This window comes from Arthrobacter sp. UYP6 (genome assembly GCF_040547315.1).
GTDB lineage: Bacteria > Actinomycetota > Actinomycetes > Actinomycetales > Micrococcaceae > Arthrobacter_B.
Genome location: NZ_JBEPPM010000001.1, coordinates 226,881 through 339,619 on the forward strand (window position 1 = coordinate 226,881; position 112,739 = coordinate 339,619).

107 protein-coding genes and 1 pseudogene (2 of these 108 cut by a window edge) are annotated in these 112,739 nt (G+C 65.0%); 30 read left to right on the forward strand and 78 right to left on the reverse strand.

The window, feature by feature from the left end; all coding sequences use genetic code 11:
- On the forward strand, window positions 1-254 hold the final stretch of the coding sequence (locus ABIB35_RS01135; protein ID WP_354178166.1) for a catalase. 1,237 nt of this gene lie to the left of the window's left edge; the window shows 254 of its 1,491 coding nt (coding positions 1,238-1,491); its start codon lies beyond the left edge, outside the window; its stop codon occupies window positions 252-254.
- A gap of 406 nt (window positions 255-660) precedes the next feature.
- Here ABIB35_RS01135 and ABIB35_RS01140 read toward each other — a convergent pair whose 3' ends face one another.
- From ABIB35_RS01140 to ABIB35_RS01165, 6 genes are read right to left on the reverse strand one after another with little or no spacing between them, the layout of a single operon-like run.
- Window positions 661-1,548, reverse strand: a complete 888-nt coding sequence (locus ABIB35_RS01140) for a prenyltransferase (protein ID WP_502915691.1) — start codon at window positions 1,546-1,548, stop codon at window positions 661-663.
- Complete coding sequence (locus ABIB35_RS01145; RefSeq protein WP_354178168.1) at window positions 1,545-1,937, reverse strand: lycopene cyclase domain-containing protein; 393 nt, start codon at window positions 1,935-1,937, stop codon at window positions 1,545-1,547. The genes ABIB35_RS01140 and ABIB35_RS01145 overlap by 4 nt, the downstream gene beginning before the upstream one ends.
- Window positions 1,934-2,272, reverse strand: coding sequence for a lycopene cyclase domain-containing protein (locus ABIB35_RS01150; protein ID WP_354178169.1), 339 nt, complete (start codon window positions 2,270-2,272; stop codon window positions 1,934-1,936). The genes ABIB35_RS01145 and ABIB35_RS01150 overlap by 4 nt, the downstream gene beginning before the upstream one ends.
- Window positions 2,272-3,987, reverse strand: coding sequence for a phytoene desaturase family protein (gene crtI, locus ABIB35_RS01155; RefSeq protein ID WP_354178171.1), 1,716 nt, complete (start codon window positions 3,985-3,987; stop codon window positions 2,272-2,274). The genes ABIB35_RS01150 and crtI overlap by 1 nt, the downstream gene beginning before the upstream one ends.
- On the reverse strand, window positions 3,984-4,895 hold the full coding sequence (locus ABIB35_RS01160; RefSeq protein ID WP_354178173.1) for a phytoene/squalene synthase family protein: 912 nt from the start codon (window positions 4,893-4,895) through the stop codon (window positions 3,984-3,986). The genes crtI and ABIB35_RS01160 overlap by 4 nt, the downstream gene beginning before the upstream one ends.
- 3 nt (window positions 4,896-4,898) lie before the next feature.
- Window positions 4,899-5,966, reverse strand: a complete 1,068-nt coding sequence (locus tag ABIB35_RS01165) for a polyprenyl synthetase family protein (RefSeq protein WP_354178175.1) — start codon at window positions 5,964-5,966, stop codon at window positions 4,899-4,901.
- Window positions 5,967-6,001: 35 nt separating this feature from the next.
- Here ABIB35_RS01165 and idi point away from each other — a divergent pair, with 35 nt between their 5' ends.
- Complete coding sequence (idi, locus tag ABIB35_RS01170; protein ID WP_354178177.1) at window positions 6,002-6,571, forward strand: isopentenyl-diphosphate Delta-isomerase; 570 nt, start codon at window positions 6,002-6,004, stop codon at window positions 6,569-6,571.
- Here idi and ABIB35_RS01175 read toward each other — a convergent pair.
- Window positions 6,526-7,302 (reverse strand): glycosyltransferase family 2 protein, encoded by a 777-nt coding sequence (locus ABIB35_RS01175; RefSeq protein WP_354178178.1) that lies wholly within the window; start codon window positions 7,300-7,302, stop codon window positions 6,526-6,528. The genes idi and ABIB35_RS01175 overlap by 46 nt on opposite strands.
- 98 nt (window positions 7,303-7,400) lie before the next feature.
- Here ABIB35_RS01175 and ABIB35_RS01180 point away from each other — a divergent pair, with 98 nt between their 5' ends.
- Window positions 7,401-8,039 (forward strand): DUF2238 domain-containing protein, encoded by a 639-nt coding sequence (locus tag ABIB35_RS01180; RefSeq protein WP_354178180.1) that lies wholly within the window; start codon window positions 7,401-7,403, stop codon window positions 8,037-8,039.
- A gap of 104 nt (window positions 8,040-8,143) precedes the next feature.
- Here the strand turns inward: ABIB35_RS01180 and ABIB35_RS01185 are convergent, their stop codons facing one another.
- The 7 genes from ABIB35_RS01185 to exaC form a co-directional block, all read right to left on the reverse strand.
- A complete protein-coding gene (locus ABIB35_RS01185; protein WP_354178182.1) occupies window positions 8,144-9,328 on the reverse strand; it encodes a TerC family protein in 1,185 nt (394 codons plus the stop codon).
- Between the two features lie 201 nt (window positions 9,329-9,529).
- Window positions 9,530-10,138 (reverse strand): nucleotidyltransferase family protein, encoded by a 609-nt coding sequence (locus tag ABIB35_RS01190; RefSeq protein ID WP_354178184.1) that lies wholly within the window; start codon window positions 10,136-10,138, stop codon window positions 9,530-9,532.
- 5 nt (window positions 10,139-10,143) lie between these two features.
- Window positions 10,144-10,449, reverse strand: a complete 306-nt coding sequence (locus ABIB35_RS01195) for a DUF4193 domain-containing protein (protein ID WP_354178186.1) — start codon at window positions 10,447-10,449, stop codon at window positions 10,144-10,146.
- 279 nt (window positions 10,450-10,728) lie between these two features.
- Window positions 10,729-11,142, reverse strand: coding sequence for a YtxH domain-containing protein (locus ABIB35_RS01200; protein ID WP_354178187.1), 414 nt, complete (start codon window positions 11,140-11,142; stop codon window positions 10,729-10,731).
- 164 nt (window positions 11,143-11,306) lie between these two features.
- A complete protein-coding gene (locus ABIB35_RS01205; protein ID WP_354178189.1) occupies window positions 11,307-11,741 on the reverse strand; it encodes a DUF779 domain-containing protein in 435 nt (144 codons plus the stop codon).
- Window positions 11,741-12,760, reverse strand: coding sequence for an alcohol dehydrogenase AdhP (adhP, locus tag ABIB35_RS01210; RefSeq protein WP_354178190.1), 1,020 nt, complete (start codon window positions 12,758-12,760; stop codon window positions 11,741-11,743). The genes ABIB35_RS01205 and adhP overlap by 1 nt, the downstream gene beginning before the upstream one ends.
- Window positions 12,761-12,809: 49 nt before the next feature.
- Entirely contained in the window at window positions 12,810-14,333 is a 1,524-nt protein-coding gene (gene exaC / locus ABIB35_RS01215; RefSeq protein ID WP_354178192.1) for an acetaldehyde dehydrogenase ExaC, read from the reverse strand.
- 169 nt (window positions 14,334-14,502) lie between these two features.
- Here exaC and ABIB35_RS01220 point away from each other — a divergent pair, with 169 nt between their 5' ends.
- A complete protein-coding gene (locus ABIB35_RS01220; protein WP_354178194.1) occupies window positions 14,503-16,155 on the forward strand; it encodes a DHA2 family efflux MFS transporter permease subunit in 1,653 nt (550 codons plus the stop codon).
- Here ABIB35_RS01220 and ABIB35_RS01225 read toward each other — a convergent pair.
- Both ABIB35_RS01225 and ABIB35_RS01230 read right to left on the reverse strand, forming a co-directional pair.
- On the reverse strand, window positions 16,152-17,501 hold the full coding sequence (locus tag ABIB35_RS01225; protein ID WP_354178196.1) for a GAF domain-containing protein: 1,350 nt from the start codon (window positions 17,499-17,501) through the stop codon (window positions 16,152-16,154). The two genes, ABIB35_RS01220 and ABIB35_RS01225, sit on opposite strands and share 4 nt — an antisense overlap.
- A gap of 155 nt (window positions 17,502-17,656) precedes the next feature.
- A complete protein-coding gene (locus tag ABIB35_RS01230) occupies window positions 17,657-19,078 on the reverse strand; it encodes an FAD-dependent oxidoreductase (RefSeq protein WP_354178198.1) in 1,422 nt (473 codons plus the stop codon).
- Window positions 19,079-19,296: 218 nt separating this feature from the next.
- Between ABIB35_RS01230 and rarD the strand changes: the two genes are divergently transcribed.
- Window positions 19,297-20,322 (forward strand): EamA family transporter RarD, encoded by a 1,026-nt coding sequence (rarD, locus tag ABIB35_RS01235; RefSeq protein ID WP_502915700.1) that lies wholly within the window; start codon window positions 19,297-19,299, stop codon window positions 20,320-20,322.
- Window positions 20,323-20,416: 94 nt separating this feature from the next.
- Here rarD and ABIB35_RS01240 read toward each other — a convergent pair whose 3' ends face one another.
- The 4 genes from ABIB35_RS01240 to ABIB35_RS01255 all read right to left on the reverse strand — a co-directional run bounded on the left by ABIB35_RS01240 (window position 20,417) and on the right by ABIB35_RS01255 (window position 26,191).
- On the reverse strand, window positions 20,417-22,090 hold the full coding sequence (locus tag ABIB35_RS01240) for a CAP domain-containing protein (protein WP_354178199.1): 1,674 nt from the start codon (window positions 22,088-22,090) through the stop codon (window positions 20,417-20,419).
- Window positions 22,091-22,377: 287 nt separating this feature from the next.
- Entirely contained in the window at window positions 22,378-23,919 is a 1,542-nt protein-coding gene (locus tag ABIB35_RS01245; RefSeq protein ID WP_354178201.1) for an APC family permease, read from the reverse strand.
- Window positions 23,916-24,803, reverse strand: coding sequence for a universal stress protein (locus tag ABIB35_RS01250; protein WP_354178203.1), 888 nt, complete (start codon window positions 24,801-24,803; stop codon window positions 23,916-23,918). Before ABIB35_RS01250 ends, ABIB35_RS01245 begins: the two co-directional genes overlap by 4 nt.
- A gap of 5 nt (window positions 24,804-24,808) precedes the next feature.
- Entirely contained in the window at window positions 24,809-26,191 is a 1,383-nt protein-coding gene (locus tag ABIB35_RS01255) for a flavin monoamine oxidase family protein (RefSeq protein WP_354178205.1), read from the reverse strand.
- A gap of 168 nt (window positions 26,192-26,359) precedes the next feature.
- Here ABIB35_RS01255 and ABIB35_RS01260 point away from each other — a divergent pair, with 168 nt between their 5' ends.
- Window positions 26,360-27,040 (forward strand): TetR/AcrR family transcriptional regulator, encoded by a 681-nt coding sequence (locus ABIB35_RS01260; protein WP_354178207.1) that lies wholly within the window; start codon window positions 26,360-26,362, stop codon window positions 27,038-27,040.
- A 49-nt stretch (window positions 27,041-27,089) separates the two neighbouring features.
- Here the strand turns inward: ABIB35_RS01260 and gabT are convergent, their stop codons facing one another.
- Complete coding sequence (gene gabT, locus ABIB35_RS01265) at window positions 27,090-28,445, reverse strand: 4-aminobutyrate--2-oxoglutarate transaminase (RefSeq protein WP_354178208.1); 1,356 nt, start codon at window positions 28,443-28,445, stop codon at window positions 27,090-27,092.
- Between the two features lie 62 nt (window positions 28,446-28,507).
- Window positions 28,508-29,938 (reverse strand): gamma-aminobutyraldehyde dehydrogenase, encoded by a 1,431-nt coding sequence (locus ABIB35_RS01270; protein ID WP_354178209.1) that lies wholly within the window; start codon window positions 29,936-29,938, stop codon window positions 28,508-28,510.
- Window positions 29,939-30,097: 159 nt separating this feature from the next.
- Here ABIB35_RS01270 and ABIB35_RS01275 point away from each other — a divergent pair, with 159 nt between their 5' ends.
- From ABIB35_RS01275 to ABIB35_RS01290, 4 genes are all read left to right on the forward strand, one after another.
- The gene (locus ABIB35_RS01275; protein ID WP_354178211.1) at window positions 30,098-31,534 is read left to right on the forward strand and encodes a PucR family transcriptional regulator; all 1,437 of its coding nucleotides are present in this window, start codon (window positions 30,098-30,100) and stop codon (window positions 31,532-31,534) included.
- 156 nt (window positions 31,535-31,690) lie between these two features.
- Entirely contained in the window at window positions 31,691-32,320 is a 630-nt protein-coding gene (locus tag ABIB35_RS01280) for a putative glycolipid-binding domain-containing protein (protein ID WP_354178212.1), read from the forward strand.
- Window positions 32,321-32,386: 66 nt separating this feature from the next.
- Window positions 32,387-32,812: a hypothetical protein gene (locus ABIB35_RS01285; RefSeq protein WP_354178213.1), complete on the forward strand. Its 426-nt coding sequence runs from the start codon at window positions 32,387-32,389 to the stop codon at window positions 32,810-32,812.
- 22 nt (window positions 32,813-32,834) lie between these two features.
- Complete coding sequence (locus ABIB35_RS01290; RefSeq protein ID WP_354178215.1) at window positions 32,835-33,347, forward strand: HIT family protein; 513 nt, start codon at window positions 32,835-32,837, stop codon at window positions 33,345-33,347.
- On the opposite strand, the gene ABIB35_RS01295 is transcribed toward ABIB35_RS01290, so the two are convergent.
- Genes ABIB35_RS01295 through ABIB35_RS01305 form a run of 3 tightly spaced genes read right to left on the reverse strand, consistent with a single transcriptional unit; the run spans window position 33,344 to window position 36,456 of the window.
- Window positions 33,344-34,405, reverse strand: a complete 1,062-nt coding sequence (locus ABIB35_RS01295) for a polyprenyl synthetase family protein (RefSeq protein WP_354178216.1) — start codon at window positions 34,403-34,405, stop codon at window positions 33,344-33,346. The genes ABIB35_RS01290 and ABIB35_RS01295 overlap by 4 nt on opposite strands.
- Window positions 34,402-35,748: a geranylgeranyl reductase family protein gene (locus tag ABIB35_RS01300; protein ID WP_354178218.1), complete on the reverse strand. Its 1,347-nt coding sequence runs from the start codon at window positions 35,746-35,748 to the stop codon at window positions 34,402-34,404. Before ABIB35_RS01300 ends, ABIB35_RS01295 begins: the two co-directional genes overlap by 4 nt.
- A complete protein-coding gene (locus ABIB35_RS01305) occupies window positions 35,749-36,456 on the reverse strand; it encodes a demethylmenaquinone methyltransferase (RefSeq protein ID WP_354178219.1) in 708 nt (235 codons plus the stop codon).
- A gap of 143 nt (window positions 36,457-36,599) precedes the next feature.
- On the opposite strand from ABIB35_RS01305, the gene ABIB35_RS01310 reads away from it, so the two are divergent.
- From ABIB35_RS01310 to ABIB35_RS01330, 5 genes are all read left to right on the forward strand, one after another.
- Window positions 36,600-37,919, forward strand: a complete 1,320-nt coding sequence (locus tag ABIB35_RS01310; RefSeq protein ID WP_502915694.1) for an isochorismate synthase — start codon at window positions 36,600-36,602, stop codon at window positions 37,917-37,919.
- A 164-nt stretch (window positions 37,920-38,083) separates the two neighbouring features.
- On the forward strand, window positions 38,084-38,869 hold the full coding sequence (locus tag ABIB35_RS01315; protein ID WP_354178220.1) for a basic amino acid ABC transporter substrate-binding protein: 786 nt from the start codon (window positions 38,084-38,086) through the stop codon (window positions 38,867-38,869).
- Between the two features lie 139 nt (window positions 38,870-39,008).
- The gene (locus ABIB35_RS01320) at window positions 39,009-39,797 is read left to right on the forward strand and encodes a transporter substrate-binding domain-containing protein (RefSeq protein WP_354178222.1); all 789 of its coding nucleotides are present in this window, start codon (window positions 39,009-39,011) and stop codon (window positions 39,795-39,797) included.
- Between the two features lie 86 nt (window positions 39,798-39,883).
- Complete coding sequence (locus ABIB35_RS01325) at window positions 39,884-40,669, forward strand: amino acid ABC transporter permease (RefSeq protein ID WP_354178224.1); 786 nt, start codon at window positions 39,884-39,886, stop codon at window positions 40,667-40,669.
- A 5-nt stretch (window positions 40,670-40,674) separates the two neighbouring features.
- The gene (locus ABIB35_RS01330) at window positions 40,675-41,448 is read left to right on the forward strand and encodes an amino acid ABC transporter ATP-binding protein (protein WP_354178225.1); all 774 of its coding nucleotides are present in this window, start codon (window positions 40,675-40,677) and stop codon (window positions 41,446-41,448) included.
- A 209-nt stretch (window positions 41,449-41,657) separates the two neighbouring features.
- On the opposite strand, the gene menD is transcribed toward ABIB35_RS01330, so the two are convergent.
- The 3 genes and pseudogenes from menD to ABIB35_RS01345 all read right to left on the reverse strand — a co-directional run bounded on the left by menD (window position 41,658) and on the right by ABIB35_RS01345 (window position 45,716).
- Entirely contained in the window at window positions 41,658-43,394 is a 1,737-nt protein-coding gene (gene menD, locus ABIB35_RS01335) for a 2-succinyl-5-enolpyruvyl-6-hydroxy-3-cyclohexene-1-carboxylic-acid synthase (protein WP_354178226.1), read from the reverse strand.
- 643 nt (window positions 43,395-44,037) lie between these two features.
- A pseudogene (locus tag ABIB35_RS01340) lies at window positions 44,038-44,409 on the reverse strand (acetolactate synthase); the annotation flags it as partial.
- Window positions 44,410-44,477: 68 nt separating this feature from the next.
- Window positions 44,478-45,716, reverse strand: a complete 1,239-nt coding sequence (locus ABIB35_RS01345; protein WP_502915696.1) for a DUF2252 domain-containing protein — start codon at window positions 45,714-45,716, stop codon at window positions 44,478-44,480.
- Between the two features lie 770 nt (window positions 45,717-46,486).
- Here ABIB35_RS01345 and ABIB35_RS01350 point away from each other — a divergent pair.
- The gene (locus ABIB35_RS01350; RefSeq protein WP_354178228.1) at window positions 46,487-47,332 is read left to right on the forward strand and encodes a CPBP family intramembrane glutamate endopeptidase; all 846 of its coding nucleotides are present in this window, start codon (window positions 46,487-46,489) and stop codon (window positions 47,330-47,332) included.
- A 557-nt stretch (window positions 47,333-47,889) separates the two neighbouring features.
- Here ABIB35_RS01350 and ABIB35_RS01355 read toward each other — a convergent pair.
- The 6 genes from ABIB35_RS01355 to hisC form a co-directional block, all read right to left on the reverse strand.
- Window positions 47,890-48,003 (reverse strand): DUF2252 family protein, encoded by a 114-nt coding sequence (locus ABIB35_RS01355; protein WP_354178380.1) that lies wholly within the window; start codon window positions 48,001-48,003, stop codon window positions 47,890-47,892.
- Window positions 48,004-48,130: 127 nt separating this feature from the next.
- On the reverse strand, window positions 48,131-48,541 hold the full coding sequence (locus ABIB35_RS01360; protein ID WP_354178382.1) for a universal stress protein: 411 nt from the start codon (window positions 48,539-48,541) through the stop codon (window positions 48,131-48,133).
- Window positions 48,542-48,596: 55 nt separating this feature from the next.
- Complete coding sequence (locus tag ABIB35_RS01365) at window positions 48,597-50,243, reverse strand: ABC1 kinase family protein (protein ID WP_354178229.1); 1,647 nt, start codon at window positions 50,241-50,243, stop codon at window positions 48,597-48,599.
- Between the two features lie 121 nt (window positions 50,244-50,364).
- A complete protein-coding gene (locus ABIB35_RS01370; protein ID WP_354178231.1) occupies window positions 50,365-52,176 on the reverse strand; it encodes a BCCT family transporter in 1,812 nt (603 codons plus the stop codon).
- 255 nt (window positions 52,177-52,431) lie between these two features.
- A complete protein-coding gene (locus tag ABIB35_RS01375) occupies window positions 52,432-54,084 on the reverse strand; it encodes a thiamine pyrophosphate-binding protein (RefSeq protein WP_354178232.1) in 1,653 nt (550 codons plus the stop codon).
- A gap of 22 nt (window positions 54,085-54,106) precedes the next feature.
- Window positions 54,107-55,192: a histidinol-phosphate transaminase gene (gene hisC, locus ABIB35_RS01380; RefSeq protein ID WP_354178234.1), complete on the reverse strand. Its 1,086-nt coding sequence runs from the start codon at window positions 55,190-55,192 to the stop codon at window positions 54,107-54,109.
- Window positions 55,193-55,575: 383 nt separating this feature from the next.
- On the opposite strand from hisC, the gene ABIB35_RS01385 reads away from it, so the two are divergent.
- Window positions 55,576-56,913: an amino acid permease gene (locus ABIB35_RS01385; RefSeq protein WP_354178236.1), complete on the forward strand. Its 1,338-nt coding sequence runs from the start codon at window positions 55,576-55,578 to the stop codon at window positions 56,911-56,913.
- 7 nt (window positions 56,914-56,920) lie between these two features.
- On the opposite strand, the gene ABIB35_RS01390 is transcribed toward ABIB35_RS01385, so the two are convergent.
- Both ABIB35_RS01390 and ABIB35_RS01395 read right to left on the reverse strand, forming a co-directional pair.
- The gene (locus tag ABIB35_RS01390) at window positions 56,921-57,115 is read right to left on the reverse strand and encodes a helix-turn-helix transcriptional regulator (protein WP_354178238.1); all 195 of its coding nucleotides are present in this window, start codon (window positions 57,113-57,115) and stop codon (window positions 56,921-56,923) included.
- Entirely contained in the window at window positions 57,115-57,303 is a 189-nt protein-coding gene (locus ABIB35_RS01395) for a hypothetical protein (RefSeq protein WP_354178240.1), read from the reverse strand. The genes ABIB35_RS01390 and ABIB35_RS01395 overlap by 1 nt, the downstream gene beginning before the upstream one ends.
- Window positions 57,304-57,497: 194 nt before the next feature.
- Between ABIB35_RS01395 and ABIB35_RS01400 the strand changes: the two genes are divergently transcribed.
- Both ABIB35_RS01400 and fmdA read left to right on the forward strand, forming a co-directional pair.
- Complete coding sequence (locus ABIB35_RS01400; protein WP_354178241.1) at window positions 57,498-57,788, forward strand: FmdB family zinc ribbon protein; 291 nt, start codon at window positions 57,498-57,500, stop codon at window positions 57,786-57,788.
- A gap of 35 nt (window positions 57,789-57,823) precedes the next feature.
- Window positions 57,824-59,080: a formamidase gene (gene fmdA / locus ABIB35_RS01405; protein ID WP_354178242.1), complete on the forward strand. Its 1,257-nt coding sequence runs from the start codon at window positions 57,824-57,826 to the stop codon at window positions 59,078-59,080.
- Window positions 59,081-59,093: 13 nt separating this feature from the next.
- Here fmdA and ABIB35_RS01410 read toward each other — a convergent pair whose 3' ends face one another.
- From ABIB35_RS01410 to ABIB35_RS01495, 18 genes are all read right to left on the reverse strand, one after another.
- Window positions 59,094-60,917 (reverse strand): BCCT family transporter, encoded by a 1,824-nt coding sequence (locus ABIB35_RS01410; RefSeq protein ID WP_354178244.1) that lies wholly within the window; start codon window positions 60,915-60,917, stop codon window positions 59,094-59,096.
- 116 nt (window positions 60,918-61,033) lie between these two features.
- Window positions 61,034-62,032, reverse strand: coding sequence for a glycerate kinase (locus ABIB35_RS01415; RefSeq protein WP_354178245.1), 999 nt, complete (start codon window positions 62,030-62,032; stop codon window positions 61,034-61,036).
- Window positions 62,029-63,246 (reverse strand): acetyl-CoA C-acetyltransferase, encoded by a 1,218-nt coding sequence (locus ABIB35_RS01420; protein ID WP_354178247.1) that lies wholly within the window; start codon window positions 63,244-63,246, stop codon window positions 62,029-62,031. Before ABIB35_RS01420 ends, ABIB35_RS01415 begins: the two co-directional genes overlap by 4 nt.
- 14 nt (window positions 63,247-63,260) lie before the next feature.
- The gene (locus ABIB35_RS01425; protein WP_354178249.1) at window positions 63,261-63,932 is read right to left on the reverse strand and encodes a CoA transferase subunit B; all 672 of its coding nucleotides are present in this window, start codon (window positions 63,930-63,932) and stop codon (window positions 63,261-63,263) included.
- A complete protein-coding gene (locus ABIB35_RS01430; RefSeq protein WP_354178251.1) occupies window positions 63,932-64,726 on the reverse strand; it encodes a CoA transferase subunit A in 795 nt (264 codons plus the stop codon). Before ABIB35_RS01430 ends, ABIB35_RS01425 begins: the two co-directional genes overlap by 1 nt.
- Before the next feature lie 29 nt (window positions 64,727-64,755).
- Window positions 64,756-65,688 carry a 3,5-dioxohexanoate:acetyl-CoA acetone transferase gene (gene kce, locus ABIB35_RS01435; RefSeq protein ID WP_354178253.1) on the reverse strand — a complete coding sequence of 311 codons (933 nt, stop codon included), beginning with the start codon at window positions 65,686-65,688 and terminating at the stop codon, window positions 64,756-64,758.
- Window positions 65,689-65,737: 49 nt separating this feature from the next.
- Complete coding sequence (locus ABIB35_RS01440) at window positions 65,738-66,517, reverse strand: SDR family oxidoreductase (protein WP_354178254.1); 780 nt, start codon at window positions 66,515-66,517, stop codon at window positions 65,738-65,740.
- 61 nt (window positions 66,518-66,578) lie between these two features.
- Window positions 66,579-67,904, reverse strand: coding sequence for an MFS transporter (locus ABIB35_RS01445; RefSeq protein WP_354178256.1), 1,326 nt, complete (start codon window positions 67,902-67,904; stop codon window positions 66,579-66,581).
- A gap of 52 nt (window positions 67,905-67,956) precedes the next feature.
- Entirely contained in the window at window positions 67,957-69,288 is a 1,332-nt protein-coding gene (locus ABIB35_RS01450) for an MFS transporter (protein ID WP_354178258.1), read from the reverse strand.
- 14 nt (window positions 69,289-69,302) lie between these two features.
- On the reverse strand, window positions 69,303-70,193 hold the full coding sequence (locus ABIB35_RS01455; protein ID WP_354178260.1) for an SMP-30/gluconolactonase/LRE family protein: 891 nt from the start codon (window positions 70,191-70,193) through the stop codon (window positions 69,303-69,305).
- Window positions 70,194-70,260: 67 nt separating this feature from the next.
- Entirely contained in the window at window positions 70,261-71,337 is a 1,077-nt protein-coding gene (locus ABIB35_RS01460; protein WP_354178262.1) for a LacI family DNA-binding transcriptional regulator, read from the reverse strand.
- Between the two features lie 200 nt (window positions 71,338-71,537).
- Window positions 71,538-71,969, reverse strand: a complete 432-nt coding sequence (locus ABIB35_RS01465; protein ID WP_354178263.1) for a hypothetical protein — start codon at window positions 71,967-71,969, stop codon at window positions 71,538-71,540.
- A 2-nt stretch (window positions 71,970-71,971) separates the two neighbouring features.
- On the reverse strand, window positions 71,972-73,144 hold the full coding sequence (locus ABIB35_RS01470; protein WP_354178265.1) for an alpha/beta hydrolase: 1,173 nt from the start codon (window positions 73,142-73,144) through the stop codon (window positions 71,972-71,974).
- The gene (locus ABIB35_RS01475; protein WP_354178267.1) at window positions 73,144-74,148 is read right to left on the reverse strand and encodes a hypothetical protein; all 1,005 of its coding nucleotides are present in this window, start codon (window positions 74,146-74,148) and stop codon (window positions 73,144-73,146) included. The genes ABIB35_RS01470 and ABIB35_RS01475 overlap by 1 nt, the downstream gene beginning before the upstream one ends.
- A complete protein-coding gene (locus ABIB35_RS01480; protein WP_354178269.1) occupies window positions 74,145-74,615 on the reverse strand; it encodes a hypothetical protein in 471 nt (156 codons plus the stop codon). Before ABIB35_RS01480 ends, ABIB35_RS01475 begins: the two co-directional genes overlap by 4 nt.
- Window positions 74,616-74,828: 213 nt before the next feature.
- Window positions 74,829-76,211: an MBL fold metallo-hydrolase gene (locus tag ABIB35_RS01485; RefSeq protein ID WP_354178271.1), complete on the reverse strand. Its 1,383-nt coding sequence runs from the start codon at window positions 76,209-76,211 to the stop codon at window positions 74,829-74,831.
- A 63-nt stretch (window positions 76,212-76,274) separates the two neighbouring features.
- Complete coding sequence (locus tag ABIB35_RS01490) at window positions 76,275-77,033, reverse strand: sulfite exporter TauE/SafE family protein (protein WP_354178273.1); 759 nt, start codon at window positions 77,031-77,033, stop codon at window positions 76,275-76,277.
- On the reverse strand, window positions 77,030-77,668 hold the full coding sequence (locus ABIB35_RS01495; protein WP_354178275.1) for a rhodanese-like domain-containing protein: 639 nt from the start codon (window positions 77,666-77,668) through the stop codon (window positions 77,030-77,032). The genes ABIB35_RS01490 and ABIB35_RS01495 overlap by 4 nt, the downstream gene beginning before the upstream one ends.
- 118 nt (window positions 77,669-77,786) lie before the next feature.
- On the opposite strand from ABIB35_RS01495, the gene ABIB35_RS01500 reads away from it, so the two are divergent.
- Both ABIB35_RS01500 and ABIB35_RS01505 read left to right on the forward strand, forming a co-directional pair.
- On the forward strand, window positions 77,787-78,044 hold the full coding sequence (locus ABIB35_RS01500; RefSeq protein ID WP_354178277.1) for a metal-sensitive transcriptional regulator: 258 nt from the start codon (window positions 77,787-77,789) through the stop codon (window positions 78,042-78,044).
- Between the two features lie 90 nt (window positions 78,045-78,134).
- A complete protein-coding gene (locus ABIB35_RS01505; RefSeq protein ID WP_354178278.1) occupies window positions 78,135-78,707 on the forward strand; it encodes a hypothetical protein in 573 nt (190 codons plus the stop codon).
- Here the strand turns inward: ABIB35_RS01505 and ABIB35_RS01510 are convergent.
- The 4 genes from ABIB35_RS01510 to ABIB35_RS01525 form a co-directional block, all read right to left on the reverse strand.
- The gene (locus tag ABIB35_RS01510) at window positions 78,704-80,752 is read right to left on the reverse strand and encodes a PhoX family protein (RefSeq protein WP_354178383.1); all 2,049 of its coding nucleotides are present in this window, start codon (window positions 80,750-80,752) and stop codon (window positions 78,704-78,706) included. The genes ABIB35_RS01505 and ABIB35_RS01510 overlap by 4 nt on opposite strands.
- A 267-nt stretch (window positions 80,753-81,019) precedes the next feature.
- Window positions 81,020-81,508: a GNAT family N-acetyltransferase gene (locus ABIB35_RS01515; protein WP_354178280.1), complete on the reverse strand. Its 489-nt coding sequence runs from the start codon at window positions 81,506-81,508 to the stop codon at window positions 81,020-81,022.
- 266 nt (window positions 81,509-81,774) lie between these two features.
- The gene (locus ABIB35_RS01520) at window positions 81,775-82,035 is read right to left on the reverse strand and encodes a hypothetical protein (RefSeq protein WP_354178281.1); all 261 of its coding nucleotides are present in this window, start codon (window positions 82,033-82,035) and stop codon (window positions 81,775-81,777) included.
- Window positions 82,032-82,976, reverse strand: coding sequence for an o-succinylbenzoate synthase (locus tag ABIB35_RS01525; protein ID WP_502915701.1), 945 nt, complete (start codon window positions 82,974-82,976; stop codon window positions 82,032-82,034). The genes ABIB35_RS01520 and ABIB35_RS01525 overlap by 4 nt, the downstream gene beginning before the upstream one ends.
- 184 nt (window positions 82,977-83,160) lie before the next feature.
- On the opposite strand from ABIB35_RS01525, the gene ABIB35_RS01530 reads away from it, so the two are divergent.
- Window positions 83,161-84,072, forward strand: coding sequence for a phosphatase PAP2 family protein (locus tag ABIB35_RS01530; RefSeq protein ID WP_354178284.1), 912 nt, complete (start codon window positions 83,161-83,163; stop codon window positions 84,070-84,072).
- Here the strand turns inward: ABIB35_RS01530 and ABIB35_RS01535 are convergent.
- The 5 genes from ABIB35_RS01535 to pdhA all read right to left on the reverse strand — a co-directional run bounded on the left by ABIB35_RS01535 (window position 84,044) and on the right by pdhA (window position 90,146).
- Complete coding sequence (locus ABIB35_RS01535) at window positions 84,044-85,312, reverse strand: MFS transporter (protein WP_354178286.1); 1,269 nt, start codon at window positions 85,310-85,312, stop codon at window positions 84,044-84,046. The two genes, ABIB35_RS01530 and ABIB35_RS01535, sit on opposite strands and share 29 nt — an antisense overlap.
- An 18-nt stretch (window positions 85,313-85,330) precedes the next feature.
- On the reverse strand, window positions 85,331-86,182 hold the full coding sequence (locus tag ABIB35_RS01540) for an MBL fold metallo-hydrolase (RefSeq protein ID WP_354178287.1): 852 nt from the start codon (window positions 86,180-86,182) through the stop codon (window positions 85,331-85,333).
- 187 nt (window positions 86,183-86,369) lie between these two features.
- Window positions 86,370-87,866: a dihydrolipoamide acetyltransferase family protein gene (locus ABIB35_RS01545; protein WP_502915702.1), complete on the reverse strand. Its 1,497-nt coding sequence runs from the start codon at window positions 87,864-87,866 to the stop codon at window positions 86,370-86,372.
- Between the two features lie 2 nt (window positions 87,867-87,868).
- On the reverse strand, window positions 87,869-88,969 hold the full coding sequence (locus ABIB35_RS01550) for an alpha-ketoacid dehydrogenase subunit beta (protein WP_354178291.1): 1,101 nt from the start codon (window positions 88,967-88,969) through the stop codon (window positions 87,869-87,871).
- Window positions 88,970-88,982: 13 nt separating this feature from the next.
- Window positions 88,983-90,146 (reverse strand): pyruvate dehydrogenase (acetyl-transferring) E1 component subunit alpha, encoded by a 1,164-nt coding sequence (pdhA, locus tag ABIB35_RS01555; RefSeq protein WP_354178293.1) that lies wholly within the window; start codon window positions 90,144-90,146, stop codon window positions 88,983-88,985.
- 183 nt (window positions 90,147-90,329) lie between these two features.
- Between pdhA and ABIB35_RS01560 the strand changes: the two genes are divergently transcribed.
- Entirely contained in the window at window positions 90,330-90,794 is a 465-nt protein-coding gene (locus ABIB35_RS01560) for an Lrp/AsnC family transcriptional regulator (protein WP_354178295.1), read from the forward strand.
- 105 nt (window positions 90,795-90,899) lie between these two features.
- Here ABIB35_RS01560 and ABIB35_RS01565 read toward each other — a convergent pair whose 3' ends face one another.
- From ABIB35_RS01565 to paaA, 11 genes are all read right to left on the reverse strand, one after another.
- Entirely contained in the window at window positions 90,900-91,154 is a 255-nt protein-coding gene (locus ABIB35_RS01565) for a DUF6480 family protein (protein ID WP_354178296.1), read from the reverse strand.
- Between the two features lie 144 nt (window positions 91,155-91,298).
- Complete coding sequence (locus ABIB35_RS01570) at window positions 91,299-92,561, reverse strand: Dyp-type peroxidase (RefSeq protein WP_354178385.1); 1,263 nt, start codon at window positions 92,559-92,561, stop codon at window positions 91,299-91,301.
- A gap of 167 nt (window positions 92,562-92,728) precedes the next feature.
- Window positions 92,729-93,361 (reverse strand): copper chaperone PCu(A)C, encoded by a 633-nt coding sequence (locus ABIB35_RS01575; protein ID WP_354178298.1) that lies wholly within the window; start codon window positions 93,359-93,361, stop codon window positions 92,729-92,731.
- A gap of 159 nt (window positions 93,362-93,520) precedes the next feature.
- Window positions 93,521-94,183 (reverse strand): copper resistance CopC family protein, encoded by a 663-nt coding sequence (locus ABIB35_RS01580; protein ID WP_354178300.1) that lies wholly within the window; start codon window positions 94,181-94,183, stop codon window positions 93,521-93,523.
- A gap of 68 nt (window positions 94,184-94,251) precedes the next feature.
- Window positions 94,252-94,923 carry a hypothetical protein gene (locus ABIB35_RS01585; protein ID WP_354178301.1) on the reverse strand — a complete coding sequence of 224 codons (672 nt, stop codon included), beginning with the start codon at window positions 94,921-94,923 and terminating at the stop codon, window positions 94,252-94,254.
- Between the two features lie 378 nt (window positions 94,924-95,301).
- Entirely contained in the window at window positions 95,302-96,069 is a 768-nt protein-coding gene (locus ABIB35_RS01590; RefSeq protein WP_354178302.1) for an enoyl-CoA hydratase/isomerase family protein, read from the reverse strand.
- Window positions 96,070-96,093: 24 nt separating this feature from the next.
- Complete coding sequence (gene paaE / locus ABIB35_RS01595) at window positions 96,094-97,284, reverse strand: 1,2-phenylacetyl-CoA epoxidase subunit PaaE (protein WP_354178303.1); 1,191 nt, start codon at window positions 97,282-97,284, stop codon at window positions 96,094-96,096.
- Window positions 97,285-97,287: 3 nt separating this feature from the next.
- A complete protein-coding gene (gene paaD / locus ABIB35_RS01600; RefSeq protein ID WP_354178304.1) occupies window positions 97,288-97,824 on the reverse strand; it encodes a 1,2-phenylacetyl-CoA epoxidase subunit PaaD in 537 nt (178 codons plus the stop codon).
- 6 nt (window positions 97,825-97,830) lie between these two features.
- Window positions 97,831-98,655 (reverse strand): 1,2-phenylacetyl-CoA epoxidase subunit PaaC, encoded by an 825-nt coding sequence (gene paaC, locus ABIB35_RS01605; protein WP_354178305.1) that lies wholly within the window; start codon window positions 98,653-98,655, stop codon window positions 97,831-97,833.
- Complete coding sequence (gene paaB / locus ABIB35_RS01610; RefSeq protein WP_354178306.1) at window positions 98,652-99,029, reverse strand: 1,2-phenylacetyl-CoA epoxidase subunit PaaB; 378 nt, start codon at window positions 99,027-99,029, stop codon at window positions 98,652-98,654. The genes paaC and paaB overlap by 4 nt, the downstream gene beginning before the upstream one ends.
- Before the next feature lie 2 nt (window positions 99,030-99,031).
- Window positions 99,032-100,051: a 1,2-phenylacetyl-CoA epoxidase subunit PaaA gene (paaA, locus tag ABIB35_RS01615; RefSeq protein WP_354178308.1), complete on the reverse strand. Its 1,020-nt coding sequence runs from the start codon at window positions 100,049-100,051 to the stop codon at window positions 99,032-99,034.
- Window positions 100,052-100,200: 149 nt separating this feature from the next.
- On the opposite strand from paaA, the gene ABIB35_RS01620 reads away from it, so the two are divergent.
- From ABIB35_RS01620 to ABIB35_RS01630, 3 genes are all read left to right on the forward strand, one after another.
- A complete protein-coding gene (locus tag ABIB35_RS01620; RefSeq protein WP_502915697.1) occupies window positions 100,201-100,593 on the forward strand; it encodes a PadR family transcriptional regulator in 393 nt (130 codons plus the stop codon).
- Window positions 100,580-101,323, forward strand: coding sequence for a hypothetical protein (locus tag ABIB35_RS01625; protein WP_354178309.1), 744 nt, complete (start codon window positions 100,580-100,582; stop codon window positions 101,321-101,323). The genes ABIB35_RS01620 and ABIB35_RS01625 overlap by 14 nt, the downstream gene beginning before the upstream one ends.
- Before the next feature lie 117 nt (window positions 101,324-101,440).
- Entirely contained in the window at window positions 101,441-103,615 is a 2,175-nt protein-coding gene (locus ABIB35_RS01630; protein WP_354178310.1) for a S9 family peptidase, read from the forward strand.
- Between the two features lie 327 nt (window positions 103,616-103,942).
- Here the strand turns inward: ABIB35_RS01630 and ABIB35_RS01635 are convergent, their stop codons facing one another.
- On the reverse strand, window positions 103,943-105,076 hold the full coding sequence (locus ABIB35_RS01635) for a DedA family protein (protein ID WP_354178311.1): 1,134 nt from the start codon (window positions 105,074-105,076) through the stop codon (window positions 103,943-103,945).
- Window positions 105,077-105,229: 153 nt separating this feature from the next.
- On the opposite strand from ABIB35_RS01635, the gene ABIB35_RS01640 reads away from it, so the two are divergent.
- From ABIB35_RS01640 to ABIB35_RS01650, 3 genes are all read left to right on the forward strand, one after another.
- The gene (locus ABIB35_RS01640) at window positions 105,230-105,709 is read left to right on the forward strand and encodes a hotdog fold thioesterase (protein WP_354178313.1); all 480 of its coding nucleotides are present in this window, start codon (window positions 105,230-105,232) and stop codon (window positions 105,707-105,709) included.
- Window positions 105,710-105,754: 45 nt separating this feature from the next.
- Window positions 105,755-107,107, forward strand: coding sequence for a phenylacetate--CoA ligase PaaK (gene paaK / locus ABIB35_RS01645; RefSeq protein ID WP_354178314.1), 1,353 nt, complete (start codon window positions 105,755-105,757; stop codon window positions 107,105-107,107).
- Between the two features lie 93 nt (window positions 107,108-107,200).
- Window positions 107,201-107,830, forward strand: coding sequence for a TetR/AcrR family transcriptional regulator (locus tag ABIB35_RS01650; protein ID WP_354178315.1), 630 nt, complete (start codon window positions 107,201-107,203; stop codon window positions 107,828-107,830).
- 164 nt (window positions 107,831-107,994) lie between these two features.
- On the opposite strand, the gene paaZ is transcribed toward ABIB35_RS01650, so the two are convergent.
- Window positions 107,995-110,094 carry a phenylacetic acid degradation bifunctional protein PaaZ gene (gene paaZ, locus ABIB35_RS01655; RefSeq protein ID WP_354178316.1) on the reverse strand — a complete coding sequence of 700 codons (2,100 nt, stop codon included), beginning with the start codon at window positions 110,092-110,094 and terminating at the stop codon, window positions 107,995-107,997.
- 282 nt (window positions 110,095-110,376) lie between these two features.
- Between paaZ and ABIB35_RS01660 the strand changes: the two genes are divergently transcribed.
- A complete protein-coding gene (locus tag ABIB35_RS01660) occupies window positions 110,377-111,498 on the forward strand; it encodes an SGNH/GDSL hydrolase family protein (protein ID WP_354178317.1) in 1,122 nt (373 codons plus the stop codon).
- A gap of 30 nt (window positions 111,499-111,528) precedes the next feature.
- Here the strand turns inward: ABIB35_RS01660 and ABIB35_RS01665 are convergent, their stop codons facing one another.
- Both ABIB35_RS01665 and ABIB35_RS01670 read right to left on the reverse strand, forming a co-directional pair.
- The gene (locus ABIB35_RS01665) at window positions 111,529-112,608 is read right to left on the reverse strand and encodes an ATP-dependent DNA ligase (RefSeq protein WP_354178318.1); all 1,080 of its coding nucleotides are present in this window, start codon (window positions 112,606-112,608) and stop codon (window positions 111,529-111,531) included.
- Between the two features lie 10 nt (window positions 112,609-112,618).
- Window positions 112,619-112,739: the 3' end of an RBBP9/YdeN family alpha/beta hydrolase gene (locus ABIB35_RS01670; protein WP_354178319.1), read on the reverse strand. The gene runs 443 nt beyond the window's last position; only the last 121 of its 564 coding nucleotides appear in the window; the start codon falls outside the window, past its right edge — the gene reads right to left on this strand; the stop codon is at window positions 112,619-112,621.

Genomic DNA, 112,739 nt, shown 5'->3' on the forward strand with positions numbered 1-112,739 from the left:
TGCACTCCGAGGACAGCGACTTCGGCCAGGCCGGCACGCTGTACCGCGAGGTATTCGATGATGCCGCCAAGGAGCGTTTCCTGGAAACGATCACCGGTGCCGTCTCCGGTGTGCAGCGCCCGCACATCCGCGAAGCCGCGATCCAGTACTGGACCAACGTTGACGCGACCCTGGGCGAGAAGCTGCGCGCCAACCTGGCGGCCGGCGACACGACGCCGATCGAAAAGGCTGAGTTTGTGGGCGTTGCCGAGTAACTTCGGCACCTCGCTGACGCCGGGTTCCGGCAGATCGGCTTTTCGGTAACACAGCAGCGGCCGGTCCCTTCGGGGGCCGGCCGCTTTTGGATGCTGTCCGGCGGAATCGGCGACCGGTTTGGGATTCGGCGACCGGTTTGGGAAATCCCCGCCTGCGCGGACCGGCAGCGATTTCCCAAACCGGTTGCATCTGCCCAAAACGGAGGGAATCGAGTGAGTGCAGCAGCGACGGCCGTTCGGCGCGGCACTCCTGCACCCGCGAGATGGCAGTAGGTGCACGTCTGCGGGCTCAGAACTGCACTTACTGCAGGTTCGACGGGAAGGGAAGGGAGGGGAAGGGGAGGATCAGCGGGAAGGGAGGTGCGGGACGGGAGGTGCGGGACGGGAAGGGAAAGGGCTGAGGGGGTCAGCGGTTGGGCCAGTACCAGATGATCAGCATGGTCACGAGGAAACCGGTGAGGAAGTTCAGCTTCAGGAACCGCTTCCACCCGGCGTTGGCCCGCTCCGAATCAGCATCGGAAATCCCCAGGAACGGCATCAGGTTGAGGATGTACGGCAGGGCCAGCAGACTCCCGAGCGTAGCCGGCCAAGGGGTGAGCAGCATCAGCAGGCCACCAGCCGCATAGGCTGCCGCGGCAATCCATACCACCGCCTTCGCACCGAGCACCGTAGCGATCGAGCTGATCCCGCCCTCGCGGTCCGGCACCACGTCCTGCACTGCGCCGAAGGCCTGACTCGCCATGCCCCAGAGGAAGAAGGCGCCCAGCACAGCCCACAGCCCGGGAGTGAAGACCGCTCCGGCCAGGACCAGCCCGTAGACGGCCGGTGAAACGAAGTGGGTGCTGGAGGTGATCGAGTCCAGGAAGGGGCGCTCCTTGAAGCGCAGCCCCGGGGCGCTGTAGGCGATCACGGCAAACACGCTCACCGCGAGCACCAGCCAGGACAGCGGGCTGCCCAGCAGCACCAGGGCGATCAGGAACGGCACATTCGTGGCAAGCGCCGCCCATAGCGTGACACGGTGGAAGCCACGGTCCAGGACCGCGCCCTCCACTCCGCCCTTGCGGGGATTGTGCAGGTCCGACTCATAGTCGAACACGTCGTTAATGCCGTACATCGCCAGGTTATAGGGGATCAGGAAGTACAGCGTTCCGAGCACCCAGGCCAGGTCGATTCCGCCGGTGGTGATCAGGTAGGCAGCGGCAAACGGATAGGCGGTGTTCACCCAGGACAGCGGCCGGGAGGAAACCAGCAGCATCCGCAGCGTCGAGCCCGGGGTCCGGGTTGATGTGCTCACTGCTTCTCCTTGGTATCGGCGTTTGTCTTGGCGGGTTTGGGGGTGGTTTTTCCAGTGTCAGTGGCGTTCCCGGACGTCCGGTCCCTGCCCAGCAGCATCCACAGCGCCGGCAGCAGCAGCACCGCGGCCAGCGCGTAGGCAAAGTCCTCCAGCGGAGCGTGGCCGATGAGCGCGCCGGAAATGCGCTCCGGGTTGTACCAGAACAGGCCGGCGGCGATCATCACGTTGTCGAATACGGCGGTCAGGACCAGCAGCACGACGCCGGTGACCGCCAGAGCGGCCAGCACACCTCTCCGGCCAGGACCGGAGACGGTCCGGCGCAGTACGGCCAGGATCAGCATGGCGGCCGCGGGAATCAGGAACACGGCGTTCAGCGCCCAGTACGTCACCGGTTCACATCCTGCCGGTGGGCGGCCCGGCGCAAGACCAGCGAAACCAGCCCAAACAGGACCATGGTCAGGTAACAGAGGAACGCAAGGAAGAAGACCTCTTCCACCGGCAGGTGCGGGGCCAGGACAACACCGAGCATGATGGGGGTTTCACCGCGGTAGAAGATGTCCAGGCCAATACCGCCCAGGTCCCAGAGCAGGAAGAACGCCAGCCCGATTCCGGTCACCAGCGCCGCACGCCGCGCGTCGGCGAAAAAGAACAGCCGAAACCGGTGATCCAGCAGGACCATGCAGCCTATAGAGGCCAGCAGCAGGAACAGATAAAGGAATCCCACTAGGCGCCGCTCTTCGGCGCAATGGCAGGGGTGCCCGCTCCCCCGGGCGCCGGCGGCACCGGCAATTCCTCGGTGCTGGTGTCCCCGCGCAGGCGCTTGAGGACCAGCTCGGCACTGATCAGACACATCGGCAGGCCGATCCCGGGCAGCGTGGAGCCACCGGCGTAGAGCAGCCCGTCCACCTTGGCGCTGGCGTTGGAGCCGCGGAAGAAGGCGCTCTGCTTAAGGATGTGCGCCGGGCCCAGCAGCGTTCCGCGCCAGGAGTTCAGGTCCTGCACGAAGTCCTGCGGGCCCACCGTCTTTCGCACCGTGATGCGCTCGGCGAGGTCGGGAATGCCCGCCCACTCGGAAATCTGGGCAATGACGGCGTCGGCCATTTGTTCGATCCGCTCGTCGCCGTTCCCGTCCGTGCCGCCCGCACCCAGGGATGGATCCGAAGGCACCGGCACCAGGACAAAAAGATTCTCGTAGCCCTCCGGCGCTGCGTCCGGGTCGGTGGCACTGGGGCGGCAGACATACAGTGATGCCGGATCCGGCACCGAGGTTTCCTTGCCGAAGATCCTGCCAAAGTTCTCTTCCCAGTCCTTGGTGAAGAGCAGTGTGTGGTGCGCCAGGGACGGCAGCTCGCCGCGGACCCCCAAATGCAGCAGCAGTCCGCCCGGGCCGGGAACACGGTGCTTCCAGTAGGTCTCGGGATAGGTCTGAAGGTTTCGGGGCAACAGGGATGTTTCGGTGTGGTGCAGGTCCGCTGCGGAAACCACCAGGTCGGCATCCAGTGTCAGGGCCGCTCCGGAAGCGTCGGTGTACTCCACACCGGTGGCCCGGGCATTCCTGCCCCGGTGCAGACGGCCAAGTCCTGCCGCCAGCGTCCCCCTGATTCCGGCAGATGTCCCGGCGGCCGGTGCCGCGGCCGGTTCCGGTTCCGACGTGCGGATCCGGGTGACGGCGGCATTGGTGTGGATCGTGACGCCCTCAGCCTCGGCCAGGGCTTCAATGACGCTGATGAGCCGAGTGAAGCCGCCCATCGGATACAGCACACCGTCGGCCAGGTCCAATCGGCTCATCAGGTGGTACATGCTGGGCGTAGTGAACGGGGAGGAGCCCAGGAACACTGCCGGATAGCCCAGGATCTGGCGGATCCTCGGGTCGGTGAATTTACCGGCCACGAAGGAGCTCAGCGGCTGCAGAAGCAGCTGAGCGAGCCGCGGCCCGCGCTTGAGCACGTCCGCGCGCAGCAGCGGCAGAAAGGACGCGAAGGTGGAATAGAGAAAACGCTTCTTGGCCATGTCATACACGTCGACCGCGGAATCCAGGTACTTCTCCAGCTTGGCTCCGGCACCGGACTCAAGGGATTCGAACAGCTTCACGTTCTCTGCGCGTGTGGCGGCAATGTCCACCGGTTCGGCGGATCCTTCAAACATGACCCGGTAACCGGGGTCCAGCTGGACCAGGTCCAGCTGCTCGTCTGCGGAGGTACCCAGTAGTGCGAAGAAATGGTCAAAGACTTCGGGCATCAGATACCACGACGGTCCGGTGTCGAAACTGAAGCCGGCGCTCTGCCAGGATCCGGTGCGTCCGCCGGCCACCGGCTGCTTCTCCAGGACTGTGACGTGCAGGCCCTCCCGGGCCAAAAGTGCAGCAGTGGCCAGGCCTGTGATGCCCCCGCCAATGACGACGGCGGTGCGGGGAGGAGCGGGCACGGTCCTGCGGGTCATGGCTGCCTTCCGGCCTTGGTGCCGCGCAGCGCCGGCCGGCGCACGCGGTGAGCAAAGAGTACTTCCGCGGCAATGCGCAGCTTGACCGGGTTGGGCACCCGGACACGGGTGCTGCGCAGTTCCCGGGCCGGGGTAACCCGCAGCCGGCGGGACAGTTCACTGAAGAGTTCCTGCGCCAGCGCGACGGCGGAGCGGACCGGCTCCGGCAGTTCGGCTATCGCTGCTCCGGAGACCAGCAGGTCGGCGTCGATGTCATCCAGCAGTCGGTGCTTGTCCGCCTCGGAAAATGACCCGACACTCACGCCGGGAAAATAACTGCGGCCCAGCTCGTCAAAGTCGTCAGCGAGGTCGCGGAGGAAGTTGACCTTCTGGAATGCCGCGCCCAGGCGCTGGGCGCCTTCCCGCAGTCGTTTCCCCCGGTCGTCGCTGACCTCGATCCCGTCCAGGAAGCAGAGCAGACACATCAGCCCGATCACCTCCGCAGAGCCGTAGACGTAGTCGTCAAAAGAGTTGGCGGTGTGCTCGGTGCGGAGCAGGTCAGCCCGCATTGACCGAAAGAACGGGGCCGTCAGTTCTTCAGTGATGCCGGTGGTCCGGGCCGTCAGCGCGAAGGCGTGGACCACCAGGTTCACGCTGTAGCCGGTGCGCAGAGCCTGCAGCGTGTCAGCTTCCAGTCCGTCCAGCACACGGCCCACCTCGGCGGGCGGCAGGTCAGCAGCGGCTGCAACACCGTCAACGATTTCATCGGCCAGGCGCACCAGCGCATAAATGGTTTCAATCTGCAGCCGGGTCCTGGGCGCCAGCAGCCGGGAGGCCAGCCCAAAGGAGGTGGAATAGGACCGGATCACCACGGATGCCGTTTCCACGGCCACCTTGTTGTAGAGCGACAGGCCGCTTTCCCGGGCCATCACCTACCGTCCCCGGTTTACGGCACTGGCCACGATGCGTTCCAGCACCAGGCGTAACGACGGCGGGATGGACGGGCAGTCCAGGTGAGACCGGGCACGGTCCGCATACTCCTCCGCCAATGACCGGGCATAGTCACGGGCACCGGAACTGATCAACAGCTCCCGGGCACGGTCCGCTTCCTCGGCGGTGAGTTCCGGGCAGCCGATCAGGTGGGAGAGTTCATCCCAGGAATCCCCCTGGGCAGCGTGCGCGATCAGGACGGTGCGTTTGCCCTCCCGCAGATCACTGAGGTTCGATTTGCCGGTGGCGCTCTCCTTGCCGAAAACGCCCAGCAGATCGTCGACAAGCTGATAGGCAATCCCGGTGTCCCGGCCAAAATCGCCGAGCGTGGCCACAGCGTCGTCGTCCGCTCCGGCGAGCACGGCTCCGGCCTGCAGCGGCGCTTCGAAGGAATAGACTGCCGTTTTCAGCCGCTCCATGTCAAGGATTTCGGGGATCTGCGGAGCTCCCGGGGAGAAGGAAAAGTCGACGTCGATCAGCTCCCCGGCGGCGGAAGCGAAGACTGCCTCATCCAGGATCGCGGTCAGCCGAAGCCGGGTTTGCGGATCCGTGTCCACGGTATCCAGCATCCGGAACGCCCCCACCAGCGCCAGGTCGCCTGCGATGATCCCCACTGACATGCCCCGGTGGCGGGCTGATTCCGCCGTCTGCCCTGCGGTCTCGGCCAGGGAGCGGTAGGTGCCGGATACGTTGTCGTGTCCGCGCCTCATGAAGTCCAGGTCAATAACGTCATCGTGGACAATCAGCGCGGTGTGCAGCAGTTCAAAGGCTGCTCCCACCCGGGCCGCTGCCTCCGTATCGGTGCCGCCCAGGTGCTGGTAGGCAGTCATCAGGATGCCGGGCCGGACCCGTTTGCCGCCGGCCGTGGATTTTTCCAGAGTGTCCCAGAGGCTAAGGTAACTGGGACTGAGTTTGGCTGCACGAAGCTTGGCCTGACTGAAGAATGCTTGCAGGACACCTTCCACCTGCTCATGTCCGATGGCTGGGTCGAGCAGGGGTTCAGTCTCCATAGGTCCAGTAAACACGGTGAATATACGGAGGAGAAATGGCGCAACGCGGGGAACTCGTGGTTCTTGTGGATTCGGACGGCACGCCCGTCGGAACACAGGAGAAATCTACGGTCCACACCACTGATACGCCGTTGCATCTGGCGTTCTCCACGCATGTCTATAATCGCGCCGGTCAGCTGCTGGTGACGCGGCGTGCCTTGGAAAAACTGACCTGGCCGGGCGTGTGGACCAATTCTTTCTGCGGGCACCCCGGACCGGGCGAGGCCACCGAAGATGCAGTGGTGCGGCGGGCGGACCGGGAACTTGGGCTCACGCTGGACCCGGACCGACTGACACTAGCGCTGCCGGATTTCCGCTACCGGGCAGTGGACGCCTCCGGAATCGTGGAACACGAAATCTGCCCCGTCTACACGGCGGTAACAGACGTTGATCCCGTCCCGGCCGCGGACGAGGTTATGGACTGGCAGTGGGCGGATCCGCTGGCTCTGGCCGAATCCGTGCGACTGACTCCCTGGGCGTTCAGCCCCTGGCTGGTGCTGCAGCTGCCCCTGCTTTACCCTCAGGTGTTCGCGGCGCGCGATGCCTCAGTCCCGGCGCAGGCCTGAGAGTAACGGCGCGGCCAGCGCACCCACGGCGCCTCTGCGGGCCAGTGCGCCCACAGGGTATGAAAGGCCCGGCGGAAGCGGCGGATCACGTTCGCCGTTCCGATCAGCGCCCGGGGTGCCATACCCACCACGAGGGTCCGCTCGAAGCGGCAGCCGTAGCGCTGGCCCAGGTGCAGGCTCAGGCAGACGTCGTCGTGCATTTCCGGATCATCCCGGTGCACCTCTGAGCGAACCTGCCGCCACACGGAAGTGCGTACGGCCAGATTTGAGCCGAACAGGGGCAGATGTCCGAGGGCGAGGCCCATGGCCAGGTAATAGGACCCGAGATACAGGACGCTGAGCACGGCGCCGGCAGGTCGGCGAAAACCGTAGAAGGAGCCCGGGCCGGACAGCGCGCCGAGGCCGGAATCCGTAGCGAAGGATTCCGCTATCCGCTGAACCCAATCCGCCGGCAAAACACAGTCCGCGTCACACCGCGCAATGATGTCACCCGTGGCCGCGTCATAGCCTGCCGCGGCAGCTGCGGGGATTCCGGGCTGGGCCTCAAACACCACGCGGGCGCCAAACCGGCGGGCCACTGCGGCACTGGCATCGGTGCTGTTGTTGTCCACCACCACTATCTCGTGCGGGGCCAGGGACTGCGCCGTCAGGGAGGACAGGCAGGCCCGGAGCGCGGCTGCGTCATTCAGGCAGGGAATCACTACGCTGACTGAGGGAAGGACGGCAGACATGCAGGAAAGTCTAACCGGCGGTGCGTCTCCCCCCGGCCCTGGGGCGGATCGGGCACGGCTGCCTCCCGCCCCGAGGCACGCTGCGATACCGTAAATCCATGATCGACGCACTCCTCCGCCGTCCCGCAGGTACCGGAGAGTTCTTCGCTGATGCGGTGCGGCTTGCCTGTCTGTTCAGTCTGGTTGCAGCGCTCTTGTGGTACGGCCCCGTGGATGTTGCCCTGTTCCTGCTGGTACTGGGTGGGACCCTCGTTTCCCGCTCCCTGGAGATCTCCCGGCTCTACGACGGAATCTACTCACTGACCCTGCTGACGGCGGCGTGGAGCAGCACCCTGGATATATACGCGAAGGTCAGCTGGTGGGACCTGCCGGTTCACTTCGCCGCCACGGGCGTCATTGCCGCGATGACGTACTTCCTGCTCGCCCGCATGGGTGCCGTTCCGGTCCCGGGCTCGCACCCCGGCTCCAGCACAGACCGCGTGAGCATTCCTGTCCTGGTCTTCGCCCTGGGGCTCGCCGTGAGCGTGCTGTGGGAGCTGGCTGAATGGTGGGGAAATTACTTCGTGGATGCAACCATCAACGTCGGATATCAGGACACCATGGGCGATCTGGCCGCCGGCGGGCTGGGCGCCCTCCTGGCCGGCATCCTCGTGGGAAGAACCGTCTACCGGAGCGGCGCGGACTCGGGCCGGGTGTTTCGTTTGGGACAGCTGCTGCCGCGGCGTCTCCAGCGCTAAGCGCTGCCCGACGCCGTAGATCCGGACGCCGGCAGCGACGCCGACCGCACGCAAAGGGGCCGGCGTCGCTGATATGACGCCGGCCCCTTTACACAAAGGATTCCCTACGAGTTGATGTACTTCGCGTGCTCTTCGTGCGCGCGGGCCACCTCGGCGCGGATGTCCTCGATGTCCTTGACCTTGTCTCGGTACTTCTTGTCCATGGTGCCTATCTGCTGTTCTTCCTCGCAGAGGGCGGTGTAGATGCGCTCGCGTTCGCCCTCGTCCGAGGTGTAGGAGAGGTCCAGGTAGGCGTTGGCGTGGCGGCGGGCGTTGTTGACCGCGGTCTGGGCCTTGCCCGCGGGGCTGACGAGCGAGGCAATGATCGTAAACGCCAGGATGCCGATGATCACGCTCAGGGACAGACCGGTGCCGATCTCGACAACTTCCACGTGCTCGCCGTTGTTGATGAACCACAGTGTGTTTTCATGCAGTGCGTGCAGCACCAGCTTCACGCCGATGAAGGCGAGGATGGCGGCCAGGCCGTAGGAGAGGTAGATCAGGCGGTCCAGCAGGCCGTCAATCAGGAAGTAGAGCTGGCGCAGGCCCATCAGCGAGAACGCCGTTGCGGTGAAGACAATGAAGGTGCTCTGGGTCAGGCCGAAGATGGCGGGAATGGAGTCCAGTGCAAAGAGAATGTCGGTTCCGCCGATGGCCACCATGACCAGCAGCATGGGAGTGAGGACCTTCTTGCCGTTTTCAACGGTGAACAGCTTGTCGCCGTCGTAGTGGTCGGTGGTGGGCAGTACGCGCTTGGCGATCCGGATGATGAAGTTATTCGCTTCGTCCTTTTCGCCCTCGGGCTTGAGCAGGTTGCCGGCGGTAATCAGCAGGATCAGGCCGAAGAGGTAAAAGACCCAGGAGAAGGAGTTGATCAGGGCCGCGCCCAGGAAGATGAAGCCGGTTCGGGCAATCAGGGCAAAGACGATGCCGAAAAGCAGCACCTTCTGCTGGTCTTCACGGGGTACCCGGAAGCTGGCCATGATGATCAGGAAGACAAACAGGTTGTCCACCGAGAGGGCTTTTTCGGTGATGTAGCCGGCAAAGTACTCGGCACCGGCGGTGGCACCGCCAAAAACCAGCACCATAACACCGAAGATAACTGCCAGTCCCACGTAGATCGAAGACCAGACAGCAGCCTCTTTAAGCGTGGGAATGTGGGCCTTGCGGATGTGGAAGAAGTAGTCGAAGGCCAGCAGGCCCAGAATGACGGCAATCGTCACTCCCCAGATCAAGGGGGAAACAGTCATGGAAATCCGCTTTCGTAGGGTCGTCAAAGAACCATAGGTCTCTCCGGCGCCCCTGTGAATGGGTGCCCGCGGCATCCGGCTGGGGCGTCGGTGCCCAACGTGTTGACGGATAGCGGCGAGGTGGATACTCCCCTACGAAGGAATCAGTCTAGCGGGTTCTGAACCAATGCTGCCACTTGGCCTTTCGGAGCGGCTCCCGTGTCACCGGAGCAGGGGCAGGTCAGCCGGCGTATCCACGTCACGTCCGTCATCCAGGTCCGAACAGTCGACGACGTCGATCAGTGGCGTGTTGGCGTTCAGATAGGCTCTGGCTCCGGCGTCGTCCTTGGCCGTGCGCGCCGCTGCGGCGGCCAGATCCGGGTCAAAGATTAGGGGATGGCCGCGGCGAAGGGCGGCTGAACCCGGCTGCCGGTACCCGGCTACGGTGATGCGGCCGGGTTGATGGTGCCTGATCAGCCGGGTGACGACGGCGGCGGTGAGACCGGGCTGGTCGGCGAGGGCCACCAGCAATGCTGCCTCGGGATGGGAGGTAAGGGCGGCGCTGACGCCGCAGCTGAAGGATGATCCCATGCCGGTCTTCCATTCCGGGTTGACCACTGCACGGGCGGGGTCCAGCTGTGCCTGCGCCAGCACCTGGTCGGCCTGTGCGCCCAGGACTACGGTGAGGCTGGAGCAGCCGCCGCTGCGGAGCTCCGTAAGAAGGTGTTCGATCAGTGGCCTGTTTCGGAAAGGCAGCAGCGCTTTGGTGCCCAGTCCCAGACGGGTGCCCGCCCCGGCAGCCAGGACAAGGCCGGCTATCGGGGCAGACAAGGTTCTCAGCCTTCGCAGTCCTGGCAGTACTTCATGCCGTTCTTCTGAAGGGCAATCTGGGAGCGGTGCCGGACCAGGAAGCAGGAAGCACAGGTGAATTCATCGTCCTGCGCCGGAATCACCCGGACCAGGAGTTCTTCGCCGGAGAGATCCGCACCGGGCAGTTCAAAGTTCTCCGCGGCATCTGTTTCATCAACGTCCACCGCCGTGGCGGACGGGGTCACACTGCGCTGGGCCTGCAATTCTTCAAGCGAGGCGGTGGATGCACCGTCGTCCTCGGTCTTGCGCGGTGCGTCGTAATCTGTTGCCATCTTCTTTGGCTCACACTCCTATTTTCAGCTCATACTTCGGATCCGGCCTCGATCGTAACGGATGAGTGGCGCGCGTTCTGCTTCCGCAGGCAATAAACGGGACATATTCGCCGCAGGCCGAACCACGACGTCGTCCGGCCTGCGTTTGGGCACCGGTCAGCGCCCGCCCGTCCGGACAGCCCGAAGGGGCGTCCCGTTGCCGGAACGCCCCTTCGGGCTGTCAATGGAGATTGTCTGGCCGGCTTACCTGTTCATACTTTTGTTCACGCCGGTCAGAGGTTACTTCTTGGGTTCGGGCTGCACTTCAGCAGGCGTCATGGTGTGCTGTCCGCCGGAAGTGAAGGATCCGTTACCGGTGGCTGTGGTTCCGCTAGCCTCGGAGGCTGTTGGGGAAGACCCTGAGGTTCCGGGCTTGCCGCTGGTTCCGGTGCCGGAGCCCGTGGACGCACCCGGCCCCGAAGCAGGCTTTCCCGAATCCGAGGAGTGGGAAACCTTATCCTTGGCCGAGGAAGCCACCTCTGTCACTTTTTCCTGCAGGCCCGGAGCCTCCTCCTTGGCCCACTCGGTGCCGTGCGACACAGTGTCCTGAACCTTGGGGTCCTTCCAGAGTTCCATCAGCTTTTCGCGGCCGGCCTTGGAACCGACCAGGTAGCCCACGCCCACGCCGGCCAGAAATACGAACTTCTTAACCATGGTTCTCCTCAATCCCGCCCCCGTTGAGGGGCATAGCGAATACCGTCAGACACCGTTCTTTGCACACTACCGCCGGTGGCGGAAGAATCAACAGCAACCTTACTATGCCTGACCGCTGTTGTGCCCCTCCTCACCTGCGCACACCAGGAACCGGAGGCGTTTCACTAGGTATTCATCAGGCGGGAACGAATCAAAAACCGTTTCCCTTCCGGTGCTTCAACGGAAAAGCCGCTGCCGCGGCCGGGGACCACATCGACGGTTAGGTGCGTGTGCTTCCAGTAGTCGAATTGTTCCAGCGACATCCAAAAATCCAAGGGCTCCCCCGCTGTCAGCTCAAAGGTTCCCAGCAGCACATCCGCTTCAGAAGTGATGAAGTCTCCCGCCGGATAGCACATGGGCGATGAACCGTCGCAGCAACCCCCTGACTGATGGAACATCAGCGGTCCGTGCTGTTCGCGCAGCTGCAGCAGGAGCTCCTGCGCCGCAGGGGTCAATGCCACCCGGGAAAAGTTTTCCCCGGGCAGCGTGACACCGGCTTCCAGCACACCGGCCGGTGAACCGGCTACATGGTTCCGGTCTGTCTCCTGGTTGGAATCCATCAGTACTGAACAACCACCCGTCCGTCGACCTTGCCGTGCTCCAACTCATCCATTACGGCGTTGATCTCGTCGAGGTTCCGGGTGCTCACCTTCGGATGGATGAGGCCGCGGTCATAGAAATCGATGGCCTCGGCGAGGTCCTGCCGAGTGCCCACAATCGAGCCGCGGATAGTCAGCCCCTTGAGCACAATGTCGAAGATGGGTGCCGGAAAGTCTCCGGGAGGGAGGCCGTTGAAGACTATGGTGCCGCCCCGTCGGGCCATACCGATTGCCTGGCCGAACGCCGAGGGATGGACAGCGGTGACCAGCACGGCATGGGCGCCCCCGATCTTGGCCTGGATCGCTTCTACCGGATCCTCGTTGCGCGCATTAACCACCACTTCGGCACCGAATGATTTGGCCAGCTCCAGCTTGTCATCGGCAACATCCACCGCGGCAACCCGCAGCCCCATGGCTTTGGCGTACTGCACCGCAATATGGCCCAGCCCGCCAATGCCGGAGATCACCACCCATTGGCCGGGCCGCGCCTCGCTGACCTTCAATCCTTTGTAAACAGTCACCCCTGCACACAGCACCGGAGCGATCTCCACCGGGTCTGCGCCCTTGGGAATACGGGCGGCAAATTTGGCGTCAACCAGCATGTACTCGCCAAAGGATCCGTTCACCGAGTAGCCGCCGTTCTCCTGCTGCTCGCACAGCGTTTCCCACCCGGTGCGGCAGTACTCACAAACACCGCAGGCGGACCACAGCCACGCGTTGCCCACCATGTCTCCCACAGCGATATCCGTGACGCCCTCTCCCACGGAGACAACCTCACCCACACCTTCGTGGCCGGGGATGAAGGGAGGCGTGGGTTTCACGGGCCAGTCACCCTGGGCGGCGTGAAGATCGGTGTGGCAGACACCGGTAGTGACCAGCTTGACCAGCACCTGGCCCGGCCCGGGTTCCGGGACGGCCACTTCTTCCACTGACAGTTTCGCTCCGAGCGCGTTGACTACGGCTGCCTGCATATTTGCCATTCGGTCCTCATTCTTCTGGGTAGATGCGGATACTGGGCTGAACGTCGGCTTAGAAGAAGCCCTGTTTGTTTTCGGCATAGCTGACCAGCAGGTTCTTGGTCTGCTGGTAGTGGTCAAGCATCATGGCGTGGTTTTCGCGTCCGATGCCGGAGGACTTGTAGCCGCCGAAGGCTGCGTGTGCGGGGTAGGCGTGGTAGTTGTTCACCCACACCCGGCCGGCCTGGATGTCGCGGCCTGCCCGGTAGGCAATGTTGCCGTTCCGCGCCCAGACGCCGGCACCCAGGCCGTAAAGGGTGTCGTTGGCGATGGCCAGGGCCTCTCCGTAGTCGGAGAACCGGGTTACGGAAACCACGGGACCGAAGATCTCCTCCTGGAAGATGCGCATATTGTTGGTGCCTTCAAACACCGTGGGCTTCACATAGAATCCGCCGGCAAGGTCGCCGTCGAGGCTCAGCCGCTCGCCTCCGGTGAGGACCTTAGCGCCTTCCTGATGCGCAATGTCCATGTAGGAGAGGATCTTCTCCAGCTGGTCGTTGGAGGCCTGGGCGCCCACCATGGTGTTGGTGTCCAGCGGATTCCCCTGGATCATTTGCGCGGTGCGGGCCAGGGCGTCGGACATGAACGAGTCATAGATGGAGTCCTGGACCAGTGCACGGGAGGGGCAGGTGCACACTTCACCCTGGTTCAGGGCAAACATGTTGAAGCCTTCCAGCGCCTTGTCGTAGAACGCGTCGTCTTCCTGCGCAACGTCGGCAAAGAAGATGTTAGGGCTCTTGCCGCCCAGCTCCAGGGTGACGGGGATCAGGTTCTGCGAGGCGTACTGCATGATCAGCCGGCCGGTGGTGGTTTCACCGGTGAAAGCGATCTTGCGGATCCGCTTGGAGGACGCCAGCGGCTTGCCGGCCTCCACCCCGAATCCATTCACCACGTTGAGCACGCCGGCGGGCAGGATGTCCGCGATCAGCTCCATCAGCACCATGATCGAGGCCGGAGTCTGCTCGGCCGGTTTGAGCACAATGGCGTTGCCCGCGGCGAGCGCCGGGGCCAGCTTCCAGACGGCCATCAGGATGGGGAAGTTCCACGGAATGATCTGCCCCACCACGCCCAGCGGCTCATGGAAGTGGTAGGCAGTGGTGTTGTCGTCAATCTGGGAGAGTGTGCCCTCCTGCGCGCGGACCGCTCCGGCGAAGTAGCGGAAGTGGTCCACCGCCAGCGGCATGTCCGCGGCGAGGGTCTCACGGACGGGCTTGCCGTTGTCCCAGGTTTCGGCGACAGCGAGCAGCTCCAGGTTTTCCTCGATCCGGTCGGCGATCCGGTTTAGCACCTGCGCCCGCTCGGCCACGGAGGTCTTGCCCCACGACGGCGCCGCCTTGTGCGCCGCATCCAGGGCCAGGTCAATGTCCTCGGAGGTGCCGCGGGCAACCTCGCAGAAGACCTTTCCGGTGATCGGAGAAACATTCTCGAAGTAGCCGCCCTTGACCGGGGCCACCCATTCGCCGCCAATCCAGTTCTCGTATCGGGGCTTGAAGGAAAGTTTGGCACCCTCGGTGCCGGGCTGTGCGTAAACGGTCATGTCTGCTCCCTGAAGTCGTGACGTCGGTGTCTGACGTACCGAGCGTACGGAAGCGGACGTTGCACCAAGGTTGCATCGAACAAAAGGTGAACGCCGCAGCACTCCCCTGAAACAGCCGGCGGCCGTAATGTTGCCTGAGACAAGTATTCGTGGGCACTAAGGAACGCGCATGCACCAGCTCCCCAACACCGAAAACTCCGCTTCGGACCGCTATGTCCGCTACCGCTGGTGGGGGCTGGTGGCCATCAGCCTCGGTGTTGCCATCATCATCATGGATGCCACGATCGTGTCGGTATCCATCCCCTCGATCGTGGCGGATCTGGGTATTTCCAGTACCCAGATCCAGTGGGTCCAGGAAATCTACACCCTGCTTTTTGCCGCCCTGCTGCTGACCTGGGGGCGGATCGCGGACCGGGTGGGACGACGGCGGATCATGCTCACCGGCGTCGTCATTTTTATGGTGGCTAGCGTCCTGTGCGCGCTGGCCGGCAACGGCGGCCTGCTCATCGCCGGACGCGCGCTCCAGGGGCTTGGCGGGTCAATGATCCTACCCACCACCCTGGCGCTGCTCAATGCCAACTTCACCGGGCGCGAGCGTGGAATCGCTTTTGCCGTGTGGGGCTCAACCATCGGCGGCATGGCAGCCGTAGGCCCGCTGCTGGGCGGCTGGCTGACGGAGCATGCAAGCTGGCGCTGGGCCTTCGGCATCAACGTGCCCATTGGCATTCTGGTGACGGTGGGGCTGCTGCTCTTCGTGGCGGAGTCTTCGGAACCGGTCACCGGCGCGCTCCAGCGCCTGGACATTGTGGGGGCACTGCTGTCCATCCTGGGCTTCGGCACCCTGGTGTTCGGCCTGATCGAGGGCCGCAGCTACGGCTGGTGGAGCGCCGACGACGACGCACCGTTCAGTGTGGGCACCCTGTCACCGGTGCCGCTGGCCTTTATAGTTGCCGCTCTCTCGCTGACCGCCTTTGTCCTGTGGGAGCGCAAGCGAACCAACGAAGGCAAAGGCGTGATCCTGGACCTGTCCCTGTTCCGGATCCCTTCCTTCGCCAACGGCAACGTCACGGCTCTGATCGTGAGTTTCGGAGAGTTTGGCCTGATCCTGTCGCTGCCGCTGTGGTTCCAGAATGTGTTGGGCTACACCGCGTTCCAGGCCGGTCTGGCCCTGGTTCCCCTGGCCGCGGGGTCCTTCCTGGCCAGCGGCGGGGTGGCGGCACTTTCACGCCGGCTCTCCCCCATTCTGGTGGTCCGGATTGGACTGGGCCTGGAAATTGTGGCCATTGCCTCGCTGGCACTGCTGCTGCGCCCGGACAGCACGGCGTGGCTGACCTCGCCGATCCTGCTGGTGTACGGCATGGGCGTAGGTCTGGCCACCGCACAGCTCACGTCGGTGGTTCTGGCCGAGGTGCCGGTGGAGCGCAGCGGGCAGGGATCCGCGACGCAGAGCACGGCGCGGCAGACCGGTTCCGCGCTGGGCATCGCTGTCCTAGGCACGGCATTTTTCACTACCCTGAAACAGGGCACCGAGTCCCGGCTTGCCGACGATGTGGGGGCCAATCCCCTGCTGGCACCGCTGGTGGATTCGGTGAACGCCAGTTCCGGCGGCAGCATCGCAGCGCTGGCCGCGGATCCGCAGACGGCCCCTATTGCCGATGCCGCCCGGGCAGCCATGACCGACGGCGCGTCCCTGGCCGGGTGGATTGCCGCCGCAGCGCTGCTGATCGGGCTGCTGACCAGTCTGCGGATCCGTCCGGTCACCGGGCCACAGGCCGAACCACAGGCCGGGCGGCAGGCCGAACCACAGCAGGACGGTTCCTAGCCCAGCTCGCGTTCCAACCGCTCCAGATGGGCCACCACAGCCGTCCGGCGGGGCGAGCGCAGCGGCAGCAGCCGCAGCGCCAGGGCCCAGGCCTCGACGTCGTTCCGGGCTTCCGGCAGCGCAAGGTAGGCCAGCAGCGAGTCGGAGCCGGCATCGGAAAGCATGGCCTCGCGAAGAACCATGCTCACCTCGCTCCGCAGCGCGGTAATGGCCGGAGCCTCGGAGCGTGGCAGGACCGGCCCCCGGTACAGGCCCAGGGCCAGCTGGTAGGCCCCCTGTTCCAGGTAGCCGAGCACCTGGCGGGCATCGATCACAAGTTCGTGCGGCAGCCGGTAAGGGCGGGACTGCGGGACCAGATGCGGTCCCGGCGCACCCTCGCTGTGCTTTCCCAGCAGATTGCGCAGCCGCAGCATTTCGGCGCGGACAGTGCTCACCGAGGCACTTTCGGGATAGACCATGACCAGGAGCTCGTCGGCGGTCAGGCCCTCGGGATGCAGGGCCAGGAGGGTGAGCAGCTCAGCGTGCCGGATACTCAGGGCCGCCGTCCGGCCCCCAACAATGACCTGCGCCTGGTCCCGGCCAAGAATCTGCAGGCTGTCCGGGCGCAGGAGGAGCGGCCGCGCCGAACGCGGGGACTGCCCCGGGAACTGCAGCCGCCGGCGCCTGGTCCGGCCCGCGTTCTGCAGCCGTTCCACCCGCAGCTGGGTTTCGGCCGCCGCCACCGTCGCCTCCACCAGGGCCAGGGTGTGTGCGGCCACAGCTTGTTCCCTGCCGGTAATGTCCACAACTCCGATCAGAGTCCCGGTATCCGGGTCGCGGACTGGCACCGCCGTGCAGCTCCAGGAATGGACCTGCCTGCTGAAGTGCTCGGCCCCGGATATCTGGACGCTGCGTCCGGAGGCCAGCGCCGTGCCGGGGGCGCTGGTGCCGATGGAGTGTTCGGACCAGTCCGTGCCGGGGATGAAGAGCATGTCCTCCGCCCGGCGGCGCAGTTCGTCGTCGCCGTCCACCCACAGCAGCCGGCCCAGCTCATCACCCACCGCCACAAGGAGCCCGCTGTCCGTTCCCGGACGGACCAGCAGCTGCCGGATGACCGGCATGATCACCGCAAGGGGATGCGCATTGCGGTAGTCGGCCAGTTCCGAGCCGGTGAACACCAGCTGGGGCACCGCTTTGTCCGGGTCCGTACGGTGCCGCAGCGAGCGCTGCCAGGATTCCCGGACCGGCGCCCTGAGCCAGCGGCTCAGGCCGTCCGGCGAGCCCAGGAGCTCATGGGCATGGAAGGCGTCGCGCTGCAGGGTGGCCGCCGTGCGCCGCGGCGGTACGCGAATGTCCTGATTGTGCACTGCCCCGACCTATCCACGCTGATAAGGAGACCGCTGATGAGGAGAGAACTGACGTGACCGGCGTAATGCCGGACTGTCCGCTCAGTCTACTCATGCAGGTTCCCTTCCTTCCATGGGTCAGTCACCTGATCTGCGGCCGGGGCAGGAGGCTCCGCTTACTGCCCGCGGGCGATCCGGACCATCTCGGCGCGGTCCACAACCTTCACGCGTTCGCGCACCAGCTCACCCGTTGCGGGATCCGGATGGATGTAGGAAGCGCCCAGGCTCTTCTCATAAGCATCCAGCTTCAGCCAGCCCTCCCAGGTGGTGTACTCAACCCCGCGGTCTTCGAGCAGCTTGATGATGGAATCCTCGTCCGGCTCTTCGGCGGCCGGAAGGTTCAACCGGTCCTCAAGCAGGAAGCCGATGGTTTCCAGGGCATCGCCCTTGGTGTGTCCGATCAGGCCCACCGGGCCGCGCTTGATCCAGCCGGTGGTGTAGATGCCGGGCACGGGGGTCCCGGATTCATCGATGACACGGCCGCCGTCGTTCGGGATGACACCGCGGCGGGAGTCGAAGCCCACCTCCGGCAGCTCCGAACCGAAGTAGCCAATGGCACGGTAGACGGCCTGCACCGGGTAGTCCACAATCTCGCCGGTGCCGCGGGCGTTGCCGGTTCCGTCCAGTTCATTGCGCTCAAACTTCATGCCGGCCACCTTGCCGGGGTTGGCCGGGTCCTCGTAAATCTCCACCGGGCTGTGCAGGAAGTGCAGGTGCAGGCGGCGGGAGGCACCGGTGTCCTGCTCCTCGACCAGCCAGTTGGTCAGCGTGTTGACCATGGTCTTGGTCTGGTTGTTGCTGCGGATCTGCTCGTCGGAGCCTTCGTCGAATTCGAAGTCCTCCGGGTAAAGCACAATATCCACGTCGCGGGAGTGCGAGAGCTCGCGCAGTTCCAGCGGGGTGAACTTCACTTGGGCCGGGCCTCGGCGGCCAAAGATGTGGACGTCAGTGACGGGGGACTTCTTCAGGCCCTCATAGACGTTGTCCGGAATCTCGGTGGTGAGCAGGTCATCGGCATGCTTGGAGAGGATACGCGCCACGTCCAAGGCCACGTTACCGTTGCCGATGACAGCCACTTCTTTGGCGTCCAGCGGCCATTCGCGTGACACGTCGGGGTGGCCGTCATACCAGGACACGAAGTCGGCGCCGCCGAAGGAACCCTCCAGCTCAACGCCGGGAATGCTCATATCAGCGTCCTTGATGGCGCCCGTAGCGAAGATGATGGCGTCATAGAAGTGCCGGAAATCGGTGAGCGTCAGGTCCTTGCCATAGTGCACGTTCCCCAGGAAACGGATGTCGCCGCGGTCCATCACCTTGTGCAGGGCATTGACGATGCCCTTGATCCGCGGGTGGTCCGGAGCCACGCCGTAGCGGATCAGGCCGTAGGGAGCAGGATACTTATCAAAGAGGTCGATGCTGACCTCGAAGTCCCGTTCAGCTTTGGTGAGGATATCTGCGGCATACACACCGGCGGGTCCAGCGCCGATAATGGCGACTCGCATGGGGCGCTGCGACCGGTCCGCGGCTGAATTAGACACTGATAGTCCTTTGTCTCGGGGGGAACCTCGTGCGGAATAACGCACAGTTTCCTATTCTAAATGCCTAGTACGACGGCGTCTAAACGGTTCGGTGCGAACGCCGCCACGGATGGCCCGGCAGCCCGGACTGCTCCCATGCTGTGACGGCGTCCTTCAGCGGTGCCGGATGAGACCGTGCGACAAGAGGCTGCGGGAATATGCGGCGGCACCGCAATGTTGTGGATCACGTGTCTTCATCCAACGGAACAGGCGCCCAGCGCTCCGCATCCTTATCCGAGTCCGCCCGTTCCTCCCCTGGGCCGCAGCTGGCGCCCACGGCAACCTCCGGGCGCAGCGAGAATACAACCGGCATCCTTTTTGGTGCCGGCGCCTACGTGCTGTGGGGTTTGCTGCCTCTCTACTTCATCCTGCTGGTTCCGGCTGGAGCAGTGGAGATTGTTGCCTCACGCATCGTGTTCTCACTGGTGTTCTGCGTTGCATTGCTCACCGTCCTGCGGTCGTGGAAGGCCACTGCCGTGGCTGCCCGAGATCTCCGGCTCGTGGGCACGCTTGCCGGCGCTGCGGTCCTCATTGCCGTCAACTGGCTCACCTACGCCTGGGCTGTCCTGAACGAACACGCGGTGGAAGCCGCGCTGGGCTACTTCATCAATCCCCTCGTCTCAGTGCTGCTGGGCGTGATTGTGCTCAAGGAGAAGCTTCGGCCGCTGCAGTGGGTGGCGATGGCCGTGGGTTTCATCGCCGTCCTCGTCCTGGCCCTGGCCTACGGCACCGTTCCCTGGGTGGCGCTGGGCCTCGCCTTCAGCTTCGGCCTGTACGGGCTGGTCAAGAAGGGTGTGGGTGGAAAAGTGGATGCGGTCTCCAGCCTCACCATTGAAACCGCTGCCCTCACTCCCCTAGCCCTCGGCGTCCTGATCTGGTTCTCCCTCAGCGGTAACGCCACCATCCTCGACAACGGCCCGGCGCACTTCTGGCTTCTTGTTGCCTCCGGCGTGATTACGGCTGTTCCGCTGATCTTCTTCGGCGCCGCAACGCGCCGGCTGCCTCTCTCCACGGTGGGAATGCTCCAATATCTGGCACCGACGCTGCAGTTCATCATTGCCCTGGCGGTCTTCAAGGAGAGCATGCCCACGGAGCGCTGGGCCGGGTTTGGCTTGATCTGGCTGGCGCTGGTGATCCTGACGGTGGACATGATGGGCGGCCCGCGCCGAAACCGGATCCTCCGCGCGGCAACAACGGCTGCCTGAGGGGCACTGCCTGCCGGCCTCAAGCGGGAACGAAAAAGCCTCCGCGGCCCATGTGGGCTGCGGAGGCTTTTTCATTCCTCGACTGCTTGTTCGGCTACCGGCGTGCCGAGATACTGCGCTGACGCTGGACTGCCACGAGGGCGGCAGCACCGATCAGCGCCATCAGGGCACCAATGCCACCGATGGCCAGCTGGGCGGCGTTCAGGCCGGTGGAGGCCAGCTCGGTGGAACCGTCGGCAGCAACCGGGACCGACTGCGCTGCCAGGACCGTGACGGCCTGTTCCACGGTAAAGGTGCTCCAGCCTGCCAGGACTCCGTCCTTGAACAGGGCGACCTTGTGCTCGCCTGCTCCCAGGACAGCAGGAACGGACGCCGTCAGGGAACCCTTGGCATCGGAGGTTACAGCACCCAGGTTGACCCCGGCGGAGGGAAGGACCACTTCATAAGCGGTACCTGCCGCAAGACCGGAGACCCGCAGCTGGCTGCCGGAAGCAACCGCAGAGACAGTTCCCCGTACTGATTCGGTGAGGAGGGTGTCCTGTCCGAGTGCCACCTGCTCAACAGTGGCAACGTTGGCAGCAGCCTTGGCCTTTGTCTGTTCCGCTGCGCGCTGTGCTTCTTGTTCCGCAGCAGCTTTCGCGGTGGCAGCCGCCTGGGCTGCTTCCTTCGCCGCGGCCTCGCCGGCGGCTTTCTCGTTTGCGGCGTCCTGCGCGGCGGCTTCAGCAGCGGCCGCTTCCTGCGCAAGGGCCGCATCCGCAGCGGCCTGCTCTTCAGCAGCCTTGCGTGCCGGCTCCGCAGCCTTCAGGGCGGCAGCCTCATCCGCTGCCTTCTGGGCACCAGCGGCTTCCTCAGCGGCCTGGGCGGCAGCAGCCTCCTCAGCGGCCTGGGCGGCAGCAGCCTCCTCAGCAGCCTTGGCGGCAGCAGCCTCCTCAGCAGCCTTGGCGGCAGCAGCTTCCTTAGCAGCCTTGGCGGCAGCGGCTTCCTCAGCGGCCTGATCCGGATTTGTTGGAGCACCCGGCTTTGCGGCGGCAGCATCCTCTGCGGCCTTGGCGGCAGCAGCATCGGCGGCAGCCTTTTCGGCGGCCTTGGCAGCAGCATCGGCGGCGGCCTTTTCGGCAGCCTTGGCTGCCGCTTCTTCGGCAGCAGCGCGGGCGGCAGCTTCCTGGGCAGCCTTCTCGGCCGCGGCATGAGCAGCAGCTTCTTCCGCGGCAGCACGGGCAGCTGCTTCCTGAGCAGCTTTTTCCGCTGCGGCGCGGGCTGCAGCTTCGCGAGCCTCGCGGGCCGCCTCGTCTTCAGCCGAGACGGCATACTGGCCGAACTTGGCGGTGGCCAGGTACGCGCCCTGGTTGGGTCCGGCGGTCAGCTGGACGGCTCCCAGGCCAATGTCCGTATCGGCCGCGCGCAGCATGTTGGCACGGTGGGCCGGCGAATTGACCCACCAGTTGAAGGCCTGGTCGGCGCTCATGTTCCAGACGATGTTTTCCGGGAACGCATAGGATCCCGGGCTGTGCGTAAAGACGCCGGCGCCGTAGATATTGGCCTGATCCGCGGACTGCTGCGTCCAGGACTGCGATTCGGCCGACATCTGGTTGTTCCAGGTCAGCGGGGCCAGTGCGTGCTGTGCCCGGTAGTCATTGATCAGCACGTACAGGCGTTGAGCGAACGCAGCGTCCGCGGAACTTGCCGCAGCGGACGGGATCGAGATCACCGCCGTCATCAGTGCAATGGCGAGCGCCGTGAAGACGCCCACAAGTTTCTTAACGCGCAAAGTGCATCCTTATGCCTCGAGACCCAGTGAAAACACCGAAGCCGGACCGTGCGCAGCCTCCCCAGAGAGCTGCGGTGCCCGGCAAAAACGTCACAGGGCAACGATGCGAATTTACCGTAGGCACCTCGAATAGACAACAACAACTTCAATAACACCAGTAACAGCGATCGGAAGCAGGACACGCTGGACTGGGAGAAGAAGGTAGAAAGAGGGCCGGAACCGCAGCCAAACAGCTGCAGCTCCGGCCCGGTACCAACCGACCTGCCGGGTCTGCCCCGGCGTAGCTCCTACTTTCCGGCGGCCTTCTCTGCGACGCCCTTGCGCAGGGTCTCACCGCGGAAGTATCCCGGATTTCGCAGATACATCAGCAGCATCAGCACCGCACCGAGCGCAATGACACCGGTGCCCAGAATGAACACCAGCCCAACCCCGCCCAGGGAGGACCCGGAACCGTAGTTTGGATCCATGGAGTCCACCGCGGTCTTGAGGAACATCACGAACAGGATGACGGCACCCACCAGCGGAGCAAGGAACTTCAGCAGGAAGTTGCGCAGCGAGCTGAACGCCTCTGCACGGAAGAACCAGACGCAGGCCAGCGCCGTGATGCCGTAGTAGAAGCAGATCATCAGGCCCAGCGCGGTGATGGTGTCCCACAGGGCGTTTTCGGAGAGCAGCCGCGTGAGTGTGTAAAAGCCTGCCGCGGCGATGGCCGAGGCGATCGTGGCGTACCCCGGGGATTTATGCACCGGGCTGATGCTGCCGAACCGCCGGGGCAGGGCCCGGTAGTGGCCCATTGCCAGCAGCGTCCGTGCCGGGGAGACAAAGGTGGACTGCAGCGACGCGGCAGAGCTGCTGAGGATGGACAGGGACATCAGGATGGCAAAGGGGCCCATCACCGGACCGGCCAGGACGGCAAAAATGCTCTCCTGGTTCTCAGGGTTCCCGGCCCCGTATTCGCCCTCTCCCACGCCGGCATAGGACAGCACTGCCAGAGAGACCATCATGTAGATCAGCACAATCACGAAGACCGTTACGGTGGCGGCACGCCCGGGGGTCTTATCCGGATCCTTCGTTTCCTCGTTCATGGTCAGCGTGACGTCCCAGCCCCAGTACACAAAGATGGACAGTGAGACGCCGGCGGCAAAACTGGAGAAGGAGTCCACGGCAAACGGGTTGAACCATTCAGCGGTAATGGGGGTGGCGTCAAACGCCGTGCCTGCTCCCACATGGATGAAGGCGGCTATCGAGAACCAGCCCAGCACCAACAGTTGGAACCCCACCAGGACATATTGGAACATCTTGGTGGTTTCCAGCCCGCGGTAGGAAATCCAGCACGCCCCGGCGATGAAGACGCAGGTAGTGAGGATGTTCAACGGCAGATTGCTGGTGAGGTCCGCCAGGGAATCGTTGCCGGTCACCTGCGCGAGCATCAGATAGAAGAAATCCACTGCCACGGCGGCGAGGTTGGACAACACGATAATGGTGGCGGCGATCAGCCCCCATCCGCCCATCCAACCGATCCAGGGACCGAAGGCCCGGGTGGCCCAGGTGAAGGACGTGCCGGAGTCCGGCATGGCGTTGTTCAGCTCGCGGTAGCCCAGCGCCACAAGGATCATGGGGATGAAGCCCACCAGGAAGATCGCCGGCAGCTGCACACCCACTTCGGAAACCGTGGGACCCAGACCCGCGGTCAGCGTGTAGGCGGGCGCGATGCAGGACACCCCGATCACCACCGCACCGAGCAGGCCGACGGTTCCGGACTTCAGTCCCTTACGGCTGAGCCCGCCGGCTGCCTCTTCCCTGGGCGGGATCACTTGCTTGGAGCTCATTCGGTCACCTCTGTTGGGCTGGATGCGCGGCCGCCCCGGAAATTCCGGGGCACCACGACCATGGGTACGGGAAGGCTGCGCAGTACTTTACTGGCAGTGGGGCCCAGGAAAATCCGGTTGTTTCCGGCCAGCCGGCTGGAACCGATGAGCATGATGTCGCCGTCCTCGAAGTCCAGGTCATCGACCGCGTTCTCGATCGTCCGCCCGGAGGCGACGACGGCGGTGACCTGGCAGCGTCCGGCGGCCAGTTCCCTGGCACGGGCGAGCCGGTCCATGGCGTGCAGCTCGGCCTCCAGAACGGCGTTTTCATCCCGGGACGGAGCGTCGAGGGCAACCAGTGAGATCAGGCGCAGGGGCAGACCGCTGCGCGCAGCGGTCTGCACCGCTGTTTCCAGGACATCTTCTGCGCCGCGGCGGTTGCCCACCGCACAGGTGACCCGGGTCAGCGGACCGGTCCTGCTGTAGCCGTGCGGCGCCAGCGCCACCGGCACCTCGGCGGCATGCAGCAGGGCATTCGCCACGCTGCCAACGGTAAAGCGCTTGAACATCCCGTTGCTGGCCGCACCCACCACAATCAGTCCCGCGCCCAGGTCGGCGGCGGCCTCGATGAGTCCGCGGGCATCGGAATCGGCATTGCGGATGTGTCCGGCGGCGCGGACGTCGTCGGGTACCCGTGCGAGGCCCTCGGTCAGCCATTTTTCCAGCTGTTCTTCCAGCAGGTCCCGGAAGCCGCTTTCGGGTGGATAGACGGCGGTGTAGGGCGAGTGCACCGGGTCAACCATGACCAGGTCAAGCTCCGCGTCCTGGCTCCGGGCCAGGGCCGCGGCCAGATTCAGGGCATCCCTGCCCCGCTCATTGGCGGTGTATCCGACGACGTAACGCATGTGCTTTAGCCCTTGCCGGGCTCTGCGGCGAGGATGCGCTCAGCAGTGAGCTGTCCCATCCGCACGGCGCCGTCCACATGCTGGTACCCCTCGGCAGCCAGGTCGGAGGACGACCAGTAGATCGGGCCCACAGGCTTGAGCTGGTCGGGGCCATAACGGTGCAGACCGCCCAGGTCATAGCTGGCCGCGTACGCGCCGCGGGTCCATTCCTCCGAGCCCCAGTCCGATTCGTAGTAGACCTCAGGGGTCAGCGCTTCGTCGCCGAGGAAGGCGGCCAGGGAGGAGAGGATGGCCTGGCGGCGGTCCTCGGCGGAGAGCTCGAACATGCGATCGGCCTTTTCATCGGAGATGAAGCCGACCAGGGTGCCGCGGGGATCCTCGTGGTTCGTGTTGTCGTAGACCTCCTGGACCAGTTCACCGGCGCCGAAGCAGGTGCCGGACAAGCCAGCTTCCCGCCAGAATGGAGTGGAGTACACGGCGTGGACCTTGATGACCAGGCCCAGGGACTGATGCTGGTGCATCTGGTGCTGGCGGCGCGGCAGCGGCGGGTCGAAGGAGACCCGGGAGTACAGGTTCGGCGGCACTGCCATGACGGCCCGGCGGGCGTGCACCGTGACGTTGTCCGCTACGGCGGTGACGCCGTCGTGCGCAGTGCCGTCCTCCCCCGGCCAGCGCAGGAAGCGAACCGGGGCCGAGAGAACGACGTTCTCGCCCAGGTCAGCGGCCATGAGCTCGGACACCTGCTGCATTCCGCCGGCAACGCGGCGGTCCAGGATGAAGTCCTCATCCACCAGGTTGGAGAAGGAGCCCGCGGAGGCTGCCATCAGCACGGCCTGGAGCACAGAGAACGCGTGGGCCGGCTTGGTGAGCATGCCGCCGGCCACAAACAGGCCGATATTATTGCAGGCTTCCTCATCGGAGGACTGCTGGCGGAGCCAGTGCGCAAAAGAGACTGTGTCCAGTTCCCGGGCACGGGGGTGCTTCCAGGGCGCGGCGGGGTCCGTGTCGGCAGCCAGGGCGTCGAGGAGATCAATGAGGCGGAGCATTTCCTTTTCGGTCTGCTCCCCCACCGGGAACATTTCGCCGGTGTACGTGCGGCGGGTGCCGTCCGGGGAGATGTAGACGGACTCTCCCGAGCGGTAGCGCTCAAAGGTTTCCAGGCCGAGTTCCTCGATGAGGGAGATCAGGGCCGTCTGGTCGGGGGAAACCCACTGGCCGCCGATTTCCAGCATGGCACCGTCGATCGTGTCGGTCCAGGTCCGCCCGCCCACGCGGTTGCGGGCTTCCAGTACGGCTACGGTCAGGCCGGCGGCCTTCAGTTTGCGCGCAGCGCTCAGGCCCGAAGGCCCGGCTCCAATAATTACAACGTCACGTTCCAGCGTCTTCACAGTGTCCTTTCCCGGCGGCCGGAACGGCCGCCACCAATGCAATAAATGAATGTTATTCATTTATTGCAAGTACTGTAGCGTGCGTCACGTCCTCAGGGAAGTTGGGCGCGGCGCAAACCGTGCGGTATGACACCATGAAGACCGGTACCGCGGAAGGAAACAGGGCACATGACGAGGGACGAACCCCGCCGCAGGAGCGCCGGGCGGCCAGTGAACCGCGTGCTCTCGCAGAAACGGATCATTGCGGCGGCGCTGGAGGTTATCTCGTGCGGCGGCTATGGGGGGCTCACCATGTCCGCGCTGGCCCGCCGGCTGGAGGTGGCGCCGTCAGCGTTGTACAACCATGTGGAGTCCAAGCAGGAAGTGCTGCGCTGGCTGCAGGACTACGTCATGTCCTCGGTGGATATTTCGGGCTTCGCGGATCTGTCCTGGGACGAGGCCCTGCGGGCCTGGGCGCGCTCCTACCGGGATGTTTTTGCCCGCCACACACCGCTGATTCCGGTGATCGCGGTACTGCAGGTCAGCGGCGCTCCGCGCACGCTGGCGATGTACGAGGCAGTCACCGAGGGGCTGGTGCGGGCAGGCTGGCCGGCTGCGCAGATTGTGCCGGCCGTCGTGGCGCTGGAGTCCTTTATTTACGGGTCGGCCTACGACGCCGGGGCGCCCTCGGACATTTTCGCCACGGGTGCACTGGCCTCGGACAGCCCGTATTTCACTGCAGCGGTCCGGCAACAGTCCGGGCGTGCGGAAGGACGGGCCGCGGATGCCGCTTTTGAGGCAGGACTGAACGCGCTGGTCACCGGGCTGGGCCGGCGCGCCGGACTCCGGGTGGAGTCCGGCGCGGCCTGAGCACCGTTGCCGGTTCGGCCCCTGAGATTCCGGGCCGGCCCGTGAACCGCTAGAGCTGGGCGCGGACGGCGGCTTCCAGCACGTCCAGCGCGTCAGCCAGCAGCTCTTCACCGATAACCAGCGGCGGCAGCAGGCGCACCACGTTGCCGTACGTGCCGCAGGTCAGGATGATGACACCCTCAGCCAGGCACGCCGCGGCAATGGCCTTGGTGATATCAGCATCCGGCGTCTTGGAGCCGGGCTTCACGAATTCCAGCGCCAGCATGGCGCCGCGGCCGCGGACTTCGCCGATCACGCCGGTGTCTTCGGCCAGCTGCTGCAGGCGGGGAACGGCCAGTTCCTCGATCCGGCGGGCGCGGCCGGCCAGATCAGAGGTTTCCATGGTCTCGATCGCTGCCAATGCGGCGGCACAGGCCACCGGGTTGCCGCCGTAGGTGCCGCCCAGACCGCCCGCATGGACGGCGTCGAGCAGTTCCGCGCGGCCGGTAACCGCCGAGAGCGGCATGCCGCCGGCAATGCCCTTGGCCATGGTCATGATGTCCGGAATGACACCCTCATGCTGCACGGCGAACCACTCGCCGGTGCGGCAGAAACCGGACTGGACCTCGTCCGCAATGAAGACAATGCCCTTGGACTTGGCCCATTCGGCCAGCCGCGGCAGGAAGCCTTCAGCCGGAACAATGAAGCCGCCCTCGCCCTGGATCGGTTCGATCAGGATGGCTGCGGTCTGATCTGCGCCAATCTGCTTCTCGATGGCCAGGATCACGCGGTCCGCAGCCTCGGTGCCGGTGGTCTCCGGGTTTTCCTCGCGGAACGGGTAGCTCATGGGCATCCGGTAGATTTCGGAGGCAAACGGGCCAAAGCCGGTCTTGTACGGCATGGCCTTGGCGGTCAGGCCCATGGTGAGGTTGGTGCGGCCGTGGTAGGCGTGGTCAAAGGCCACAACTGCGTCGCGCCCGGTCGCGGAGCGGGCAATCTTGATGGCGTTTTCCACGGCCTCGGCGCCGGAGTTGAAGAGCACTGTGCGCTTCTCGTGGTCCCCGGGGGTGACCTCGTGCAGTTTTTCCGCCAGGGCAATGTAGCCCTCGTACGGGGTCACCATGAAGCAGGTGTGCGTGAAGTGCTCCACCTGCTCCTTGACTGCGCCGACGACGGCGGGATCCGAGGCACCGACACTGGTTACGGCGATCCCGGAACCCAGGTCAATGAAGGAGTTGCCGTCCACATCCTTGATGATGCCGCCGTCGGCGTCGGCGACGTACACCGGAACGGAGGAGGCTACGCCCTTGGCAACCACGGCCGCCCGGCGGGTGTTCAGCTCAACGGACTTGGGGCCGGGGAACGTTCCGTTGATATTGCGCTTCTGCTCCAGCCGGTAGGTGGGCTGGAGGGCTTGGGTGCTCATAGGGTGTGTGCCTTTCAAACGGTGGTGCGGGGCTGTCAGTACTGCGGTTTTGCACTGCCGGACTAGGCGTCCAGTGCGGTCATCACGTGCTTGATCCGGGTGTAGTCCTCCACGCCGTACATCGAGAGGTCCTTGCCGTAGCCGGAGCTCTTGAAGCCGCCGTGCGGCATCTCGGCCGTCAGCATGATGTGCGTGTTGATCCAGACCGCGCCGAAGTCCAGATCGCGGGCCAGACGCATGGCCCGGCCGTGGTTGGAGGTCCAGACGCTGGAAGCCAGCGCGTATTCGACGTCGTTGGCCATCTCCACCGCCTCTTCCTCGGTGCCGAAGGTCTGCACCGTGATGACGGGGCCAAAGGTTTCCTTCTGCACAATGTCGTCATCCTGGCGGGCACCGGTGATCACCGTAGGCTCAAAGAAGAAGCCCTTGGCGCCGGCGCGCTTGCCGCCGGTGGCAATGCTGCAGTGCTCCGGCAGGGAGTCGATGACGGCGTTGACGGCGTTGAAGTGGTTGATGTTATTCAGCGGACCGAAGTAGTTTTCCTCGGAATCCTCATGCCCGGTCTGCAGGGTCTTGGTGTGTTCCACCAGGGCGGCCACAAACTCATCCTGCGCGGAGTCCTCGACCAGGACGCGGGTGATGGCGGTGCAGTCCTGCCCGGCGTTGAAGAAAGAGAACTCTGCAACCGCCTGGGCGGTCTTCTTCAGGTCCGCGTCGGCAAAGACAACGGCAGGAGCCTTGCCGCCAAGTTCCAGGTGGGCGCGCTTGAGTGTTTTGGCGGCACCGGAGGCCACGGCGATGCCGGCACGGACGGAGCCGGTGATGGATACCAGGCCCGGAACGGGGTGGTCCACCATGGCGGCGCCGGTTTCGCCGGTGCCCAGCACCACGTTCAGGACGCCGGCGGGGAAGATTTCGCCGGCGAGGCGGGCCAGGACCAGGGTGGACTCGGGTGTGGTGTCGGAGGGCTTGAGCACCACGGTGTTGCCGGCGGCCAGCGCGGGGCCGATCTTCCAGATGGCCATCAGCAGCGGGTAGTTCCAGGGGGCAACCTGTGCCACGACGCCGATCGGCTCGCGGCGGATGAAGGAGGTGTGGTCCTCCATGTACTCCCCGGCGGACTTGCCCTCCAGCAGGCGGGCTGCGCCGGCGAAGAAGCGCAGCTGATCGGCGCCAACAGCGACTTCCTCCGCGGCGATGACCGAGGGTACCTGTCCGGTGTTGCGGTGCTGGGCAGCCACCAGTTCAGCGGAGTTGGCTTCCAGGGCGTCGGCCAGGTGCAGGAGCATCAGCTGGCGTTCGGACGGAGTAGTCCGCTTCCAGGTTTTGAAGGCTGCCGCAGCGGCCTCCATGGCTGCGTCGACATCGGCCTGGTTGGACACCGGAGAGGAGGCAACCACTTCGCCGTTGACCGGGTTGATGATTTCCAGCGATTCGGTTCCCCGTGCCGGGACAAACTCTCCGTTGATAAAGTTCTGCAGCGTCTGGGCCATGGCTCGCACTGTCCTTTCAGGAGGAGGATGCCCGGACTCCGTTGCCCGGGGCTTTCCTTCCAACCTATGCGGAGCAACCCACGTCACAAAGGGGCAAAAGAACAACGCCTGTACGGTTCGGCTGTGCAGGCGACCAAACAGGACCCCTATAGTTGCCCCATGCCGATTTATCTTTCCGATCTTCTGGCCGCCCCCGAACTGGACCTGCGCCAGTGCGGGACCGCACCGGTCCCGGCTGCACCCCTGCAGTGGGTTGCCGTCACCGAACTTGAGGACCCGTTTCCGTTCCTTGGCGGCGGCGAGGTGGTCCTGACCACGGGGGTGCGGCAGCGTTCCGGGGCCGTGCAGCGCAGTTTCGTGGACAGCGTGCACCGGGCAGGTGCCCTGGCCATCGGTTTCGGCACCGGGCTGAGCCACGCCAAAGTGCCCGTGGCCCTGGTCGAAGCGGCCGACCAGCACGGCCTGCCCGTGTTCGAGGTTCCCTACGTGACTCCGTTCGTGGCCCTGGGCAAGATGGTGGCTGATGCACTGTCGGCGGACCATGTCACCCAGCTGCGGGAACTGCTGGCGGCGCATCAGTCCCTGGCGGGCGCTTTGCTGGGCGGCAAGGGCCTGCCGGGGCTGCTGCAGGAACTTGCGGTGCTGCTGGGCAACCAGGTGGCGCTGTACCAGTACGGTGCACGGCTGTTCACCTCCGGGGCCGGGACCGCGTCAGGGGCTGATTCCGGCGCCGGGCACCGCGTTCCCATCCCCACCGGACTCCGCGACCGCTGCGCCCTGGTGATCACCGAGCCCTTCCGGCGCCCCGATATCGTCGCCTACGCCCAGAGCCTGATCAGCGTGGAACTGAGCAACCAGGCCCGCCGCCGGGCCCGCGACCGGGCGGTGACCGGGCAGCTGCTCACCGACGTCGTCGCCGGCCGCCTGGCCGGCAAGGATGCCGCCCTGCGTCTTCAGGGAGCCGGCATTTCTCCGGCCCGGCGCCAGCTGACGCTCCTGGTGGAAGTCGCTTCCGGCCACGTGCGCTCGCTGCCTGCCCTGCCGCTGCCCTCGGAGTTCGACGGCGCCGCCACCGCCGTCGTCGACGGCCGGCTGGCGATTGTGGTTCCGGAAGGATCCCGCCCGGATCTGGCCCGCATCCTTTCCGACTACCTTTACGGCAGCGGACTGACGGCGAAAATCGGTGTTGGCGGCTCCTACGCCGAGCCGGCCGGGCTACGCTGGAGCTATTTCGAGGCCAAGGAATCCCTGCAGCGCGGACAGAGTATCAATGAACCCGAACGGCTGAGCCTTACCTCGCTGCTGATGTCCGGAACCGATGTTCCGCTGGCCGATCTGGCTGCCGAGGCGCTGGAGCCGCTGACGGATTTCGATGCCGCCCACGACTCAAAGCTCTTGGAGACCCTGGAACGGTATCTGGCACTGAACGGATCGGTGGCGGCTGTGGCCGACGAGCTGGGCCTGCACCGGAACACCGTGCGGTACCGGCTCGGACAGATCACCGAGCTGACCGGCTACGACCCCGCCGTCACCGCCGACCGCGTGCACTTATTCCTGGCACTCAACGTCCGGCGGCTCGGCGTCGGCGTGGTGTGAAAGCTTGAGCCCGTCGAGAGTAGAGACGACGCCGCTTTGAGACGCCGGGAAGGGCATCCTCGCGACACTCGACGGGGGCGAAGCAGCAGGATCGCGGCACTCGGCCACCCAAACCTCTCGTTGCCGCCTACCGCCCGGTAACCATAATGTAAAGGGATGATCAACAGCGTGCAACCCGCCCGAACCCTCCGCTGGCAGGGCGTGGACGCCGCACGCCACGACACCGCGGCGGTATCCTTCCGTTCCCGGGAGCTCGCCGCCGGTGGAACGTCGATCACTGATGAGTACGCCGCGTCCTGGACCCTCTCCACATCTCCGGGCTGGGTAACCACACGGTTCGCCATCCGTGTCGAGGGACCGAACTGGTCCCGGTCCCTGGAACTGACCCGGTCCAGCGACGGCAAATGGACCGCCGACACACGGGTATCGGGGGACGCGGGGCTGCCGGCGCCCGGGATCGAAGACTCCGGTGCCCTGGACAATGCCCAGGACGTGGATCTGGACCTGTGCCCGCTGACCAACACCATGCCCATCCTCCGCCTGGACCTGCTGACCCGCTCCGCGCCGGCGGATGACACCAAACTCACCATGGCGTGGGTGGAAATGCCCAGCCTGCGGGTGCTCCCCAGCGACCAGGTCTACTCACAGGTTTCGGCTTTTGACGAGGCCCGGGGTTACGGCCTGGTGCTCTACAGTTCCACCTCCCGGGGCTTCACCGCCGAGCTGACCGTGGACGCGGACGGAGCCGTCATCGACTATCCCGGAATGGCGCTCCGCGCAGACTGAGTGCACTTGAGGACCTTCGTGCGCGGCTAGGATTGAAGTACACCACCCGCAATTTTGGAGACCCCATTGAGCCAAATGTTCCTGGACAAATTCAAAGCCCTGGTCCCCAAGTATCTTGAGGACGACTGGCGCGAAGAAGAAGACGGCATCCCCGCTGACATCTTGAATGAGATGCTGGATGCCCATGACTTCCCCATCCCCCTGGTGCTGCGGGAGTTCTACCTGGCCCTGGGCAACAGTGAAGACCTCATGGAGGCGTACCACTTCTTCTGGGACCCGGACGAGCTGGAGATCGAAGACGGCTACCTGCTCTTCCTCGAAGACGAGGATGAAAAGTTCGCCTGGGGCTTCCGCGTGGACCAGCTGGATGTCCCGGACCCGATTGTCTGGCGGCGCAACAACGCCCGCGGAGACTGGCAGAGCGAAGAAGGCACCTTCAGCGAATACGTCTTTGACATGTTCGAGTGGGTCTTCGAGGAAGATCCGAACTAACCCCTTCCCGGAAGGAGCCCGAATGCAGCAGCCCGGCACCGTCAATGAGGTGTGGCCCAGCCATGCGCCGGAGAACTATCAGTGCCCGTTCTGCGACATGGCCTCCGGGGACTTCGTGGCCCCCGGCAACCTCTGTGAACCCGGAGACCTGGTGTATTCGGACGAGCTGGTGCTGGCGTTCATCGCCTCGCACGGTTTCGATCCGGAGCCGGGCCACGTCCTGGTGACGCCCCGGGAGCACTTTGAGCTGCTGTATGAACTGCCCGACGACGTCGCCGCCCGCCTCATGATCCTCAGCCGGGACATTGCCGTGGCCATCAAGAGGGCGTGGCGGCCGGACGGCGTTACCACCCGGCAGCACAACGAGCCCGCCGGAAGCCAGCATGTGTGGCACTACCACCAGCATGTGCTGCCGCGCTGGGACAACGACGGGCTCTATTTCACGCCTAAGCGCCCGATCGTTGACCCGGCGGTCCGGGCCCGGAAGGCCGCGGAGCTGCGGGCCGTCCTCACGGTCTCGGACTACGGGCTCTAGACGTCCCGTTCCACTACTGCCACTGCAAAGCTCGCCAGAGCCTGCTTCACCACGGTGTCCGGCAGCGGCTGAAGGGCGGCAACTGCTTCGTCCGACCACTGCCGGGCCACAGCCCAGGCCTCGGTCGTGGCCGGGTTTTCCCGCAGTGCCTCGACAGCGGCGGCCAGCGCGGCGTCCGAGCTGAGGTCCCCGTCCACCAGCTCCAGCACCGCGGCCGCCTCGGCGTCGCCCGCTGCCGCGTTGCGGCGCAGCAGCAGCACCGGCAGGGTTGGAACGCCTTCGCGCAGATCAGTGCCCGGAGTCTTGCCGGACTTGGCTTCGCGGCCGGTGACGTCAATGACGTCGTCGGCCAGCTGGAACGCGGTGCCCACCTTTTCGCCGTATTCCACCATGATGTTCACGGCCTGGCGGTCGGCGCCGGAGAAGAGCGAACCGAACTGCCCGCAGGCCGCGATCAGCGAGGCGGTCTTGCCGGAGATAACGGACAGGTAATGCTCCAGGGAGTCCTGGCCCTCGTACGGGCCTACGGTTTCATGAAGCTGGCCCATGCAGAGCCGCTCGAAGGTCCGCGCCTGGATGCCCAGCGCTTCGCCGCCGAGTTCGGACACCAGGGACGAGGCCCGGGCAAAAATCAGGTCCCCGGTCAGCACCGCCACCGAGTTTCCCCACACCTCGTGGGCGGTGGGCGCACCGCGTCGCAGCGGCGCGGAGTCCATCACGTCGTCGTGATAAAGCGTGGCCAGGTGCGTCAACTCGACGACGACGGCGGACTGGATCACCTTGTCGCTGGCCGGCTCCGGGCCCAGATGGGATGCCAGCAGGGTCAGCAGCGGGCGGATGCGCTTTCCGCCGGCCTGTGCCAGATGGCGCGAGGTGGCGTCGGCAAAGGGATCAGAGTTGGCGATGGCGTCCAGGAGCCGGGCTTCGACCAGTTCCAGGGATGCAGCGATTGACGGACCCAGCTCAGGGTCTTCGGCGATGAGCGAGAAGCCGGCCGGCAGCGCACGCACGGCATCGTCAGCGGCAGTATCCGGGCTGGTGTTCGAGGATTCAGTCACGGTTTCAGACTAACTTTTCGTCGGAGCGGGGTGGAGAGCTGGCGGGATGGGGCGTCTTGGTTCGAGGCTGCCGGGACAAGGGCTTCCAGCACGGCAATAACTCTATCCTCCAAACCCTTGCTGCTGTGATCCGTGAGGTTGGCCAGCATCCGCACCACAAACTTCATCAGCACCGGAATGGGCATCCCGGTGCGGAGCGCCAGCTTCATGATGGCGGGCTTGCCGATCAGTCCGGCGAAGATCTTCCCCAACGTGAAGTGGCTTCCCCACTCGGCGCGGACGTGGTCAGCATAGCCGGAGAGCCGGTCATCAAAGGCAGCCGGAGCGGACAGGATTCCCGGGGTGCGGGCCCCGGCCTCGGCGGCCACAATGAAGTCGGCGGCGAACCGCGCGGATTCCATGGCATAGGAGATGCCTTCGCCGTTGAACGGAGAAACCATGCCGCCGGCGTCGCCCAGCAGCAGCAGCCCCGGGGAGTAGTGCGGCGTCCGGTTGAAACCCATGGGCAGGGCCGCGCCGCGGATCTCCCCCACCTGGTTCTCCGGGGTGAAACCCCATTCGGCGGGCATGCCGGCGGTCCAGTCCCGCAGCACCTTGCGATAGTCCAGTTTCCCGAATTCCTTGGAGGAGTTCAGGATCCCCAGGCCCACGTTGGAGGTTCCGTCGCCCACACCGAAAACCCAGCCGTAACCGGGCAGCGGATTACCGGCGGCGTCAGGGAGTTCCAGCCAGCCTTCCATCCAGTCGTCATTGGTGCGCGGGCTCTCGAAGTAGGTGCGTACGGCCACGCCCAGCGGCCGGTCGTCGCGCTTTTCGATGCCCAGGCTCAGTGCCGTGCGGCTGGAGTTGCCATCCGCCGCCAGCACCACGTCGGCAAGGAATTCGCGGGTTTGTCCGGTGCGCCGGCCGGCGTCGTCGAGCACATTGGCCACCACTCCGGTGACCCGGCCGTCCTCGCCGCGCAGCGCGGAAGTGACCGAATGCCGTTCCAGGATGACCGCACCGGCGGCCTGCGCGTGGCGGGCCAGAGCCTCGTCAAAGCCCAGGCGGGTGCGGATCAGTCCGTAGTCGGGGAAATCGGAGAGCACCGGCCAGGGCAGCTCAACGGTGCGTCCAGCGGCAATCAGTCGCAGACCCTTGTTGCGGCGCCAGCCCTCGGCTTCTTCGTGGGGCAGGCCAAGGAGCTGAATTTCACGCACCGCGCGGGGCGTGAGCCCGTCACCGCACACCTTTTCCCTTGGGAAGGCGGTCTTTTCCAGAACCGTGACCTCCACACCTGCACTCGCAAGGTAGTAGGCCGCGGTGGAACCGGCGGGGCCGGCTCCGACAATGAGGACGTTCACTTAGATGGCTGTCCTCCCCGGCTTTACGGCACGGTGGATGGCCACGATGCCGCCGGAGAGATTGCGGTAGGCGACGTCTTCCCAGCCGGTTTCCGAGATCCAGGCGGCCAGGCCGTCCTGGTTCGGCCAGGCGCGGATGGACTCGGCAAGGTAGACGTAGGCATCCGGGTTGGAGGCAACTTTGCGGGCGATCGGGGGAAGGGCCCGCATCAGATATTCGGTGTACATGGTCCGCCACACCGGAACCGTGGGCGAGGAGAACTCGGCGATGACCAGGCGCCCGCCGGGCTTGGTGACCCGCAGCATTTCGGAGAGCGCCTTTTTAGGCTCGTTCACGTTGCGCAGGCCAAAGGAGATGGTGGAGGCGTCAAAGGAGTTGTCCTCGAACGGCAGGTTGGTAGCGTCACCGGCCACAAAATCGATGTCCGGGCGGCGGCGCTTGCCCACTTTGAGCATGCCCAGGGAGAAATCACAGGCAACCACATTGATGCCGGCGTCCGCGTAGGGCTCGCTGGAGGTGCCGGTGCCGGCTGCCAGGTCCAGCACCCGCTGGCCGGGCCGGGCGCCTACGGCGTCCACCACCAGGCGGCGCCAACGGCGTGTCTGTCCCATGGACAGCACGTCATTTACGACGTCGTATTTCGGTGCCACGTCGTCAAACATGGCAGCGACTTCATCCGGGCGTTTTTCCAACGATGCGCGCTTCACTCGATCATTGTCTCAAAGAATGTCCACGGGACCGAACGCGTAGTCGCCGGTGTCATCCTCCTCACGGGGTCCGGCCCGGCTCCGCGTCACCCCGGAAGGATCCGCCCGGGGCATATCCGTGCGAGGAGTAGGCTGGAGTCATTATGACCACCCTGCGTTCCCTGACCGTGCCCATTGGTGAGCTGTCCGCCACAATAGGGCTGCTGGAGTACCTGGTCCTCAACGACCAGCTTGCCTGGATCCGCAGCGGTGAGGGGCTGGTGGGCTTTGGTGAGAGCGCCCGCTTCACCGCCAGCGGACCCGAGCGTTTTGCCGATGCTCAGCAGTGGTGGCTGAAGCTGTCCTCCGATGCCGAGATCCAGAACCCGCTGTCTATTCCCGGCAGCGGCTTGGCAGCCTTTGGCTCCTTCGGTTTTTCCAAGCGTTCCCCCTTTGAATCCCGGCTCATCGTTCCGGAGATCGTGGTGGGATCCCGCGACGGCGTCGCTTGGATCACACAGACCACTGCGGACCCCGACGCGGAGCTAAGCCCCGCCTCCGCGCAGTCTGCCCTCGCCCTCTATTTGGATGAAGTTCCGGTTGCCCGGGAACCGGATCCCGAAGACCGGATCCTGCCCGGCATCCTCAGCGAAGCCGAATGGAAGAACGCCGTGGCCCGCTCCGTGGCGCACATCAACGCCGGCGACCTCAGCAAAATTGTCCTGGCCCGCGACATCGTGGCTTCGCTGGGATCGCCGGTGTCCGCGGCACAGGTGCTGCGCGAGCTGGCCCTGCGGTACCGCAGGTGCTGGACGTATTCCGTAGACGGCCTCATCGGCTCCACTCCGGAAATGCTGATCAAGGTGGAAAACGGTGTTGCCCGCGCCCGCGTCCTGGCAGGCACGCTGGACCGCGCCACCGCACCCGCTGATGATCCGGAATATCCGCAGCGGGTCCTGGCCGGTTCCGACAAGCAGCGGCACGAGCACCAAATCGCCATTGATTCCCTGACCCGCCAGCTGCAGCCCTTCACCTCTTCCATGACCTCGCACAGCGAACCTTTTGTCCTGGAGCTGCCCAACGTGTGGCACCTGGCCTCGGACGTCACCGCTGAGCTGGCCCCCACAGCCGACGGCGGAATCCCCACGCCGCTGGCACTGGTGGAGGCGCTGCACCCCACCGCGGCGGTGTGCGGCTTCCCGACGAGCGTAGCCGGTGAGCTGATCAGTGAACTTGAACATATGGACCGCGGCCCGTATGCCGGGCCGGTGGGCTGGATGGATGCCGCAGGCAACGGCGAATGGGGCATCGCACTGCGCGGCGCCGTGATCGAGGATCCCCACACCGTGCGCCTTTATGCTGGCTGCGGCATTGTCGCCGGGTCCAATCCGACTGCGGAGCTCGCCGAAACCTGGAGTAAGTTCCGCCCCATGCTGGAAGCCCTGGAGCTGGACCGGGCCGTCGGTGCCGCCGTCGCCTCTTAGGCGAACGTGAGACACCCTTGACGGTGTGACGCAGGTTCTGTATGTACACCGCTCGAAAGTGCGTATAATTGAGGGGGCATGCATATTTATACATTCGCCACTTGGCAGCTGTGCCGGCTCACCGGAGCCGGTTCCGTCCCTTCCGATCTGAGGTTGTAATTCCCATGCTGTACAAAGCCCGCACCGCCCTGGCAGCCGTCCTGGCCCTCGGTGCCCTGACCGCAACCGCCTGCAGCGGCGGAACGGCTGAAACGGAATCCGGGATTCCCCTGGTGAACGACGGCGCACTGACGGTTTGCTCCAATGTTCCGTTTGAACCCTTCGAGTTCGTGGGCGAAGACGGCGAATACACCGGCTTCGATATGGATCTCAGCCGCGAAATTGCCGCCGGCATGGGCCTGGAACTCGAGGTGCAGAACGCCAGCTTTGACGGCCTGCAGAGCGGGACCGTCCTGGCCGCCAACCAGTGCGACATCGTGGCAGCTGCCATGACCATCACCCCGGAGCGCGAAGCGAACCTGGCCTTCTCCGACCCGTACTATGACTCGCTGCAGTCACTGCTGGTATCTGCCGGTTCAACCGCCAAGTCCCTGGAGGACATGGCAGGCAAGAAGATCGGCATCCAGCAGGGAACCACCGGCGAAACCTACACCCGAGAGAATGCTCCCTCGGATACGGAGGTCATCGCTTACCAGACCGATGCGGAGCTGTTCCAGGCGCTGCAGGCCGGCAATATCGACGGCGTGCTGCAGGACCTGCCCGTGAACCTCAAGCACACCGACGACGGCAAATACAGCATCGCCGGGACCTACTCCACGGGTGAGTCCTACGGCCTGGCCGCGAAGAAGGACGGCAGCGAAGAGCTGATCGCTGAGATCAACACCCAGCTCACCGAGATGCGCAGCAACGGCAAGTATCAGGAGCTCTACAACAAGTACTTCACCGAGTAAGGCGTGCGGCCCGGAGCCGCGGCTCGCCGTCGGTGTCGATACCTCGACGAAATATGACGTGCGTACAATCTAGATTGCTTTCATCTGTTTACGAAGGGGCAATCGCCACTGGCTCCGTCCACGAAAAGGTTGTAGATCCATGCTGAACAAAGCACGCAAAACTGCGCTTGCCGCGGTAACCCTGGGCGCCCTGGCGCTGACCGCCTGCGGCGGCGACAATTCATCTACTGACGCCGGCGCCGATTCCGGTCTGGGTCTGGTTTCGGAGGGGACGCTGACTGTTTGCTCCGAAATTCCTTTTGAGCCTTTTGAATACGAGGAAAACGGAGAATACACCGGTTTCGATATCGATCTGATGCGGGAAATCGCTGCGGGCATGGATCTGGAAGTGGAAATCCAGCAGCAGGGATTTGAGGCCATCCAAAGCGGTACGGCAGTGAACGCCGGAATGTGCGACATTAGCGCCAGCGCCATTACCATCACGCCGGAACGGGCGGAGAACGTGGAATTTACCGACGCGTACTTCGATTCGGTGCAGACTCTCCTGGTTCCCGCGGGTTCGGATATCAAGGGCATCGATGATCTTGCCGGCACCACGGTTGGCGTACAGCAGTCCACCACCGGCGCCGCCTATGCAAAGGAAAATGCCAAGGACGCCGAGATCATCGAGTACCCCGGCGACGGCGAGATGTTCCAGGCGATCAAGGCCGGCAGCATCGGCTCGATCCTTCAGGACATTGCCGTGAACACGAACCACACCAAGGACGGCGAATTCCAGATCGTCGAGGAATACCCCACGGATGAGTCCTACGGCTTCGCGGCCAAGAAGGGCAATACCGTGCTCGTTGACGAAATCAACACCCAGCTGACCGAACTGCGCGACAATGGGAAGTACACCGAGATCTACGACTCGTATTTCGCTGATTAAGCACTGACAAAGAACTGCACGTTCCGCCGTTCCGGATTTGAAAGAGTCCGGGACGGCGCCACATATCTTCCGCGGAAGGCTCCACTTTGAAACCGTCCACCCGCAGACGCCTCTTCCGGGGCGTCCTGTATGCCGTCTTCGTCCTGGTCATCGTGGCCATAGTCCTGCTTGCGGACTGGAAAGCCATCGGGGTGAACTTCTTTGACGTGGAGGTAGCCAAGAAGGCCTTCCCGACCATCATCACCGTGGCTGCGAAGAACACCATCATTTACACCGCCATCGCCTTTGCCGGCGGTCTGATCCTGGGTCTTATCCTGGCTCTGATGAAGCTCTCCCCCGTGGCACCGTACCGCTGGGCCGCCACGGCCTACATTGAAATCTTCCGCGGGCTGCCGGCCCTGCTGGTGATCTTTGCCTTTGCCTTCGCCGTGCCGATTGCGTTCTCCTGGCGCCCGCCGGGCGGCAACGCCGGAGCCGGGCTGATTGCCCTGATTGTGGTCTCCGCCGCTTACATTGCCGAAACCATCCGCGCCGGCATCCAGGCGGTTCCGGCCGGACAGATTGAGGCGGCACGTTCCCTGGGCATGGGCCCCGCGTGGACCATGGTCTCCGTGACCCTGCCGCAGGCGTTCCGCATCATCACTCCCCCGCTGACCAATGAGCTGGTCATCCTGATCAAGGACACCTCGTTGCTCTTCATTGCCGGCATGGCGCTGGCGGACCGAGAATTGACCACGTTTGCCCGCGATGCGGTCTCCCAGAACGCCAACGCCACCCCCCTGGTGCTGGCCGCCCTGATGTACCTGATCATCACGCTGCCGCTGACACAGCTGGTGGCTCGCCTTGAACGCCACAACCAGAGAGGCCGGTGAAGGTCATGAGCACTGAGGTAAACAGCTCCCCCGCCGCCGCCAGCAAAGCGGTGCCCGCCATTGAAGTGCAGAACCTGCACAAGAGCTTTGGGTCCAACGAGGTGCTTAAGGGCATCGACTTCCATGTGGACCAGGGCGAGGTTGTCTGCGTGATCGGCCCGTCCGGTTCCGGCAAGTCCACCCTGCTGCGCTGCGTCAACCGCCTCGAGGAGCCCACCAGCGGCACCATCCTGGTGGAAGGCGTGGACATCACCGATCCCGAGACCGACTTGGACAAGGTGCGCACCCGGATCGGCATTGTGTTCCAGCAGTTCAACCTCTTTCCGCACCTGAACGTGCTGAAGAACCTCACCCTGGCCCAGCGCCGCGCCAAGAAGCGAGGAAAGGCCCAGGCCGAGGAAGTTGCCCGCAAGAACCTGGCCAAGGTGGGTCTGGGCGACCGCGGCGATGCGTTCCCGGCCCAGCTTTCCGGCGGCCAGCAGCAGCGCGTGGCCATTGCCCGTGCGCTGTCCATGGACCCTGACATGATGCTCTTTGACGAGCCCACCTCCGCACTGGACCCCGAGCTGGTGGGCGATGTCCTCGCCGTCATGCGCCAGCTGGCCGAAGAGGGGATGACCATGATGGTGGTCACCCACGAGATCGGCTTTGCCCGCGAGGTCGGTGACCGCGTGGTGTTTATGGACGGCGGCGTCGTGGTGGAACAGGGCAGGCCGGCCGATGTGCTGGATAACCCGCAGCATCCGCGCACCCGAGAGTTCCTGTCCAAGGTCCTTTAGGCGTCTTACCTTCCACAGCAGGCAGCCCTTCCGCGTTTCGGCCCGGGAGGGCTGCCTTTTTGTTCTCGGCCCGCTGCCGTACCCCGCCGAGTGTAGAGCTCACGCCGCTTCACCCCGCCGAGTGTAGGGCTCCCGCGCGAATCCTCGCGTCAAAGCGGTAGGGCTCCGACTATGGACGCGGCTTTCCGGCCTTATCCCGACACTCGACCTTAGGCTAGGACGGCCTGAACGGCGCTCTTCACCCGGGCGTGCAGATCCCGCAGCGAGGCGCGCTGCACCGGGACCTCCAGGATGGAGCGGCCGGCGATCGGAGCGTCCAGGGCGGCGTCGAGCTCGTCCACGCTGCGGACCAGCCGGTGCGGCACGCCGTAGGCGGCGGCCAGCGCCGACACGTCCACGGTGTGCGGGGTGCCGAAGAAGCGCTCGACGACGGCGGTGTACTCCGCCTGCTCCTCCCCCAACGCGCCGTGCTCCAGAGTGGAGAAGATGCCGCCGCCGCCGTCGTTCAGCACCACAATCTGCAGGTCCGGCTCCGGCTCGCCGGTGCCGAGCAGCAGGGCGCCGGCGTCGTGCAGGAAGGTCAGGTCACCCAGCAGCAGCCGGGTGGGGATACCGTTGGCCAGCGCGATGCCCGCCGCCGTGGCGATGGTGCCGTCGATCCCGGCCAGCCCCCGGTTGGCGTAGACATCCAGCGGATGCCAGTCCGGAGCGGCCATCAGGTCCAGGTCGCGGATCGGGTTGGAGGAGCCGAGCACCAGGTTCCCGTCGGTGTGGTCCCAGACCAGGTCCGCGACATGCAGGCCATTAAGCTCGCTCTGCCCGTCCAGCAGCGCGGACAGCGCCGCCGTCGCCGCGGCTGAGGCGGCCTGCCAGCGTTCCAGCCAGCCGGGGGCACCCGCGCCGGCGAAGTCGAAGAGGCCGGCCAGATCGGTGATGATGGTTTCGGGCCGTCGGCCGGCGGTGAACCAGTTCACCGGACGCGGCACGTAGATCGCCTTCTCCACGTCGCGGCGGGCCAGCAGCGCGGCGACCGGACGGGACAGCGTGGGCCGGCCGAAGACCACCGCGCGCTCGATCTCCGGGCCGAGCTCCTCCAGCAGCAGCCGGTAGGCACCAATCGCGTTCGGGCCGAAGCGGGCGTTCGAGGACGGTTCGGCCAGCAGCGGCAGGCCGGCGCGGCGCGCAAACAGGGCTGCGATCTCGCCGGCGCCGTCCCCGGCGACGACGACGGCGCGGTGGGTGCCGGGCTGGTTCGTTAGCGCGGCGGCGTCCCGGCCGGTGGCGGCGGGTTCTGCGGGCAGTTCTTCCGAACGACCGGCGACCGGGACTGCCAGTTCGGCGGCGTCGCCGTCCTGCGGGATCAGCGGGTCGCGGAACTGCAGGTTGATGTGGATCGGCCCCACCGGGCTGCCGGCGCTGACCGCGTCGAAGGCGGCGCCGATAGCTCCGGCGGGATCTTCTCCGGCGCGGACGTTGGCGGTGGAGGCCGGGAACTCGGCGAAGATCCCGGGCTGCACGGTGGTCTGGTTGGCGCCGGTGCCGTGCAGCTCCGCGGGGCGGTCGGCGGAGAGCACCACCAGCGGCACACCTGCGTGGTGGGCCTCCATTACGGCGGGCATCAGTTCGCCCACCGCGGTGCCCGAGGTGGTGATGACGGCCGCCGGGCGGTGGCCGCCGCGGGCCAGGCCCAGGGCGGTGAAGCCGGCGACGCGTTCGTCGATCCGCACGTGCACCGTAACCCGGCCCTGCACTTCGGCCTCCGCCAGGGCATAGGCCAGAGGTGCGCTGCGCGAGCCCGGGGAGATGACGACGTCGGTCACCCCTGCCGCGGTCAGCGCGGATACCGCGGAGCGTGCGGCCTGCAGCGAACTGAGGTTGCTCCCGGCTTTCGGCTCTGACGAGCCGACGGAGGCGGACGGGCTGGGAAATTTCGAGGTTCCGGTCACCTCTCTATCCTAGGGTTCGGGAGCTATGGGTGAACCTGTCACCCTCGGTACCGTGCGTAATCAATGTGTCTGCGGGGGGCGCAAGCTCGTCTGGCGCAGGATAAGTTGTGGAAGCGGCAATCATCCGGCCTTTCCCCTCCCAGAGGGCTGCGTACGTCACCCATCGGGCCGAGACGTGGTGTGTCCTCCGGATCGGCGGCCATGATCTCGATTTTCTTTGCGGCCATGGTCGGCGCCCTCCCTTTGCTGGCAGGAACTCCGCATCGAAACCCGCACATGGCACGTCAGCAAACGCCTGAACAGGCTTTCGCCAAGCCGTGCAGAGTCCACCACACCGTGCAGAATCCCGTCCGGTTTTGACAGTGCGATTGTGGCCCCGGCGCGGCTGGCCGTCATCGCGCCGCCAAAAGATCTCTCTGGGAGGCCCGGACTTCCCTTCGTGAGAGTTGATGGGAGCGATACCGCTCCCCCCTTCGAAATATCAACAGCATGGCTCATGCTGTTGATATATCAGCACCCGGCCGGACACAGAGGAATTCCATGTCAGTTGACCGTCCCACTCCCGGCGGGTTGTTCCCGCTCAACGGCACTCCCACCCCCCGCGTCGGGTATGGGATGCTGCAACTGTCCCGGAAACGTGTCCTCCTTCCTGCGTCGAGTCGTTACCGCCGGTCACAAACAGCGGTTTCTCCGCCACCTTCAGTGCGGCCTGCAGCGCCTTCCAATCCGTCACGGTCATGCCGCCGGGGGCCACGGGAATCGGCGGATGCAGGACGGCGCTGATTTCCTGCCGGATGATGTCCTCGGGGAGGCCGACGACGACGGGGCCCGGGCGGCCGCTCATCGCGGCGAAGATCGCCTCGGCAACGATTTCGGACGCCCGCTCGGCATGGTCCAGCACCATCACGCGCTTGGCGCCGGTATCGAACCAGGCCTTGATGTCGAATTCCTGAAACACTTCGCGGTCCCGGTGCTCAAACGGGACCAGGCCAACAAAGAGCACCATGGGCGTGGAGCGAGCGTATCGACAATTACATGTTGCTCGATACATCCGTCTTTGCCGTCATGCTGTCGACGGCTGGCCTAAACTCCCTCTACTGCTTCCAGACGTCCAGCTTTAATTGCGTCCGCGAAAGCCTGATAGTCCTTGTCGTTCTGATCGGCGTAGCGCTCGGAGAAATCCGTGATCGACAGGTCGAACTTTCCGCTCTTGCCAAGGTAGGCGGCGATCGCAAGTGAATCCCCCGACCGGGCGTGTGCCCGCGCCAAAGCCCAGCCGCATGCCTGGGCGTATAACACCATGCCGGCCGGGCGCATCGCTTCCACGGCGGCGGAGCCCTTCATATCCCGCAGCTGCCGCCAGTACAGGTACCGGTTGTCCTGCACACCCCTGGTCCACCCCAGGAAGATATCGCTCGCGGCCTGCAGCATCCGTTGCCCCTGCACCACCCGCTCGCCCGGCTGACTGAACTTGCTCTTGGGTAAATGATCCTCGAGCACCGATCTCGTGGCTTCCTTGATCTGGAGGAAGAGCGGATCCTGCTGATCACGGCCCTGGAGCAACACGATGAAGGACCGCGTACCGACGCTGCCGACGCCCACGACCTTGCGGGCGGCGTCGATGACTTCAAATCGCTCGAGCAGGACACGCCGGTCATCCGGCAGTGTGGCGCGGTAGGACCGAAGCTGCTCACGGATCGCCTGCTGCACCTCATCGCCGGACATGCCGTACGCGTCCTCCAGCTCCCGGACGGGAATGACGATGGGCGGCTGACTGACAATTTGGTACTTTCCGTCCACCAGTTCGGCGAGCTTGGACAGCGCCTGCAGGCTGTCCCGGGTGCGGGCCTTGGCGACAGACTTTCGCAGCACCTTTTCCACTTTCCGGGACTCCTTCGCGGCCTTGCCGTTCTGGGATGCCGTGCCCTCCTCCATGGTTTTCAACAGATCCTCGGACAGCCGCGCGTACCAGATATCCAAATTGCGCATCTGCGAGAACTCGGTCATCGCTTCGCGGTAGGCCTTCACCGCCGTGAGCGTCGCCTCCCGCGATTCCTTTTTGGTGAACGCGTTGTTCCGCGCCGCGATCGTGAAGCTTGCCGACATCCGCATGACGTCGTACTCGAACGGTCCCGGGAGGGTTTCGTCGAAATCGTTCAGCCCGAAGAGCAGGTTTCGCTCGGGGGAGGCAAACAGCCCGAAGTTGGACAGGTGGGCGTCTCCGCACAGCTGGACGGACAGGCCGGCCCGCGGCGTGTCCTTCAGATCGGCAGCCATGACCTTGGCCGCGCCCCGGTAGAACGTGAACGGGGAGGCCAGCATCCGGCCGTGCCGCACCGGCACAAGATCGGAGTCCCGGGTGAGGTTCTGTTCCTCCAGGAGCGCTACAGGGTCGGGTCTGTCGGGGGCGGGCGCCCATCCCGCGTGGCTGGAAAGGGGCGTCTTTTCCCGACAGCCTTTGCCCCTGGCAACCCGTTCCTCGACGGTTGGGTGCTTGATTTTCTTTATGACCATGATCGGCGAACTCCTCGTTCTCAGGCGCCCGCCGGAACCACATGTCACAGCCCGCAGCGAAACGATTTCACTGGCCTACCGGGCCGCAGGTTCGTTTGTTCCTCGCAGCGCATGAAGCCAGGACAGGATGATCGGTTGTTGCCGCTGGCCCCATCCTGCCAAGATACTCAGCGTCGGGCGTCCCGGTAAGCGTCACCTACCGCACAACGTGCCACCAACGCCGAATTCCGCCCCTGCAGGTCACGGATCAGTGCCGTGCGTGACCACTCGAAGCCCGGGGCGTAAAGACGGCCGCCTGCTGCTCGCGGATGTCGGGGTCAACCGTCGCTGCAAGATGGTCGCCGACGCCGGGCCTGCCCATTATGGCTCTCTTTGCACCGCCACAGCCTAGTGGGCCGGGAACCGGCAGGGTGCCCAGCGCGGTTCCGTACCACTCTGTCACTGTCCAAGGACCGTTATGGTGGCGCACCCCCCAAGCGACTGTCCCGCCCGCACTGCTAGCATCGTTCACCATGACTCAACCTCTCGGTGAGCAGACCCGCGCCCCGGCCCGTGCCACATCGATTCTCCGCGCGGTTATGGCGTGGCTGATTCTCTGCGCCGGGATCGGTCTCTCGGTGACTCTGGGGCGGCTTTTCAACGAATGGTTCAGCCTCGGGCAAGCCGGACTTGCCGCCATACAGGCGCTATTGGTGTCCGCTCTGGTGGTTCCCGCGGTGTTGTTGCTGCGCCGGAGGATCGACCACAAGTCACTGAACGGGCTTGGTCTGGCGCGCCGGTCAACGCGACCGGCGGCTATCGGCGTGGCCGTCGCCCTTGCCACCGCGTGCCTTGTCTGGTTGCCGGCTCTGGGGGCGGGGTGGCTGGCGATCGAAAACGTAGATCTGCCGCAGCTGATGATGTTCTTCCTGGTCAACGCCTTGCTCCTCACCTTTTACGAGGCTTTGCCCGAGGAAATGGCGCTGCGGGGCTACGCGTGGACAACAATCCGGGAAAGCTGGACCCCCTTCCTCTCCACCCTGGTTGTCACTGCGCTCTTCCCGCTGAGCTCTGCCGTTATCAGCATCATGCAAACAGGCTCGGCACTGCTGCTGGGCGTGGAAACGAGCGGGCTGGCTCTGGTTCCGCCGGGAAACGACGCAATCGCCTACTTCCTCCAACTCATATTTTTTGGCCTCGCACTGGCAGCAGCACGACGGATACCGGTTCCCGGGGCGCTTGCCATCTGCATCGCATTCCACGTGGTTCAGCTGTCAATCAACAGAATTCTGCTCGGCGGGTTCGAGTGGTTTGATTCCGGTGTATCGGCAGTCTTTGTCGAGCCAGATGCAATCGCACTGGTTCTCGTCCACATCATGATCAGCGGCATAGCCTTTCTCGCCATTCGAAAAAAGATGGAGCGGCGTAGCGCCAACCAGGCTTGACGGTGCCCCGGTGAGACGGGCATGCCGGGTCCGCGGGTCGAAGACGGCAAGCACGAGGGCTCCGAACATCCAGGAGGCGGCAATGAAAATGAACACGCTTTCGTAGCCGGACCGGTTGTACAGGGCAGCGATGATGAGCGGTCGGGGAATTCCTCGACCACTCGGCCGCCGAACGGAACCGCGTCCTGATAGGGATGGGCTTCAGCGTTGAGTTCCGGCGGCCCGGTCAGGCTGAGGCGTTCTGCCCTGCTAAAGGGTAATCCGGCGGCAGCATGAAACTGGTAGTAGCCAAAAATTACTACCGTAGTAGAGGCTCGGAGCTCATTAGCTCCGAGCTTCTACAACGGTAAAGTGGAGTTGCATTCACACTCACTGAACTAATGGCAGGCAACACCATGACATCGTCAGATAAAGAACCTTCCTTCAAGCTGTTTTGGTGGATATTTTGCACGTTAGTTCTATCAGTGTTCGTTTTCTTCGTATTTGGGGGCTTATCAATCTTTTTTGGCTCCTAATCCGAAACCCAAAGTAAGTCGCATGAAAAGTTATTAACTTCTTTAGCGGCGGTACGCTACAGTGAGCCCGAACATCAGGTTCCGCTCCGGCGAAGCGAACAGTCCCAAGTTGGACAGGTGGGCGTCTCCGCACAGCTGGACCCGCCGGCCGGCCACCGGATCGGGGCGGTCAGGCAAAGGTGTCCATCCGTTACGGCTGGTGACTGGCGTCTTGTCCAGGTCCCCGATCGGACGGTGTGATTGGTTGCCCCGGTGCTACCGGCCAGCCAACGCCCCAGCCCCCTCAGGTGTCTTCCTCCTGTTGGTTGCCCTGCCCGGCGGTTTTTGCTCCAATAACCAGGACCGGACATTTTGCGTGCGCCACGCAGGCACCGCTGACCGAGCCCATCAACAGCCCTCGAAAGCTCCCGTGCCCCCGCCTCCCCAGCACCAGCATCTCGGCACCTTCGGACACTCTCACCAGCCCCTTTGAAGGGTGGGAAAACACCACCAGCTTCTCCAAGCCCTCCGGAACGTCGGCGCCGAAGGCTGCACCCACTGCCGCCTCAAGCCGCTTCAGAGTTATCTCTTCGAAGTTGTCGCTTCCCAGCGGCACAAAGCCGGTGTAATCAGGCGGATAGTCCCAGATGCTCACAGCCTGGATCACGGCGTCGAACGTCGGCGCCAGCTTCCGCGCGACACGCAGCGCAGCAATTGACTGAGCAGATCAGTATCACTCATGGAGTGGCCAGCCAGTACGCCGGGCTGGACTACCGGAGGTCCCGGCGCTTTTGCCGGCGGGCGGTCAGAGCGAGATACGCAGCTAATGAGCCTGCCGCACCCACGCCGACGCCCAGCAGTGGGTTCTCCCAAGCGCGCAGCCGATCCCGATTGGCCGCCGTCAAATCTCCTATGCCTCGAATAAAGGCCGCGGTAATCATTCCCGCCACGAGCCGGTTCCCCATTCGCTCCAGGCGTCCCACCAGGGGATCCAGTTCCGCCGTGCGCAGGTGGACCTCAACCCCGCCGTCAAGGTCCTCCATCAGCTTCAGCAGCTTTTCGGGCAGGGCCACACCCAGTTCGGCCGCGTCCAGACCTGCTCTGCCCAGCCGTTCGGCAAGGTTGCGGGGACTGAACCTGTCCTGCGCCAAGCGTCTGGCATACGGTTGCAGCACTTCCCCGAGGCTGAATTCAGGATCCAGCCGAACACCCATGCCCTCCGTCATCAGAACCATTTTAAGCAACAGTGCCATCTCCCGCGGAAGCTGGAGATGGTGGTTCCGCAGAATGGCCAGCATATGGGTGATCAGTGGGGTGATCTCGACTTCGCGCAGCCGTCGACCCTTGTACAGCTGGGTAAACCGGGTGACGTCCTGCCGGAGCGCCCCGCGGTTTACCACCGGGCTGGTCACGGAAATCATCCGCAGGGCGGAACTGATTTTGTTCGAATCGCTGCTGGTGAAAGCAAACAACAGGGTTCCCAGCTGGCCGCGGAGTTCTTCACTGATTTCCCCGACCATCCCAAAATCAATGAGCGCGATGCGCCCGCCCGGCTGAATGAACAGATTGCCCGGGTGCGGATCAGCGTGAAAGAACCCATCTTCAAAAATCATTTTGGCTGCGGCACGGGCCGCACGTTCCGCTACCTGGCTTCTGTCAATCGAGGCGCTGTCCAGCGCTTCGATGTGATCCACTTTGATGCCTGTAATCAATTCCATGGTCAGCACCCGGGAGGTGGTGGTTGCCCAATAGATTTTTGGAATGTAGATCTCCGGAACCGCGGCGAAATTTGCAGCAAAGCGTTCGGCGTTGCGACCCTCGTGGAGATAATCAAGCTCAGAGCGCAGGGTATTCGCGAATTCCGCGGCTATGCCCGTCAGATTGTAGTTCGCCGCTGCTTCCCAGCGGCGGCTGGCATAGGCTGCCAGATTCTGCAGGATCTCCAGGTCCTCATTGATGCGAGCGACGACGCCGGGGCGCCGCACTTTGACGACCACCAGGGTGCCGTCAAACAAAGTCGCGGCATGCGCCTGGCCAATGGAAGCGCAGGCCAACGGGTTTTCGTCGAACGAGGCGAAGATCCGCTCCGGCGCTTCACCCAATTCCTGCTCAATTAACGAACGGATCACGGCAGCAGTCACCGGTGGCGCCGCATCCTGCAGTTTGGACAGTTCTGCCAGATAGGCTTCGGGCAAAATATCGGACCGGGTGGAAAGCAGCTGGCCGAGTTTGATGAAGGCCGGGCCAAGTTCCTCCAAGGCGAGGCGGAGCCGCACCGGGTTGGTGCTCTCATCCGCCGGCGTTTCTGCATTCTTCGGGAGCCAGCGTTCCAACCCCACCGAGCCGGCCAAAAAGCCCAGCCCATGGCGCGCCAAAATCTCGGCAATCCTGGAAAAGCGTTCCAGATGATTTTTCATCAGGCGCTACGTCGTTGATGAAACATATGATTCCCCCGGCTGATCGACAAGTTTCCCCAGACTATCCCAGCGCGAATCAATCGGTAGGGGCGGGATATCCCCCGCCCCTGTCATCTGCCGGTTAGTCGGAGGCGCCGGACTTTGCTTTTTCCGGCTGTTCCGTCTGGGGATCCTGCACACCGTCCGTGTACCACTCCGTCAGCGCAGGGTCGTCACTCTGGAAATCCGCGCCGGCACCCTCTTCCTCCGGCACATGGGCGGCACCGAACACAAAATCGTCACCGTGCTCGTCGATACCACGGCGCACCCCTCCGTTGATGGCCTCCACTGCATACCTGCGCCGGATCATGTAGGGGTCGTTGCGGAGATCCTTGCCCCACGAGACCATAATCCCGATCAGGACGATGGTGAAGGGCAGCGCACAGGTCACCATGATCGATTGAAGGCCTGAGAGCGCGTTGCGGCCCCCGGCCAGCAGCAGGGCCATGGAAATCAGCCCCAGCGCGGAAGCCCAGACAATGGTCACGGTCTTTGACGGCACCGGTCGTCCCGACTGGGACATGGAACCCATGACATTGGCGGCAGAGTCGGCGGCGGTGACGAAGAAGACCAGAATGGCCACCAGGCAGACAACCCACGTCACGGTAGAGAACGGAAGGTTGCCCAGCAAATCAAACATGACGTTCTCGCCGGCCCCCTCGACCGTCATATCCATGCCGTTCTGGTTCATCCAGATGGCGCTGCCGCCGAAGACCGTAAACCAGACGATGGAGATCGCCGACGGGACAAAGACCACCACGGTGACAAACTGGCGCAGCGTCCTGCCCTTGGAGATTTTCGCGATGAACATTCCCACGAACGGGGACCACGAGATCCACCAGGCCCAGTAGAGGGTGGTCCAGCCCGTCAAGTACGCCTCTTCTTCAGCGCCCTGGCCGGCGAAGACGGTAAGCATGTCCGGCAGGTTGCCGGCAAAAGCAATGAGCGAGACCGGCAGCAGATCGAGCAGGAAGAACGTCGGTCCTGCCAGCAGGACAAAGGCCGCCAGCAGAATGACCAGGGTCATGTTGGCGTTGGACATCAGCCGAATGCCCTTTTTGATGCCGGCCACCGCCGAGATGGTGAAGACAATCGTCAGGACCGTGATGGCAACAACAACAAAGCTGTTGCCCAGTTCCTGGCCCGTGATAATCGAGACGCCCGTCCGGATCTGGAGCGCGCCAATACCCAGCGACGTGGCGGTGCCAAACAGGGTGACCAATACGGCAAAAACGTCGATAACCTTACCCAGGATCCGGTTGTTGCCGTCCGGGAAGACAGGTTCAAACAACGAGGAAATCAAGGGCAGACGGCCGCGCCGGTAGGAGGCGTAGGCCAGGGCTCCGCCCACCAAAGCGTAGATGCACCAGGCAACGGATGCCTGATGCAGGAAGGCGTCCGTCATGGCCGGCAGGATGGCGTCGGAGGTTCCGGCCTCGGCATCAGTAGAGGGCGGCGGGCTCAGGAAGTGGCTGAGCGGTTCCATCGGTCCATAGAAGATCAGGCCAATGCCCAGACCGGCGGCAAAGAGCATGGAGATCCACGAAAGGGTGGAGTACTCCGGGGTGCTGTCATCGGCGCCAAGACGGATCTTGCCGGTCGGTCCAAAACCCACGGCAAGCATGAACAGCACAGTGGCAACCACAGTTGCGTTGAACAACCAGCCGAAGTGGGTCACCACCCAGCCCTGCATGGTGGTGCCCACCAGATTGAGATTCTCCGGCGCAAAAGTTGCCCATGCCAGGACTGCGAGTGAGACAGCCAGAGCGACGACAAAGACGCTGCGCCGGGTCGGAAAGCTGACCCCGGTGTCCTCAACACTGATGCCCGGCACCAGCCCCGGGTGAATGCCAAATGTTGGTTCCGAGGCGGCATGTCGGAGCGCTTTTTTCACACGCTCAACGGGTCGCCCAGCGGGCCTGCGCTCCGGCGAACCGGAAACGGATGACCTGTCAGTGCTGCCTGTTCCTTGGCTTGGACGTGAAGGGTCAGAATTCATAACGTAAAACATTAGCGCATAAGATACAAGCATATGTAATTCATGCGGAGTAATACCATTATTTGGGAATCACAAACTGTGCACATATCACTTTATTGACGCGAATACTAATTTCTTTACGTTTCGGGCGCTGATGCCGGCGCCGCCAATCTAGCCGGCGGACATCGCAGCAAGAATGGGCGCCATGCTTTCCCTCATATAGTCGGCGACTTCGCTCTGGGTAACAGCCACGTCGAGCACAAAGAGCCCTTCCGCGCCGGCAGCCAGCCATTCCTTCAGCATCTGCAGATCAGCGAGTGAACGCATTTTCACTCCGTGGGCCCCCATGGCCCGCCCAATGGCGCTGAAATCAACCTCCGGTATCTGCATCGCCGTATCATCAAGGCCGCGCGCGGCGTACTGATGGATTTCAGCTCCGTAAGCGGCATCGTTAAACACCACCATCACACCGCTCGAAATGGCGCGGACAGCTGATTCAAGGTCAGCAAGGGCCATCAGGGCGCCGCCGTCACCGGCAATCAGTACTGTGATGCGGTCCGGACGGGCCACTGCCGCCCCCACTGCCGCAGGGATTCCCAGGCCGATCGATTGGAAGGCTGTGCCCACCATCATGAGCCCCTGCGGGTCGGGTGCCTGGCAGTACATGGGAATCCAGCCGCAAAAATGCCCGCCATCCTGAACGATGGTGCGTTCGGCCGGCAACAGGGAATCGAGCTGCTGCGCCACCACACGGGGGTTCAGCCGCCCGTCAGCGGCCAGTTCATCTGCCGGCTGATCCGGCATGAGCGCGTCGGCCACGACTTCCGGATGGCTGGTCCGCCAGCCGCCATCCACGGCAGCCACCGCTGCAGAGAGGGCCGAAACCAGTTCCCTGGCGTCCGCCCGGACATACCTGGTGACCGCCTCGTGTGTTGCTGCCTCCATCTCGTCGACCTGGATGACCTCGGCATCGTCGGCAAAAAGGGAGCCATAACGCGTCTGGAAGGCATTAAGGCTGGCCCCCACCACCACTACAAGGTCAGCTGACCGCATGAGCCGGAGTGGTCCGTCCTGCGCAAAACCTCCCGCGATGCCCAGGTCCCACGGAGTTTCCAGGCAGTTACGGGCCATCACGGAGGTGGCAAAAAGGGCGCCGATTTTATCCCCCAGCTCCACAATCGCTTTTTCCGCCCCGGAGATGACGGCGCCGTTGCCGGCCAGAATGAGGGGCCGCCGGGCTCGGTTCACCAGTGCGCCAAGGCGTTCGACGACGGCGGCGTCCGGCGCCGTCCGAGGAGCCGGTTCGCTCTGCGCTGCCGGTTCCTGCGGCCCCGCAGTCTCGCTGGCGAGGTCATAGGGAATCGACAGGATGACCGGACACCGTTCACCTGCTGCCGCGGCGAAGGCTTCTTCGGTCAGGCGCGCAGCGTTTGCCGTTGTGACGGTGAGCGTCCGGACCCCCAGCCCTCGGGCCACCATCAGTTGGTCGATGTCCCACGGCCGGGGCCCGGAGGTGGGGGCTTCCCCGACAACAACCACTATGGGGGTCCTTGCTTTGGCGGCCTCGGTGAGGGCCGTCAGGGCGTTGGTGAACCCTGCCCCGTAGGTCACGGTTGCCACCGCAATTTTGCCCGACGCCCGGTAATAGGCGTCGGCCATGGCCACGGTTCCGGCTTCATGCCGGGCGCTGACGTACGGCAGGCCTCGGGCGGTGAGGTTGGACGTGAAAAAGGCGTTGCCGTTGCCCATCAGTCCAAAGAGAACCTTGGTGTGCTGCGCGCATACCTCGGCAACGACGTCGGATACGTTCGGGTGTTCTGTCATGTCAGGTCCTTGGGGGGGAAGGTCAGAGCAGGGGCGCCAGGAGGGCGGTTGCCTGGCGGGCAACAGCGAGAATTCGGTCGTTGGCTTCGGGATCACCGACGCTGATGCGGATGCCTTCGCCGGGAAAGGCGCGGATGGACAGGGCGTTTTGTTCAAACAGGTCGGCCAGGGCGCCGGTGCGCTCCCCACTCTCGAGCCAGAGGAAATTCGCTTCCGACGGCAGCACGGGCAGTCCCGCCGCCAACAGGGCTGCGTGCACCCGCCCGCGTTCGGAGACAAGCGTTTCAATCCGCTGCGCCAGCTCATCCTCGGCCTGCAGGGAGGCCAGCCCGGCTTGCTGGGCAAGCGCAGTGACACCAAACGGGACAGCAACCTTGCGGAGTGCGGTGACCAGTTCCGGTGCGGCGATGGCATAGCCCAGGCGAAGCCCGGCGAGCCCGTAGGCCTTGGAAAACGTGTGCAAAACGGCAACGTTGGGATACTTGCGGAACATATCGATGCCGACGGCGGTGTCCTCGGCATAGTTGAAGTGGACGTAAGCCTCGTCCAGCACCACCACAACATTGGAGGGAACAGCCTGAATAAAGGATTCTACGGCGGCTGCACTGAGGACGTTACCGGTGGGGTTATTCGGATTGCAGACAAAGATCACCCGGGTCTTCGGCGTGACCGCGGCCGCCATTGCGGCCAGGTCATGACCGCCGTCCGGTGCCAGCGGTATGGGCTGCGGGGTGGCGCCTGCCGCGGTGACCAGAAGCGGATAAGCCTCGAAGGACCGCCAGGCAAACATCACCAGGTCCCCCGGATTAGTCGCGGCGTGGATGATCTGGCTGGCCACTTCCACAGATCCGGCGCCGAGGGCTATGTTTTCCGGCGTAACCGCCCATCGAGATGCGATGGCATCCGTGAGCTCCTCCGCGGCCATCTCCGGGTAGAGATTGATGCTGGACAGGGCACGGGTCACAGCCTGCACCACTGAGGGCAGCGGCGGGTAAGGGTTCTCATTCGAGGAGAGCTTGAAAGCCTTCAGACCATCAGCATCCGCGGGGGTCTTCCCCTGGCGGTAGGACGGAAAGTTCTCAAGCCCGGCACGGTGCGGAATATTCATGGGTCTCCTCGTGAGCCGGATCTTTGGGATAGTGCAGCGCCAGCGCGCTTCCCGATGAGGCTAGGTAAGGCCCGCGCCATAAACAAGCTGCACAGGTAGCATCGAACAAAGTGCCAGATGCGATCCCCGTGATCGGCATCACACATATACAAAGTGCATAGCTTTTCCCAGCAAAGTTGCTCGTTGCCTTATTTGTGATTAGCGTCACCCCGGGACTGCCAGAGCCGCACATTCCTCCCGTGAAGGGTGTGCTGCTGTCATTTCCATCATTTTCGAGGCGGAGCACATTCGCTTCCTGACGCTTGTGAGGCATCTGCATGATGACTGCTGATTCGAAACCCGGTACCGCACTCCGCGAGACGCGGCCCGGTCTGGGAAGATCCATGAATTCCCGCCAACTGACCATGATGGGACTGGGCAGTGCCATCGGTGCCGGGCTGTTCCTCGGCTCCGGGGTTGGTGTTCAGGCAGCCGGACCCGCGGTATTGATTTCCTATCTCGTGGCGGGTGCCCTCGTCATCATCGTGATGCAGGCACTCGGGGAACTGGCTGCAGCCAACCCCAGCTCGGGTGCTTTTTCTGTTTACACGGAGAAAGCCTTTGGAAAAACGGCAGGATCAGCTGTCGGCTGGCTGTGGTGGTTCCAGCTTGTTGTGGTGATTGCCGCCGAGGCCATCGGTGCAGCCGGTCTGCTGGCGTCAGTCTTCCCCAGCCTGCCCGTCTGGCTCATGGCGCTGGCCTTCATTGCCGTCTTCTCACTCATCAACGTGGCAGGAGTGAAAAACTACGGCGAGTTCGAATTCTGGTTTGCGATCCTCAAGGTCGCAGCCATTATCGCGTTCCTGCTGATTGGCGCTGCCCTGATCTTCGGCTGGCTGCCCAACGTTTCTTCCCCCGGACTCAGCAACCTGGCGGGCAACGGTGGTTTCGCACCGGCCGGGCTGACGGGCATAGCATCGGCCCTCCTCGTGGTGGTCTTCGCCTTCGGCGGAACGGAAATCGTGAGCGTCGCCGCAGCGGAGACTGCCGACCCCGTCCGCAGCGTGGGCAAAGCCATTAAAACCGTGGTGTGGCGGATTCTTGTGTTTTATATCGGTTCGCTGGCCGTTATTGTCACTGTGGTCCCCTGGGATTCCGAAGCACTCGACTCCCCCTTCGCCGCAGTCCTCGCCACCGCCCAGATTCCAGGGGCGGAGACGGCCATCGTCCTCGTGGCCGCGATTGCCCTGCTCTCGGCGCTCAACGCCAATCTCTACGGTGCCTCCCGGATGAGTTACTCACTCGCCGAACGCGGTGACGCGCCCAAGGCCCTGCTGCGTCTGAACAAAGCCAAAGCACCTGTCCTTGCCGTTGTGATGTCTGTGGCCGTGGGGGTTATCTCCACCGTGCTGGAGCTCTTCTTCCCGGACCAGGTCCTTCCGACCCTGCTGAACCTGGTCGGGTCGACGATCCTCCTGGTCTGGGCTTCGGTCCTGCTGTCCCAGTTCGTCCTGCGCCGAAGGGCCGACCGGACCGGACAGACGTTCAAACTGAAGATGAATGCCTTCCCCTATCTGACACTGTTCGGAATCGCTCTTCTGGCAGCCATCCTCGTACTGGCCTGCTTCGACACCGCCGCCAGGACGCAGCTGCTCTCCACCGTGGCACTCACGGCGTGCATCGCCGTCGCCTGCAAACTGGCACATGCCTCCCGCACCCGGCAAGGTGCCACCGGCAGCTAACGGGCACTTATGCCTCGGGTGTAAACAAATCCTCAATGCGGCAGTGAAAGACGTCCGCAAACCTGAAAGCAAGCGGCAGCGAGGGGTCATATCGGCCTTTTTCGATGGAGATGACGGTCTGCCGTGAAACCCCGAGTTCATCAGCCAACCGTTGCTGCGACCAGCCGATCTCCCGGCGGCGCTGCGGCAACGCATTCTCCATCAGGCGGCCGCTTTTTTCAGCCGGAAATAGCGTGCCGCGAAATCCAACATGGCGAAACCCACCACGCCGGCAAGTACCAGGCCGGCGGAGAGGAGGACGCCGATCGCCAGTGCTGCACCCAATAAGGCAACCGTACCGCCGCCAAAGCGTGCACGTCCCCATGCACTCCGGGCATTCGTCACCTTCATTGGACAGCCTTTGCTATCGGTGGAAACAACAGTTGAGGAAACGGTACGGACAAGCACCCTTGACGTAAAGGGTGCTTGTCTACCGGCCGGAACGTTGACTCGCGGCCATGGCATCCCTAGGCTGGCGGGCAAGCCGGGACGCGCCGCGTTTCCGCCGCATTTCCGAACATTCGAAAGCGCGCCAAGGGGGAATCATGCCGCTCTATTCATATCGTTGCCCGGACTGCGCGGACTTTGACGTCCAGCGGCCGATGGGCCAGGCGCCCGATTCGCTCACCTGTCCCGGCTGCGGCAAGGTTTCGGCCCGCCGCTTCACCGTCCCCAATCTTTCCCGGGCGTCCAGCAGCGCCTACCGACTGATTGAAAGCACCCAGCGCTCGGCCGCGGAGCCCGCCGTCGTGCGTTCCCCCGGGGCCGGAGCCGGCTCCGGGCCCGCCAACATCACCACCAATCCGCTGCATCGAAAGTTACCCCGCCCCGATTGATTCGCCAGATTCTTCCGTCCGCACAAGGAGAAGTCATGCCCAAGGCCGTCTTTCCACTCGACTCGGCAAAGAAGTTTGAAGACCAGGAAAAGCTGGGACACAACCGGTGGCACCCCGAGATTCCGCCGGTGGCGGTGCTGAAGCCCGGAGAGTCGTTTCGGGTTGACTGCCGCGAGTGGTTCGACGGCGCCATCGTCAATGATGATTCAGCCGAGGACATTCTCAACGCACCGCTGCTCACGGTGCACAAGCTCAGCGGCCCGTTTGCCGTGGAAGGTGCTCGCCCCGGGGACCTTCTGGTGGTGGACATCCTCGACGTCGGGCCCATTCCGCAGGAGGACAAAGGCCCGCTGGCCGGCCAGGGCTGGGGCTACACCGGCATCTTCGCCCGCGAGAACGGCGGCGGCTTCCTCACTGAGCAGTTTCCCGACGCCTACAAGGCCATTTGGGATTTCACCGGTCAGACGGCGACGTCCCGACACGTACCCGCCGTCTCCTTCACCGGGCTGATCCATCCGGGACTGATGGGGACCGCGCCGTCGGCCGCCCTGCTGGCAAAGTGGAACAAGCGCGAGGGCGACCTGATCGCCACCGACCCGCACCGGGTTCCGCCGCTGGCATTGCCGCCGGAAGCCGAGCACGCGGTTCTTGGCGGCCTGCCCCGCGACCAGTGGGGACGTGTGGGCGCCGAAGCCGCCCGCACCGCGCCGCCGCGGGAGAACGGCGGCAACCAGGACATCAAGAACCTCTCCAAGGGCAGCCGGATTTTCTATCCGGTGTTCGTGGACGGCGCCAATCTCTCCGTCGGTGACCTGCACTTCTCCCAGGGCGACGGCGAAATCACCTTCTGCGGCGCCATTGAGATGGGCGGTTTTATTGACCTGCGGGTGGACATCATCAAAGGGGGAATGGACACCTACGGGGTCCATGAGAATGCGATTTTCATGCCCGGAAACGTGGAGCCGCAGTTCAGCGAGTGGATTGCCTTCTCCGGCACTTCGGTGACGCTCGACGGCGAGCAGCGCTACCTCGACTCTCACCTGTCCTACCAGCGGGCGTGCCTGCACGCGATCGACTACCTGACCAAGTTCGGCTACAGCCCGGAGCAGGCTTACCTGCTGCTGGGCGCAGCTCCGATCGAGGGACGGCTTTCCGGCGTCGTGGACATTCCCAACTCCTGCTCCACCGTCTACCTTCCAACGTCGATTTTCGACTTTGACGTTCGCCCGTCCGCAGCCGGGCCCTTCCAGATCGATCCGGGCATGGGGGCACCGCGGGCCAGCATCCGGTAAGTGCAGCGGCACGCTAGTCGGGGAGGTCGGGCTTCGGCTTCTCCGACGGGTCCGGCCCCTGCTCGTCCCCGTTCGTCGGCGCGCTGTCCGTGTACCACTCGATGAGGGTCGGATCGTCACTCGGAAAGCCCGCGCCGGCGCCTTCGGACTCCGGTACGCGGGCCGTGCCGAACACGAAGTCGTCGCCGTGTTCGCCAATGCCGCGGCGAACCCCGCCCCTGATTGCCTGCAGAGCGTACCGGCGGCGGATCATGAGGGGGTCATTGTGCAGGTCCCTGGCCCAGGAGACCATCACACCGATCAGGATGATCGTGAACGGCAGGGCGCACGTGACCATGATCGACTGCAGTCCGGACAGGGCGTTGCGGCCGCCGGCCAGCAGCAGGAACATGGCGATCAGCCCCAGCGCCGCGGACCAGATGATGGTCACCGACTTCGAGGGTACGGGCCGGCCCGACTGGGACATCGACCCCATCACGTTTGCAGCCGAGTCAGCAGCGGTGACAAAAAAGACCAGGATCGCGATCAGGGCAATGACCGAGGTCACGGCGCTGAAGGGAAGGTTCCCCAGCACGTCGAACATGACATTTTCGCCGGAGCCTTCCACCGTCAGATCCATTCCGTTGAGGTTCATCCACATCGCATTGCCGCCAAAGACCGCAAACCAGGCGATGGAAATGGCCGACGGAACAAAAACCACAACGGTCACGAACTGCCGCAGGGTGCGCCCCTTGGAAATCTTGGCAATGAACATGCCCACGAACGGAGACCAGGAGATCCACCAGGCCCAGTACAGGGTGGTCCACTCCGTCAGGTACTCCTCCTGCACAGGCCCCTGGTTCGCAAACACCGTGAGCATGTCCGGAAGGTTGCCCACAAAGGCAATGAGCGAGGCGGGCAGCAGATCCAGCAGGAAGAAGGTGGGTCCGGCCAGCAGGGCAAAGGCAGCCAGCAGGATCACCAGGCCCATGTTGACGTTGGAGAGCAACCGAATGCCCTTTTTGATGCCTGCCACGGCGGAAAAGGTAAAGACAACGGTCAGGATACTGATGGCCACGACCACGAACCCGTTGCCAAGCTCCCGGCCCGTGATGATGGAAACTCCGGTGCGGATCTGGAGCGCGCCGATGCCCAGCGACGTCGCAGTGCCGAACAAGGTCACCAACACGGCAAAAATATCGATGACCTTGCCGAGCACCCGGTGGTTGCCGTCCGGAAAGACCGGCTCGAACAGTGACGAGATCAGCGGCAGCCGGCCGCGCCGGTGCGAGGCATACGCCAGGGCCCCGCCCACCAGTGCGTAGATGCACCAGGAGAACGTTGCCTGATGCAGGAAGGAGTCTGTCATTGCCGGCAAAAGGGCCTCCGTAGTGCCGGCCTCTGCGTCGGTTGAGGGCGGCGGAGACAGGAAATGGCTCAACGGCTCGAGCGGTCCGTAAAAGATCAGGCCGATCCCCAGGCCGGCGGCGAACAGCATGGAAATCCACGAGGTGGTGGAGAACTCCGGCGTGCTGTCGTCGGCGCCCAGCCGGATCTTTCCGGTCGGCCCGAAGCCTGCGACAAGCATGAACACCACCGCGGCAACCACTGTGACGTTGAACAGCCAGCCGAAGTGCGTGACCACCCAGCCCTGCATGGCGGTGCCCACCAGGTTGAGGTTGCCCGGCGCAATAATCGCCCAGGCCAGGACTGCGAGGGAGATCGCCAGGGCAAAAACGAACACGCTGCGCCGGGTGGGGAAACTGGTGCCCGTGTCCTCAACGCTGATACCGGGGACCAGGCCGGGATGGATGCCAAAGGCCGGTTCCGTCACGGCACTGCGCAGCGCCTTTTTCATGCGGTCCACCGGATGCCCGGTATGTGTGCGCTCCGGAGGGACGGAGCCGGGCGGCCCGTCCGCATCGCCTGCGCCATGAACTGGACGTGAACCGTCTGAATCCATAAGCACCAATATTACGGGAGCAGCTGCCACATAGCTCCGGGGTCTCCGGTTTTCCGGGCCGCGATCAGCGCCCCGGCGGCTGCCATGGCCGGCGGATCCCCGGCGATAATAATCCCGGCGAACCGATCGGCGTAGCTGCCCAGATCCTCATGGACGGATCCCACCACCGCATAAACCGGCGTATCGCCGCTGCGCTCGAGCACAGCGGCGATGATCTTGCCCTGGCTGGTCTGGGAATCAAGCCTGCCTTCGCCCACCACGACGGCGTCGCTGGCAGCGATCCGCGCGTCGGCTTCCAGCAGGTCAAGGACAAAGTCCGCGCCGGAAACCAGGGCGGCGCCGTACTGCGCCCACATGCCGCCGGCGAATCCGCCGGCGGCTCCGGAACGGTCCACGGTGCGGGGATCCCGCTTCAGGGTGCCGGCCTGCTGTTCCAGCCGCCGGGTGAGCAGCAGGACCGTTTCCGGGTCGGCGCCCTTCTGGGGTGCGAAGATCCGTGCGGCGTCGGTGAATCGGGTGGTGACATCGGACAGGACCACCAATTCGGCGCCGCGGAGGCCGCCGGCGTCGTCGATCGCTGCAATCGCCCCGGCACCGCCGTCGGTCGTGGCGGATCCGCCGGCCGCCACCAGGATGCGGCGCGCTCCGTGGCGGGCCGCTTCTGCGATCAGGACGCCGGTGCCATAGGTGCTGGCCGCTACCGGATCGCGCGGCCCGTGGGCTGGCATGTTCAAGCCGCTGGCCGAGGCCAGCTCCACAACGGCCGTTCCGGCCGGGCTGAGCCCAATGACGGCGTTGGCATCGTCGCCCCAGGGGCCCACGGTGCTGACGGTGAGGGGCTCGGCCTGCAGGCCGCGGAAGACGACGTCGAAGGTCCCCTCGCCGCCGTCCGCGACCGGGAGTTCTTCGGCGGTCCCGCCGGCCGAGCGGATACCGGCGGCGATGTTGGCTGCCACCTCCGCTGCGGTGTAGGTGCCTTTGAAGCTGTCCGGTGCAACGAGGATATTCACGAGGTTCGCCCCGGGGCGTGCAGGATCATCGCGTCGCCCTGCCCGCCGCCGCCGCACAGTGCCGCTACGCCGGTGCCGGTGCCGCGGCGGCTAAGCTCCAGGGCCGTATGCAGCACCAGACGGGCCCCGGAGGCGCCGATGGGATGCCCCAGCGCCAGGGCTCCGCCGTTGGCGTTGAGCTTTGCCGCCGGCACACCCAGCGCAGCCGCACTGGCCAGGCCCACCGCCGCAAAGGCTTCGTTGATTTCAATGATGTCCAGGTCCGCGGCGGTCAGGCCCTCCCGGGAGGCTGCCGCTTCGATGGCACGTGCGGGTTGGTACTGCAGGGTGGAATCGGGTCCGGCTACGGAGGCATAGGTGCCGATTTCAGCGAGCCAGGGCAGGCCCAGCTCTTCGGCGCGAGCCTGGCTCATCAGGATCACGACGGCGGCTCCGTCCGAGATGGGCGACGCAGTTGCGGCGGTAATGCTGCCGCCCGCGCCGAACGCGGGCCGCAGACTTGCCAGCGATTCAGCGTCTACTTCGGTGCGGATGGATTCGTCCGCCGTGACGGCAGCGGTCCCGCCACGGCGCTGAGGAACATGAACCGGAACGATTTCCCCATCGAAGGTGCCGTTCTCCTGCGCCAGGGCGGCCCGCTGGTGGCTGCGTACCGCAAATTCGTCCTGCTCTTCGCGGCTGAAACCGTCCCCGGCGGCATTTGCCTGCTCGGTCAGTGCGCCCATGGACTGGTTGGTGAAGTAGTCCCAGAGTCCGTCGTGGTTCATCGAGTCCACTGCGGTGAAGTCGCCGTAGCGGTTTCCGGTGCGTGAGGCCGGCAGCAGATGGGGTGCCTGCGACATGGATTCCATGCCGCCGGCAATCACCACCTGCGCGTCGCCGGAGCGGATCAGCCGGTCCGCGTCGGCAATCGCGGCGATGCCGGAGAGGCAGACCTTATTCACATTGGTGGCCGGCACGCTCATATCCAGGCCTGCCAGGGAGGCGGCCTGCCTGGCGGGCATCTGCCGCGCCCCGGCAGTGAGGACCTGCCCCATGACCACGTGATCCACGGCCCCGGCCGGAACGTTGTAGCGCTCCAGCGCCGCGCTGATGGCTGCGGCCCCCAGCTGGGCAGCACTGAGGCTGGAGAGCCCGCCGAGGAATCTGCCGAACGGAGTGCGGGCTCCGCCAACAATGACGGTTCGGGTACGGGGATCCGGGGTGCGGGCCATGATGGTGTTCCTGTTCAGCTTGCGGGGTGGGTCAGGTGGATATCAACGGTGAATTCGGCTTCGGTGGCGGCACGGACGTCCTCCACCGAAACGCCCGGCGCCAGCTCCACCAGGACGAGCCCTTCGCCCGGAACCACATCCAGGACGGCCAGATCGGTGATGATCCGGTTGACCACTCCGCGCCCGGTATAGGGCAGCGAGCAGTCGTGGACGATCTTGGGGGTTCCATCCTTGGCAGTGTGTTCCATGAGGACGATGATTTTACGGGCGCCGTGGACCAGGTCCATGGCACCTCCCATGCCCTTGATCATCTTGCCGGGGATCGCCCAGTTGGCCAGGTCGCCGGCGGCAGAGACCTGCATGGCGCCCAGGATAGCGGCGTCGATCTTGCCGCTGCGGATCATGCCGAAGCTCAGCGCGGAGTCGAAGGTGGACGCACCGCGGCGCAGAGTGACGGTCTCCTTGCCCGCATTGATCAGGTCGGGATCCACCTCCGCGTCCAGCGGATAGGGGCCCAGCCCGAGCAGCCCGTTTTCAGACTGCAAGGTGATTTCGACGTCGTCGGGCACATGGTTCGGCACCAGGGTGGGCAGGCCGATGCCCAGGTTGACGTAGCTTCCGTCTTCCAATTCCCGGGCGGCCCGGGCTGCCATATCGTTGCGGCTCCAGCCTTTGTCCGTGGCCATTAGATCTGCTCCGTTCCGGTGCTTGTTTCGGGACTGGTGGTGCGCTTTTCAATCCGTTTGGCTGCGATCTCTTCCGGAGACAGCAGGACCACCCGGTGGACATAGACGCCGGGCAGGTGGATCTCGTCCGGCTCAAGCTCGCCCGGCTCCACCAGTTCCTCAACCTCGGCGATGGTGATCTTTCCGGCCATCGCACACAGGGGATTGAAGTTCCGGGCCGCGCTGTGGAAGACAAGGTTGCCGTGACGGTCAGCCTTGGCCGCCCGGACCAGGGCGTAGTCGGTGACGAGCGCCTGTTCCAGGACGTACTCCCCGGTCCTGCCGTCCACCGTGAACTCGGCGGTGGGCTTGGGCGGGGAGGCGACGGCAACGGAGCCGTCGACGTCGTATTTCCAGGGCAGGCCGCCGTCGGCGATCTGGGTACCGACCCCCGTGGCAGTGTAGAAGGCGGGGATGCCCGAGCCGCCGGCACGGAGCCGTTCGGCGAGGGTGCCCTGAGGTGTCAGTTCAACTTCGAGTTCTCCGGCGAGGTACTGGCGCGCGAACTCACGGTTTTCCCCTACGTAGGAGGCGACAACTCTGCGGACGCGGCGGTCCGCGAGCAGCAGGCCAAGCCCCCAGTCATCAACACCGCAGTTGTTGGACACGAGTTCCAGGTCCCCGGTGCCCTGCTCCTGCAGTGCGGTGATCAGTGCTGCCGGCACGCCGCAGAGGCCGAAGCCGCCCACTGCGAGGGAGGCACCTGACGGAATATCGGCGACCGCTTCGCGGGCAGAAGTGACGGTCTTATCCATGGCGGCTGTCCTTCGGATCCGTGAAAGGCCTAGAAACCAACATTGTCTTTGCCTTTCAGCGCCAGCATTTCGCGGGCCTCATCGGGGGTGGCTACCTCGAAGTTGAGCGCCTCGAGGATGGTGCGGATCCGGGTGACCTGCTCGGCGTTGGATGCCGCGAGCTGGCCGGGGCCAATCCACAGCGAATCCTCCAGCCCCACGCGGACGTGGGATCCCATGGCGGCACCGATGGTGGCCAGCGGCATCTGGTTCTTGCCGGCGCCGAGAATGGACCACTGGTAGTCCCCGCCGAAGAGCCGGTCCGCGGTCCGGCGCATGTGCATCAGGTCCTCGGGATGGGCACCGATGCCGCCGAGCAGGCCAAAGACCGACTGCACAAACAGTGGTCCACGGGCCAGGCCCCGGCCGTGGAAGTGGGCCAGGTTGTTCAGGTGGGAGATGTCATAGCACTCGAACTCGAACCGGGTTCCGTTGGCATTGCCAATGGTCAGGATGTTCTCGATGTCCGCGAAGGTGTTCTTGAAGACCAGGTCCCGGGACTTCTCCAGTCCCTCCCGCTCCCATTCGTGGGTGAATTCGGAGAACCTCTCCAGCATCGGATACAGCCCAAAGTTCATCGAACCCATGTTCAGCGAGGCCAGTTCCGGCTTGAACGTTGAGGCGGGAAGCATGCGCTCCTCCACGCTCATGTGCGGGGAGCCGCCGGTGGTGATGTTGATGACGGCGTCGGTGTTGGCCTTGAGCTTGGCCAGGATCGGTTCGAAGTGCTGCGGATCCTGGGACGGCCGGCCGTCCAGTGGATCCCGGGCGTGCATGTGCACAATGGCGGCACCGGCCCGGGCGGCGCCGATCGCAGCTTCGGCAATCTCGTCAGCCGTGACGGGCAGGTGCGGGGACATGCTGGGGGTGTGGATGGCTCCGGTAACGGCGGAGGTGATGATGACTTTGCGCTTGGCGGCCATGGTGGGTCCTTAGGTGGTGGAGCAGTTAAGCAGGGATGATGTGCGGCGCTTAGTAGAGTTTTTCCGTGTTGCCGTCCACGGCCATCGCCTGCCCGTTGACGCTGCGGGCCAGGTTGCCGGCCAGGAAAACTGCCATGTTGGCGATGTCCGCGGCCTCAACCAGCCGGTTCAGCGAGGACTGGCGGTGATACAGATCAGAGACTTCCTCCACCGGCTTCTCCAGCATGGCGGCCTTGGCTTCGATCACCGCGTCAATGCGCGGCCCGTTGACTGCGCCCGGGCAGATGGCGTTGACCCGGATGCCGTCCTCGCCGAGTTCGATGGCCAGGGTTTTGGTCAGGCCAACCACGGCCCATTTGGAGGCGGAATAGGGGCTGCGCCCGGCCATTCCCAGTCGGCCCGCCGCGGAGGAGAGATTCACGATGGCGGCGTCCTTGGCCTCCCGCAGCAGGGGCAGCGCGTGTTTGATGCAGTAGAACTGTCCGTGCACGTTCACGTCGAAGGTGGTTTTCCAGGCACCGGCGTCCAGCGTTTCGATGGGTCCGGTGGGACCGGCGATTCCGGCATTGTTAACCAGCACATCCAGCCCGCCCAGTTCAGCGGCCACATTCTCCATCAGGATGCGAACCTGGGCCTCGTCGGAGACGTCGCTGACGGCGGCGGCGAAACCGGCGGCGCGGGCGGCGTCAACGGCCGAAGGATTGATGTCGGTGACGAAGACGGCAGCGCCGAGTTCCTGGAAGCGGGTGGCAATGGCCAAGCCAATGCCGGCAGCTCCGGCGGTGACGAGGACCTTGCGGCCGGTGTAGTTCAGTTCAGTGGAATCCACGAGTGGTGCTCCTTTGCGGTGGATGGTGTTCAGATCTTTGGGCGGCGGGGGCGCCGCGGCGTCAATGGGCGGCGACCGCGGACTTCGCCGGGTCCTCGGCTCCGCGTTTGAGGGCACGGGTGAGGACGGCTCCGAGGGCGCACATGGCTACGATGAACCACAGCCCGGCAACCTTGGACCCGGTGAGGTCCTCCATGAAGCCCATGATGTACGGCCCGAGGAAGCCTCCCAGCAGGCCCACACTGTTGACGAAGGCGATGCCCCCGGCCAGCGCAGCGCCGGAGAGGCGGGTGGCCGGGTAGGTGAAGAGGATCGGCTGCAGGGCAAAGAAGTTGAACGCGGCGAGGCAGAAGCCGATCATGCCGAGCACTGGTCCGCCCACGGCACCCAGCGTGAAGCCGGCGACGATGCCCACCATCGTGCAGGTGGCGATGAGGCGCGAACGCGAGGCATTCGTGGCCAGCCGGGGTAGCAGCAGGGCGCCGATGGCGGAGAAGATCCACGGCACGGAGGTGAGCAGGCCGATGTGGATAGTGCCCAGTTTGCCGTAGCTGCCGATGATCGAGGGCAGGAAGAAACTCAGGGCGTAGACGGCAATCTGATGGGCGAAGTAGATGGCTACCACCAGGAGGATCTGCTTGTCCTTCAGGACGTGGCGCAGTTTCGAGTTTCCTGATGCCTCGGCTCCGGCCTGCTCCTCGGCTGCAATCCGGGCCTCGAGGTCTTCGGCCTCCGCACGGGTGAGGAACGTCGCGTCGGTGGGCTTGTTCGGCAGGTATTTCCATACAACGAAGGCCAGGACACAGGCGGGCAGGCCCTCGATGATGAACATCCACTGCCAGCCGTGCAGTCCGCCGATGCCGTCCATTGTCAGCAGCAAACCGCCCAGCGGAGCCCCGATGATGTTAGCCAGCGAAACGCCCAGCAGGAACATTCCGTTTGCTTTGGCCCGGTCCTTGACCACGAACCACTGGGTGAGGAAGTAGATGACCCCGGGGAACAGTCCGGCCTCGGCAATACCAAGAAGCATCCGCAGGATGTAGAAGGACCATTCGCCCTGGACCAGGGCCATGCAGGCGGAGAGGATGCCCCAGGTGATCATGATCCGCATGATCCAAAACCGGGCACCGACCTTGTGCATGATCAGGTTGGACGGGATTTCCGACAGCGCGTAGGTCAGGAAGAACAACCCGGCGCCAATGCCGTACGCCGTAGCCGAGATCCCGAGGTCGATCTCCATGCGGTCTTTGGCCATACCGATGTTTGTCCGGTCGAGGAACGCCATCACGTAGGCGGCAATCAGTAGCGGCATGACCCGTCGGAAAATGATCTTGTTAATGACGGCCTGCGGCCTCATAGCAGTGCCTTCTGCAGCGGTGGTGGGCATGGTGAGGGAACTCTCCTGTTGGGTGGCATGTCGGGTCGTTCGGGCGGATGCGTTAGCGTGCTGCGAGTTCGGCTGCGGCCGGTTCGGTCTGCGAATCGCTGCGGGCGAAAAGCTGCAGGACGACGCCGAGGAGGGCCAACCCCGCCATTGCCAGGAAACAGATCACGTAGCCGGTTCGCTGCTCCCAGCCGCCGCCCAGCGTGATGAGCTGACCCATGAGGACCGGAGCGATGCCTCCGCCGATAAACATGGCCGTGGTGATGACGCCGTTCGCAGTGGATGTGCCGCCCTCGGGGGCCGCATCTGAAGCCGCTGCGTAGTAGATGGGCCAGACGGCATTCGCCACCAGGCCAAAGGCGAGCTGGATGAGAACAACCAACAGGGACGACGTTGCGAAGTAGAACGCTCCCACGGACGCGGCCATCCAGACGCCGCAGATAATGATGGTGATCTTGCGGCCGATGAGGTCCGAGAGCGTCGGCCAAACGAGCTGGCCCAGGATTCCGGTGAGGGCGAAAACCACGCTCAGCCCGGCGGAGGCGGCAAGCGAAAGGCCAACCACGTTGTACAGGTAGGCCGGAAGGACCATGTTGATGCCCATGTAGACAATCTGGGTAAGCATGGTGGTGCCAGCGGTGAGGGTGATGTTGCGCTCGCGCAGGGTCTTCTTGAGCAGCCCCTTGGGCCGGGGTGCGTTGGGATCGGCGAGCTCCGGCGGCGTGAGGCCCTGGGCTTCCATGTCTGCGTAGAGCTTCTCGATCTTGTCCGGCGTGGAGTATTTTCCCCAGAACAGCATCAGCGGAATGGCAATGATCAGTGCCAGGAACAGCGCGTAGGACCAGTTCTCCGGCCCGAAGACGGTGATGACCAAGGCGGCCAGCAGCCCGGAGAGCAGGGAACCGATCGGATAGCCGGTATGGTGCGCGCCGAGGGCAAATCCGCGGCGTTCCTTCGGCCACCATTCGGTGGTGTTGCTGACGCCCACGGGCTCCGCCCAGCCCGCGCCCAGGTTGACCCCCACGCGCAGGGTCACAAAGGCGACGATGTTGTGGCTGATGAACTTGAAGCCGGAGATGAAGGACAGCGCAGCGTAGCCGATGACGAGCGGCACCTGGAAACGGGCGCGTTTGTAGCCGCTGCCGTATTTGTCGCTCATCGCGGAGCCGGGGATGGCCATGACCGCAAGCGCCAGCATGATGAGCGAGGCGATGCCGCCCCAGGCCTCTGCCGACAAGTTGAAGGTCTCGGAAATGGTGGGGCCCAGACGCAGGATGATTTCCCGGTCGTAGGCGTTCAGGATCCAGATGAGCCAGCAGACCAGCAGAGAGACCCAGGAGTATTTGTGGATGGATTTCAGGGACAGGCGGGAGCGCTTCGATGACATGGGGAGCTTCCTGCCTAGGCGCCGAAGCGCGGTTCGGGGATGCCTTGGACGCCAAGACCCGAAATTGTGAAGAGCGCTCCCCGCTGCTGGCCATCCGCCGGGAAGCGGGGAAGCGGCGGCTTCGCCATGGAGGTGACAAAAAGCGTGTCCATCTCCGGTCCGCCGAATGCGAGGCTGGTGACCTTGCGGACAGGGGTCTCGATGACACGGTCCACTGCACCGTCGGGCGCGTAACGGATGATTTTCCCGCCGTAGACCAGGGCCTGCCACAGGTAACCGTCGGCGTCCACTGTGGCTCCGTCGGCCGCACCTCCGTTGCTGGTGTCCACGGTGGCAAAGGTTCGGCGATTGGCGGCCTGCCCGGTTTCCGGATCATAGTCGTAGGCCCAAATCAGGCCGGTCCAGGTGTCGCTGAAATAGAGCGTGCGGCCGTCGGGGCTGAAACACGGTCCGTTCGAGACAACGATCCCGGTGTCCAGCGTCTGCAGCTGACCGTCCGGGCCGTAGCTGTAGAGTTTTCCGCTTGCCTGTTCCTCCAGCGTGTCCATGGAGCCGAAGACAAAGCGTCCCTGCCGGTCAACCTTTCCGTCATTAAGCCTGTTGTTGGGAAGGTCAGGCTCAGGATCAACGATGAGCTCCTGGTCACCGGTTGCGACGTCAACCCGGTAAAGCCCGCTTTTCAAAGCGGCAAGGAAAAAACTGCCGTCCCGGGAAACCGCAATGGACCCAACGGGTTCGCCGACGTCCCAGGAACGAAGCTCCCGCCCGTCATATGTTGAACGGAAAATCCGCCCATCTGCGCTGTCAATCCAGTGCAGCCGCTGGGAAGCAACGTCCCAGACGGGGCCTTCGCCCAGTGTGGTTTTGATGTCGAGCAACACCTCGATACGGGGTGATTCAAGCATGACGAAATGGCCCTTCTGGGGTGGAATGGGGGGAATGCGGGAGAAAAAATACTGGGGTGCGGCGTTGTTAGGCTGCGGGTGGATCCGGCGGACAGCCGCAACTCGTTCCCGCGTGGAGCCGGTGGGCAAAAACCGCATCTTCAAAGGTGGTGCGCGGCGTGGTGATCTGGTTTAGCAGCAGTTCGAAGGCACGATCCGCCATCCTCCTGACCGGCTGGACGGTGGTCGTCATCCCGATCAGGCGGGAGCGGCTGTGTGGCAACCCGTCGCCGGCAACCACGGCGAGGTCCTGGGGAATGCGCATGCCCAGGGACAGGGCATGCTCCATCACGCCAATGGCAATTTCATCCGAACCGCAGACAATGGCCCGAGGCGGATTGGCGGATCCGAGCAGCTTTTCGGCTGCAACCAGACCACCCTCGGAATTGAGCCGGGTGCTGATCTTCCGGTCCCCCGAAATGACAATGCCTGCTGCAGCCGCCGTTCGGACAAAGGCCTGCTCCCGGGCCAGCGACGCGGTGGAGAACCTGGGGCCGATGACGGTGGCGATCTCCGTGTAGCCGTGGCCAAGGATGTGGGACATGAGCTCGGAGGCCGCGGCGTCGTCGTCAATCCCCACAAAGTCCGCCGGCATATGCTGCGTTCGCCGGGAAAGGTAAACGTAGGGAATCCGTTTTTGCCGGAGGGTGCGCAATGCCCTGGCGTCTTCGCGCAGTGCCGCCGCAATGATAACGCCATCAACGTTGCGCGCCGCAAGGGTCGCAGCAATCTGGGCCAGGGAGTCGGCGTCGTCCTGGCTGGTGGCGACAAAAACTTCAAAGCCCTCGGCCGCTGTGGCGGTGATGATGTGCTGGGCCCAGCCGGTGTACATCTGGTTGACGATATTCGGCAGGATCAGCCCCACTACACGGGTCAGCACCGGATCCGGCAGACGACCGTGCCCGGAAGGGCGGAAACCCAGTTCATTGGCAATCTTGACGACGTGCCGCCGGGTTTCCGTGGAGACGCCGGGCTGGCCGTTCATGACGTAGCTGACGGTAGCCGGGGAGACTCCGCAGGCCCTCGCCACGGCTGCAGCTGAAACCTTCGCCATCCTCGTCGGCACTGCCGGGGGCGCCGGGGAGACTGTTTCCGTGCCGGGCATGGTGCCTCCTCCGCTGCTATGGGATCGTCACTGTGACCGGTGACACTGTGTATTCATTACAGGGTACGCAGTGACATTAAGCAACGTTAAGTAGTTGAGGGCATTTCACGCATAACCAGATTTGGGTCGCCGTCAGGTGGGACTAAGGCGCAAAAGTGCCGGCACCCATGGCGGATGCCGGCACTTTTACGCTGGGTGCCTCAATATTTTGTGGAATCGTCTAAGAGCGCGGCGATCGCATCCAGGGTTTCGCTGTCCACCTCAGACAGGGTGCGGGTCGCAAACTCTCGAACCTTGGCCCGGCGCATAGCGGCGAGGAGCTCCAGTTCGCTTTTAATGCGGTCAGGAATCTCGCCGTCGGCCGTCAGCAGGTAGTCCGGATTGATCCCGAAGAACTCGGCCAGGCCAATGACAACCTCCGTTGGCTGCCGGACCGTGGCATCCCCTGCCTTCATGTGATGCCAGCGTGTGCGGGAGAGCTTGATCCCGTTCTCGGCAAGGGCTGACTGTATGTCCTGGAACTCATAGGGCTTGCCTTCGGTGGTCAGAACAACATCCAGCAGCAGGTCTATTTTTCGGGCGAGGATCTGCGATTCCCGCAGGTTGCGCTGGGCAGCGCTTTGAGCGGCCACGATTATTTTGCCTCCGAAACTGGATCGGTCGAGTCTTCATGGGCGGCTTCCAAGCCGAGGCTACGGCACCAGGCCTGAACTGATTTCTTCCACAACTGCGGAGCAGAGTTGAACTCCAGCGTGTGATGGGAGTCTTCAAACTCAACGAATCCCACAGGGTGGCTCTCCCGGGAAGCGAAGGCCCGGGAAAGCTCCACGGGCACAGAGTGATCCTCTGTGCCGTGAAAAATCATAGTCGGAATACTTGAATGTTTATGCATGAATGTCCCGGGCATTTCCCGCCACCGGATGATCGGCTCCCCCCGGGGACGAACCAGATTGACGGTGTGCGGCAGCAAACGGGCCAGAAACCCGGGACAGCCCGCGCGCTGCAGCTGCGCCGTGATGATGGCGGGCCAATCGAGGGCCGGTGACACCAGAAGAACGCCCGCCGTACTCTCAGCCCGGCACTGCTCAATGGTGCGGAGCACGATCGAAGCTCCCAGGGACCAGCCGACAAAGAGGATTCTGCTGGCCCCATGCTCAAGTGCATAGCGCCTCGCCGCTTCAATGTCTTTCCACTCGCTGACCCCGAGATGACTGCGGGCCGGCGTGGGTGAGAGGTCCAGAGAGGTGCGGTAGGAGGGCAGTAGACAGGTGTATCCAAGGGCGGCAAAAGCTGCCACCCCGCGCAGGCACTGGCTTCGGGAGCTGCCCAGCCCATGGACATGAATGACCCACACAGTGCTGTGTGCGGACGACGGAATCACCCAGGCGGGAAGCCCGCGAATCATGAGCTCCTCAGCGGCGAAGCCAAAATCCGCCGGGGTCTCCCCCAGATGTCCGCTGAGCTGCCCCTTGCCCTCGCGGATAATATGGGAGGCGCTGCCCCGCTCAACCATCCGTCGGACCACAGCACCTGCGGCGGGGGACGTGCCACCGGCGGCCGGGCCCAGCACCACCAGCTCGCCGCCGGACGCCGCACGCATGCTGAGCCGCCCGGGATGGGCGGCAAACCCGTCCGGGTCGAAGTCCAGATACTCCTGATCTCCGATCCGCCTGTGGCCGCGCAGCCGGACCAGCCTTCTGCCGGGACCGGCATCAGTGACTTTGGCCCGAATCAGTGAACCGGCCAGTATCGGCAGGCAGGCGGCTGCAACGCCGAGGGCCAGCACGCTCGGCTTTGCCCGGGACATCAGATCGATCGTCCCTGCTTCAGGCACAGCGCCTCTGCCCGGTCCACCACATCCCTGTCCGCCGGTGATATCTGTCGGCTCCGGTTTTCCTGGAGCTCCATCCAGTCATGGATTTCAATCACCAAGCGGTGAATCGTGTCAGCGGTGTCCCGCGTGCTGTGGTCCCGCCCCGCGGTAACGGATTGTTCGGTGGTTCCCACCAGGCTGACGGCCGGGGACTGAGCCACAGTGGCGAGCCATACCGCCCTCAACCGCGGCTCCAGCACACGGATCTGCCGGCGGACACCGAGGTCGTTGAGGATTCGGCCAATCGGTGCCACCGCCAGTCCGGCGGATAACAGCACCACTGTCACAGGGTTGGACACGTCATACACGATTCCGGCGGACGCTCTCAACCTTTCATTGTCCGCCACATGAGCCAGATCCATGATGATGACGGAGACGGAGAGAACAATGCCCGCAATACATCCACAGGCAATAATCCTAAAACCAACGCGGAACCGTTTGCGCCTCATCTGTGGCACATTCCTGAGGCAGGTCATCAGGGTTCCGACCATCACGGCCAAAATGTAGAGGTATTGGATTCCCGAGTAGAGGGCTGCCGCAGGCTGGTGTCCGTAATCCAGCATGAATGAGTGCGAGGGATCGGGATCATCAATGAAAGCGAAGCTCAGCACCATGATGACAACTGCCATCATTGCCGCCCTCCGAATCCAGAGCGCTCCCGTGCCGCTCAGGGAATCTCCGGCCCTAGCCCCGTTGACGATTGCCCGGGACAAGTAATAGACACCGACGGTCAGGAGGACATTGGCGGCCAGGTCCAGCCCGTTGGGCCAGGGCAGTCTGTCCGCCGCCCACAAGTAGACACTGTCGATGGTGGTGGTCAAGGATGCGGCGATGACTATGGACGCCTTCAACATTGTGTTGTCCGGTCGGGACCCGGCCCGCAGCGCCAGCGTCAGTACCAGCAGCCACATGAACAGCACAACAATCAGGTTGTTCATTCGAAATACGCCTCATACCGGCAGATTTCGTGGCTGGATTCGCGGATTGCCGCGGCCAGAAGGTCAGCGAGATACTCTGCCGCCGCTTCCAGATCAGAACGAAAGTCACCGCGGGCCAAGGCCTTGGCCACCACTTCTCCCGAGAGTTCCTGGAAGACCTTGACCCCCTGCCACGTTGCCCCGTCGCGTTCATCATGGCGGAGGATCATGTGTGAAAGTTCGTGAAGAATCAGCTGCTGGCGATGCAGCGTCCCCTTGGTGACGGAATGATAGACAACGTCCACATGGTCCCGCGGAATCCACAGACCACAGATTTTCTTTCCGGTGAGCTTTTCGGTCTGGATAATCTTGATGGGACGACGGCGAATTGTTTCGACCTGCTCAACGAGGGATTCCAGCGTTACGCGAACAGGCAGCTGAAGGCGGTTGAACGCCTTACTCGCCGTTTGCCGAACATCTTCATCCATGGGTTCCTCAAGTTTCCGCCGGTGCCTTCCACTAAAGTGTAGTTCGGAACATGTTCCAATCATGTATCGTAGAAGCACCGGCCCGGCGCCGAGCATCGCGAAGATTATTGCGAAAGTTGGGGGACTTACGAGTTTTCGCAGCGATGCCCGGCACGGGCCGGTGCTATTCATTCAGCTATTCGACAGTCGGTAATTCTGCCGCTTTAGCACGTATTACTTTTGTGCCGTCCAGGCGGCGTAGCTGCCGTCCAGTTCAACGACGTCGTATCCGGCACGGCGCAGGCCGCTGGCCGCCACGGAGTTGCGCACACCGCTCTGGCAGTAGCTCACAATGGTGCCGTTTTCCGGCAGCTCGTCCAAGAGCCACAGCACCCGGCCACCGCTGAGCTGGTACGAGCCGGGGATATGCCCGGCCGAGTGCTCGGTGCGGTTGCGCACATCCAGCACCATGGCGGCGTCGAATCCGTCCAGCTCGGAGGGCTGGATCAGCTTCGGAGTGAAGGCCGGGAGCCCGTCGAGGCTGGTGACGTAACCGGCCACGTTGTCGATGCCCACGCGGACCAGATGGTCCCACATGTCCTGTGCCTGCTCCTGATCTGCAGCGAGCAGCACCAGCGGGTTCTGATCCTTCTCCGGATCCACCACCCAGGCGCCGAAGCTGGCCAGGGACTTTCCGGCGGGGATGTTCAGGGCGCCGGCGACGGTTCCTTCATGGACCCGGGTGTTGGGGCGGGTGTCCACGAAGATTGCGCGGTCAGCCGCGAGGTCAGCCGCGACGTGCCCTGCGGCCAGCTCCTGCAGTGGCGCACGCTCGCCCATGACGGCCGGGCCGTGCCGGTTCTCACGCTTCATGCGGCCAAAGTAGGCGTGGGCGTCGGGCTGGCCGTCGAGCAGTTCGTCGATGAAGCCCTGCTCGTCGTTGTTCTCCAGGTAGGGGCCCCACCAGGCAAAGCGGCGTTCGTAGCCCACAGTGGAGGACGGAATGGCGCCCAGCGCCTTGCCGCACGCACTGCCGGCGCCGTGGCCGGGGTGCACCTGGACATAGTCCGGCAGGGTCAGGAACTTGTTCTGCAGGCTGGCGAACAGCGCCTTGGCACCGGCAAAGCGGGTGTCCACGCCACCGGCGGCTTCGTCCAGCAGGTCCGGGCGGCCGAGGTCGCCGGAGAAGATGAAGTCACCGGAGAGAAGGTAGCCGGGTGCGTCGCTGAACGCGCCGTCGGTGATCAGGAAGGACAGGTGCTCCGGAGTGTGGCCGGGGGTGTGCAGGGCCTGGACGGTGATGTTGCCGAGCTTGATGGTGTCCAGGTTCTGCAGGCGTTCGCCCGCGAAATCGTACTGCCAGTCGGGTCCGCCTTCACCGGAAACGTAGAGCGTGGCGCCGGTGGCAGCGGCCAGTTCCCGGGTGCCGGAGAGGAAATCGGCGTGAATGTGGGTTTCGGTAACAGCCACGATCTTCATGCCGTTGGCGGCGGCGAGGTCCAAGTAACCGGCGATGTCGCGGCGGGCGTCGACGACGATCGCCTCGCCCTTGGCCTGGCAGCCAATCAGGTAGCTGGCCTGGGCCAGGTCTTCGTCATAGATGCGTTCGATGAGCATGGGTTTCTCCTTCTATGGGAATGGGAGGTTGAAGCTGAAGGGTGGAGGAACGGGCGTGCTGGATCAGCCCGTGACGGTGCTGACAATGACCCAGGCCGCGACCAGAAAAATGAGGGTCGCGAAGGCCAGGCGGACCTGCTTGTCCCTGAGTCTGCGGGCCAGCCGGGCTGCGACGAGGGATCCAACGACGGCGGGAACCGCAAACGCCAGCGTGGTGGACCAGTCGATGCTGAACCCAGCGGCATGCGCACTGAATCCGGCGGCGGAGTTGATGACGATGATGGCCAGCGACGTTCCAATGGCCTGCTTCATGCGCAGTCCAAGGAAAATTGTCAGGGCAGGAGTAATCAGGAAGCCGCCGCCTACCCCCAGCAGCCCGGTGAGGAATCCAACGAGCAGGCCGACGGCGATTGCCTTAGGCGCGCAGGTCCGGAAGGACCGGGATGGCCCGGTGCTGCAGGACCCCTCTGCCTCCTTGGCTCCGGAGAGCATCCGGATTCCAGCGATGACCATGATGGCCGCAAAGGCCAGCATCAGCAGGTCCGGGTCCAGGAGGCTGCCAACTGCGGCGCCGCCCCAGGACGACGGAATGCCTGCTGCACCCACCAGGGCCACCACCGGCCAGTTCACAGAGCCGCGGATCCGCGGGATCAGCGCAGCCAGCGAAGATACACCCACCACCAGCAGGGAGGTGGGGATCGCCTCCGACGGGCTGAGGCCCACACCGTAGACCAGCGCCGGAACGGCGATGATGGAGCCGCCGCCGCCGACCACGCCAAGGACGATTCCGACGAGGAGGCCCAGCAGAAGGGCAACGATCACGACGCCGCTGCCTCCGGGGATTCTGCAGGTGCGGACGGCAGGCTGGCCAGAACATCGTCATGGGTGGGCTCGGCAGCGGCCCTGTTCCACGGCATGACCGAGAGCGCCTTGCCCATGGCGCAGGTGTTGGTTGCGGCGGAGAAGGTCAGCCCGGCACCGATGAAACCGGCAATGGTTCGGACCTTGGGGGAAGCGAAACGGCCGCCGGTCAGGCCGGCCAGCACCAGGGACCCGGCCGCCAGGCGCACCTGGCGCTCCAAATCCCAGCGTTCCTTCCCGCGGACAACGTTGCCGCCGGCCGCCGCATAGCCCGGGACTCCCCCGGTGAGGACGGTGGCTGTATCGATGCCCGCTGCGCCAAGGCGCTGGCGGGCCTGCTCGGCACGGACACCCGACTGGCAGACCAGCACGGTCCGTCCGCCGAGGCGCTTGGCCACTGAATCGGCGTGATCCTTCAGCAGCGGCAACGGAACGTTGACCGAACCGGCAATGTGCAGGGATTCGAACTCGGCTGCGGAGCGGACATCCAGCACAATCAAGTCCGGATGCTCCTGCCGCCAGGTCTGCAGAGTCTGCGCATCGATGGTGGTGACGGCGGTTGCGGATGCGGCAGATGATGGTGTTGCGGAAGCCATGGGGTCCTCTCAGGACGGGGAAGGCGGATACCCCACCCAGTATTACCGATACCCCCGGGGGTAGTCAAACACCCACGGGGGTATAAACTGGGCGTTCCCCTAGCTTCGGAGAATCTCCATGGAACTTGATGCAACAGAGCTCACTCCGGTTATCAACCGGCTTAAGCGCGCCCAGGGCCAGCTGACCGCGGTCACCCGCATGCTGGAAGAGGGCAAGGACTGCAAGGACATCGTCACGCAGCTGGCTGCCGTGTCCAAGGCGCTGGACCGGGCGGGCTTCCTGATCATTGCCACGGGTCTGGAGCAGTGCCTGACCCAGAAGGACAACACCATGGACAAGAAGGAACTGGAACAGCTCTTCCTGTCCCTGGCGTAGCGGTACGGAGCGTTTTCCGTAAGGCCTTGTTTCCAGGGACGGCATGCGACGAGCCTTAAAAGGAGCAACCGCTCCTTCGAAGGAAACGACATGAAATCCTCCATCAGACTGGCTGCCACTGCGGCCACGGCCTTTGTTGCTCTCTCCGCCTGCACAAACACCCCCGATGGGACAGCGCAGGCGCCGGTCACGGTCACTGTGTCGGCACCCGCACCGTCCCCTTCTCCTGCCGCCTCCGAGACGTCCTCGAACACCCCGGTACCGACTCCCGCCTCTTCCGCGCCGGTCCAGCAGCGCCCCACCAGATCAGCACTGGAAATGACGCCGGAAGAGGCCATGAACGCCGTAATCAACGGCGACATCACCATGTCCGAATACTGCGCCCGGGACACCTTCTTCACTTCCGGAGACACCCAGATGTGCTTCTTCTACAACAATCCGGAGCAGTGGCCGCAGGGTTACGAAGAAATCTCCTGGCGCGACAGTCCCACCAGGTTCACCTTTACGCATGAACAGGCCTACGCCGCCTGGCAGGAGGGCATGCCCTACTACGTGGCATTTTGCCTCAACTATGCGCCGGTAACGTCAGGCGGGATTTCCCAGTGCGAGGGCATCCAATCGGGAACCGTCGATGGCTACACAGGCGAGTACGTCGGCCCCTAAGGCCTGTCCTGGCGGAAGACCTGCACTACAGACGGGCGCGGCGCCCGGACTTTCCCGGCAGCCGGCGCACCGCCGTCGGGCACGTAGTCCGGAAAGAAGGAGGTGTGCGCGCCGTAGCTGCCGTCTTCACCCGGATGTTGCACGGCCACGAACACCATGGATTCCTCATCATGGATCACCGGTCCGCAGGTTTCTCCGTCCCGGGGCACCGACAGGAACTGCTCCACTTTGCCGCGTTCACGTCCGGTCAGGGCCACTTTGAACAACCCGTCGTTGTAGCCGATGCCGGACGGGGCGCCGTCGGTGGAAATCCAGAGGTTGCCGGCGGAATCAAAGGCAAGGTTGTCCGGGCAGGAAATCGGGCTTACCTTGTCCCGCGGATAGCCGCTGAAATAGGTGGCATCCCCCTGGGCCGGATCCCCGCACAGCATCAGCAGGTTCCAACGGAAGCCGGTGGCCGTGGCGTCGTCGCGGTCCTCGATGATTTCCACGATGTGCCCGTCGCGGTTTTCGCGCCGCGGATTCACCTCGTCGGCGGCGGCGTTGCCGTTGATGCCCCGGTTGGAGTTATTGGTGCAGGCCACATAGACCCGCCCGGTGGCAAGGCTCGGTTCCACATCCTCGCAGCGGTCCATCTTGGTGGCTCCGGCCTTGTCCGCAGCGATCCGGGTATATACGAGGACTTCCTCCACGCTCATGCCCGCAATCGCGGACTTGCCGCGCACCACCAGCGGCAGCCAGCTTCCCCTGCCGTCAAACCCGCCGTCCGCAGGCACGGTCCCGGTGCCGTCGATTTCGCCCGCCGGCGAGTTGCCGGCAAACCGGGCCACATATAGGTCCCCCTCGGCGAGCAGTGTCATGTTGTGGCGCCGGTCGTTCTTCTTGTACTTATTCTTTGAGACAAACTTGTACAGGTAGTCGAAGCGCTCATCATCGCCCATGTACGCCACGGCCTTGCCGTTGCGCGCAATGATCACGTTGGCACCCTCATGCTTGAACCGGCCCAGGCTGGTGTGCTTGCGCGGCGTTGAGTTGGGATCCTCCGGATCGAGTTCCACAATGTAGCCAAACCGGTTGGGCTCGTTGCGGGTGCCCGGGTTCCGCGCGTCAAAGCGCTGGTCTTCTTGTTCCCATCCCATGGCCGTGGCCTTGTTGCCCAGACCGTACCGTTTATCCTCCGCACTGGTGCCCTCGGTGCGGAAGAAGCCGTTGAAGTTCTCTTCGCCGGAGAGCACGGTGCCCCACGGCGTGCTGCCGCCGGCACAGTTGCCCAGCGTTCCCAGCACAAACCGCCCCTCCCGGTCCGCGCCGGTCTTGAGCAGCTCGGATCCGGCGGCCGGTCCGGTCAGTTCAAAAACGGTGTCCAGCGTGATCCGCCGGTTCAGCCGGGCGCCTCGGATGTAGGACCAGGGCGTGCCTTTGGCCTTGCGCTCCAGTTCCACCACTGACATGCCGACGGCGTTGCGGAAGATGGCGCGGCGCCCGGCTTCCTCGGCCGCTGAGGCCGGGGCGGCGGGGAACATGATGGCAGGGTTCACATACTCGTGATTGCAGACCAGCAGACCCTTTTTACCGTTGGGCTGGCGCAGGATTTCCAGATAGTCATTGTTGTAGCCGAACTGCCGGGCCTGGGCGGAAGCACTCTGCCCCGCGAAATCGAACTCCGGCGAGTCCGCAAACAACGGGTCCCCCCAGCGCAGCAGCGGTTCCCAGTCGTAGCCGTCCGGCACATCAAAGCTGTCCACGGCCGCGTCCACCGGCGCGATGGGAGAGAAGGACAGGCGCTTTCCCTTGCCGTTTCCCTTTTCGATTCCCTGCCCGGAGGGACCGGCTGTGGCCGGCGCCGCACCGCTCAGGGCCACCACGGCGGCGCCCAACACTCCGGCCGCACCCACTCCCAGAGCGGAGCGGCGGGAGAACTCCGCTGAAACGATGTCCCGGAAATAGCCGTTGGACGAGGTGTTGCAGACCGCTTTGCTGCAGGCGCTGTCACACTTCAGCGCACAGGTGACAGCGCTGCGCTTGCCCCGGGTATGGCCGAGCATGGGCAGCAGCCGTTTCTTCTGAACGGCGCTTCCCTCCCGTGGCTCAGCGGTCGTGGGGATCTCAGATTGGGACAGGTCGGTCAAGGGGTGTGCCTTTCCTCCGGTGGATGTGTCGCTGCCCACGCTGGCAGCGTTAGACAACACGCAGGAAGATCCCGATTGAACGCCGGGTGAACAAGTCCGCAGGATGGGGCACCGGCACCAGGACCCGGTTCGAACCGTCCGCCGCTGAACAAACCCGCCGCCACCGGCCTTTGGAAGACCCCGCTAGAGGAAGAGCTTGAACCCCACATGCGACGGTGTGAAGCCCAGCCGCTCATAGAACCGGTGTGCCTCCCCGCGCGATCTGTCGCTTGTGAGCTGGACCATGGACGCTCCGCGCCGCCGGCCCTCGTCGGCTGCCCAGGCCATCATCGCCGATCCCAGACCGTTCCCGCGAAGACGGGCGTCCACCCGGACCGCCTCCACCAGCAGCCGCGTTGCACCGGCACGGGCCAGCCCGGGGATGGTGGTCAGCTGCATCGTGGCGACGACGTTCTCCTGCTCGTCCGCCACAACCACCAGCAACTGCGCAGGATCGGCGTCGATCCGCCGGAAGGCCTCCAGATACACCCCGCGGTGCTCAGGATCCGCGGAGTCCACATCCTGCCGCAGCTCGTCGGCGGCCAGCAGTTCAATGATCGGCCCGACGTCGGCGGCGCCGGCCCGGCGCAGGCGAAAGTGCTGTCCGGACAGGGTGAAAGCGGTCAGCGTCATGGGTTGATCCTTGCACGGCGGCGTGCTTCTGCCGGCCGGCGGCTCTGTGCAAAGCCAGCCGCCCGAACTCAGCCAGGAGGGCCGGCGGACCGCAGACGGCGCAGCACACCCGCCTGCTGCAGCAGGGCAAAGCTGTCCAGCACACCCCAATGCTTGGTGCCGCGCCCATAAAACCGCACCCACGCAGTGTTGCCGCAGACGGCCCGTCCGGCACCGTGACCATCAGGACACTCACGGGCAAGTAGACGATTCACCGGCGGCGGCTCCTACTTCCGTGTGGCGCGGATCCCGTCAGCGATCGTTGCTCCCGGGTTCTGCCTCCGGTAGTGCTTGACCCGTGCCGGATCGACTTCACCGGAAGTGCCGCTTTGTGTTCCGATCCGTCCAAGAAGGCCGGGAGCAACGGCCCACAGCACCAGCGCCAGGGATGTCAGGCCAAGCCCGAGAAGCAGATTGCCGGCAAATATCCACACCGCCAGCCCGGCGCCCCCCAACAGACACGTCAATGACGGAAGCACGTACTTCATACGCTCATCCCTCCGCCCGTCAGCTCCCCGTAGACCCGTGCCAGCCGGTCCAGCCACCACTGCCGGCGCTCGGGAGCCGCGGTGTACCGCTGAAGCAGTTCCGCCGATACCGGCACGTTCCGCACCGCCAGGGCACCGCCGTCGGGCAGCAGGGATTCCTCGATGACGTCCCCGGCCATCAGTGACAGCGTGCCCAGCCCGCACGCATACGGCAGTTCGGGCAGGGACGCGGCCAGCGCCACGCCGGCCCGGATCCCCACCGAGGTGTCCAGTGCGGAGCTGACGACGGCGGGCAGCCCGGCCGCGGCCACGATCTCCAGGGCGCGGCGCACCCCGCCCAGCGGTGCCACCTTGACCACAATCAGGTCCGCGGCGTCCTCGCGCGCCACCCGCAGCGGATCGGTTTCCTTGCGAACGCTTTCATCGGCTGCAATGAGCACCGGAATGCCGCGGCGGGCCAGCTCCTGCCGCACCGCACGCAGCCCCGCGATGTCCGGCACCGGCTGCTCAGCGTATTCCAGCCCGGCCTCGGCCAGGGCTTCCAGGGCGGCGACGGCGGTGGGCACGTCCCAGCCCCCGTTGGCGTCCACGCGGATGCCTGCGTTGGGCAGCAGCCGGCGGACTTCAGCCACCCGGGCCAGATCCTGGGCCACGGACTGGCCGCGCTCGGCCACCTTCACCTTCACCGCGGGCACCGCACCGAACCGGGCGAGCACGCCTTCCACCTGGTCCACGCCCACAGCGGGAACGGTGCCGTTGACCGGAACGGAGCTCCGGACCGGCTCCGGGTACCCCTCACCGGCTGCTTCCAGCGCGGCGGCAAGCCAGGGGACGGCCTCGGCGTCGTCGTATTCGGGGAACGGTGAGAACTCGCCCCAGCCGGCCGGGCCGGGGATTAGCAGGGCTTCCCGGTGCAGGATGCCGCGAAATTTCACCCGCATGGGCACCGAGACAACGCGGGCTTCGGCAAGAAGGACGGACAGATCCGGACGGAACCCGGACGCGGACGAAGAATCTGGGATAGCCACCCGGCCAGCCTAGTCCGGGCAAGTGGCGCATGCCGCATCCCACCGGTTCCGGCGACATTCAGGCAAGTACCAAGCTCCAGTGGCAGACTAGGAGGCAATGAATACCCGTGATCTTCTGAACAAACGTGCTCCCGCCCGGCGCGCGCCGGCTTCCAATGCAGCAATTTTCCTGTTTGGCGCCCTGCTGTGTGCGGCCGCCGTCGCGGTAACCTACTGGGCGTTTGTCCGCACCACCACCGGTCAGCTGGCGGACGAGTCCGCCTGGCGCGAGGCCGAGGTGGCCATGCCCGGCACCAAGGTCCCGGTGCTGGAGTTCCTGGATAACCTGCCGCTGCTGTCGGTGTTCATTGCGGGTGCGGTGGTGCTGGTCATGACCATACGACGACGACGGCTGGCACCGGCGGTGATAGCCCTGGCTACTTTTGCGGCGGCAAACATCAGCAGCCAGCTGCTCAAACGGCTCTTCTTTGACCGTCCGGACCGCGGCGTCATCACCCTGGACTTCAATTCGCTGCCGTCGGGACACACCACGCTGGCCGCCTCGGCGGCCGCCGTGGTGTTCCTGCTGGCCTCTCCGCGCTGGCGCCCGGCTGTGGCGGCCGCGGGCGGCAGCTATGCCGTGCTGGCCGGCGCGGCGACCTTCATCAACCTGTGGCACCGGCCGGCCGACGTCGTGGCCTCCTTCCTGGTAGTGGGCACCTGGACGCTCATTGGCGGGCTGGTCATGCTGCGCACCACGCCCGACTGGAATTACTGGCCGCCGGGCGGACGGGGCCGGGGTGCGGTTCCGGTGTTCTCCGCCGTGTGCTGGATTCCGGGGCTGCTGGCACTGCTGACCAGCGTGGTGACGTATGTGTATGCCAGCAGCGGCGCCACGGTGCTAGGCAGCAGTGAGTCCATGCTGCTGTACTTCTGGTCCGGGCTGGCCCTCATTGTGGGCGTGGGCTACGTGCTCAGCGCCCTGGCCTGCTGGGTTTTCTCTATGCAGGCGGGAGATCCGAACCGCTGACCGGAGCGCTTCCCGTTCCGTTGGGCTGGCCGTAACCGGGCCGGCCCTTCGGCACCCATTTCCACAGCGCGGCCGCGCCCAGCAGCCCCAGGCCCGCCGTGGCCGCGATGCCCGCCGAAAGGGACGCCAGAGCCGTAACTGCGGAGAGCAGGGCGGGCCCGGCCATGGTGCCGCTGTCTGCGAGGAGCCGCCAGATGCCCAGGAACTGCGGGCGGCCCGGCGACGGCGAGAAATCGGCTCCCAGCGTCATGACAATGCCGGAACCGATGCCGTTGCCGAAGCCCAGAATCAGGGACACCAGCAGCAGGCCGGTGGAGGTGCTGGTCAGCGGCATCAGGCCCAGGCCCGCCGCCATGGTGAGCATGCAGGGCACCGCCACCCAGCGCCGGCCCCACAGGTCCATAACCTTGCCCGCCGGATAGAAGATCAGCATGTCGATCGCACCGGACAGTCCGTAGATAAGGGCGGTCTGGGTGGGATCCAGGCCAATGTGCTGGGCCCAGAGTGGAATCACCGCCTGCCGGGAGGCGCGGACCGCGGCGATCAGCGCGATGCCCAGTCCCAGGGTCCGGAACACCCGGCCGTGGCTGACCAGCACGGACCGAACCGTTGGCGCGGGAACGGTAGGTTCGCCGGCGCCGCGGGGCACTGTGCCCGGACCTGAGCGAACCGGAGAACGCAGTTCGGGAACCTGCAGGCTGATGATGCCCGCCAGCAGGGCCGCCCCGGTTCCCACCCAGTACGCACCGGAGGTCCCGGAAAAGTGGATGACGCCGGCGGCGGCGAAGGGGCCTGCGAAGACGCCTATCCGGTTCACGCCGCCGAGCGTGGACAGCGCCCGGGCCCGGTAGTACAGCGGCACAGCCTCGGTCAGGTAACTCTGCCGGGCCAGGCCAAAAACCGAACCGGCCATCCCCACCATGAAGACTGCCAGTGCAAAGATCCACAGGGCCGGAGCCAGGGCAGCGGCGGCCATGGCGGCTGCGCACCAGACGGAGGCGATCACCAGCGCCCACTTTTCGCCGAACCGGGTGGTGAGCACGGTGGCGGGCACGTTGGTGAGCAGGGAGCCGATGCCCGTCAGCGTAATCACCAAAGCCGCCAGCGCCACGGTGGCACCGAGGTCCCGGGCGGTCAGGGCGATCACCGGCAGGATGGCGCCGGTGGCCAGACCGTAGAGGAGCGTGGGCCCGAACGCCGGTATTGCTATGGATTTGAGGCTAAAGGATTCAGCAGGCACCGATTCAGGCTACCGCTCCTACTGCTTCAGCCATTTCCAGCGGGCCAGCGTCCGCAGCCGCATCAGCAGGGCGCGGGACTGCTCCGGGCCGTACGGCAGGATGGGAATGGCCTTGGTCATGTCGGTGGAGGCCTGGTCCATGGCGCTGCGGGTGACGGCAACAGCGGTGCGCATCTTGTTCATCTGCGTGGTCACAAAATCCACCGTCACCGGCGTGCCGTGCCCCGGCACAAAGAGGGAATACAGGTCCTCCAGCGCCGTCACCTTGCCCAGAGTCCGGATCCAGTCCTTGGGGAACGAGTCCTCAAAGGACGGGTCGGCGCCCTCTTCCACGAGGTCTCCGGTGAATAGGACATCGCCGGCGCCCACCAGCAGGTCGTGGTCGGTGTGGCCGCGGCCCAGGTGGAAGAGCGTGACGGAGATGCCGCCCAGATCCAGGTCCACCGGGGTGCCGTCCACCAGCCGGTTCGGGGCCAGGATCTCCGTGTATGTGCCCTCGCCGGCGGCCATTTCCGCTTCCACGTGGACGACGGCGGGGCGCTGGGACTCGCCGTGCTCACGGATCGATTCGGCGCAGCGGCTGGTCGCCCAGATGTCCTGAACACCGTTGGCAGCCAGCACGGCATTGCCGAAGAAATGATCAAAGTGTGCGTGGGTGTTCACGGCGATAAGCGGCAGGTCGGTACGTTCCCGAACCGCCGTAAGGATGGCGCAGCCCTGCCGCGGACCGGCACCGGTGTCGATGATGAGGGCCCGCTCGTCGCCGATGACCAGACCGGTGTTCATCCCGAAGCCGGGGTTGGCAAGCACCAGCACCCGCGGGGCCACCTCCTGCCACTGTGCGGTTGCCTGCCCGGATGCGTCGGTCATGGGTCCGTCCTTTGGTTCCGTGAACTGCCCGGCCGGAAGGGTGGCGGGCGGTGGGGGCTCTGGTCCAGCTGCTGCTCTCCAAGGTATCGCGGCGGCGGCACTGCGGTGGTGCCGGCCCGCCAATGTTGCGGGCCGGCTGCACGCCGGGAGGACGATCAGGCGGCGGGCTGGCCAGCGGCCGGAAGGCTCAGAGGTCCGCCAGGACGCTGCCGGGATTTTCCATGGCATCGGCGACGTAACGCAGGAAACCTCCGGCGGTCCCGCCGTCGCAGATCCGGTGATCGAACACCAGGGTCAGCTCCGTCATTTTCCGCACGGCCAGGGCACCGTCCACGACCCAGGGCTTGTCGATGATCCGGCCGACGCCCAGGATGGCCGACTCCGGATAGTTGATGATCGCGGCGCTGCCGTCCACACCGAACACACCGTAGTTGTTCAGGGTGAAGGTGCCGGAGGTCAGCTCCGCGGGGGTGGCTTTGCCATCCCTGGCCGACGCCGTGAGCCGGCGGATCTCCGCGTCCAGTGCCCGCGCGTTCATGGTGTCTGCGCGGCGGATGGACGGAACCACCAGCCCGCGGTCGGTCTGCGCCGCAAAGCCCAGGTTAATCCCTTCATACGCGGTGATCCGGGCGCCTGTTTCGGTGCCGCTGCCCGCCGGGCCGTTTCCCGCTCCGTCCGGTTCCGGGTCGAAGCGGGCGTTGAGCTCGGGGAACTTCGCCAGCCCGGCCAGCACAAACCGGGCCAGGAAGGCCAGCAGCCCCGGGGTGTTCTCCGGATGCCGGCGCTTGAGGTCTGCGCGCAGTTCCAGCAGTGCGGTGGCATCCACGTCCACCCAGACGGTGGCTTCGGGAATGCGGCTGCGGCTGGCGGTGAGGTTCGCGGCGACCGTTTTCCGCAGGCCCTTGACCGGTGTCCGGGAGGCGATGGTCAGGCCGGTGCGCGGATCCAGGGCAGCTGGTGGCACGATTTCCGCGCCGCTCCCGCCAGTGTTCGACGGCGAAAGCGCAGTGTCCGCAGCGGCCAATGCCGCTTCCACGTCACTGCGCAGGATCAGCCCGCTGGCACCGGAGCCGGCGAGGTCCGCCAGCTGTACGCCGCCCTCGCGGGCCAGTTTGCGGACCAGGGGCGAGATGCACCGGGGGGCTTCGGCCGGCGCTGCCGGTTGAGGAGCAGAGGGCGCCGGGGCCGGAGCAGATGACGCAGCAGCCGCAGGAACAACGCGAAGGACCGGAGGAGCTGCACCGGGAGGGGACAGTTCAACCGCTGCACCGCGCGGACGGCGGGTTCGGCGGGCCACGGCGTGGCCGCCGGGGGTGCCGTAACCGATGAGCACATTGCCCGACCCGGCTTTCTCCTCCTGCCGGTACGCTTCCCCGTCCGGATCGCTGTTACCCGGTGCCGGGGCTGAGCTGACAGGGAGGACCGGTTCGGGCGCGGCGGCCGCGGCGCCGGCCGGCGAGACACTGATCAGGGGGCGCCCGACGTCGAGCGTCTGCCCGGCTTCCCCGTGCAGCTGCGCCACGGTGCCGGCAAACGGGGAAGGAACCTCCACCAGGGACTTGGCGGTCTCCACCTCGGCCACCGGCTGGTCCACCCGGATCTCGTCCCCCACGGCCACCAGCCAGGTCACCAGTTCGGCTTCGGTCAGGCCCTCACCCAGATCAGGGAGCAGGAAGGTGCGCATGCTCATCGGTCCTCCCACTGCAGGTCGTCAACGGTGTCCAGGATCCGGTCCACGCTGGGCAGGAACCAGTGCTCTAGTTTGGGTGCCGGATAGGGAATGTCGAACCCGGTCACGCGCAGCACCGGCGCGGCCAGGGAATGGAAGCAGCGTTCCTGTACACGGGCCACGATTTCCGAGGCCACCGACGCGAACCCGGGAGCTTCGGAGATCACCACGGCACGGCCGGTACGGCGTACCGAAGCGGTGACTGTTTCATCGTCGAACGGCACGATGGAGCGCAGGTCAATCACTTCCAGCGACCGGCCTTCCAGCGCGGCAGCTTCGGCGGCAGCAAGGGCAGTGGACACCGACGGACCGTAGGCGATCAGCGTGGCATCGGTGCCGGCGCGGGCCACGGCGGCGGTGCCGATGCCGCCCGGACCCCGGGCACCGTCGTCGTGCGCTTCGTCGTCGTGCCCGGTGACGTCCCCCGCGTCAAAGCGGCTGCGCAGCGCGGCCAGATCCACGTCCTCCTTGGTCCAGTAGAGCTTTTTGGGTTCCAGGAACACCACCGGATCGTTCAGCCGGATGGCCTCGCGCAGCAGCGTGTAGGCATCAGAGACGGTGGCGGGGGCCACCACGGTCAACCCCGGTGTGTGGGCGTAATAGGACTCGGAGGAGTCGCAGTGGTGCTCCACTCCCCCAATGCCGCCGGCGTAGGGAATCCGGATCACCATCGGCAGGCGGACCCTGCCGCGGGTGCGGTTGGCCGTCTTGGCAACATGGCTGACCACCTGTTCAAAGGCCGGATAGGCAAAGGCGTCAAACTGCATTTCCACTACGGGACGCATGCCGTTCATCGCCATGCCCACGGCCATGCCCATGATGCCGGATTCGGCCAGCGGCGTGTCAAAGCAGCGTTCATCGCCGAAGCGGGCGGTCAGCCCGTCGGTGATGCGGAAGACACCACCCAGCGGACCCACGTCCTCACCGAACATGATGACAGCGGAATCGGCTGCCATTTCATCGGCCAGTGCGGTGTTCAGGGCCTTGGCGAAGGTGAGGGACGCGGGTGCGGACGGGCTTGGCGCGGCCGGCGCTTCGAGGGTTTCAGTAACGGTCATCGGGGGCTGCCTTTCAGGCCTGGCGCGAGAGTTCATCGCGCAACAGGTTTGCCTGTTCGGTGAGCTGAGGCGTGCGGCGGGTGTAGACGTGGGCAAAGAGTTCCTGTGGATCCGGTTCCACGTCGGTGTTCAATCCGTCGCGGATGGCGGCAGCAATGGTCTCGGCGTCGGCTGCGAAGCCGGCTTCGGCGTCGTCGTCGAGCAGGAACAGGCCGCGCAGGTAGGTGCGCATGCGGGTGATCGGATCCCGCGGCACCCAGGCCTGAACGTCTTCCTCGGTGCGGTAGCGGGTGGCGTCGTCGGCGTTCGTGTGCGCCTGCATCCGATAGGTGTGTGCCTCCACCAGTGACGGTCCGTGGCCCTCGCGAGCCCGGTCCACCGCCGCCCCGAGGACGGACAGCAGCGCGGCCAGGTCATTGCCGTCCACCCGTTCCCCGGGCATCCCGTAGCCGATGGCCTTGTGCGCGAGCGACGGCGCCACGGACTGGTTTTTCAGCGGCACCGAGATGGCGTACTCGTTATTCTGCACAAAGAAGACCACCGGAACGTGGAAGACGGCGGCAAAGTTCAGGGCTTCGTGGAAATCACCCTCGCTGGTGGCGCCGTCTCCACACATGGCCAGGACCACGGTGTCCTCGCCCTTAAGCTTGGCGGCGTGCGCCACCCCGACGGCGTGCAGCAGCTGGGTGGCCAGCGGCGTGGCCTGCGGAGCAGTGTTGTGCTCATAGGGGTCGTAGCCGGAATGCCAGTCCCCGCGCAGCAGCGTTAGGACCTGCAGCGGTTCCACTCCGCGGGCAATCACGGCCACGGTGTCGCGGTAGGTGGGAAAGAGCCAGTCCTTCTCACCGAGGACGACGGCGGCGGCCACTTGGCAGGCTTCCTGGCCGTGCGAGGAGGGATAGACGGCAAGCCGGCCCTGCCGGACAAGCGCGTTGGCCTGGTCATTGATGCGCCGGCCGTTGATCAACCGGGCGTAGGCGCTGCGCAGGGTGTCGCCGTCCGGCAGCGGGTAGCGGTCATCGTGGCGGTGGATGCCGTCCGGGTCCACAAGCTGCACCGGAGACTCCGAGGGCAGCAGCTCCGAACCGGTGTCAGTGCCCGGGCTGCCGGTACGCGATGCTTCCCGGCGGTGATCTTCCATGGCACCGGGGGGCGGATTGCCCGTAGAAATAGTCATTTTGCCTCCGTCAGCCGCACTTCCACAGCCTCTTCGCCGTGGATGTTCTGTTATCCCAGTATGCTGACGGACCCTTATTCGTATCCATACGAGGCCAAAAGCGTGGATGTTAGCCACCTTTACGGTTAGTGTGGTGGACGAAATGCAAATGTGAGCTGGATTACGCGAAAGGATGTGGACACTATGGCACGGGACGGAACCGAGCCAACGGCCCCTCGCTTGGACGAAATTGACCGCGCCATCCTGGCCGAGCTCACCGGAAACGGCCGGGCCTCCGTTACGGCAGTGGCCGAGGCCGTACATATTTCACGGGCCCACGCCTACTCCCGGATTGCGAAGCTGACGGAGACGGGTGTGCTGAGCCGGTTCACCGCCGTCGTCGATCCGGTGAAGGCCGGGCTGCGCTCCTCCGCCTATGTGACGCTCAAGGTGCGCCAGCACTCCTGGCGGGAATTGAGGGAACAGCTGCGTGCGATTCCCGAGATCCACCACATTGCCCTGGTGGGCGGCTCCTTCGATGTGATTCTGCTGGTGCGGGCCGAGGACAACGTGCATCTGCGCCAGGTCATCTTCGACCAGCTCCAGTCCATGCCCGGCATCCTGGACACGCAGACATTCCTGGTGTTTGAGGATTTGGACGCGCGGTAGAGGAACAGAAGGCCTGTGCCGGCACGGACACGACTGCGGCCCGCACACAGCTGCGGCCCGCCACGGGTAATCCGGGTGGCGGGCCGCAGTTTCTGTGCTCGGAACTCAGTTTTCGTCGTGCCCCTGATCCATGCTCATTTGGTCCTCGGCGGGCGGGGTTTCCCCCGGTGGTACGCCGCCGCCGGGTTCCAGCCCGGTGATGTTGCCGGCCGCGGGATCCGGATTGGCATGCTCGCCCTTGACCGTACTGGGCGCGTCATTGCCGCTGCCCTCCCGCGCGGCATCCTCCACGTTTTTGCCGGCATCCTTGGGCTTGTCGGGATTGGCCGGGTCATTGTTCGGATCGTAGCTGTCCGCCATCTGTGCCTCCATCTCGCCGTCGCTGCCATCACTTTCCGGGTTACCGGAAGTGAATCATCAGCATGCTGATCATTCACTGCCAACCTATCTCCACCTGCCCGGTCGGACAACCCGGCAGCAGGTCCGGCCTACCCCGGCAGATGCTCAGCCAAAGAGCACATCCCCCACAAACCCTCCCTCCGCGGCGCCCGGCGGCACGGCGAATACCGCGGAACCCACCGGCGTGGTCCATTCATTGAGGATGTCCAGCTGATCCAACCGCCGCTGGATCGGCACAAACTGCCGGTCGACGTCGGCCTGGTAGGACACAAAAATCTGTCCCGAATCCGAGACACCCCCGGAGCTTGAGCCGGACGCGCCGGTCCCGGGCGGATCGTCGTAGTTGTAGGGGCGCCGGAAGATCCGCTGCCGTTCATCGTCCGGCCGGGCACGGCGCAGATGGGAGGAGTCGGCGATCACCGCGAACCCGAGGCTGTTGCGGACTGTGAAGTCCGGCGCGTCGTGCTCGGCGGTGCCGGTGAGCGGAGCACCGGTGTCCAGCGTGCGGCCCACGGCTTCTTCGCGTCCGCGCCGGTCCAGTTCGTCCCAGGTGTCCAGGTTCATGGCGATCCGCCGGATGGCCATCGAGGTGCCGCTCTCCAGCCACGGCGCGATCTCCGGGCCGCCCCAGACAACCCGCTCGAATTCCCCGGTTTTCCTCGGGTTGCCGGTGCCGTCCAGCTGACCGAACAGGTTACGCGGTGTGGCATCGGCCTGCCCCGACCCGACGGCGTTCAGGAACCCGGACTGCACCCAGCGCAGGGAGGCGAAGGACCGGCTGTCCTTAAGCAGCATCCGGCGGGCATGAGCCAGGGTGAGCGGATCATCGGCGCAGAGCTGCAGCAGCAGATCACCGCCGGTATAGGCCGGTTGCAGCCGATCTATACCAAACGCGGGCAGCGGCCGAAGCCACGGCGGAGCCAGCTCCGGTGCGGCCAGTGCCACGAGGGCCGGACCAAAGCCGAACGTCACCGTCAGCCTGGCCGGGCTTACCGCCAGTTCGGGTTCGGTGTCCGCCAGCGCCGGCCGCCCCTGAGTGAGGGCGGCGGCGTCATCGGAGAGCAGTCGCAGCAACGCAGCCAGGCGCTGCCGGGTCAGCCCCGGCTTGAGGTCCAGCGCCAGGAACACGGCGTGGGCCTGGGCCGGCGTCTCGATTCCGCTCTGGCGCGCCCCGTAAAAGGGCACGACGGCGGTGCCGGCGGCGCCAGCCCGGGTCCCCGTTCCGGCACCGTTCCCCGTTCCGGCTGCTGCGCTGTCTTCAATCCTCTCGGTTTCCGTGCGGGCACCACCCGAAAGAGCGATCCCGGCGGCAGCCAGGGCCCCCACCCCGGCTGCGGCTCCGCCGAACAACAGGTGCCGGCGGTTCATCCCACGGCGGGCGGCGGGGGCGCCGGAGTTGCCGGAGTTACCGGAGCTGCCGGAGCTGCCGGCCGGGCTGCCCGCCGGGCTCTCTCCCCGACCGCCGTCGACACCGGAGCCGTTTCGCGCACTCTCTCCCCGGTTGCCGTCCTCGGCACCCGGAACCCGCGCCGCACTCATTTCCCGTGGTAACTCTCGTTGGCGCCGGAGAAGTCCTTGGCCGTGGCGGTGAAGTCAACGGTGGACCCGTCAGCAAGCTCCAGGCTGAAGTCGATCTGATCGCCGGGCAGGACCGGAGCCGTGAGCCCCATCAGCATGAGGTGGTTTGCGCCCGGCTCCAGCACGTACTCGCCGCCGGCCGGAATGGTGAAACCGTCAGCGGTTTCAGCCATCGCGAATACTCCGTCCGGACCGGCCACTGTTTCGTGCAGCTCAACGGAGGATGCTGCGGGCGAGGATGCGCCCACCACGTGGACATCCTCGGTGCCGGTGTTGGTCAGCACTCCGAAGGCTCCGGTCATACCGGTGTCGGCAGCCTTGATCCACGGCTCCCGGACGCTCAGCGGGGATTCGGTTGCCGTGGCGGATTCCTGGGCTGTTCCGGAACCGGCCTCCGCGGAAGCCGGCGCCGGGGCGGATGTTTCGACTGCGGGATCGGCCGGGTCACCGGCACACCCGCCCAGCAGCAGAAGACTCAGGGCAGCCACCGGGAGAAGGGACAGGGTTTTTCTGGACGTCTGGATTGAGGTCGTGGCAGTGGCGTTTGTGGACGCGCGTGTGGACGTGGAAAAGGGCAGGAAAAAGGACATGATGAAGCTCCTGAAAGGCATGGGCGCGCCGCGGCTCGCTGTGGAGCCGGGCAGGGTGGTGCGCCGTGAAGTATGGGTGCGGAAACGTCCGGGCGATGGACCCGGATCTTGAGGTCCGGCTATTCAGTCCGGTTGTTCAGTCCGGATCTTGAAGTCCGATTATTCGGTCCGGCTGCGCTTGCGGCGCGCCATGACTGCGTAGACCGCATAGACGGCCAGTCCGGCCACCCCGGCAAGGAAGATGGGAAGCCACTGGGTGGTTCCGCCGTCGTCGGACGCTGTGCTTTCCGCACTGTCCGTGGCACCGGCGCTGGGCTCCTCCGCGGCTCCGTCTTCGGCGGGAACAGCGGTAGCGGCCGAACCGGCAACGGCCTCTGCGCCAACCAGGAATTCGAACTGGCCCGTGATCGGGTGTCCGTCCGAGGAGACTGCGCGCCAGCGGACCGAGTACTCCCCGCCAGGCATGTCAGTGGGCAGCGGCTGAACGAGGGTTTCCCGGCTGAGCACCGGGGCGGCTTCGGCCCAGTTCCGGCCGTCGGCGTCGAGCACCAATATCTGGTTACCCAGGTCCATCAGGGCGCTGCTGAAGACCAGTTCCAGCTCCGGCGGTGACGTTTCGAAACGTTCCCCGGCTGCCGGTGCGCTGCTCACCAGCTCGTCATGGGCAAGTGCTGCCGGAGCGGTCGAGAGTGCTGCTGCGAATCCTGCCATGAGCAGGGCTCCGAGCAGGAAGATCCGGAAGACCAGCGGTTTACGTGCAGTGGTGTGAGACCGGTTGCTGGAAGTGGGCTGGTGGGAAATGGATGAGGAGAGCGAGGGCATGGCTGCTTTCTGCACCGGCTTGTTGCCGGCGGCTGCTGGGAGAAAGGCTCCGAGCAAAGTGCGCGGGCCTAGAAGGACACGGCAGCAGCCGGCGGTCCCCGGTGTCTCATCACCAGCAGGGGAACACCAAGGTTCCGCCGTGGTGCGGCAGGAACGAGGGTGGAAAGTTTAGGAATCCGAGGGCCCAGCGGCAGGGGCAGGATCAGCGGCAGGAGCTGGGTGATGCGCAGCCGCATGGCTTCAAGGATCCGCAGCAGGGCAGCTTCGCCGTTGCGCAGAAGCACCACGGTTGCGGCGGCCGCAAGCAGATGCCCAAGCCACATTGCGGCCGAGGAGTGTCCGGCGGCAGTCATGGCTCCGGCGGCTCCGGCGTCGGTGAACTGCGCGGCCAGCGCTGCTGGATCCGCAGCGGCTGCATGTCCGGCGTGGCCCGCATGGCCTGCCGCGCTCAGGCCGGCAGCCGGAGGCCCGGTGGTTCCGGCGGCCATTCCCGCTCCGCCGACGGTAAAGAGCAGGTGAAAGATCCCCTGGCTGGCCAGCACGGATCCAATGGTTCCCGGCAACGACAGAGCTCGTCCGGCCAGGGCGCAGGAGACCATTGCGGACAGGGCGAGGCAGAACAGCACAATGGACGGGTGCGGGATGACGCCGCCGGCGAGGACATGGGACGCTGCAGCAACGGCCGTGGCCGAGAACGCTGCGGCCCAGCCGCGCACCAAACGTGCGGCGCGCGTGCTCATGTTCCCTCCCGGAGACGGCTCGGACCGGATGAGCGGGTGCTCCCTCCGGCTGCTGACATTCTCCCCGGATTTCTACAGGTTGTCGAATACGTTGGTGCAGGGAGACTCAGTGTGCAGGTCCGGCGACTTCCCGCCGCCCCGGCGCACTCAGTGTGCAGGTCTGGCGACTTCCCCGGCTCGGAAGCCACCAGAGCTGCACACACGCTGAGGCAGTTCCGCACACAGGCCACCATAAGTGAACACACGACAAGCGCCGCGCGCCGGTTTACGGGGCCAATGCCCTGCAGACGCATACCTGACCTGACCTGACGCTTATCGGACCTGGACCTGACGCGGACCGGCGACCCTGCATCATGGTTCCGCAGGCTGCCCCTAGTGCTACCCCTGAAAAACGGGCTTGCGCTTGTCGATGAATGCGGAGAAGCCTTCGGCGTAGTCCTTCGTTCGGCAGAGTTTCCCCTGAGCGGTGTTCTCGGCCTCCATGGCGGTCCACAGCCCCACCCTTGAATCACGGATCTGCGCCACCAGCGACTTCGAGGCCCGGAATGCTCCGGTGGCGCCGGCGGCCACCTGCGCAACAATCTCCCGGGTGCGGCCCAGCAGTTCCTCGGCCGGGAACGCACGGCTGAACAGGCCAGCCGCCACGGCTTCAGACCCGCTCATCAGGTCCGCCGTATAAATCAGGTCCAGGGTCCGGTGCGCGCCGAGGCGTTCGGTGAACAGCCAGTGCCCGCCGGAATCCAGGGTTGCGCCAAGGTTCGCGAACGGCGATCCGATCTTGGCATCCTCCGCCACGTAGACGACGTCGGTGGCCACCAGCAGGCCGAGCCCGACACCGAGGCAGGCACCCTGCGCCGCGGCGAAGGTGGGAGCCGGGAAGGCCGCCATCTTCTTCAGTAAGGGAGTCACCAGGTCGCCCAGATAGGCATAGGCGTCGTCATTGGCGGGGTCGACGGCGGAAATGTCGCGCCCGGCGCAGAACGCCCTACCCTCCCCGCGCAGAAGGAGGGCCCGCACCCCGGCGGCCGCGGCGTCGTCGTACGCCTGCGAAAGCTCCGCCAGCGCATCCTCGTTCAACGCATTCAGCTTCTTCGGCGCGTTCAGGACAACTTCGGCGACGCCGTCGTTGATGCTCAGTTCAATCACAGGGTGTTCCGTTCCTTCGAAAAACTAGGCGTCGTAGTCGACGGTGACATCGGGGCTCGTGGGGCGGCTCTGGCAGGTCAGGACGTAGCCCTTTTCCAGCTCGTCCGGTTCCAGGGCGTAGTTCTCCTCCATCTCCACGGTGCCGGTGACCAGCTTGGCACGGCAGGTGCCGCAAACGCCGCCGGCGCACGCGAACGGCACATCCGGGCGGACGCGCAGTGCGGCGTTGAGGATGGATTCGCGGGCATGGGTGGGGCTGGCCACCTTGCCCTGCAGCCCGTCCAGTCGGAAGGTGATGGAGTAATTGTCGCCGCCGGGTTCGACGACGACGGGACGGCCCGCCGATCCCTCCGGTTTCCCGGGCTGGCCGGTGCTGAACAGCTCGAACCGGATTTTGTCCGCCTCCACGCCGCGCTCGGCCAGGGCATCGCGGCACATCTGCACCAGGTCAAAGGGACCGCAGAGGAACCATTCGTCCACCTGCTGCGTCGGGAGCACCGAGTCGATCAGCGTGGCAAGCTTCTCGGCGTCGATCCGCCCGGAGAGCAGGGGCGAGATGCGCTGTTCACGGGAGAGCACATGGTGCAGGGCAAACCGGGCCGGATATTTATCCTTCAGATCCGCCAGTTCCTCCAGGAACATGACGTCCATGGCCGCCTTGTTGGCGTAGACCAGGTCAAAGCGCGTGGTCTGCGACGCTGCCAGCACGGTGCGGGCAATGGCGATCACCGGGGTGATGCCCGATCCGGCGGCCACCGCCACAAACACGTCCTCACCGGTGACCTCCAGGTCTTCGGGGTGGTTCAACCCGTTCATCGGATGCTTGGAAATGAAGCCGCCGGCCGGGCTCATTACGTCCAGCACGTCGCCGGCCTTGAGGGATTCGTTGGCCCAGGTGGAGAACCGGCCGCCCAGGTCCCGCTTGATCGCCACCCGGATTTCGCCGGGCTGCGGCTCGGCGCAGATGGAGTAGCTACGGCGGATTTCCGCGCCGTCCATGGTAGTGCGCAGGGCCACATACTGCCCCGGCAGGTAATCGTAGGAACCGGACAGTGCCTCGGGAACCGCGAAGGTCACTTCAATGGCGTCGTCGGTAAGCCGGCGCACCTCGGCCACGGTGAGCGGGTGGAAAGTGGTTCGGCGGGACGGTACGGAGCCCGACGACGGCGCGGCTGCGTCCGCTGCGGAGGCCGGCGCGGGAACGGAGGTTGTCATGGGTTAGAGCACCTTGAAGTAGTCGAAGGGTTCGCGGCAGTCCTGGCAGACGTAGAGCGCCTTGCAGGAGGTGGAGCCGAAACGGGTCAGTTCACGGGTATTCAGGGAGGAGCACTGCGGGCACTTCACGCTCAGGCCCAGCCGGACCGGGCCTGCGGCGGCTTTGCCGGTGGGCGGCGCGATGCCGTAGGTGTTGAGCTTCTCCTTGCCGGACTCGCTCATCCAGTCCGTGGTCCACGCCGGAGCCAGGACCAGGTCCACGCGCACCTGCTCATAGCCTGCCGCGTTCAGCGCCGCGGTAACGTCCTGGCGGATGGCGTCCATGGCCGGGCAGCCGGAGTAGGTGGGCGTGATGGTGACGGTAACGGTCTTCGGTCCGGTTGGTTCAACGGCGCGGAGCACGCCCAGATCCTCGATGGTCAGCACCGGGATCTCGGGGTCGCAGACCGTGGCCGCGATGTCCCAGGCACGGGCGGCCGCGGGATCGGAGGGCCGGAGCGTTGCGACCCCGCCTCCGGTTTCAGCCTCAGTCTCAGTCATGGCCGCCTACCAGCTGGCGCCGGGATGCTCGCGGGCCAGGACCTGCATTTCGGCCAGCAGGTAGCCCAGATGTTCGCTGTGCACCCCGCGGCGTCCGCCGCCGGGTGCGGCGGCAACCGCAGGCACCTCAAGGCCGGCTTCGCGCAGCACGGCGCCCACACCGGCGTCGAACCCAACGCGGAGAGCGGACGGCAGCACTGCCGCTCCGGTTCCGGCCAGCGCGACGGCCAGGTCGTCGTCCTCGAACAGCTCGCCCACATACGGCCACGTCAGTTCCAGCGCGCGTGAGATGCGGCGGCGGGATTCCTCGGTGCCGCCGGCCAGGCGCAGGATCCACTGGGCACTGTGGTCGCGGTGGTAGTCGACTTCCTTGACGGCCTTGGCGGCAATCGCAGCCAGGGTCGGATCGGTGGAGGACATCAGCGCGGAGTACAGCTCAAAGGAGTAGAAGGACACCACCAGCTGGCGGGCGATGGTCCGGCCAAAGTCGCCGTTGGGCTGTTCAAACAGGTGCGCCGAACGGAATTCACCCTCGCGGCGCCAGTAAGCCAGGTCGTCCTCGGTCCTGCCGCTGGCGGATCCGGCGTAGGTCAGGAAGGACCGGGCATGCCCCAGCAGGTCCAGCCCGATGTTGCCCAGCGCCACGTCCTCCTCCAGCTCCGGGGCGCGGGAAATCCACCAGCCGAGGCGCTGGGCCAGGATCAGGGAATCGTCCCCGAGGCGCAGGGCATATTCGGCGACGTCGGCGGGCGCCTTGATGCCCGCGGCGGCAATGTCCTCCGGGCGCAGGGCGTTGCCGGGCGTGATGCGGGTGGCGCTGTCCGAGCTCACAGGTGCTTCACTCCTTCGGACTTGGTGTAGTACGTGGCGTGCCGGTAGTCCTTGCCCTGCGGGGATTCAAAGAACTGACCCTTGGCATCGGGGTCGGAGGCAATAATGGCCGACGCCGGCACCACCCAAAGCGAGACGCCCTCGTTGCGCCGGGTGTACAGATCGCGGGCGTTGCGGACGGCCATGGCCGCGTCCGGGGCGTGCAGCGATCCGGCGTGCACGTGGGAGAGCCCGCGGGAGGACCGGACAAACACCTCCCACAGCGGCCAGGCGGAGCTGAGGGCTGCGGCGCCGGCCGCCGTCCCCGGCTCCGCGGGAGTCTGCGTGCCCACGGGCTTGGCGCCGTCGTCGCCCGTTGTGGAACCGGAAACCATGATCAAGCCACCTCTGTCTGTTGTGCCTGTGCCGCCTGTTTGGCCGCATAGGCGGCCGCTGCTTCGCGCACCCAGGCGCCGTCTTCATGTGATTCCCGGCGACGGGCGAGCCGCTGCGCGTTGCAGGGTCCGCGGCCGGCCAGGACTTCCTTAAACTCGTTCCAGTCCAGCGGCGAATGCTCCCACTGCAAGGTGTCCTCGTTGTAGCGGATATTGTCATCCGGCAGGGTCAGGCCCAGGACCTTGACCTGCTCCACGATCATGCCGACAAACCGCGAACGCAGTTCGTCGTTGGAGAAGCGCTTGATGTTCCAGGCCATGGACTGCTTGGAGTTCGGTGAATCATCATCCGGCGGGCCGAACATCATCAGCGACGGGGCGTACCAGCGGTTGATGGCGTCCTGTGCCATGTCGCGCTGCACGTCGGTGCCGTTGGCCAGTTCCAGCAGGATTTCGAATCCCTGCCGCTGATGGAAGGACTCTTCCTTGCAAACGCGCACCATCGCCCGGCCGTAGGGGCCGTAGGAGGCGCGGCAGAGCGGCACCTGGTTGCAGATGGCGGCGCCGTCAACGAGCCAGCCGATCGCACCCATGTCCGCCCAGCTGAGCGTGGGGTAGTTGAAGATGCTGGAGTACCGGGCCTTGCCGGCAATCAGGTCCTCGGTCATTTTCTCGCGCGGGGTCCCCAGCGTCTCCGCGGCGGAGTAGAGGTAGAGGCCGTGTCCTGCCTCATCCTGCACCTTGGCCATCAGAATAGCCTTGCGTTTGAGTGAGGGGGCGCGGGTGATCCAGTTTGCTTCGGGCTGCATGCCGATGATCTCGGAGTGCGCGTGCTGGGAAATCTGGCGGACCAGGGTCTTGCGGTAGGCCTCGGGCATCCAGTCCCGCGGTTCAATCCGCGAATCGTCGGCCAGGAGCTGTTCAAAATACGCCTCGGGTCCGGCGTCCACGGACGCGTCCGGCTCGGCGTTGGCGGCCGGAACGGCCTGCAGGCCGGGGGAAGCCTCGGTATGCAACGACATGACTGTCACCTCACTGTGCGAAAGGGAGCCGGATGCGAAAGCGCAAGAATGATTACCGACCGTTCGGTCAGGATATAGGCGTGACGGATGCCACGTCAACACCGGCATACTATATAGACAGCCCATCTAGTTAATGACAGTATCTAGCTGTGCAGAACGTTTCCTGGCCCAGCGACTGGATGCGGGCAACGCTTGGCCTGTGCGTACTCAAAGCGCTCGACGGCGGCGCCACCTACGGTTACGCCATCGCCTCCCGCCTGGAGGAGCAGGGCTTCGGTGCCGTCAAGGGCGGAACGCTCTATCCGCTGCTGACCCGCTTTGAGGCCGCCGGCTGGGTGACCGCCTCGTGGCGCGCCGGCGACGGCGGACCCGGGCGGAAGTACTTCTCCCTCACCGCCGATGGGAGTCGGGAACTGGCCGGGCAGCGCGAGCTGTGGGCACGGTTCGCCGGCACGGTTGAGGCCTTCCTGGAGCACCGGGAACCTGATCATGACAGACCGGATAAGGACAGCTCTGAAGGGGGCACCCATGGAAACCCGTGACGGCCGCAATACCCGGGATCCGGACGGGGCTGCCCGACCCGACAAGGCCACCAGGCGCTGGTTTGACGACTTTGTGGTGGAACTGCGGCTGCAGGACGTCCCCGGGGACGTCATCGGGGATGCAGTAGCCGCAGCCAAGGAGTTCCTGGCCGATTCCGGCGGCACCCCGGCCGAGGTCTTCGGTCCGCCCCGGGCCTATGCCGAGAGCCTGGATCTACCCCGGAGCCGGGAGCCGCGGTCCGCCATGGCGGCCCTGCTGGTTCCCACCTGTCTGGGACTGCTGGGGTTCTTTGCGGTGGCGGCAGCAGTCAGTTCCACGGGCGCCAGTGTCCGGGTCACTCTTCCCGGCCTGCTCATTGTGCTGACCGGGCTGGCCCTTGCCGCCTGCGCTCCCCTGCTGCTGGGCCTCTTTGTCCGCGGACCATTCTGGCGTCCGGTGTGCGGGTTCATGGCGGTCTTCACCCTTCAGGTCCTGATCGGGGTGTTCGCCAGGGACACAGTGCTCTTCACGCTTCCCGCGGTAACCACCGCCCTGATTGGCGGTCTAATCCTGCTGTCCACCTCGCTCTGGGGACAGTTTCGGAAGGGATCGGCCCCGGACCCCATCCTGGAGCCGATGGCCGACCTGCCTCAGCAGTCCTTCGGCACCACCCTGCTAACAGTGCTCGGCAACTGGATGCTGTTCCTGGCTGCCGCCGCCATTTCGGCCTGGTTCTTACTGCGGTCCTGATACTGCTGCCCGAATACGGCGGCCCTGACGCTGTGCGGGCGCGGCGGACCGGTAAGCCGCGAGCATAAACCCTGCGGCCCTCTTCGTCCCCCGCAGCCGTGTCGATATATTCGGGGAATGACTACTTCTTCCACTCCTCCCGTTGCTCAAAAGGTTCCCACCGAACGCGTCCACCACGGAGATACCTTCGTTGACGACTACGAGTGGCTGCGGGAGAAGGAAAACCCCGACGTCGTGGCGCACCTGAAGGCTGAAAACGCCTACATGGAAGAGGTCACGGCGCACCAGGAGAAGCTGCGGCAGGAGATCTTCGACGAGATCAAGAACCGCACCGAGGAAACCGACCTGTCGGTTCCCGCCCGCAAAAAGGGCTGGTGGTACTACTCCCGCGCCGAAGAGGGCCAGCAGTACTCCATCCACTGCCGCACCGCGGCGCAGGACACCGGCGACCTGGACGCGGACTGGACACCGCCCGTCGTCGAGCCCGGTGTTCCGGTGCCGGGCGAGCAGATTCTGATTGACGGCAACGCCGAGGCCGAGGGCAAGCCGTTCTTTTCCCTGGGCGGCCTGGCTGTGACGGAGGACGGGAACCTGCTGGCCTACTCCGAGGACAACGCCGGCGACGAGCGGTTCACCCTGCGGATCAAGGACCTGCGCACCGGTGAACTGTTGCCGGACGTGGTTTCCAATGTGTTCTACTCCCTTGCGTTCTCCCCCGACGGCGCCCGCGTCTTTTACACCGTCGTCGATGATTCCTGGCGCCCCTACCAGATCAAGGCCCACACGCTCGGCACCCCGGTGAGCGACGACGTCGTCATCTACCAGGAGGACGACGTCGCCATGTGGACCGGCTTTGACCTCTCGGCGGACCGGAAGCAGCTGCTGATCGGCATCAGCAATTCCGAATACTCCGAGTACCGGGTCCTGGACTTCGAGGATCCCGCCGGCGAGGTGCGGACCCTGATCCCGCGCAGCGAGCGCATCCTCTACGAGGCCGAGCCCGTCACCCTAGCCGGGACACGCCATTACCTGATCACTCACAACAAGGATGCCCTGAACTCCATGCTCTCCCTCGTGGCGGAGGAAGACTTTGCGCTTCCGCTGGCCGAGCAGCACTGGAACACTGTGGTGGCGCACGACGACGCCGTCCGCGTCAACGGCGCGGCCGTCACCAAGACGCACGTCATCGTTTCGGTCCGCAAGGACACCACCGAACGAGTGCAGATCCTGCCGCTGGAGGGCCTGGGCACCGAGGTCCAGGGCGATCCAGTGGAGCCGGCCTTCGACGAGGAGCTCTACACGGCCAATCTGGCCAACGCCGAATACGATTCCCCCATCATCCGGCTCAGCTACACCTCCTACCTGACCCCGCCGCGCGTCTACGACTACGTGCTGGCCACCGGTGAGCTGGAACTGCGCAAGGAAACCCCGGTCAAGGGCGGTTACAACCCGGCCGAGTATGTGGCGGAGCGGGCCTGGGCTACCGCAGCCGACGGCGCGCAGATTCCGCTGTCAGTGCTCCGCCGGGCCGAGGTGAAGCAGGACGGAACCAACCCCGCCCTGGTCTACGCCTACGGCAGCTACGAAATCAGCATGGACCCGGCCTTCAGCGTGGCCCGGCTGTCCCTGCTGGACCGCGGCGTCATCTTTGTTGTCGCGCATATCCGCGGCGGCGGCGAAATGGGGCGCACTTGGTATGACCAGGGCAAGAAGCTGAATAAGAAGAACACCTTCACCGACTTCGTGGACGCCACGGATTACATGGCGTCCTCCGGCTGGGTGGATCCGTCCCGGATTGCGGCCATGGGCGGCTCGGCCGGCGGACTGCTGATGGGCGCCGTGGCCAACCTGGCGCCGGAAAAATACAAGGCTATTGTGGCGCAGGTTCCCTTTGTGGACGCCCTGACCACCATCCTTGATCCGGAGCTTCCGCTCTCGGCCCTGGAGTGGGAGGAATGGGGCAACCCCATCACCGATCCCGAGGTGTACCGGTACATGAAGGAATACTCCCCGTACGAGAACATCCGCGCGGTGGACTATCCGCGGATTGCCGCGGTCACGTCCTTCAACGACACCCGGGTGCTGTACGTGGAGCCGGCCAAGTGGGTGGCGAAGCTGCGCGAGGTGACCACCGGCTCCGAGCCGATCGTGATGAAGATCGAGATGGACGGCGGACACGGCGGAGCTTCGGGCCGGTACGAGGCATGGAAGGACCGGGCCTGGGACTACGCCTTTGTGCTGGATGCCCTTGGCGCGGTTGAGCCGATCACATCCGAAACAGGCAGCAACTAGCATCGGCTGAAGCCGGGGGGCGGAGCTGAGGAGCGGGGCGGGGCTGAGGAGCGGCCGGAGGCACCTGGAGATCCCTAGTCGTCATCTGCACTAAGGACGCCGATGTCCCACCAACCTCAAGTGTGCAGCTCTGGTGGGTTCGGCTGCCGGACGCCGCAAGGAGTGTGCAGCTCTGGCGGGTGCAGGCGGGGCCAGGTCACCATATGTGCCCACAGGACAGCGGACGCAGTGCGCCGGGCCGCCGGATCTGCACACTCAGTTCCACCCCGGAGGCCCGCAGCACTGCAGTACCGAAGCACCGCAGGACCGCAGGACCGCAGGACCGCACTACAGCAAGCCGTCTCCCGTTTCCGGTGCTGGTTTCTTGAGCGGCAGCAGCGGGGAAGTAGGAGGCAGCGGCGGCCGTCTGGGCGGGGACAGCCGCCTCTCCGGCTGTCGGGCGGCTGCCGGACGGTCGGGCGCGCGGCGCGGAGGTACCCGGCGGGCAGCCGGCGGCTCCGGGGTGACTGGGTCGAACCGGGCAGGATCCTTCTCAGCGTCCTCCGACGATTTTTCATGAGCGCCATCGGCCTTCGGATTCGCCTCCGATTGAGTCTCCGCGGCCGCGGAAGGGTCAGCGTGAGTTTCCGCGTCTGCCTGATTCCCTGTCTCAGAATCCGTCTCCGCATCCGAGCTTGCATACGTTTCCGAGTCGGCATGAGTTTCCGAGCCGGCATGTGCGTCCACGTCGGATGCAGACTCCGGCTTCTCCGGCACCTGCGGCCCGTCCTCCGGGCCAACGTCGGTTTGGCGCCTCTGGCGGAGCAGGCCCAGGCCCACGGTCGCGAAGGTCAGTAGGACCACCGCTACGACCAGCAGGTCCAAATGATCGCGGACGAACGGCACCCGGTTGCCCAGGACGTAGCCGAGAACAGTGAGTCCGGTCCCCCAGAGCAGGGCGCCGATGGCGTCATAAAAGACGTACACGCGGTAGGGCATCCGTCCGATCCCGGCCACCACCGGCGTGAAGGTCCGCACCACCCCCACAAACCGGGCCAGGATGACGGCCTTGCCGCCGTGCCGGGCAAAGAACTGCTCGGCACGCTCCACGTTTTCCCGCCGGAAGATCCGCGAATCAGGACGCGAGAACACCGTGGGGCCGGCCTTGCGGCCAATCCAATAGCCCAGCTGGTCACCCGCAAAGGCAGCGCTGGAGATCAGCAGTCCCAGCACCCAAACATTGACGTCCACGGTGCCGGTGGCCACCAGCAGCCCCGCCGTGAACAGCAGCGAATCGCCGGGCAGGAAAAATCCCACCAGGAGTCCGGTTTCGGCAAAGACAATGGCGCAGACCAACAGCACTACCCAGGGACCCCATGCCGGGTCCGCCAGGAAAACCTGCGGATCCAGCCACTCAGGAAGCACGGTAACCCCGGAGCATCGGAACAGTTCCCCCAGCATTGGCCGCAGCCTCACACGCATCCACCTCCTCAACGTACGCCACGGTGTGGTGCTCTGTCCCGCCGCTGCACAAAGAGCCCCGCACGGATGTGACACACTTCCACCGCGCGCTTGACAGTGAGACCCCTCACAGGATTACCTAATGAACATTCGGTAACTAAACGAGAGGGTCCCATGGCTGACACCGGCGTCACCGCCCAGGCGCAGGAAAACGGGCTGGATCATTCCATCCTGGAGCACGATTCGACAGCCCGCTGGCTGGGACTCGTGGTGGAGCATCTTGCCCCCGGCGAGGCCGTCTGCAGCATGGTGCTCCGCCCCGAAATGCTCAACGGCTTCAGCATCGCTCACGGAGGAATGGTCTTCGCCTTCGCCGACACGGCCTTCGCGTTGGCCTGCAACCCTGCGGCAGCGAGCCTGGCGGAGATGGAAACGATCACCGTCGCGTCCGGTGCGGACATCAACTTCATTTCCTCCGCACGTCCCGGTGAAACCCTGCGCGCCATCGCCGGGCAGCGCGCGTCGTCCGGGCGAAGCGGGCTCTACGACGTCGAGATCACCGCCTCCGGGCCGGACGGCGACACCCGGGTTGTGGCGGAGTTCCGCGGCCGGTCCCGCACTGTTCCGAATCCCGCCTTCCGGTCCCGCAGCTGACCGGCTTTTTCTTTGACAACGACGTTCCAATGCAAAGGGCATTCCATGACTTCCTCCCCCGCACTCCTCAAGTCCACCGCGGCAGATCAGGCGTCACTCGATCCCGAGGAGCGGATGAGCCGCGACGAGATCGAAGCCCTGCAGCTGACCCGGCTGCAGCACACCGTGAAGTACGCCTACGAGCGCGTGCCGCTGTACACCAAGAAGTTCGACGACGCCGGCGTCCGCCCGGAGGATCTCAAGGAACTCAGCGATCTGGCCAAATTTCCATACACCACCAAGGAAGACCTGCGCCAGACCTACCCCTTTGGCATGTTCGCCGTGCCGCAGAACCAGGTGGCGCGAATTCATGCCTCCTCCGGCACCACGGGGCGGCCCACCGTTGTTGGCTACACTGCCGGTGACTTGGACCGCTGGAGCACCCTCGTGGCGCGCTCCCTGCGTGCCTCCGGCGTAAAACCCGGCTACAAGGTGCACAACGCCTACGGTTACGGGCTCTTCACTGGCGGTCTGGGTGCTCATGCCGGTGCTGAGAAGCTCGGCTGCACGGTGATCCCCATGTCCGGCGGACAAACCGAACGCCAGATCCAGCTGATCCAGGATTTTGAGCCGGACACCATCCTGTGCACGCCCACCTATCTGCTGACCATTGCCGACGCCATGCGCGCCGCCGGCATTGATCCGCGCTCCACCTCGCTGAAAAACGCCGTCCTGGGTGCAGAGCCGTGGACCGAGGAAATGCGCCATGAACTTGAAGTTGCCATGGATCTGGACGCCTGCGACATCTATGGGCTCTCCGAGGTCATGGGTCCGGGAGTGGCGGGGGAATGCGTGGAGTCCAAGGACGGCACGCACATCTGGGAAGACCACTTCCGCCCGGAAATCATCGATCCGTTCGATGAGACCAAGGTGCTTGGCGACGGCGAACCGGGCGAACTCGTCTTTACCTCGCTGACCAAGGAAGCGCTGCCGATCATCCGGTACCGCACCCATGACCTGACCCGGCTGCTGCCCGGAACCGCACGTCCGGGCATGCGCCGGATGGGCCGGATCACCGGTCGCAGCGATGACATGATCATCCTGCGCGGCGTGAACCTCTTTCCCAGCCAGATCGAGGAAATCGCGCTGCGCATTCCGGCCCTGAGCCCGCACTTCCAGCTGGAAATCACCCGCCCGGACCGGATGGACGAACTCACGGTCAAGATCGAGCGGCGCGAGGACTCCTCAGCCGCCGACTGCCTCACGGCGGCCGCGGAACTGCGGACCCAGATCAAGGTCCATGTGGGCTCCTCCTGCACCGTCCAGGTAGCCGAGCCGGGGACGCTGGCCCGCTCCAGCGGCAAGCTCCGCCGGATCTATGACCTGCGCGTCAAGGACGCCGGACTGCTTCAGAGCTGATTCAGGCTCCTCCGGCCAGGCCGGGCAGGCTGGGCTAGCCCGGTCTGCCCGGTCTGGCCTTACCTGCCGAACGTTCGTGAGAAAATAGGACCCATGCCTTCAACGCCAACCGCCGCAGCCGGGGCAGCCTCAGCTGCCAACCGCCGGGGCCGGCCCGGATACGACCAGCAGTCCGTCCTGGCCATCGCCGTAGACGTCTTTAATAAGCACGGCTACGAGGCGACGTCCATGGGTATCCTCGCCGAGAACCTCGGTATCACGAAGTCCGCGATCTACCATCATGTGCCGTCCAAGGGTGACTTGCTGCGCCTGGCTCTGGAGAACGCGCTCGGCGGGCTGGAAGCCGTCCTTGATGACGCCCGGGCCTCCAGCGGAGCAGCCGATGCACAGCTGGAGTTTGTGCTGCGCGGCACCATTAAGGTCCTCACCGAACGTCTGCCGTTCGTGACGCTGCTGCTGCGCCTGCGCGGCAATACCGAAATTGAACGGGACGCCCTGGCCCGGCGGCGCGAGTTCGACCACCGGGTGGCCACTTTGGTGGATGCCGCCCGCAGCGAGGGATCGCTGCGCAGTGACATTGATCCGCGCACCACCACGCGCCTGCTGTTCGGCACGATCAACTCAATTGTGGAGTGGTACAAGCCAGGGGGTCCCATCTCCCCGGACCAGCTGGCCGACGACGTCATCTCCATCATGTTTGACGGGTTGCACTCGCGGTCCTGACCCTGCCCTGACGCGGTCCTGACCCGGTCTTTGCTTTCATGCCGCGGCGGCTGTGAGCACTGGTTCCCACTCTCTGTGACGCCTGTTGCCTCCTGAGGTCCCGCCAGCCCCAGGAGCGCTCAAACAGTGGGAACCTATGCGCCGGCCGCGCCTTCCGGCCCGGATTAGTCCGTGCTGCGGTTCTTCTCCACCAGAGTCAGGACGTCGTAGGTGGCCACGACGTCGTCGTTCTGATTGGTCAGAAGCGCATCCCAGGCGACCTCGCCGTATTCGTCGGTTTCCCGGGGCGTGATCTTCTTGGCGGTGAGCGTGACCCGGATGGAATCCCCGGCGGCCACCGGCGTGATGAAGCGCAGGTTCTCCAGCCCGTAGTTGGCCAGCACGGGTCCGGGCGCCGGATCCACGAACAGGCCCGCACCCCAGGACAGCAGCAGGTAGCCGTGCGCCACAATGCCGGGGAAGAACGGATTGGCCTCAGCGGCAGCCTGATTGGTGTGCGCATAGAACGTGTCACCGGTGCTGTTGGCAAACGCGGTGATGTCCTCCAGCGTCACCTCGCGCAGCCCGGAGCGGACGGAATCGCCGATCTTCAGCGCCGAGAGATCCTTGCGGAAGGGATGGGTGGCGTCAAAGTTCCGGTCCGCGCCGGTGTGCCAGAGGCCTGTAAGTGCGGTCAGCATGTTCGGGGATCCCTGCACGGCGGTGCGCTGCATATGGTGCAGCACCGAGCGCATTCCGCCCAGCTCCTCGCCACCGCCGGCGCGGCCGGGGCCGCCGTGGACCAGATGCGGCACGGGCGAGCCGTGGCCCGTGGAGCTGCGGGCGTCCTCGCGGTTCAGGATGAGTACCCGGCCGTGATGTGCGGCAATACCCAGGGTCAGCTCCCGGGCGGTCGCCGGATCATTGGTGCAGACTGTGGCCACCAGCGAACCGCCGCCCCGGGCCGCCAGGCGCACGGCGTCCGCGGCGTCGTCGTATCCGATCACCGACGCCACGGGGCCGAAGGCTTCCACGGAGTGCAGCGCGTCGGCCTCGGCGTCCGCCCAGGTCAGCAGCAGGGGAGCCATGAACGCTCCGTCTTCGGCGACGCCGCGGGTGCCGTCCGCCCGGAGGACTTCCGGAGCGTCCAGCGAGCCGTAGGCCAGGGCAGCCCCGGCATCGAGCAGGGCATGGACGGAGGAGCGCACTCCCTCTAGCTGTTCGGTGGAGGCCAGGGCCCCCATGGTGACGCCATCGGCGCGGGGATCGCCCAGCACCACGCGCTGTTCGATGCGCCGGCCGGCGGCGGCAACGACGTCGTCCACCAGATCCGCGGGAACAATGGCTCGGCGGATGCTGGTGCATTTCTGGCCGGCCTTGACCGTGATTTCGGTGACCAGCGATTTGATGAAGGCATCGAACTCCGGAGTGCCGGGAACACCGTCACGGCCGAGGATGGCGGCGTTCAGCGAGTCGGTTTCGCTGGTGAAGCGGACTCCGCCCTCAGCCACGTTCGGATGGGACTTCAGCAGCTTGGCAGTAGAGGCGGAGCCGGTGAAGGACACGTAGTCGCGGTAATCCAGGTGATCGAGCAGGTCCCGGGCGGAACCGGAGATCAGCTGCAGGGAGCCGGCGGGCAGGATGCCGGAGTCGATGATCAGCTTCACTGCGTCCGCAGCCAGGTAGCCGGTGGGTGTGGCGGGCTTGACGATGCTGGGCACGCCGGCAATGAAGGCCGGGGCGAGCTTTTCCAGCATGCCCCAGACGGGGAAGTTGAAGGCATTGATCTGCACCGCCACGCCCGGCAGCGAGGTGAAGATGTGCTCGCCAACGAAGGAGCCGTCCCGGGACAGCGGCTCTGCGGGCCCGTCCACCAGCACGGTGGAGTTGGGCAGCTCGCGCCGGCCTTTGGAACCGAAGGTGAACAGCACGCCGATGCCGCCATCGATGTCCACCAGCGAATCCGTGCGGGTGGCGCCGCTGCGGGCGGACACCTCGTAGAGTTCATCCCGGTGGGCGTTGAGGTAGGTGGCCAGTTCCTTGAGCTTCAGGGCCCGCTGGTGGAACGTGAGTTCCTGCAGCCCCTTCCGGCCCACGGTGCGTCCGTGCTCGACGGCGGCAGCCAGGTCCAGCCCGGCCGTGCTGACCAGTGCGAGCGTCTCTCCTGTGCTGGCGTCCCGGACTTCCGCGGGGCCAGCGGCGGTGAACCCGGAGCGGTCCGGCGTCCACCAGGAATCCCGGACGTAGCTGGGAACTATCCGGACGTCTATGGCTGTGGAGGTCATCGTTGACTGGCCCTTTCGAAGCGTTGAGGAAACCGGCGGCCCGGCCCCGTCCGTGGAGGCGTCCGGCGGAGCGGGTCACTATGGAGCGGACACCGAAAGATAACTGACCGGACGTTCGGTAATAGGAATTAGCCTACAGGAGGATGTGAAGCAGCACACTATGACGGCGTCGCAACCGGAAATCTACCCGTTCCGCCTCAGGTAAGCCTGCCCACGGTGTTTGCCGGTGCCCTGCGGGGCTACTTTGGAGCGCACATCATCCGGATCCGCAAAGGAGCGACCATGAGCGAGCCAGAAGTCCCGAACACCTGCCCACCGGGCACTGCAGCGTCCGCGGCATCAGCGCGAACCCGCGCACGCACCGGGGGGCTGGGGCGCGCCGGGCTGAGGCGCACCGGGCTGGTGGCCGCGCTGGCACTGGGTCTCACGGTGGCGCTGTCCGGCGCTGTGGGGGCCGGTCCGGCTGCAGCAGCCGACGCCGGGCACCAGGCCGGGTCCAGCTCTGATGCCCGACCGGGCAGCAGCACCGCCGGCAGCCGGGACAACGGCGGCGGGCGTGGACATGGAAAGGGACATGGGCATGGAAAGGGCCACGGGAGCGGACACGGGAAAGGTCACGCCAAGACGGTGGATTACGTGGCCTTCGGAGATTCCTACGCCTCCGGTTACGGCGGCGGAGCGGTGCTGGATACCTGCGGCCGCACGGCCGAGGGCTACCCGACCCTGCTGGATGCTCTTCCCCGTGTGGAACTGGACAGCTATCCGGCCTGCGCCGGCGCCACGGCGCTGACCACCGAACCGGCTCCGCCCGCGGGGCCGGTAGACCTGCCCGAACAGATCTCCACAGCCGTGGCAGCGGACCTGCTCAATGAGCAGACCGACCTGGTCACCGTCACCATCAGCGGCAACGACGTGCAGTTCGGGTCGGTGGTGGAGGCCTGCGCCGGAGCCGTGATACCCAACACCTGCGCCCCCGCCCTAGCCGCGGCCCAGGCATTCGCGGAGACCGCCGTCGTTCCCCAGCTCCAGGCCAGCTTCACTGAAATCCGGGACGCGGCACCGCGCGCGGAACTGGTGGTGGCCGGCTACCCGCACCTGTTCGAGGCCAGTACCCCTGGACTTCTCAGCGTGGAGGCCCAGACCCTGTTCAACGCCGGAACCGATGCGCTGAACGCCGTCGTCGCGGGGCAAGTGGGAGACGGCACCTTCGTGGATGTGACCGCAGCCTTCGCGGGCCACGGCATCGGCTCGCCGGACCCCTGGATTCTGAACATTGGCGATCCTTTCCAACTGCACCCCACTGCCACGGGCTACAGCGAGGGGTACTTCGCCGCCATTACCGCAGCGGTGGACGTGGAGCGGCTGGGCCAGGGCGGCCGCGGGCACTGCCGCGGGCGTGGCTGACAGGTTGACCCGCCGGGCTCCGGGAGGAAGCTATGCCCCGGCAGGAACCGTCAGCACTTCCGTCAGGTCAAACTGCACGGGTTCCTCCAGCTGACTGTAGGTGCAGGAGTCAGGGGTCCGGTCCGGGCGCCAGCGCAAAAACTGTGCGGTGTGCCGGAACCGTTCTCCCTCCATATGGTCGTACTTGACCTCCACCACCCGCTCGGGACGCAGCGGCACAAAGGACAGGTCCTTGTCTCCGCTCCAGCGGCTCCCCTCGGAATTCCGGGGCGTGCGCGTTCCGGTGGTCTGCTTCTCCGCCGTCCAGGGGTGGTCCGCAGCATCCGAGACCAGCGGCTGCAACTCAGAGAACAATTCACGGCGCCGGGCCATACTGAAGGCACCGGCCACTCCCACGTTGGTGAGGTCGCCGTCGTCGTTGTAAAGGCCCAGCAGCAGTGAGCCGACGGCGTCGGGCCCCGACTTGTGTACCCGGTATCCGGCCAGCACGCAGTCCGCGGTGCGTATGTGTTTGTACTTGGCCATGGTGCGTTTGCCGGGCTCATAGACCTCCGCCAGGGGTTTGGCCACGATGCCGTCCAGCCCGGCGCCCTCAAACTCTCCGAACCAGCGCTGCGCGGTGTCGGGATCGGTGGTGCGGGCCGTCAGATAGACCGGAGCGGCGGCCTCGGCAAGGGCGGATTCCAGTGCGCTGCGGCGCTCGGAGTACGGCCGGTCCAGGTAGCTGGTGTCCTCCAGCGCCAGCAGATCAAAAGCTGCGAAGGCCGCCGGAGTCTGCTCGGCCAGCAGCTTCACCCGGCTGGCTGCGGGGTGGATGCGCTGCTGGAGACCTTCAAAGTCCAGCCGCTCTCCGGAGGCGCTGATCAGGATGATTTCGCCGTCCACTACACAGCGCTGCGGCAGATTGGCCTTCAGTGCTTCGATAAGTTCCGGAAAGTAGCGGGTCATCGGCTTTTCGTTGCGGCTGCCGATCTCCAGCTCGTCGCCGTCCCGGAAAATAATGGACCGGAACCCGTCCCATTTGGGCTCGTAGGAGTACTCCCCCCGTGGCAGGATGGTCACGGCTTTGGCCAGCATGGGGGCCACGGGCGGCATTACCGGAAGTTCCATGCGCCCATTCTTACCCCAGTTCCGCTCCGAGGGGAACGTCCGCGCCCAGCCCGGCGGCGAACGCGGTGAGCAGGTCCCGGCCCTGCCGCCAGCCGCCAATACCGCTTTCGTCGTTGATGTGGGTGAGCGGT

What these genes read in the sequence shown, in the direction of transcription:
- paaD (WP_354178304.1), bottom strand. Translation starts at nt 97,824, where the DNA reads ATGACTGAGACTGAGGCTGAAACCGGAGGCGGGGTCGCAACGCTCCGG.
- ABIB35_RS01290 (WP_354178215.1), top strand. Translation starts at nt 32,835, where the DNA reads ATGCAGCAGCCCGGCACCGTCAATGAGGTGTGGCCCAGCCATGCGCCG.
- ABIB35_RS01245 (WP_354178201.1), bottom strand. Translation starts at nt 23,919, where the DNA reads ATGAGCTCCAAGCAAGTGATCCCGCCCAGGGAAGAGGCAGCCGGCGGG.
- ABIB35_RS01250 (WP_354178203.1), bottom strand. Translation starts at nt 24,803, where the DNA reads ATGCGTTACGTCGTCGGATACACCGCCAATGAGCGGGGCAGGGATGCC.
- ABIB35_RS01460 (WP_354178262.1), bottom strand. Translation starts at nt 71,337, where the DNA reads ATGCCCGGCACGGAAACAGTCTCCCCGGCGCCCCCGGCAGTGCCGACG.
- ABIB35_RS01260 (WP_354178207.1), top strand. Translation starts at nt 26,360, where the DNA reads ATGACGAGGGACGAACCCCGCCGCAGGAGCGCCGGGCGGCCAGTGAAC.
- ABIB35_RS01400 (WP_354178241.1), top strand. Translation starts at nt 57,498, where the DNA reads ATGCCGCTCTATTCATATCGTTGCCCGGACTGCGCGGACTTTGACGTC.
- ABIB35_RS01220 (WP_354178194.1), top strand. Translation starts at nt 14,503, where the DNA reads ATGCACCAGCTCCCCAACACCGAAAACTCCGCTTCGGACCGCTATGTC.
- ABIB35_RS01650 (WP_354178315.1), top strand. Translation starts at nt 107,201, where the DNA reads ATGCCTTCAACGCCAACCGCCGCAGCCGGGGCAGCCTCAGCTGCCAAC.
- ABIB35_RS01420 (WP_354178247.1), bottom strand. Translation starts at nt 63,246, where the DNA reads ATGGCCCGCACCCCGGATCCCCGTACCCGAACCGTCATTGTTGGCGGA.
- ABIB35_RS01445 (WP_354178256.1), bottom strand. Translation starts at nt 67,904, where the DNA reads ATGCCCACCACCGCTGCAGAAGGCACTGCTATGAGGCCGCAGGCCGTC.
- paaA (WP_354178308.1), bottom strand. Translation starts at nt 100,051, where the DNA reads ATGTCGTTGCATACCGAGGCTTCCCCCGGCCTGCAGGCCGTTCCGGCC.
- ABIB35_RS01320 (WP_354178222.1), top strand. Translation starts at nt 39,009, where the DNA reads ATGCTGAACAAAGCACGCAAAACTGCGCTTGCCGCGGTAACCCTGGGC.
- ABIB35_RS01585 (WP_354178301.1), bottom strand. Translation starts at nt 94,923, where the DNA reads ATGAGCACGCGCGCCGCACGTTTGGTGCGCGGCTGGGCCGCAGCGTTC.
- ABIB35_RS01180 (WP_354178180.1), top strand. Translation starts at nt 7,401, where the DNA reads ATGATCGACGCACTCCTCCGCCGTCCCGCAGGTACCGGAGAGTTCTTC.
- ABIB35_RS01310 (WP_502915694.1), top strand. Translation starts at nt 36,600, where the DNA reads ATGACCACCCTGCGTTCCCTGACCGTGCCCATTGGTGAGCTGTCCGCC.
- ABIB35_RS01550 (WP_354178291.1), bottom strand. Translation starts at nt 88,969, where the DNA reads ATGACCGTTACTGAAACCCTCGAAGCGCCGGCCGCGCCAAGCCCGTCC.
- ABIB35_RS01580 (WP_354178300.1), bottom strand. Translation starts at nt 94,183, where the DNA reads ATGCCCTCGCTCTCCTCATCCATTTCCCACCAGCCCACTTCCAGCAAC.
- ABIB35_RS01275 (WP_354178211.1), top strand. Translation starts at nt 30,098, where the DNA reads ATGCCGATTTATCTTTCCGATCTTCTGGCCGCCCCCGAACTGGACCTG.
- ABIB35_RS01160 (WP_354178173.1), bottom strand. Translation starts at nt 4,895, where the DNA reads ATGGCCCGGGAAAGCGGCCTGTCGCTCTACAACAAGGTGGCCGTGGAA.
- ABIB35_RS01425 (WP_354178249.1), bottom strand. Translation starts at nt 63,932, where the DNA reads ATGGCCACGGACAAAGGCTGGAGCCGCAACGATATGGCAGCCCGGGCC.
- ABIB35_RS01205 (WP_354178189.1), bottom strand. Translation starts at nt 11,741, where the DNA reads ATGGATTCCAACCAGGAGACAGACCGGAACCATGTAGCCGGTTCACCG.
- ABIB35_RS01495 (WP_354178275.1), bottom strand. Translation starts at nt 77,668, where the DNA reads ATGGCTTCCGCAACACCATCATCTGCCGCATCCGCAACCGCCGTCACC.
- ABIB35_RS01560 (WP_354178295.1), top strand. Translation starts at nt 90,330, where the DNA reads ATGGCACGGGACGGAACCGAGCCAACGGCCCCTCGCTTGGACGAAATT.
- idi (WP_354178177.1), top strand. Translation starts at nt 6,002, where the DNA reads ATGGCGCAACGCGGGGAACTCGTGGTTCTTGTGGATTCGGACGGCACG.
- ABIB35_RS01365 (WP_354178229.1), bottom strand. Translation starts at nt 50,243, where the DNA reads ATGAAAAATCATCTGGAACGCTTTTCCAGGATTGCCGAGATTTTGGCG.
- hisC (WP_354178234.1), bottom strand. Translation starts at nt 55,192, where the DNA reads ATGAATATTCCGCACCGTGCCGGGCTTGAGAACTTTCCGTCCTACCGC.
- ABIB35_RS01505 (WP_354178278.1), top strand. Translation starts at nt 78,135, where the DNA reads ATGAAATCCTCCATCAGACTGGCTGCCACTGCGGCCACGGCCTTTGTT.
- ABIB35_RS01485 (WP_354178271.1), bottom strand. Translation starts at nt 76,211, where the DNA reads ATGCTCATCGAACGCATCTATGACGAAGACCTGGCCCAGGCCAGCTAC.
- ABIB35_RS01475 (WP_354178267.1), bottom strand. Translation starts at nt 74,148, where the DNA reads ATGAACAACCTGATTGTTGTGCTGTTCATGTGGCTGCTGGTACTGACG.
- ABIB35_RS01545 (WP_502915702.1), bottom strand. Translation starts at nt 87,866, where the DNA reads ATGCGCACCTTCCTGCTCCCTGATCTGGGTGAGGGCCTGACCGAAGCC.
- ABIB35_RS01540 (WP_354178287.1), bottom strand. Translation starts at nt 86,182, where the DNA reads ATGACCGACGCATCCGGGCAGGCAACCGCACAGTGGCAGGAGGTGGCC.
- paaK (WP_354178314.1), top strand. Translation starts at nt 105,755, where the DNA reads ATGACTTCCTCCCCCGCACTCCTCAAGTCCACCGCGGCAGATCAGGCG.
- paaB (WP_354178306.1), bottom strand. Translation starts at nt 99,029, where the DNA reads ATGGTTTCCGGTTCCACAACGGGCGACGACGGCGCCAAGCCCGTGGGC.
- ABIB35_RS01195 (WP_354178186.1), bottom strand. Translation starts at nt 10,449, where the DNA reads ATGGCAACAGATTACGACGCACCGCGCAAGACCGAGGACGACGGTGCA.
- ABIB35_RS01510 (WP_354178383.1), bottom strand. Translation starts at nt 80,752, where the DNA reads ATGCTCGGCCATACCCGGGGCAAGCGCAGCGCTGTCACCTGTGCGCTG.
- ABIB35_RS01330 (WP_354178225.1), top strand. Translation starts at nt 40,675, where the DNA reads ATGAGCACTGAGGTAAACAGCTCCCCCGCCGCCGCCAGCAAAGCGGTG.
- ABIB35_RS01385 (WP_354178236.1), top strand. Translation starts at nt 55,576, where the DNA reads ATGAATTCCCGCCAACTGACCATGATGGGACTGGGCAGTGCCATCGGT.
- ABIB35_RS01575 (WP_354178298.1), bottom strand. Translation starts at nt 93,361, where the DNA reads ATGTCCTTTTTCCTGCCCTTTTCCACGTCCACACGCGCGTCCACAAAC.
- ABIB35_RS01175 (WP_354178178.1), bottom strand. Translation starts at nt 7,302, where the DNA reads ATGTCTGCCGTCCTTCCCTCAGTCAGCGTAGTGATTCCCTGCCTGAAT.
- ABIB35_RS01520 (WP_354178281.1), bottom strand. Translation starts at nt 82,035, where the DNA reads ATGAAGTACGTGCTTCCGTCATTGACGTGTCTGTTGGGGGGCGCCGGG.
- ABIB35_RS01500 (WP_354178277.1), top strand. Translation starts at nt 77,787, where the DNA reads ATGGAACTTGATGCAACAGAGCTCACTCCGGTTATCAACCGGCTTAAG.
- ABIB35_RS01470 (WP_354178265.1), bottom strand. Translation starts at nt 73,144, where the DNA reads ATGTCCCGGGCAAAGCCGAGCGTGCTGGCCCTCGGCGTTGCAGCCGCC.
- ABIB35_RS01280 (WP_354178212.1), top strand. Translation starts at nt 31,691, where the DNA reads ATGATCAACAGCGTGCAACCCGCCCGAACCCTCCGCTGGCAGGGCGTG.
- kce (WP_354178253.1), bottom strand. Translation starts at nt 65,688, where the DNA reads ATGGCCGCCAAGCGCAAAGTCATCATCACCTCCGCCGTTACCGGAGCC.
- ABIB35_RS01185 (WP_354178182.1), bottom strand. Translation starts at nt 9,328, where the DNA reads ATGACTGTTTCCCCCTTGATCTGGGGAGTGACGATTGCCGTCATTCTG.
- exaC (WP_354178192.1), bottom strand. Translation starts at nt 14,333, where the DNA reads ATGACCGTTTACGCACAGCCCGGCACCGAGGGTGCCAAACTTTCCTTC.
- ABIB35_RS01315 (WP_354178220.1), top strand. Translation starts at nt 38,084, where the DNA reads ATGCTGTACAAAGCCCGCACCGCCCTGGCAGCCGTCCTGGCCCTCGGT.
- ABIB35_RS01665 (WP_354178318.1), bottom strand. Translation starts at nt 112,608, where the DNA reads ATGGAACTTCCGGTAATGCCGCCCGTGGCCCCCATGCTGGCCAAAGCC.
- ABIB35_RS01430 (WP_354178251.1), bottom strand. Translation starts at nt 64,726, where the DNA reads ATGGATAAGACCGTCACTTCTGCCCGCGAAGCGGTCGCCGATATTCCG.
- ABIB35_RS01375 (WP_354178232.1), bottom strand. Translation starts at nt 54,084, where the DNA reads ATGACAGAACACCCGAACGTATCCGACGTCGTTGCCGAGGTATGCGCG.
- paaZ (WP_354178316.1), bottom strand. Translation starts at nt 110,094, where the DNA reads ATGACCTCCACAGCCATAGACGTCCGGATAGTTCCCAGCTACGTCCGG.
- ABIB35_RS01345 (WP_502915696.1), bottom strand. Translation starts at nt 45,716, where the DNA reads ATGCTGGCCTCCCCGTTCACGTTCTACCGGGGCGCGGCCAAGGTCATG.
- paaE (WP_354178303.1), bottom strand. Translation starts at nt 97,284, where the DNA reads ATGACAACCTCCGTTCCCGCGCCGGCCTCCGCAGCGGACGCAGCCGCG.
- crtI (WP_354178171.1), bottom strand. Translation starts at nt 3,987, where the DNA reads ATGACCCGCAGGACCGTGCCCGCTCCTCCCCGCACCGCCGTCGTCATT.
- fmdA (WP_354178242.1), top strand. Translation starts at nt 57,824, where the DNA reads ATGCCCAAGGCCGTCTTTCCACTCGACTCGGCAAAGAAGTTTGAAGAC.
- ABIB35_RS01270 (WP_354178209.1), bottom strand. Translation starts at nt 29,938, where the DNA reads ATGGCCCAGACGCTGCAGAACTTTATCAACGGAGAGTTTGTCCCGGCA.
- ABIB35_RS01200 (WP_354178187.1), bottom strand. Translation starts at nt 11,142, where the DNA reads ATGGTTAAGAAGTTCGTATTTCTGGCCGGCGTGGGCGTGGGCTACCTG.
- pdhA (WP_354178293.1), bottom strand. Translation starts at nt 90,146, where the DNA reads ATGACTATTTCTACGGGCAATCCGCCCCCCGGTGCCATGGAAGATCAC.
- ABIB35_RS01390 (WP_354178238.1), bottom strand. Translation starts at nt 57,115, where the DNA reads ATGGAGAATGCGTTGCCGCAGCGCCGCCGGGAGATCGGCTGGTCGCAG.
- ABIB35_RS01630 (WP_354178310.1), top strand. Translation starts at nt 101,441, where the DNA reads ATGACTACTTCTTCCACTCCTCCCGTTGCTCAAAAGGTTCCCACCGAA.
- adhP (WP_354178190.1), bottom strand. Translation starts at nt 12,760, where the DNA reads ATGGCAAATATGCAGGCAGCCGTAGTCAACGCGCTCGGAGCGAAACTG.
- ABIB35_RS01410 (WP_354178244.1), bottom strand. Translation starts at nt 60,917, where the DNA reads ATGAAAAAGGCGCTGCGCAGTGCCGTGACGGAACCGGCCTTTGGCATC.
- gabT (WP_354178208.1), bottom strand. Translation starts at nt 28,445, where the DNA reads ATGAGCACCCAAGCCCTCCAGCCCACCTACCGGCTGGAGCAGAAGCGC.
- ABIB35_RS01635 (WP_354178311.1), bottom strand. Translation starts at nt 105,076, where the DNA reads ATGCGTGTGAGGCTGCGGCCAATGCTGGGGGAACTGTTCCGATGCTCC.
- ABIB35_RS01515 (WP_354178280.1), bottom strand. Translation starts at nt 81,508, where the DNA reads ATGACGCTGACCGCTTTCACCCTGTCCGGACAGCACTTTCGCCTGCGC.
- ABIB35_RS01570 (WP_354178385.1), bottom strand. Translation starts at nt 92,561, where the DNA reads ATGAACCGCCGGCACCTGTTGTTCGGCGGAGCCGCAGCCGGGGTGGGG.
- ABIB35_RS01165 (WP_354178175.1), bottom strand. Translation starts at nt 5,966, where the DNA reads ATGGAGACTGAACCCCTGCTCGACCCAGCCATCGGACATGAGCAGGTG.
- ABIB35_RS01395 (WP_354178240.1), bottom strand. Translation starts at nt 57,303, where the DNA reads ATGAAGGTGACGAATGCCCGGAGTGCATGGGGACGTGCACGCTTTGGC.
- ABIB35_RS01640 (WP_354178313.1), top strand. Translation starts at nt 105,230, where the DNA reads ATGGCTGACACCGGCGTCACCGCCCAGGCGCAGGAAAACGGGCTGGAT.
- ABIB35_RS01530 (WP_354178284.1), top strand. Translation starts at nt 83,161, where the DNA reads ATGAATACCCGTGATCTTCTGAACAAACGTGCTCCCGCCCGGCGCGCG.
- ABIB35_RS01480 (WP_354178269.1), bottom strand. Translation starts at nt 74,615, where the DNA reads ATGGATGAAGATGTTCGGCAAACGGCGAGTAAGGCGTTCAACCGCCTT.
- ABIB35_RS01565 (WP_354178296.1), bottom strand. Translation starts at nt 91,154, where the DNA reads ATGGCGGACAGCTACGATCCGAACAATGACCCGGCCAATCCCGACAAG.
- ABIB35_RS01660 (WP_354178317.1), top strand. Translation starts at nt 110,377, where the DNA reads ATGAGCGAGCCAGAAGTCCCGAACACCTGCCCACCGGGCACTGCAGCG.
- ABIB35_RS01450 (WP_354178258.1), bottom strand. Translation starts at nt 69,288, where the DNA reads ATGTCATCGAAGCGCTCCCGCCTGTCCCTGAAATCCATCCACAAATAC.
- ABIB35_RS01350 (WP_354178228.1), top strand. Translation starts at nt 46,487, where the DNA reads ATGGCGTGGCTGATTCTCTGCGCCGGGATCGGTCTCTCGGTGACTCTG.
- ABIB35_RS01625 (WP_354178309.1), top strand. Translation starts at nt 100,580, where the DNA reads ATGGAAACCCGTGACGGCCGCAATACCCGGGATCCGGACGGGGCTGCC.
- ABIB35_RS01525 (WP_502915701.1), bottom strand. Translation starts at nt 82,976, where the DNA reads ATGCGGGTGAAATTTCGCGGCATCCTGCACCGGGAAGCCCTGCTAATC.
- ABIB35_RS01455 (WP_354178260.1), bottom strand. Translation starts at nt 70,193, where the DNA reads ATGCTTGAATCACCCCGTATCGAGGTGTTGCTCGACATCAAAACCACA.